This is a genomic window from Streptomyces sp. NPDC048644 (assembly GCF_043199105.1).
GTDB lineage: Bacteria > Actinomycetota > Actinomycetes > Streptomycetales > Streptomycetaceae > Streptomyces.
On record NZ_JBICVO010000016.1, the window covers coordinates 57,672 to 154,777 of the forward strand.

Consider the following 97,106-nt stretch of genomic DNA (forward strand, 5'->3'; position numbering starts at 1 on the left):
GGAAGAGGCGGAGGCCCGGTTGCGCGTCGCGCAGCGGCGCGAGGCGGCGCTGGAGGACGAGGTCCGTACGCTGGCGCCGCGGGTGCAGGGGGCCCAGCAGACCTGGTACGAGCTGTCGCGGTTCGCGGAGCGGGTGCGCGGCACGGTCTCGCTGGCCGAGGCACGGGTCGCCAGCGCTTCGGCGGCGCCGCCGGACGAGCGGCGCGGGCGCGACCCGGAGGACATGGAGCGCGAGGCGGCCCGGATCCGGGAGCAGGAGGCGGAGTTGACGGCCGCGCTGGACGCGGCGAGCCGGGCGCTGGAGGACACCGTCGAGCACCGTGCCGGTCTTGAGCGGCAGTTGGCGGACGAGGAGCGGCGGCTGCGGGACGCGGCCCGTGCCATCGCCGACCGGCGCGAGGGGCTGGCCAGGCTCAGCGGGCAGGTCAGCGCGGCGCGCGGGCGGGCCGCTTCGGCGCAGGCGGAGATCGGCCGGCTCGTCGAGGCCAGGGACGACGCCGGGCGGCGTGCGGCGGCGGCCCAGGAGGAGTACGAGCAGCTGCAGGCCGAGGTGGACGGGACCGGCGCGGGGGAGGCGGAGCCTGCCGAGCGGTACGCGGCGGCCCGGCGGGAGCTGGCCGGTGCGGAGGAGGCGCTGAGCGCCGCGCGCGAGGCGCTGACCTCGGCCGAGCGGCAGCGGGCCGCGACATCGGCCCGGCATGACGCGCTGGCGCTCGGCCTGCGCCGCAAGGACGGCAGCGGCGCCCTGCTCGCCGCCGCCGGAGCGCTGACCGGTCTGCTCGGGCCCGCGGCCGAACTGCTCACCATCGCGCCCGGCTTCGAGATCCCGGTCGCCGCCGCGCTGGGGGTTGCCGCCGATGCCGTCGCGGTCACCGGGCCCGCCGCCGCTGCGGGTGCCATTCGTCTGCTGCGGGAGCAGGACGCGGGCCGGGCGGCGATGCTGCTCGGCGCCCTCGGGGACGAGGCGCGGCAGGCCGTGCCCGCGGGTGCGACGTCCGGGCAGGAGACCGCGTCGGCCCGTACGGACGGGGGCGCGGGGCCGCAGGAATCCCCGCGGGTGCCGGGGCCTGCCCGGCCGTCCGGCGCGGGGCAGGACGCGGCGCACCGGGTGCCGGGGCCCCGTGGCGCGCCGGTGCGGGCCGCCGAACTCGTCGGCGGGCCCGCGGAGTTGGCGGACGCGGCGCACCGGCTGCTGCGGGACGTGGTGGTCGTCGGGACGCTGGAGGACGCCGAGCAACTGGTCGCCGCGCGGCCGGAGCTGACGGCGGTCACCGGCGAGGGCGACGTGCTCGGCGCGCACTTCGCGCACGGCGGGTCGGCCGGTGCGCCGAGCCTGCTGGAGGTGCAGGCGGCCGTCGACGAGGCGGCGGCCGAACTGGCGGAACTGGCCACCCGCTGCACGGCGCTGGCGCAGGAGCAGCGGGCGGCGGCCGAGCGGCGCACCGTCGCCGCCGCGCAGGTCGAAGAGGCCGACGCCGGGCGGCGGGCGGCCGACCGGGAGAAGTCGCGGATCGCCGGGGACCTGGGACGGCTCGGCGGGCAGGCCAGGGCCGCCGCGGGCGAGGCGGAGCGGTCCGCCGCGGCGGCGGCGAAGGCCGATGAGGCGCTGCTGCGGGCCACCGATGAGGCCGAGGAGCTGGCCGAACGGCTGGCCGTCGCCGAGGAGGAGCCGGCCGATGAGGAGCCGGACACCTCGGTACGGGACCGGCTGGCGGCGGACGGGGCGAACGCGCGGCAGACGGAGATGGAGGCGCGGCTCCAGGCGCGTACGCACGAGGAGCGGGTGAAGGCGCTCGCCGGGCGCGCGGACGCGCTGGACCGCGGGGCGCGGGCGGAGCGTGAGGCGCGGGCGCGGGCCGAGCAGCGGCGCGCCCGGTTGCGGCACGAGGCGGAGGTGGCCGCCGCGGTCGCCTCCGGCGCGCGGCAGCTGCTGGCGCACGTCGAGGTGTCGGTCGTCCGGGCCGAGGAGGAGCGGGCGGCGGCGGAGCGGGCGAAGGGGGAGCGCGAGCAGTCGCTGGTGGCGGAGCGCGGCCGGAGCCGGGAGCTGGCGTCCGAGCTGGACAAGCTGACGGACTCGGTGCACCGCGGTGAGGTGCTGGGCGCCGAGAAGCGCATGCGGATCGAGCAGTTGGAGACCAAGGCGCTGGAGGAGCTGGGGGTGGAGCCGGCCGGTCTTGTCGCGGAGTACGGCCCCGACCAGCCGGTGCCGCCGTCGCCCGCGGCCGACGGCGAGCAGCTGCCCGATGACCCGGAGCATCCGCGGAACCTGCCGGTGGCGTACGTACGGGCCGAGCAGGAGAAGCGGCTGAAGGCGGCCGAGCGGGCGTACCAGCAGCTCGGGAAGGTGAACCCGCTGGCGCTTGAGGAGTTCGCGGCGCTGGAGGAGCGGCACCGGTTCCTCAGTGAACAGCTTGAAGACTTGAAGAAGACCAGGGCCGACCTGATGCAGGTGGTCAGGGAGGTCGACGAGCGGGTCGAGCAGGTCTTCACCGAGGCGTACGAGGACACCGCGCGGGAGTTCCAGGGGGTCTTCGCGCGGCTCTTCCCGGGCGGCGAGGGCCGGTTGGTGCTGACCGACCCCGGCAACATGCTGACCACCGGTGTGGACGTGGAGGCGCGCCCGCCGGGGAAGAAGGTCAAGCGGCTCTCGCTGCTGTCCGGCGGCGAGCGGTCGCTGACGGCCGTGGCGCTGCTGGTGTCGATCTTCAAGGCGCGGCCCAGCCCGTTCTACGTGATGGACGAGGTGGAGGCGGCGCTCGACGACACCAACCTCCAGCGGCTGATCGGGATCATGGAGGAGCTTCAGGAAAGCTCCCAGCTGATCGTGATCACGCACCAGAAGCGGACGATGGAGGTCGCCGACGCCCTGTACGGCGTTTCGATGCAGGGCGACGGGGTGTCCAAGGTCATCAGCCAACGGCTGCGATGAGGCCGCGGGGCCTTTGCTGAGGTCAGCCAGCCTCTCTTCAGAACTTGAATGAAGTGGGCTCTGTGGTGCCGTGAAACAAATCCATCACGCCCTATTGACTTAGAAACTTGAAGGCATAGTCTCGGCAACGTTGTTTTTACCTTCAAGTGGTGGGTGTCCCCAACGTATGCGCCACTGGGAGGGCCAGCCCCCTACGCCCGGCAGCGCAGCCGGGCCACTGGAGTACACGTTGACCAGCACCGCGCAGCCGGCGGTCCCGGAAGGCCGCAAGGCCCAGCCGGAACACCTCGGCCATGTCATCTTCATCACCGCGGCTGCCGCGATGGGCGGCTTCCTCTTCGGCTATGACAGCTCCGTGATCAACGGTGCCGTCGAGGCGATCCGCGGGCGCTACGACGTCGGGTCGGCCATCCTCGCCCAGGTGATCGCCATCGCGCTGATCGGCTGTGCCATCGGCGCGGCCACGGCGGGCCGGATCGCGGACCGCATCGGCCGCATCCGCGTGATGCAGATCGCCGCGGTGCTGTTCATCATCAGCGCGATCGGCTCCGCCCTGCCGTTCGCCCTCTGGGACCTGGCCATGTGGCGGGTGTTCGGCGGGATCGCGATCGGCATGGCCTCGGTCATCGGCCCCGCCTACATCGCCGAGGTGTCGCCGCCCGCCTACCGCGGCCGGCTCGGCTCCTTCCAGCAGGCTGCGATCGTCATCGGCATCGCCGTCTCCCAGCTCGTCAACTGGGGCATCCTCAACCTCGCCGACGGCAACCAGCGCGGCAAGCTCGCCGGCTTCGAAGCGTGGCAGTGGATGCTCGGCGTGATGGTCGTCCCGGCGCTCGTCTACGGCCTGCTCTCCTTCGTCATTCCCGAGTCGCCGCGCTTCCTGATCTCCGTCGGCAAGGTCGACAAGGCCAAGAAGGTGCTGGCCGACGTCGAGGGCAAGACGGTCGATCTCGACGCGCGGGTCGTCGAGATCGAGGAGGCGATGCACCGCGAGCACAAGTCGAAGTTCACGGACCTGCTCGGCGGCAAGAAGGGCTTCCTGCCGATCGTCTGGGTCGGCATCGGCCTGTCGGTGTTCCAGCAACTGGTCGGCATCAACGTCGCGTTCTACTACTCGTCGACGCTGTGGCAGTCCGTCGGCATCGATCCGAGCAGCTCGTTCTTCTACAGCTTCACGACGTCGATCATCAACATCATCGGCACCGTGATCGCGATGATCTTCGTCGACCGGATCGGCCGCCGCCCGCTGGCGCTCATCGGCTCGGCCGGTATGGCCGTCGCGCTCGCCCTGGAAGCCTGGGCCTTCTCGGCCAAGACCGCGGCCGGCACGCTGCCCACCACCGAGGGCACCGTCGCCCTGATCGCCGCCCACGGGTTCGTGCTCTTCTTCGCCCTCTCCTGGGGCGTCGTGGTCTGGGTCTTCCTCGGCGAGATGTTCCCCAACCGCATCCGTGCCGCCGCGCTGGGCGTCGCCGCGTCCGCGCAGTGGATCGCCAACTGGGCCATCACCGCGAGCTTCCCGAGCCTGTCGGACTGGAACCTCTCCGGCACCTACGTGATCTACATGTTCTTCGCCCTGCTCTCGATCCCCTTCGTGCTGAAGTTCGTGAAGGAGACCAAGGGCAAGGCGTTGGAGGAGATGGGCTAACCACCCCGCCAGTCCTTCTCCTCGCACGTGGACGCTGCCCCGGCTCATTCCGAGAGCCGGGGCAGCGCCGCGTAATGGCGGCGTCAACTCCCGTACCGATCGCCACGCCCGGACGCCGGAGCCGTGGATATCCCCCGCGATACCCGACAGGATCAGCGCTACGGGGGCGGATATCGAGAAGACGATGGGTATGAACAGGGATATGGACAGGGACATGGATACGGATACGCGTGGGGCCGCGGAGACCGGCACGACGGCAACGGTCGTGGACGGCGGCGTGCCGCTGCCGGCGCAGGGCGGTGCGGTCGGCGGCACGGCCGGATACCTGCACCGTACGGTGGCCGACGCCCCCGTGCAGGAGGTGTTCCCCGGGATCCGCTGCCGGCCGCTGTGGACCGGCGAGAACGGCGCCAGCGCCATGGTCGTGGAGCTGGATCCGGGGAGTTGCTGGGAAGGCGTCGATCTGCACGAGCCGGGACCTGAGGAAGTCTTCGTGGTCGACGGGGTGTTCCACGACGGGGACCGCGCGCACCCCGCGGGCACGTTCATCCACGCGCCGGCCGGATCCTGGCACATTCCGCAGTCCGCCCAGGGCTGCACCCTGTTCGTTTTCTACCCGCAGGGCTGAACTCCGGGCGGCGGCCGGTCCCCGGGCCGGCCGCCGCCTCAGCCCCCGCCGCCGGCCCCCGCCCCGATCCGCGGCAGCACCTGCTCGGCGAACAGGTGCAACGACCGCCAGCCCTCGTCCACCGGCATCCCGCCGCACAGCGGATGCAGGACCAACGAGCCCTGCGGGCCCGCCTCTTCGGCCATCCGCACGCACGCGTCGGGGGTGACCACGCGGTAGATGCCTTCCGCACGCAGCTCCGCCACATCCCGCGCGCCGGAGCGTACGGCCGAGCGGATGTCGTCGGACTGCCAGGACGCGTAGGTGCGGGCCTCGTGCAGCAGGTGGGCCCCGTACGTCGCCCAGGTGCGGTCCGGGTCGTCCGAAACGTGCAACAGGCGGGTGCGGGCGGCCGGTTGGAGCACCCAGCCCTCGGTGCCGTACGCGGCGCACCGCTCCTGGTAGTACGCCTCCAGCTCGGGCAGGTGCGCGCTGGGGAAGAGGGGGAGGCCCAGACGGGCGGCGCGGCGGGCCGCGGCCCGGGAGCTGCCGCCGATCAGCAGCAGCGGATGCGGCCGGGTGTACGGGCGCGGGGTGACCTGCACGGTGCGGTCCCGGTAGCGGAACGGCTCGCCGGTCCAGGCGGCGAGCAGCGTCGCGAGCACCTCGTCCTGGAGCGCGCCGCGGCCCTTCCAGTCCTTGCCGTGCGCCGCGTACTCCTGCGGCCGGTAGCCGATTCCGGCGACGGTGACCAGCCGGCCGCCGCTGAGCAGGTCGAGCACGGCGATGTCCTCGGCCAGCCGCAGCGGGTCGTGCAGCGGCGTGATCAGCGCGGAGACGGTGACGTTGATCCGGCGGGTGGCGCCGAAGACCGCGCCGGCGAAGGCGAGCGGTGAGGGCATCCAGCCGTTGGTGGTGGCGTGGTGTTCCTCGGTCTGCACGGTGGTCAGGCCGCGGTCGTCGGCGAACGCGGCCATCTCCAGCGCGGCGCGGTAGCGGGCGCCGAGGGTGTCGGCGGTGGGGGAGGGGTCGACGAGATTGAAGCGCAGGACCGTGACGGGCATGACAGCGTCCCCTTCGCCGGGCGGGTGGCGCAGGGGACGCTAACTGACGCGACGTCAGATTTCTAGGGGGCGGGAGTCAACCACGGCCGCCGGGGCGGGGGTTGGCCGTCGCCCCGGGCGAACGGTGTGGTTCCCCGGGGCGGCGGCTGCCGTGCGGTCGTGTCAGCCGACCTCGGCCGGGTGCCGAGGCTCGGGGGCGCCGGAGGTGCGCGGGCCGTCGGCCCGGACGGTCTCCTTCGGCCGGGGCAGCAGGGCGAAGAGTGCCGCCGCGATCAGGATCGTGGCCGCCCAGCCCAGGCCGTTCGCGCCGATCCAGGTGGTGGCCAGCGGGCCGGTGAACCACTGGACCTTGGTGAAGCAGATGCCCGCGGCGAGTGCCACCGCCCAGGCCGTCATGGCCTGCCAGCAGAAGCCGCCTGCGTACCAGTAACGGCTGCCGCGGCCGGTGTTCATCAAGCTCGCCGCGTCGTAGCGGACCGCCAGGGCGCGGCGGCGGGCCATGTCCACGCCGTAGACGCCGATCCAGGCCGAGAAGGAGACCGCGAGGAGCGTCAGGAAGGTGATGAACTGCCCGATGAAGTCCTTGGCCACCAGCATCATGAACAGGCCGCCGACGAGGCTGATGACGGCGTTGATGCTCACCGCCAGGGCCCGCGGCAGCTTGACGCCCATGGTCTGTGCCGTGAAGCCCGCGGAGTACATCGACAGGCTGTTGATCAGCACCATCCCGACCAGTGCGGTGATCAGGTAGGGGACCGCGAGCCAGGTCGGCAGGATCGTGCCGAGGAACGACATCGGGTCGGTGTTCTGACCGGCCAGCTTCGGGTTGGACACCGCCATCACGCCGCCCATCAGCACCATCGGGAGCAGCACCAGGGCCGCGCCGGAGACGGTGGTGCCGACGATCTTGCGGCCGGACGCGGAGTGCGGCAGGTAGCGCGCGAAGTCGGGGCCCGTGGGCACCCAGCTGATGCCGCCCGCCGCGATGGTGCCGATGCCGGCGATCACCATCGCGGTGGTGCCCGCCTTCTTCGTGAAGATCGCGTGCCAGTCCATCGTGGCGATCAGGTAGACCAGCACCATCACCGTGAACAGGCCGAACAGATACGTCGAGTACCGGTTGCAGAGGTTCAGCGCCTTGCGGCCCATCCCGCTGACCAGGAACGTGCAGGCCACGAAGGCGAGCAGGGTGATGACGATCAGGGCGTTGTTGCTCCGGACGCCGAACAGCAGATTCAGCACCGTCAGCACCGCGTACGCGCCGGTGACCGCGTTGATGGTCTCCCAGCCGAAGCGGGCCACCCACAGGATCGCCCCGGGGAAGTAGTTGCCGCGGACGCCGAAGGTGGCCCGGGAGAGCATCGCGCCGGGCGCACCGCCCCACTTCCCGGACACCGAGAGCACGCCGACCATGCCGAACGCGATCGACACGGCGATGGCGGCCACCAGGACGACCTGCCAGAAGTTCAGCCCGTTGGTGACCACCAGGGAGGCCCCCATGGTGAGCAGCAGCACGCTGATGTTGGCCGCGACCCACGTGGGGAAGAGCTCGCGGACGCGGCCGTGGCGTTCGCTGTCGGGTACGGGCTCGATGCCTCGTGTCTCGACGGCGCCGTCGGTTTCGGGAGTGGACGTGGTGCCCATGGTGCAGGTGTCTCCGTGCGCGGGATCTGGGAGGCACCCCCGGAAGAGAGGCGCCAAGGCAGCGGCTGTGGTGCCCGGCCAGCTTCGGTTGGCAGGACTCTACGCGCGTTGCGCAGCCGTCCACCATCGTACTTTGGTCCAACTTCGCGCCGTACGTCCACTTGGATCCACCGACGAGCAGACACCTCGACCACTTCCGACGAAAACCCGAACCAGGCCGCCCGTACCGCTCTGACCAGCACTTTTCGGACAGGGGTGGGGGTCTCGTCGGCCCTGCGCGCACCCCGGACCCGGCCGCCGTACCGAATCGGGACGCGGCGCCCACGGGTTCGGCGCGTGCGGCCACGGGCGGCGGTGCGTGGCTGATACTGGGGGGGTTATGGAAATCGTCATCCTTGCTGTAGTCATCGCCGTGGTCGCGCTCGGCGCGATCAGCGGGCTCGTCGTCAGCAGCCGCAAGAAGAAGCAGCTGCCGCCGTCCCCGCCGGCCGCCTCCCCTACGCCATCCGTCACCGCGCCGCCTGCAGAGCCGCAGGTCGGTGAGGAAGCCGAGACCCCACGCGACGAACCCCGTCGCACCATCGAAGAAGTCGGCCTGCCGACCGCCGAGGCCCCCGTGGCCGAGGCGCCGGTCGCCGAGCCCGAGGCGCCCGCCGCCCCGGAGATCGAGATCCCCGAGCCGACCGCGGGCCGCCTGGTGCGGCTGCGCGCCCGGCTCTCGCGTTCGCAGAACACCCTGGGCAAGGGCCTGCTGACGCTGCTCTCCCGGGAACACCTCGACGAGGACACCTGGGAGGAGATCGAGGACACCCTCCTCACCGCGGACGTCGGCGTCGCCCCCACCCAGGAACTGGTCGACCGGCTGCGCGAGCGGGTCAAGGTCCTCGGCACCCGCACCCCCGAGGGGCTGCGCGAGCTGCTGCGCGAGGAGCTGCTCACCCTCATCGGCACCGAGGCCGACCGCTCCGTGCACACCGGCAACGGCATCGGCAACGGCGGCGGCGAGATCCCCGGTGTCGTCATGGTCGTCGGCGTCAACGGCACCGGTAAGACCACCACCACAGGCAAGCTCGCCCGGGTCCTGGTCGCCGACGGCAAGTCCGTGGTCCTGGGCGCGGCCGACACCTTCCGCGCCGCCGCCGCCGACCAGCTCCAGACCTGGGGCGAGCGGGTCGGTGCCCGTACGGTCCGCGGCCCCGAGGGCGGTGACCCGGCGTCCATCGCTTTCGACGCGGTGAAGGAGGGCATCGCCGAGAGCGCCGACGTCGTCCTCATCGACACCGCGGGCCGGCTGCACACCAAGACCGGTCTGATGGACGAGCTGGGCAAGGTCAAGCGGGTCGTGGAGAAGCACGGCCCGGTCGGCGAGGTGCTGCTCGTCCTGGACGCCACCACCGGACAGAACGGCCTGGTGCAGGCGCGGGTCTTCGCCGAGGTCGTGGACATCACCGGCGTGGTGCTGACCAAGCTCGACGGCACCGCCAAGGGCGGCATCATCGTCGCGGTCCAGCGGGAGCTGGGAGTGCCGGTCAAGCTCATCGGTCTGGGAGAGGGCGCCGATGACCTGGCGCCGTTCGAGCCTGAGGCGTTCGTCGACGCGCTGATCGGCGACTGAATCCCCGGACCAGGAGCGTACGACCGCTCCCCGGAGCCCGGAACGCACCGGCCTCCGTCACCCGCCAGGAGCGGGCGGCGGAGGCCGGTGCCGTTGTGTGGGGCGGCGGTTCGGCGGGGCCGGGGCGGGCGGCGAACGCAGTGGCGCGGAACACGGTTTCGGTCATATGTGAGGGGAAATTCGGGGTCGCCGGCCACCGTGGATGCGGCGGAACGGCCTCCGCGCCCGGCGCGCGATCACCCCATCCGGCGCAGTGGTCCACACCTGGCGTGCGCCCCCGCCACCGGCGTGCGCTCCGGCTCCCGGCCTTCGGCGCCCGTCGTCCAGCCCGGCCGCCGGACGCCCCGTCGTACGTGGTGTCTCAGCGCCCCGGACGGCGCCCCGACCGCTGGCAGGCATACGCGAGCGTGCCCAGCAGCAACCGGGCCTGCGGCGGGCGGCCCGCGGTGTCCAGAGTGGGCGGGCGCAGCCAGCGCACCGGGCCGAGTGCGCCGAGGTCGGACGGGGGAGCGGTGAGGTGGTCGCCGTCCCCCAGCGGGCGCAGGTCGAGCGCCGCGTCGTCCCAGCCCGTCCGGTAGAGCAGATCGGGCAGCCCGGCGGCGGCACCGGGGGCGACGAAGAACCACGCGCGCCCCGTGGGGGCCAGCGCCACCGGGCCGAGCGGCAGCCCCATCCGTTCCAGGCGCGCCAGGGCGCACCGGCCCGCGTCCGCTGGGACGTCGAGCACGTCGAACGACCGCCCCACCGGCAGGAGCACCGCCGCCCCCGGGGTCCGCGACCAGGCGTCGACCGCGCTCTCCAGGGTGGCCCCGGCGGGTACCTCACGGCCGAAGGACAGCGGATGCGCGCCGGGGGCTCGGCAGTCGGCGTCGCCGCACGAGCAGTCCGTACGGCCGCTGCCGGTGCGTGCCGCGCGGGCGCCGGGGACGACGTCCCAGCCCCACAGGCCGGTGTACTCCGCCACCGCCGTGCTCTCGGGTGAGCGGGCGCGGCGCCGCGAGCCGGGCCGCATCTCCCGGATGCCGCCGATGGTGAAGTCCATGTCCTCTCCTACGGGTGGTGCGTGTGTGCCGGTGGTGGCGGGCCGACGGGCGGAGTCAAGTGCCGTGCGGTGACGCTCCGTTGGCGGGCCGCAGGGTCCGCGGGGCCCCGGAGAGGGGCGCCGCTCCAGGGGTGGTGCGCCGGGGCGCGGGCACCGCTGCGGACCCCGATCCGTCCGATCGTGCTCGACCGGTGTCAAGTCAATCGTGCGGAGCAGGCCGGGAGTTCATTCGAAGGGGTGGCGAATGGTGGCGTTTCCGCGAGCGCCCTCGCGAGGAGCGTGATCGTCGGATTACGTTCAGTACACGAACCCGGAAGTGGCATCGTTCGCACGGGTATGCCGGTGGCAAGGACCGCGCCGCATCCGGCCGGGCGAGGTGGCCGGATTCAGTGGTCGGGTGGAGGTGCCCGGGGAAGATGCGGCAACAGGCGGCCTCCTGTGGAGAGTTCGCGGCGGGCGACAACGTTTGGGGGCGTTCCAGTGGGCGGCAATGGCAGCGGCACTGCCGAAAAGCGTCCCAACGCGCAGTTGGGATCATGGTTTGTGCGCAGCGGCTGGTCCAAGGGCGAACTGGCGCGGCAGGTCAACCGCAGAGCCCGGCAGATGGGCGCGCACCACATCAGTACCGACACCTCACGCGTCCGCCGCTGGCTGGACGGTGAACAGCCGCGCGAGCCCATCCCGCGGATCCTGTCCGAGCTGTTCTCCGAACGCTTCGGCTGCGTCGTCGGCATCGAGGAACTCGGCCTGCGCTCCGCACGCCAGTCCCCGTCCGTATCCGGCGTCGACCTGCCCTGGGCCGGGCCGCAGACCGTCACCCTGATCAGCGAGTTCTCCCGCAGCGACCTGATGCTGGCGCGCCGCGGATTCCTCGGCACCTCCCTCGCGCTGGCCGCCGGGCCCACCCTCATCGAGCCGATGCAGCGCTGGCTGGTTCCGGTCCCCGCCGCGCCGGGCGCGCACGGAGCCGAAACGGGCCAGGAGCGCGGCAGGCGCCCGGCGCGGCTGTCGGAACCGGAACTCGACCTGCTGGAGCAGACCACCGCGATGTTCCGGCAGTGGGACGCGCAGTGCGGCGGCGGGCTGCGGCGCAAGGCCGTCGTCGGCCAGCTGCACGAGGTCACCGACCTCCTCCAGGAACCGCAGCCCGAGCACATCGCCAAGCGGCTGTTCAACGTCGCCGCCGAACTGGCCGAACTGGCCGGCTGGATGAGCTACGACATCGGGCTCCAGCCCACCGCCCAGAAGTACTTCGTGCTCGCCCTGCACGCCGCCAAGGAAGCCGGCGACCGGCCGCTCGGCTCGTACATCCTCTCCAGCATGAGCCGGCAGATGATCCACCTCGGCCGCCCTGACGACGCGCTGGAGCTGATCCACCTCGCCCAGTACGGCAGCCGCGAGACGGCCACCGCGCGCACCCAGGCCATGCTGTACGCGATGGAGGCGCGCGCGTACGCGGGGATGGGCCAGCCCAGCAAGGTCAAGCGGGCCGTGCGGATGGCCGAGGACACCTTCTCCGACACCGTGCCGGGCGAGCCCGAGCCGGACTGGATCCGCTTCTTCTCCGAGGCGGAACTGAACGCCGAGAACGCCCACTCCTACCGCGACCTCGCCTATGTGGCGGGCCGCAGCCCCACCTACGCCTCGCTCGCCGAGCCGATCATGGAGCGCGCGGTCGAACTCTTCGGCAAGGACCCCGAGCACCAGCGGTCGTATGCACTCAACCTCATCGGGATGGCCTCCGTGCACCTGCTCCAGCGGGAGCCCGAGCGGTGCGCCGAGCTCGCGCAGCAGGCGATCCCCTTCGCCCAGCAGGTCCGCTCGGAACGGGTCAACACCCGGCTGCGGAAGACCGTGGACAGCGCCGTACGGGATTACGACGGCGTCGCCGAAGTGATCCGGCTCAGCGACGAACTGGCCAGGCAGCTCCCCGAATCGGAGGCCGTCTGACGGCACCCGCCCCCCCCCAGCCCCCGGCCGCGGCCACCACCCCGTACAGCCCGACTCGGCTTCCCCACGCCAGGTCACACGGGTGGCGACCGCGGTCGGGCCACGTCCTGCGGCGTCCGCTGGGCGCCGCTCGATGTCACGGCGGGGGCGGCGAGCCGAACGGGCAGCCGCCCGGCGGGCCCGGGAATTCACCCGGGCGTAACACCGGCGCGGCCTTCGTCACGGTGGCGAAACACCGGCGGGCGGTGGCCGAAACCGCGCTGCGACAGCCTCGTGACGAACGACGGCCCGCCCTGGCACGGCACCCCGCACGGGCCGCATCGACGACGAGGAGACGCCGATGCCCCCAGGCATCCTGACGCTCGCAGACGGCCTCGCGGCCGACAAGGTCACGCTGAGCCCGGCCAACACCGGATTCCTGCTGATCTGTTCCGCACTCGTGATGGTCATGACGCCCGGCCTCGCCTTCTTCTACGGCGGCATGGTCCGGGTCAAGAGCGTGCTCAACATGCTGATGATGAGCTTCATCAGCCTGGGCATCGTCACGGTCCTCTGGGTCCTGTACGGATTCGGCCTCGCCTTCGGCTCCGACCGCGGCGGCGTCATCGGCTGGGACGGCGACTTCGCGGGGCTCAGCGGCATCGGCCTGACCGAGCTGTGGGGCTCCACCACCGTCCCGGTCTACGTCTTCGCCGTCTTCCAGCTGATGTTCGCGGTGATCACCCCCGCGCTGATCAGCGGGGCACTCGCCGACCGCGTCAAGTTCACCGCCTGGACGCTGTTCACCGCCCTGTGGGTCACCGTCGTCTACTTCCCCGTCGCCCACTGGGTGTGGGGCGAGGGCGGCTGGCTCTTCAAGCTGGGCGTCATCGACTTCGCCGGCGGCACCGCCGTGCACATCAATGCGGGCGCCGCGGCGCTCGGCGTCCTCCTGGTCGTCGGCAAGCGCATCGGCTTCAAGAAGGACCCGATGCGACCGCACAGCCTGCCCCTGGTGATGCTCGGCGCCGGCCTGCTCTGGTTCGGCTGGTTCGGCTTCAACGCCGGTTCCTGGCTCGGCAACGACGACGGCGTCGGCGCCGTCGCCTTCGTCAACACCCAGGTCGCCACCGCCGCCGCGATGCTCGGCTGGCTCGCCTACGAAAAGCTGCGGCACGGCGCCTTCACCACCCTGGGCGCCGCATCCGGCGCGGTCGCCGGACTCGTCGCGATCACTCCGGCCTGCGGCGCGGTCAGCCCGCTCGGCGCCCTCGCCGTCGGCGCCATCGCCGGCGTGCTGTGCGCGATGGCGGTCGGCCTGAAGTACCGCTTCGGCTACGACGACTCCCTCGACGTCATCGGCGTCCACCTCGTCGGCGGCATCGCGGGATCGCTGCTGGTGGGCCTGTTCGCGACCGGCGGCGTACAGAGCAAGGCCAAGGGCCTCTTCTACGGCGGCGGCCTCGAACAGCTCGGCAAGCAGGCCGTCGGCGTGCTCGGCGTCCTGCTCTACTCCCTGGTCGTCAGCTACCTCCTTGCCAAGGCCGTCGACCGGGTGATGGGCTTCCGGATCGCCGAGGACGAGGAGATCACCGGCGTCGACCAGGCCGCGCACGCCGAGACGGCGTACGACTTCACCGGCGCGGGCGGCGGCGTGCTGGCCCGCAAGGCCGTCCCGGCCCCGGCACACACGCAGAGCACGGACCGGGGCACGGGCCCGGACACGGCGAAGAAGGTGGACGCATGAAGCTCATCACGGCAGTCATCAAGCCGCACCGCCTCGACGAGGTGAAGGAGGCACTCCAGTCGTTCGGCGTGCACGGCCTGACCGTCACCGAGGCCAGCGGCTACGGGAGGCAGCACGGCCACACCGAGGTCTACCGCGGCGCCGAGTACACCGTCGACCTGGTGCCGAAGATCCGCATCGAGGTCCTCGTGACGGACGCCGACGCCGAACAACTGGTGGACGTCGTCGTCGAGGCCGCCCGCACCGGCAAGATCGGCGACGGGAAGGTGTGGAGCGTCCCCGTCGACGACGCGGTACGGGTACGCACCGGCGAGCGCGGCCCCGACGCCCTGTGACAACGGCGGACAAGGACACACCGGGGGCCGGAAACACGCGGGGGACCACGACCGAGGAGCACCCGAGTTGACCGAGAGCGCCGAGGACACCGCACGGCCGGCCGCCGCACCCGCACCACACCCCGCCCCCCGGGACGGCGGCTACCCGGGCGCCCGGCTGCGACTCCTCCAGGACCCCGCATCGCGCGGCCCCGACCGCCGCGCCGCACTCGCCCGGCTCACCGACGACTGGCTGGCCGCCCTGCTGACCGCGGCGTCGGCCGCATCCGGCGTGCCGGGCGCCGCCCTCGTCGCGGTCGGCGGCTACGGCCGCGGCGAACTCTCCCCGCGCAGCGACCTCGACCTCCTCCTGCTCCACGACGGCCGGGCAGGACCCGCCGCCGTGGCCGCACTCGCCGACCACCTCTGGTACCCCGTCTGGGACCTCGGCATCGACCTCGACCACTCCGTCCGCACCCCCGCCCAGGCCCGCAAGGCGGCACGCGACGACCTGAAGGTGCAGCTCGGCCTGCTCGACGCCCGGCACATCGCAGGAGACCCCGGACTCACCGCCGCACTGCGCACCACCGCCTACGCCGACTGGCGCGAGAGCGCACCCAAGCGGCTGCCCGAACTCCACGACCTGTGGCGCGAACGCGCCGACCGGCAGGGCGAACTCCAATACCTCATCGAACCCGACCTCAAGGACGCCCGCGGCGGACTGCGCGACGCCGTCGCACTCCGCGCCGTCGCCGCCTCCTGGCTCGCCGACGCCCCCCGCGACGGCCTCGAAGCCGCCCGCACCCGCCTCCTCGACACCCGCGACGCGCTCCACCTGGTGACCGGCCGGGCCACCGACCGGCTCGCCCTCCAGGAACAGGACCAGGTCGCCGCCGCCCTCGGTGTGCTCGACGCCGACACTCTGCTGCGGCAGACCTACGAAGCCGCCCGCACGATCTCCTACGCCACCGACGTCACCTGGCGCGAGGCCGGCCGGGTACTGCGCGCCCGGTCCGTCCGTCCGCTGCTGCGCGGCCTGCTCAGCGGCAGCCGCACCGCGGGCAGGGGGGAGCGCTCCCCGCTCGCCGACGGCGTCGTCGAACTCGACGGCGAAGCCGTACTGGCCCGCACCGCACGGCCCGAACGCGACCCGGCCCTGATCCTGCGCGCCGCAGCCGCCGCGGCCCAGACCGGGCTGCCGCTCTCGCTGCACGCCGTCCGCCGCTGCGCCGCCGCCGGGGCGGCCCTGCCCGTACCGTGGCCGGCCGAGGCACGCGAACAGCTGGTGACCCTGCTCGGCGCGGGCGCCCCCACCGTGCCCGTCTGGGAATCCCTGGAGGCCGAGGGCATCGTCACGCGGCTGCTGCCCGACTGGGAACGGGTCCGCTGCCGCCCGCAGCGCAACGCCGTCCACACCTGGACCGTCGACCGCCATCTCGTCGAAACCGCCGTCCGGGCCGCCGCGCTCACCCGCCGCGTGCACCGCCCCGACCTGCTGCTCGTCGCCGCCCTGCTGCACGACATCGGCAAGGGCCGGCCAGGCGACCACAGCGTCGCGGGCGAGACCATCGCCCGCGACACGGCCACCCGGCTCGGCTTCGACAGCCACGACACCGCCGTCATCGCCACCCTCGTACGCCACCACCTGCTGCTCATCGAGACCGCCACCCGGCGCGACCTCGACGACCCCGAAACCCTCACCGCCGTCGCCGCCGCCGTCGGCAGCACCGGCACCCTGGAACTGCTGCACGCCCTCACCGAGGCCGACGCGCTCGCCACCGGGCCCGCCGCCTGGAGCGCCTGGCGCGGCGGCCTCGTCGCCGACCTCGTCCGCCGCGTCGCGGCGCAGCTCGCGGGCGAACCCGCAGCGGGGAGCGGCACGGACGCGCCGACGGCCGAACAGGAACGGCTGGCCGTCGAAGCCGCCCGCACCGGCGAACCCGTCCTCGCCCTGCACCCCCGCGCCGACCCACCCGCCGCGACACCGCGGGACGCGACCGCCGCACCCGAGCCCGTCGGCGTCGAACTGCTCATCGCCGTCCCCGACAGGCCAGGTGTGCTGGCCGCCGCCACCGGCGTCCTGGCCCTGCACCGCCTCACCGTCCGCGCCGCCGACCTGCGCGCCCTCGACCCCGTCGGCGAAGGCCACGTCCTCCTCCTCAGCTGGCGGGTGGCCGCCGCATACGGCTCCCTGCCCCAGGCCGCCCGGCTCCGCGCCGACCTCGTACGGGCCCTCGACGGCTCCCTCGACATCCCCGCCCGCCTCGCCGAACGCGAACGCGCCTACGCACGCCGCTCCCGCGCCCTCCTCGCCCCGCCGCCCCGGGTCACCGCCGTCCCCGGCAGCTCCCGCACCGCCACCGTCATCGAGGTCCGCGCGCACGACACCCACGGCCTGCTGCACCGCATCGGATGCGCTCTGGACGCGGCCGGGGTACGGGTGCGCAGCGCGCACGTGAGCACCCTGGGCGCGGACGCGGTCGACACCGTCTACGTCACACACGAGGACGGCTCGCCGCTGACGGAGACGGAGGCGGCGGCGCTGGCGGAGTCGGTGGAGACGGCCCTGCGCTGACGGGGCCGTCCGGTGGCGGGACGACCGGCGGCGGGACGACCGGCGGCGGGACGACCGGCGGCGGCCGGGCGCACGGCGGGCCCGTGCCCGCCCCGTCCGGGCGAATCCGACCGGCCAGGGTGGCACGCTTGCCGGGCCGGATACCCTAGGAGGCGATTGTCTCCGCCCCCGACCCCGAGGATCGACGACCGCCGTGTTCGATACGCTTTCCGACCGCTTGGCGAGTACCTTCAAAAACCTTCGGGGCAAGGGCCGCCTCTCCGAGGCGGACATCGACGCCACGGCGCGCGAGATCCGTATCGCCCTCCTTGAGGCCGACGTCGCGCTCCCCGTCGTCCGCGCCTTCATCAAGCAGGTCAAGGAGCGCGCCACCGGTTCCGAGGTCTCCCAGGCGCTGAACCCCGCCCAGCAGGTCATCAAGATCGTCAATGAGGAGCTCGTCGGCATCCTCGGCGGCGAGACCCGCAGGCTGCGCTTCGCCAAGACCGCGCCGACCGTCATCATGCTGGCCGGCCTCCAGGGCGCGGGTAAGACCACCCTCGCCGGCAAGCTCGGCCACTGGCTCAAGGGCCAGGGCCACAGCCCGCTGCTGGTCGCCTGCGACCTCCAGCGCCCCAACGCCGTCAACCAGCTCTCCGTCGTCGCCGAGCGCGCCGGCATCGCGATCTACGCGCCCGAGCCAGGCAACGGCGTCGGTGACCCGGTCCAGGTCGCCAAGGACTCGATCGAGTTCGCCAAGACCAAGGTCCACGACATCGTCATCGTCGACACCGCGGGCCGCCTCGGTATCGACCAGGAACTGATGCAGCAGGCCGCGGACATCCGTGACGCGGTCAGCCCGGACGAGATCCTCTTCGTCGTCGACGCGATGATCGGCCAGGACGCGGTCAACACCGCCGAGGCGTTCCGCGACGGCGTCGGCTTCGACGGCGTCGTCCTCTCCAAGCTCGACGGCGACGCCCGCGGTGGTGCCGCGCTCTCGATCGCGCACGTCACCGGCAAGCAGATCATGTTCGCCTCCAACGGCGAGAAGCTGGACGACTTCGACGCGTTCCACCCGGACCGCATGGCGTCCCGCATCCTCGGCATGGGTGACATGCTCTCGCTCATCGAGAAGGCCGAGCAGACCTTCAGCCAGGCCGAGGCCGAGAAGATGGCGGCCAAGCTCCAGAAGGGGCCGAAGGAGTTCACGCTCGACGACTTCCTGGCCCAGATGGAACAGGTCCGCAAGATGGGCTCCATCTCGAAGCTGCTCGGCATGCTGCCCGGCATGGGCCAGATGAAGGACCAGATCAACAACCTCGACGAGCGCGAGGTCGACCGCACGGCCGCCATCATCAAGTCGATGACCCCGGCCGAGCGCCAGGAACCGACGATCATCAACGGCTCCCGCCGCGCCCGCATCGCCAAGGGATCCGGCGTCGACGTCAGCGCCGTCAAGAACCTCGTCGAGCGGTTCTTCGACGCCCGCAAGATGATGTCGAAGATGGCCCAGGGCGGCGGCATGCCGGGCATGCCGGGGATGCCGGGCATGGGTGGCGGCGGCGCCAAGAAGAAGAAGCAGGTCAAGCAGGCCAAGGGCAAGCGCAAGAGCGGTAACCCGATGAAGCGCAAGGCCGACGAGGCGGCGGCTGCGGCCCGTCGCGAGGCCGCCCAGGCCGGCAACCCGCTGGGCCTGCCGCAGGACGGCCAGGATCCGCAGAACTTCGAACTCCCGGAGGAGTTCAAGAAGTTCATGGGCTGAGCCGCACCCCGACCCCTGCCGTCACACCGCCACCGCCGGCCGACGACAGGAACGCAGCCGCACGGAACGCCACACGCGAGCCCCCTGCCGGACCCCCGGCCGGGGGCTCGCCCGTTGACGGCACCCGCCCGCCACCACCCGGTCCCACCCGCCGTTCACGCGGGCCCTACGGTGTGTACGGGACGGGTGGCGAGCACGCCGCGCGACCGGCGTGCGCCCCGGATACGGCGCGTGGTGTACGCGGGGTTACGTACCAGCTTGATGCGCCGTGCACGTCTTGCGTACAGATCGCGGCACCCGCCCCCGGCGCGCCCCTTCACCAGAAACTGACTGGTACGTGCAAATTATTTGGGATGGCCCGGTATCGGAACACTGGGCGACCCCGGCTCGTTGTCACGACGTGAGCACGACACCGCCTGTTCTCGCCGCCGAGCTGGCACTCGCCTGGGCCGATATTCAACGGCACCACCCCGAGCTGCCGGACCTGGCCGCGCCCGAGTCCCTGATCGGAGAGTCCTCGTCCGCCTGTGGCGCCGAACTCTCCTTCGAACGGCTGCTCCACGAGGCAGTCCACGGCATCGCCGCAGCCCGCGGCATCCGCGACACCTCCCGTGCAGGCCGCTACCACAACCGCCGGTTCCTGACGATCGCCGAGGAGCTGGGCCTGGACCACGTCGACGAACCGCATCCCAGCAGCGGTTTCTCCCTGGTCACGCTCAACCCCGAAGCCAGGCGCCGCTACCGGCCCACCATCGAGCGGCTCGGCAGAGCCCTCAAGGCGCACACCATGGCGACCGCCACGGACAGCGCCCGCAGTTTCCGCGGCCCGGCCGCGCGCCACGGCTCCTCCGGAGGCGGCGTACGCGTCAAGGCCGTCTGCGACTGCGGACGCAACGTCCGGGTCGTTCCGTCCGTGCTGGCCCAGGCGCCCATCGTCTGCGGCGGCTGCGGCAAGCCCTTCCGCATCCCCGAGGTGGCCGCGGTCGGCTGACCCGACGGCGTGTGGCACAATGGACAGCTGTACTCGACAGTCGCACAGGACCCCTCTCTCCTCCGGCTGACGCGTCCATCGGGCATACCGAGTACCGCAACCCCACGTGGCATCCCGTTGTGCCCCACCACGTCAAGACCAGGAGACACCACTCCCGTGGCAGTCAAGATCAAGCTGAAGCGTCTGGGCAAGATCCGCGCGCCTCACTACCGCATCATCATCGCCGACTCCCGCACCCGCCGTGACGGCCGGGCCATCGAGGAGATCGGCCTGTACCACCCGGTGCAGAACCCCTCGCGCATCGAGGTCGACTCCGAGCGTGTCCAGTACTGGCTGGGTGTCGGCGCGCAGCCGACCGAGCCCGTCATGGCCATCCTCAAGGTCACCGGCGACTGGCAGAAGTTCAAGGGCCTGCCGGCCCCGGCGCCGATGAAGGTCGCCGAGCCGAAGGCCGACAAGCGCGCCCTCTTCGAGGCCGCTGCCAAGGACTCCGGCAACGAGCCCAAGGGTGAGGCCATCACCCCGAAGGCGAAGAAGGCTGACAAGAAGGCGGACGAGGCTGCGGCCGAGTCCACCTCCGAGTCGACCGAGGCCTGAGCATGCTCGAGGAGGCCCTCGAGCACCTCGTCAAGGGCATCGTCGACAACCCCGATGACGTGCAGGTAGCCTCGCGCACCCTGCGCCGCGGGCGCGTGCTGGAGGTCCGGGTCCACCCCGACGACCTCGGCAAGGTGATCGGCCGCAACGGCCGTACCGCCCGCGCGCTGCGGACCGTCGTGGGCGCCATCGGCGGGAAGGGCATCCGCGTCGACCTCGTCGACGTGGACCAGGTCCGCTGAAGAAGTTGAGCACCGGCTCGGGCCGGGGAAGGCTTTCGAGCCGTCCCCGGCCTTTGTCGTCCGCCGGGTGCCGCCCGCGCCCGCCGTGACGACGGGCGGCCGTGCCGTACGCGCTGTGCGCCCCGTCGGCCGCCGCCGTCCGACAACATCACCCCATCTCCGTCACCATTACATCGAGGAACCCTCACGTTCCTCGGCCGCATCCGCGAGAGCGGCGGCGGCTCAGTCGCAAAGAGGGAGCAGCGTGCAGCTGGTAGTCGCGCGGATCGGCCGCGCCCACGGCATCAAGGGCGAGGTCACCGTCGAGGTACGCACCGACGAGCCGGAGCTGCGGCTCGGTCCTGGAGCCGTCCTGGCCACCGAGCCGGCCTCCGCCGGGCCGCTGACCATCGAGACCGGCCGGGTGCACAGCGGCCGGCTGCTGCTGCGCTTCGATGGCGTACGCGACCGCACGGCCGCCGAGGCGCTGCGCAACATCCTGCTCATCGCGGAGGTCGACCCCGACGAGGTCCCGGACGACCCCGAGGAGTTCTACGACCACCAGCTGATGGACCTCGACGTCGTCACCCGCGACGGCACCGCCGTCGGCCGGATCACCGAGGTCTCCCACCTGCCCTACCAGGACCTGCTGATCGTCAAGCGGCCCGACGGCAGCGAGGTCATGGTGCCCTTCGTCGCCGAGATCGTGCCGGAGATCGACCTGGAGGAGCAGCGCGCGGTCATCGACCCGCCGCCCGGCCTCCTGGACGACAGCCAGGCCGAGATCGCGTCGACCCGCGAGGACAGCTGATGAGGCTCGACGTCGTCACGATCTTCCCCGAGTACCTCGAACCGCTGAACGTCTCGCTCGTCGGCAAGGCCCGCGCCCGCGGGCAGCTCGACGTCCGCATCCACGACCTGCGGGACTGGGCGCACGACAAGCACAACACCGTCGACGACACCCCCTACGGCGGTGGGCCCGGCATGGTCATGAAGCCGGAGCCCTGGGGCGAGGCGCTGGACGAGGTCCTCGCGTCCGGTGACGGTGAGCCGGTGATCGTCGTCCCCACCCCGAGCGGCGAACCGTTCACCCAGCAGCTCGCCGTCGAACTCTCCGCCAAGCCCTGGCTGGTGTTCACCCCGGCCCGCTACGAAGGCATCGACCGCCGCGTCATCGAGGAGTACGGCGACCGCGTCGACGTCCGCGAGGTGTCCATCGGCGACTACGTCCTGGCCGGCGGTGAGGCCCCCGTCCTCGTCATGGTCGAGGCCGTGGCCCGGCTGCTCCCCGGAGTGCTCGGGAACGCCGCGTCCCACCAGGACGACTCGTTCGCCCCCGGTGCGATGGCCGACCTCCTGGAGGGGCCCGTCTACACCAAGCCCCCGGAGTGGCGCGGGCGCGGCATCCCCGAGGTGCTGATCAGCGGTCACCACGGCAAGATCGCGCGCTGGCGCCGCGACGAGGCGTTCCGCCGCACCGACCGCAACCGTCCCGACCTGATCGAGCGTGCCGATCCCGCCGCCTTCGACAAGAAGGACCGCGCCATCCTCGCCGCACTGGGCTGGGCGCCGGGCGAGGACGGCCGATTTGGGCGGACGGGCGAGGCCGTGGAAGAATAGGCCGCTGCTGTGTGCGTCCGGCGCGCGCCCCTGCCACAGGGGGAACGACGCCCGCCCGACGGAACGGCATCCGAACATCATCTTCGATATCCCGTTGATGACCTGTGGCATCAACGAAGAAAGCAGTAGGTCATGCACCTTCTCGACTCCGTCGACTCCGCGTCGCTGCGCAGCGACATCCCGGCCTTCCGCCCGGGTGACACCGTCAACGTCCACGTCCGCGTCATCGAGGGCAACCGCTCCCGTGTGCAGCAGTTCAAGGGCGTTGTCATCCGCCGTCAGGGCGCCGGCGTGCGCGAGACCTTCACGGTCCGCAAGGTCAGCTTCTCCGTCGGCGTCGAGCGCACCTTCCCCGTGCACACCCCGATCGTCGAGAAGATCGAGCTCGTGACCCGCGGTGACGTCCGTCGCGCCAAGCTGTACTACCTCCGTGAGCTGCGCGGCAAGGCCGCGAAGATCAAGGAGAAGCGCGACAACTGAGTCGTGCCGCCGGGGCCGCGTCCTTCCGCGCCCCGGCAACGCCTCACCAGGCTCACGTACGGTGCCCGGACCCGGCCGGATAGGCTCAGGGCCCGATGGACACCGACGCACAGCTCTCGGAGCGCGACCGCTCTCCCGCCCCCGACCAGGGGCCGGAGCACCGGTCGCGCTCCGCGCGTTTTCTCGCCGCCCTGGCCGGGCTCCGCTTCCGGCCCCTCACCCTCTTCGTGATCTGCCTGGCGTTCCTGCTCCTGCTGAGCGCCTTCGTCGTCCAGCCTTTTTTGATCCCCAGCTCCTCCATGGAGAACACCCTGAAGATCGGGGACAGGGTGCTGGTCAACAAGCTGGCGTACCGCTTCGGCGGTGAGCCGCGCCGGGGCGATGTGATCGTTTTCGACGGCACGGGGTCTTTCGTTCACAGGGAGTCGGAGGAGAATCCCGTCGCGGGGCTGCTGCGCGGAGCCGGCGCGGCGCTGGGACTGGCCCGGCCTGCCGATACCGACTACGTCAAGCGCGTGATCGGCATCGGAGGGGACCGGGTGACCTGCTGCGACAAACGGGGGCGGATCGAAGTGAACGGCAAGCCCGTCATCGAGGGCTATGTGTATCCGGGGAACGCGCCGTCCTCGGTGCCCTTCGACATCGTGGTGCCACAGGGAAAGCTGTGGGTCATGGGGGATCACCGGGCACGGTCCAGGGACTCCCGCGATCACCTGGGCGAAGCGGGCGGCGGCACCGTCCCCGTCGACAAGGTGATCGGCAGGGCGGACTTGATCAGCTGGCCGTTCAGCCGCTGGACCGGCATCGACCGCCCGCCCGCCTTCGATGCCGTACCGGCCCCGGCAGGCCCGCATGGGTAGCCGGGGGCGTCCGCGGCACGGGCTCCAGGAGGCCGCCGACGGCGAGCCGGACGTGGACGGCCGCGAGGGCGGGGGAGACGGGCACAGGGCGGGCGGGCGGCCCACCGGCGGACGTGCCGAGCGGCGGCGCCAGGCACGGCGCATCAAACGCCGCAGACAGCGCTCGTACCTCAAGGAAATCCCCATCCTCATCGGGGTGGCCCTGGCCATCGCGCTGGTCCTGAAGACCTTCCTCGTCCAGGCGTTCGTGATCCCGTCGGGCTCCATGGAGCAGACGATCCGGATCGGCGACCGGGTGCTGGTCGACAAGCTCACCCCGTGGTTCGGATCCAAGCCGGAGCGCGGAGACGTCGTCGTCTTCAAGGATCCCGGTGGCTGGCTCAAGAAGGACGGGCTGAAGAAGGCCGCCCCGGATCCGGCGGGGGTCAAGCAGTTCAAGGAATTCATGACCTTCATCGGCCTGTTGCCTTCGGCCGATGAACAAGATCTGATCAAGCGTGTGGTCGGTGTTGGTGGCGATACCGTCAAGTGCTGTGACAAACAAGGCAAACTTACGGTCAACGGAACTCCGCTCACCGAGCCGTACGTGAACCCCGGAAACCCGCCCTCCCAGCTGAAGTTCACGGTGAACGTCCCCACCGGGCGGGTCTTCGTCATGGGCGACCACCGTTCCAACTCGGCGGATTCCCGCTACCACCTGGACGAGCCCGACCACGGAACGGTCTCCGAGGACAACGTCGTCGGACGGGCCGTGGTGATCGCCTGGCCGTTCAAGCACTGGCGCGAACTCGAAGAGCCCGACACCTTCGCGAACGTGCACGACGCGCCGGGTGCGGGGGCATCGGCCGCGGCGGACCCGCATAGGGTGTTGCCCGAGTCTTTGACCGAACTCCCGACCCCTGCGGAACTCCCGCTCGTTATGGGAGTGGTGGGCCTGCACCGGTTGACGGGTGGGCGAGAGCGTGGAGTAAGGAGTGGATGTGGGGGACTTGGCGGTCGGCGCGCGGTCCGGAACCGAAGGGCCCGAAGAGCCGGCGGGAAGCGGTGAGTCCGCGCAGACGGCAGCGAGTTCCGTGCATCCGTCGCATCCCGAGGGACAGTCACAGCAGGCAGCGCAAGGACCGGCAGCGGACCGACGCCCGGCGGATGAGGAGAGCAACGGCGTGAGTGGCGGGAAGGGTACGAAGAGCGCCAAGAAGCCGCGTGCCTTCTGGAAAGAGCTGCCGATCCTGGTCGGCATCGCGCTGATCCTCGCCCTGTTGATCAAAACGTTCCTGGTGCAGGCGTTCTCCATCCCGTCCGACTCCATGCAGGACACCCTGCAGCGGGGCGACCGGGTGCTGGTCGACAAGCTCACCCCGTGGTTCGGATCCAAGCCGGAGCGCGGCGAGGTCGTCGTCTTCCACGACCCGGGCGGCTGGCTCAACGAAACGCCCACCCCCGAGCCCAACCCCGTCCAGAAGGTCCTCAGCTTCATCGGCCTGATGCCGTCGGCGGAGGAGAAGGACCTGATCAAGCGGGTCATCGCGGTCGGCGGTGACACCGTCGAATGCCACGGCACGGGGCCGGTCAAGGTCAACGGCAAGGCGCTCAAGGAGGATTCGTTCATCTTCCCGGGCAACACCCCTTGCGGCGACCGGGCGTTCGGCCCGATCCACGTCCCCAAGGACCGGATCTGGGTCATGGGCGACCACCGTGACGACTCCCTCGACTCGCGCTACCACCAGAACCTCAAGGGCAACGGCACGGTTTCGGTCGACGAGGTCGTCGGCCGGGCCTTCACCGTCGCCTGGCCGATCAACCGCTGGTCGACGCTGCCCGTGCCGGACACCTTCGACCAGGCAGGACTGAACAAGGCGATGGCCGCGACACCGGCCGCGTTGGGCCTCGTCGGCGCCGTCCCGCTCGTTCTGTGGCGTCGCAAGAGGCTGACCAAGGAACGTACCCCCAGGTAGGGTGCCGTCCCAGATCTTCGACGCGGGCCGCGCCCGCGGGGTGGGAGCTGGGATGGTCAGCGGTACGGAAGACAGGACCGACGGCCACGGCCGGACCAAGGGCAGCGTGCTGTCCGGTCTGGCCGTGGCCGTCGGCTGTGTGCTGTTCCTGGGCGGCTTCCTCTGGGCGGCCGTGCTCTACCGCCCCTATACGGTGCCGACCGATTCGATGGCCCCGACGATCGCACCGGGCGCCCGCGTCCTGGCCGAGAAGGTCGACGGCGCACAGATCCGCCGCGGCGACGTCGTCGTCTTCAAGGACGCGGTGTGGGGTGACCTGCCGATGGTCAAGCGGGTGGTCGGTGTGAGCGGCGACAAGGTCTCCTGCTGCACCAAGGGTCGGCTGACGGTCAACGGCACGCCGATCGAGGAACCGTACCTGCAGAACGCGCACCTGGCCTCGCCCACCGGCTTCACCGCCAAGGTCCCCGACGGACAGCTCTTCCTCCTCGGCGACCACCGCAACGACTCCCTCGACTCCCGCTCCCACGTCACCGACGGCGACCACGGATCCGTCCCGCGCGGCGCCGTCCAGGCCCGCGTGGACGGCCTCGCCTGGCCGCTGGACAGCATCGGCATGCTGGACCGGCCCACGGCCTTCGACGGCCTTTCCGGGGGTGCGTCGGAGCCCGGCCCGCTGCGGCCCCTGACGTACGCGGTCGTCGCCGGTGCGGTGCTCATCCTGGGCGGCGCCGCGTACGGACCCCTCGCGCGCCGGGCGGGACGCAAGGGACGCACGAGCGGCGGTGCGGGGCGTGACGGGGGTGCAGGTGACGGCGCGGAACGTCCGGTGAGCGAGGGCCGCGCCCATGGCTGACCAGGAACAGCGGCCGGCCGACGGTGAGGCCGCCGCCGAGGTGCGCCAGGTGTCCCGGGTCATCCTGCTCGACCCCGACGACCGGATCCTCCTGCTGCACGGCTTCGAACCCGAGCACCCCACCGAGACCTGGTGGTTCACACCGGGCGGCGGCCTGGAAGGCACCGAGACCCACGAGGAGGCCGCCCGCCGCGAACTGGCCGAGGAAACCGGCATCACCGACGCGGACCTCGGCCCCGTCCTGTGGAAACGCCGCTGCTCGTTCCCGTTCGACGGCCGCCGCTGGGAGCAGGACGAGTGGTACTACCTGGGACGCACCGACCGGACCGTGACCGACACCCGCGGCCACACCGACCTGGAACGACGCAGCCTCTCGGGGCTGCGGTGGTGGACCATGGAGGAACTGTCGGCGTCGCATGAGACGGTGTACCCGACCAGACTCGCCGGGCTGCTGCGCACGCTGCTCGACGAAGGGCCCCCCAGTGCGCCGCTGGCCCTGGAGACGGAGCGAGCCTGACGCACAATGGGGGGACGCACGGCTGAAGGGGATCTGCCATGAGCGCCGAGGACCTCGAGAAGTACGAGACCGAGATGGAGCTGAAGCTCTACCGGGAGTACCGCGACGTCGTCGGGCTGTTCAAGTACGTGATCGAGACCGAGCGGCGTTTCTACCTCACCAACGACTACGAGATGCAGGTCCACTCCGTCCAGGGTGAGGTCTTCTTCGAGGTGTCGATGGCGGACGCCTGGGTCTGGGACATGTACAGGCCCGCCCGCTTCGTCAAGCAGGTCCGCGTCCTGACCTTCAAGGACGTGAACATCGAAGAGCTCAACAAGAGCGATCTGGATCTTCCGGGGAGCTGACACCGGGGGAGCGGGGCGACTATGCCGGCCGCTGACACCCGTGATCGCTGCCCGTTCGGGTGAGCGAGTTATCCACAGCCGGGCAGTTATCCACCAAGATCCAATGGATCCGGGCGGAAGCGTCACAGTCGGTGCCGGAGGTGGTACCGCATGAACGCCATGCAGTCCGGCAAGCCGACCGCAGACCCGAAGACCGCACGACCCGCTCCCTCCCCCGGCGGGGCCAGGCGCAGGCGCACCGCGCCCGCCGGGAGAAGGCCGGGCCCACCGGCCACCGCCCCACCGGCAGCCCGCCGACGCGCGCCCCGCACGACGGGAACCACCCGGAGCCGAAGCTCGCACACCACGGGCACGCCCGACACCGTCACCCCCACCACCACCGACCCCCGGCGCGCACTCGGACGCTACGGAGAAGACCTGGCCGCCCGCCGCCTCACCGAAAGCGGCATGCGCATCCTGAGCCGCAACTGGCGCTGCCGCGAGGGAGAGATCGACCTTGTCGCGACGGACGGCGACGCCCTGGTCATCTGCGAGGTGAAAACCCGCCGCGCCGCCGCCTACGAACACCCCATGGCCGCGGTACGCGCCGCCAAGACCCAGCGGCTGCGACTCCTGGCGGAACGCTGGCTCGAACGGCACGGCGGCCCCCCACCAGGAGGCGTCCGCATCGACGTGATCGGCGTCCTCCTGCCGGCCCGCGGCGCACCGGTCGTCCAACATGTCCGCGGGGTGGCGTGATGGCCTTCGCCCGCACCTGCTCGGTCGCCCTGGTCGGAGTCGAAGGCGTGGTCGTCGAGGTCCAGGCGGATCTGGAACCAGGCGTCGCGGCCTTCACCCTCGTCGGCCTGCCGGACAAGAGCCTCGTCGAATCCAAGGACCGAGTGCGTGCCGCCGTGGTCAACTCCGGGGCCGAATGGCCCCAGAAGAAGCTCACCGTCGGCCTCAGCCCCGCCTCTGTCCCCAAGGGCGGCAGTGGCTTCGACCTGGCCGTCGCCTGCGCCGTCCTCGGCGCCGCAGAACGCCTCGACCCCCGCGAACTCACCGACCTGATGATGATCGGCGAACTGGGACTCGACGGCCGCGTCCGGCCCGTACGCGGCGTACTGCCCGCCGTCCTGGCAGCCGCCGACGCCGGATACCGCCAAGTCGTCGTACCGGAACGAACCGCCGCCGAAGCCTCGCTCGTCCCCGGCGTCTCCGTACTCGGCGTCCGCAGCCTGCGCCAGCTCATCGCCGTCCTCGCCGACGAACCCGTACCCGACGAGGACGCGATGCCGCAGGAAGGCCGCCCCGACCCCCTGTTGGCCGGCCTCGTCGTCCCCGGTACCGGCGTCGGAGCCGGGCTGCCGTCCGGTGACCACACCCCCGACCTCGCGGACGTCGCCGGGCAGCACACCGCACGCCGTGCCCTGGAAGTGGCCGCCGCAGGACGCCACCACATTTTCCTGAAAGGCCCGCCCGGAGCAGGCAAAACCATGCTCGCCGAACGCCTTCCGGGACTGCTGCCGCCCCTGTCGCCCAAGGAGTCACTGGAAGTCACGGCAGTCCACTCGGTCGCCGGCACCCTCCCACCGGGCCAGCCACTCGTCGACCGCCCGCCCTACTGCGCACCCCACCACTCCGCGACCATGGCCTCCCTCGTCGGCGGCGGCACCGGACTGCCCCGCCCCGGGGCCGTCTCCCTCGCCCATCGCGGCGTGCTGTTCCTGGACGAAGCCGCCGAATGCAGCGCCCGCGTCCTGGACGCACTGCGCCAGCCCCTGGAGGCCGGCCATGTCGTCGTCGCCCGCGCCTCCGGCATGATGCGGATGCCCGCGCACTTCCTGCTCGCCCTCGCCGCGAACCCCTGCCCCTGCGGGCGGCACGGCACCACCGGCGGTGGCTGCGAATGCCGCCCGTCCTCCATCAGGCGCTACCGCGCCCGCCTCTCAGGACCCCTCATGGACCGCGTCGACCTGCGGATCACCGTGGAGCCCGTCGCCCGCTCCGAACTGGTCGCACTGGGCCGCGGCGCCGAACCCAGCGCCGCAGTGGCCGAGCGCGTCCGCGCCGCCCGCGAACGCGCCGCCGACCGGTTCACCGGCACCCCGTGGCACACCAACAGCGACGTCCCCGGCCACGAACTGCGGACCCGATGGCAGGTGACCCCCGGCGCCCTGGCCCAAGCGGAACGCGACCTGGAATGCGGCCTGCTCACCGCCCGCGGCCTCGACCGCGTCCTACGCGTCGCCTGGACGGCCGCCGACCTCGCCGGCCACGACCGCCCCACCGCGGAGGACGTCAACTGGGCCCTGGAACTCCGCACCGGCGTACGGCGGGGCGTACCGGTGGCGACCAAGGCGACGACATGAACCGCGTGCGCCGCCACGGCCTCGCTCCTGCCCCGTCGCCGCGCGACCAGGAACGACTGCCCCGCGGCGGCAGACGACGCACCGCCAGGAGAAGCGAGCGACGAAGGGGGACGCGATGACCACCGCGGACGGGCGAGGGCACACAAACCGACCACCCGAGGCACAACTTCCTGCCCACCGTGATCCATATAGGGCCCACCCTGCACCACCCACCACGAACGCCCCCCCGGCGCAGCACGCCGCGGACGCCGCCCACGACCCCCAACGCCTCGCCCGCGCCGCCCTCACCCGCATCATCGAACCGGGGGACGAGACAGCAGGAGGCTGGCTGCGGGAACTCGGACCCGCAGCCCTGTGGCGCGCACTGTCCGGTGACGGACCACCACCGCGACGCGCGAGCACGACCAAACTCGCCGGTCTACGACTCCGAGCCGCGCGGGCCGACCCCGCAGCTGACCTCGCCACCATCCACGCACTCGGCGGCCGGTTCGTCTGCCCGGACGACGAGGAATGGCCCGGCCAGCTCAACGACCTGGGCGACGCACGCCCCACCGGCCTCTGGGTACGCGGCACGGCCAACCTCCGCCTGTGGGCACTGCGTTCCGTCGCCCTCGTCGGCGCCCGCGCCTGCACCGAATACGGTGCCCACCTCGCCGCCACCCTCGGTGCGGGCCTGGCCGACCGCGGCTGGACCGTCGTCTCCGGGGCCGCGTACGGCGTCGACGGGGCGGCCCACCGAGGCGCGATGGCAGGGGACGGCGCAACCATCGCCGTTCTCGCCTCCGGTGTCGACCGCGCCTACCCCAGCGGACACGCCGAGTTGATCGGACGCATCGCCCAACAGGGCCTGACCGTAGCCGAGTTACCGCCCGGTGATCACCCCACCCGCAGCCGCTTCATCCAACGCAACCGCGTCATCGCCGCCCTCACCCGGGGCACCGTCGTCGTGGAAGCCGAACACCGCAGCGGCTCCCTGGTCACCGCCCGGCGGGCGCAGGCGATGGGGCGCTTCACGATGGGCGTGCCGGGCCCCGTCACCAGCGCGCTGTCCGCCGGTGTGCACCAACTCCTGCGCGGCGAGGCCACAGTGGTCACCAACGCCGACGAGATCGTCGAACTCGTCGGCAGCATCGGCGACCTGGCCCCCGACATCCGCGGACCGGTCCGCGCCCACGATCTCCTGGAGCCCGTCGCCGCCCGGGTGCTGGAGGCCCTCCCGGCCCACGGCGGCGCGGACACCGCCCAGATCGCCCGCGAATCGGGCACACCTCGGGACGTCACACACGGCAGGCTCCTGGAACTGCAATCCCTCGGGTTCGTTCAAAGGTGCGGCGACCGCTGGGAGTTGGCGCGACGAACGGAGACCTCCGAAGGTTCCCGGCGAGGCGGTACTTGACCTGGGGCGAACGGGTGAAAGGGTGAGGGGAATGACCGCAGAATCCAGGTTTGCCTTGCTTCGGTATGCGGAGTCGACCCGTTGGGAGAGGCCGATGTGGCGTGAGGGGCACGCGGGATACCGTCCGTCGCGTCGTCGCGGCCGGCCGCACGAACCCCCGGCGTGCTGCGCCCGGCGCCCCGCCCGGCCGTCGATCCGCCGCGCCGGGTAACCCTGAGGTGCGGGCAGCGGAACGTATCTGCCCACCCTCCCTTGCACACCGCGACAGCGCAGTCACGCTACGCTCACAATCGGTTCAATTGTCATACATCCCCCCACCAGTGTCTCGGCAGAACGGCTCAAGGCGACGAATGCCCCAGCACACCTCCGGGTCTGACCGCGCGGCAGTACCACCCGCCGCGCGCGGCAGCGTGCGCCCCGCCGCGCCCAGTTCGGTCGACGAGCTGTGGCGCTCCTACAAGGCGACGGGTGACGGGCGACTGCGCGAACAGCTGATCCTGCACTACTCCCCACTGGTCAAATACGTCGCCGGCCGGGTCAGCGTCGGCCTGCCGTCCAACGTCGAACAGGCCGACTTCGTCTCCTCCGGAGTATTCGGACTGATCGACGCCATCGAAAAATTCGAGCCGGAACGCTCCATCAAGTTCGAGACCTACGCGATCACCCGCATCCGCGGCGCCATGATCGACGAACTGCGCGCACTGGACTGGATCCCCCGCTCCGTACGGCAAAAGGCCCGCGCCGTCGAACGTGCCTACGCGACCCTGGAAGCGCAGCTCCGCCGCACCCCATCGGAGGGCGAGGTCGCCCACGAAATGGGCATCGCCCTGGAAGAACTCCACGGCGTCTTCAGCCAGCTCTCCCTCGCCAACGTCGTCGCGCTCGAAGAACTCCTGCACGCCGGCGGCGAAGGCGGCGAGCGACTGAGCCTGATGGACACCCTGGAGGACACGGCCGCCGACAATCCCGTCGAGATCGCGGAGGACCGCGAACTGCGCCGACTGCTCGCCCGCGCCATCAACACCCTCCCCGACCGGGAGAAAACGGTCGTCACCCTCTACTACTACGAGGGCCTCACGCTCGCCGAGATCGGCAATGTCATCGGCGTCACCGAGAGCCGGGTGAGCCAGATCCACACCAAATCCGTGCTGCAACTCAGGGCCAAACTCGCCGACGTCGGCCGCTGAACACCCCGGCCGACGTCCGGCACTCCGTCGACCGGTGCCAGGCGGAGTGCCGCTCCGGGCACGTCATCCGTAGAGTGGTCAGGTGCCCAGGATTCGAGCGGCCTCAGTGGCCGAGCACCGGACGATGCAGCGCGGCGCCCTCTTGGACGCCGCCCGCACCCTGCTGTCCGAAGGCGGAACGGAAGCGCTGACCTTCCCCGCCCTCGCCGAGCGCACGGGACTCGCGCGCTCCTCCGTATACGAGTATTTCCGCTCCCGGGCGGCCGTCGTCGAAGAGCTGTGCGCCGTCGACTTCCCCGTCTGGGCCGCAGAGGTCGAAGCGGCCATGGAGCGCGCCGACACCGACGAGGCGAAGATCGAGGCGTACGTACGCCGGCAGCTCGCGCTCGTCGGCGACCGTCGGCACCGTGCGGTGGTCGCCATCTCCGCCGGTGAACTGGACGCCGGCGCACGCGAAAAGATCCGCGCCGCGCACGGCGGCCTCATCGCCATGATCGTGGAGGCGCTCGCCGGACTCGGCCACGAACAGCCGCGCCTCGCCGCCATGCTCCTCCAGGGAGTCGTGGACGCCGCCGTCCGCCGCATCGAACTCGGCGCCGCCGAAAACCCGGACGACATCACCGAGGCAGCAGTCTCCATGGCCCTCCGGGGCGTCCGGGGCTGACCTGCGGGGGAGGGGCGGGGGCCTGGGCGGCGGTGCGGCTCAAGCTTTTCGTCTTCCCTGGCCCCCGCCCCCTCCCCTCCCTCCCCCCCCGCCTCCACCCCGCCCCTCCACCGTTGCTGGTTGTGGTGTGTGGTGTGCCGCACACCGAACACCGCACACCACAAGCCGTGTGCTGGCGTCGACCCGCCGCCTATGGCACACCCCGCTGGTGACCCGCCCCCTCTCGTACCTCTCTCGTCCGCCTAGCCGGTTTCGTCATCCGGCAGCTCAGACTCCCCGGTGCGGTCTACGCGCGTCTCGTCCTGTTCGTCGTCGTGGGTATCTCGTCCCTGAGGGGCGAGGGGCGCTCACCCGTCACTCGCGGTGCGGCGGTCGGCGCTCGGCCTGCGGGAGCTGTGTGCGGGAGGCTCGGCATGTATCGGTGCGGGGTCCTTCGGTGTCGTGGGGCGGCGGGTGAGTTGGGGCGGCCGTGGTGTTTGGGAGTGCGTCGGCTGTGTGGCAGGCGGCTGATTGCCCACAGGGTGGCGAGGGCGAGGGTCACGGCTAAGGACAGTCCCGTCGTGGTGGGTGCGGTGGAGGCCGTGCGGCTTGTGTGGGGTGATGAGGAGGGGGCGACGGCGGCGCTGTGTGACGGCGGTGGAATCGGGACGCCGAAGACCGGGAGGAGGCGTGACGGGCCGCCGTGCAGCATCGAAGGGGGGAGCAGCGACAGGGGATCGAGATATGTCTTTCCCCTGAGCAGGCCCCAGTGCAGGCAGGGCTCGCGGCAGTGGAACGGGCCGGGCTGGAGGACGGCGACCGGATGGCCCGCGGTCACCTCGTCGCCTTTCCGTGCCGTGGCGCGTACCGGTTCGTACGTGGTGCGTAGTGGTGGTCGTCCCGAGTCGGACAGTTCGATCGTCAGCACGCCCCGGCCGGCTACCTGTCCGGCGAAGGTCACCCGGCCCGCGGCGGCGGCCCGCACCGTGGCGCCGGCCGGTGCTGCCAGATCGACGCCCCGATGTCCCGCGGACCAGGGGGACGGTGGTGGCTCCCAGCCGCGTAACACCGTTGGGTGCAGGCCGTGTTGACCATCCACCGGCCAGGAACGATCGCCCGGAGTCGGTGGACGGGAGTGGAGCGGCGGCCGGGGGCGAGCGCGCTGGGTTCCAGTTCCTTCCGCTCCTGTCGCTGCTTCGGCCTCTGCTTCTGTTTCTGTGACTGACGCTGCGGGTGGTGGGGGAGGTCCGGCCATCGCGTCGGCGGCCGGGAGGATGCAGAGGAGGGCGCTCAACGCGACGGTCCAGGGGGCCGCGGCGGTGGTGCGAGGGAAGAAGCAGCTCCTGGCGCGCGGGGGCGTTGCGCGCCGACGGGGTGGGGTGCCGAGCGGGTGGGGCCATTGACCGTGCCCGCTCCCCGTACATCGATTCCCCGTGCGTCGATTCCCCGTACGTCCATCGCGCTCACGGCGGCACCGTCCCTGCCCGGCCTCCTCGCACGCCGGAGCGCACCCCGGTACGGGCCGCCGTCCCCACGGCGTATCCCGAGCCAGCCGGTCCCGGACCGACCGCCACCCATGCCACCCACGCCGGGAACGCCCACACCGGGGCCACCCACACTCCCCAACAGCCCGCACCCTCATCAGCCATCGCCCCCGATCGATCTCCCGCTTCCGGAATGTCGTACGGGTCGACGGTGACGTAATCGGTGATTGCGGGGGGATCTTGGTCCGTGGCTGTGGGTAACCGGTCGGCTGGGGATATCTGCGTCACCCGATCCGGTGAGTGGAGGCCGGGGAGAGGGGGCTTCGCCATGGTCGGTGGGTGGTTGTGCGGGGGCGGGCGTCGTCGGGTGGTGGCCTGCGGGGGCGGCTCATGGAGCGTGTCGCCCGGGGCATCGACCGTCCCGTACACTTCTGGTGGCGATCCGGGTCACCGGGTCGACTTCGCACGCCCCGCCATCAGTGCACCAGTCCCCTTCGGGGCAGCACGGTGGCCGCGCTCCTCGGTCCTCGGACGGTTCCGTCCTCGGCAGGCGCGTCGGGGCGTCAGGCACCGCGGCCGACCGGCCGCAGTGGAACCGAGAACAACAAGGAGTACGGCCATGGCCGTCGTCACGATGCGGGAGCTGCTGGAGAGCGGCGTCCACTTCGGGCACCAGACCCGCCGCTGGAACCCGAAGATGAAGCGTTTCATCTTCACGGAGCGCAACGGCATCTACATCATCGACCTGCTCCAGTCGCTGTCGTACATCGACCGCGCCTACGAGTTCGTCAAGGAGACCGTCGCCCACGGTGGCTCGGTCATGTTCGTCGGCACGAAGAAGCAGGCCCAGGAGGCCATTGCCGAGCAGGCGACCCGCGTGGGCATGCCCTACGTGAACCAGCGCTGGCTCGGCGGCATGCTGACCAACTTCTCGACCGTCTACAAGCGCCTGCAGCGCCTGAAGGAGCTCGAGCAGATCGACTTCGAGGATGTGGCCGCGTCCGGCCTGACCAAGAAGGAGCTGCTCGTCCTCTCCCGCGAGAAGGCCAAGCTGGAGAAGACCCTCGGCGGTATCCGCGAGATGCAGAAGGTGCCCAGCGCCGTCTGGATCGTGGACACCAAGAAGGAGCACATCGCGGTTGGTGAGGCCCGGAAGCTCAACATTCCGGTCGTCGCGATCCTCGACACCAACTGCGACCCCGACGAGGTCGACTACAAGATCCCGGGCAACGACGACGCGATCCGCTCCGTCACCCTGCTCACCCGCGTGATCGCCGACGCCGTCGCCGAGGGCCTCATCGCCCGTTCCGGCGTCGCCACCGGCGACCAGAAGCCCGGCGAGAAGGCTGCCGCCGAGCCGCTGGCCGAGTGGGAGCGCGACCTGCTCGAGGGCGAGAAGAAGGCCGACGAGGCCCCCGCGGCCGAGGACAAGCCCGCCGAGGACAAGCCGGCCGAGGCCCCGGCCGCCGAGGCTCCGGCCGCCGAGGCCGAGAAGCCGGCCGAGGACGCCGAGCAGGCCTGACCTCAGAACCGGTTGACGACGGCGGGGGCCGGTGCCACAAGCGCCGCCCCCGCCGTCCACCCGTAGATCTTTCGACTTTCGAGAAGAGATTCACAGATCATGGCGAACTACACCGCCGCTGACGTCAAGAAGCTCCGCGAGCTCACCGGCGCCGGCATGATGGACTGCAAGAAGGCGCTGGACGAGGGCGACGGCAGCGTCGACAAGGCCGTCGAGATCCTGCGCGTCAAGGGCCAGAAGGGCGTCGCCAAGCGCGAGGGCCGCTCCGCCGAGAACGGCGCAGTCGTCTCCCTCATCGCCGACGACAAGACCTCCGGCGTGCTGCTCGAGCTGAAGTGCGAGACCGACTTCGTCGCCAAGGGCGAGAAGTTCCTGGCCGTCGCCAACGCGCTCGCCGCGCACGTCGCCAAGACCTCTCCGGCCGACATCGAGGCGCTGCTCGCCTCCGAGATCGAGGCCGGCAAGACCGTCCAGGCGTACGTCGACGAGGCCAACGCCACCCTGGGCGAGAAGATCGTCCTGGACCGCTTCGCGCAGTTCTCCGGTGGCTACGTGGCCGCTTACATGCACCGCACCATGCCCGACCTCCCGCCGCAGGTCGGTGTCCTGGTCGAGCTGGACAAGGAGAACGCCGAGGTCGCGAAGGACGTCGCGCAGCACGTCGCCGCGTTCGCGCCGAAGTTCCTCTCCCGTGAGGACATTCCGGCCGACGTCGTCGAGAACGAGCGTCGCGTCGCCGAGGCCACCGCGAAGGAGGAGGGCAAGCCCGAGGCCGCCCTTCCGAAGATCGTCGAGGGTCGCGTCAACGGCTTCTTCAAGGAGAACGCGCTGCTGGACCAGGCGTTCGCCAAGGACAACAAGAAGACCGTCCAGAAGGTCGTGGACGAGGCCGGTGTCTCGCTGAAGCGCTTCGCGCGCATCCGCGTCGGCGCCTGAGCCTGCCGCGAAGGCAGCGAATGACCTACGACCCCGCTAGGGTCGTACGCAGTCGGCCGCTCAGTGGCCGGCCGCAGATGTGACGAGGAGGCCATTGCCGTACGGGGATCTGAACCGGACCCACGGCAATGGCCTTCTTCGTATGTGTACGAGGAGAGCTCAATGAATCACGGTGCCGACGGCTCGGACAAGGCCGACAATCCCGACAGTGGTGGGAAGGGACGCTTCCTGCTGAAGCTGTCAGGCGAAGCGTTCGCCGGCGGCGGCGGCCTGGGTGTCGACCCCGATGTCGTGCACGCCGTGGCACGTGAGATCGCCGCCGTGGTACGCGACGGCTACGAGATCGCCATCGTGATCGGCGGCGGCAACTTCTTCCGCGGCGCCGAACTCCAGCAGCGCGGCATGGACCGGGCCCGTTCCGACTACATGGGCATGCTCGGCACGGTCATGAACTGCCTCGCCCTCCAGGACTTCCTGGAGAAGGAAGGCATCGAGACCCGCGTGCAGACCGCCATCACCATGGGCCAGGTCGCGGAGCCGTACATTCCGCTGCGCGCGGTGCGCCACCTGGAGAAGGGCCGGGTCGTCATCTTCGGCGCCGGTATGGGCATGCCGTACTTCTCCACGGACACCACCGCAGCCCAGCGCGCCCTGGAGATCGACGCCGAGGCCATGCTGATGGGCAAGAACGGCGTGGACGGTGTCTACGACGCCGACCCCAAGAAGAACCCCGACGCGGTGAAGTTCGACGCGCTCGAATACGGCGAGGTCATCACCCGCGACCTGAAGGTCGCCGATGCCACCGCCATCACGCTGTGCCGCGACAACAAGCTTCCGATCCTCGTCTTCGAGCTGCTCGCCGAGGGCAACATCGCGCGTGCGGTGAAGGGTGAGAAGATCGGCACGCTCGTCAGCGATCAGGGCACCCGGGCCTGACGGCCCCAACTGCCGCGATGGCGTACGGGCATCGGCCGGTACCCGCGGCAACTCCCGTGCCGGGCAGGGCCCCGGCACGGGGATGGACAACCGCCTGCCGGTCGGACACCGTGCAGGAGTAGACGCGCGGCAGGGGCGAGGCTCTGCTTCTTACCGAAGAGACCAGGAGCAAGTGGTGATCGAAGAGATCCTCCTCGAGGCCGAGGAGAAGATGGAGAAGGCCGTCGTGGTCGCCAAGGAGGACTTCGCCGCGATCCGCACCGGGCGTGCGCACCCGGCGATGTTCAACAAGATCGTGGCGGACTACTACGGTGCCTTGACGCCGATCAACCAGCTGGCGTCGTTCTCGGTTCCGGAACCGCGGATGGCCGTGGTGACCCCGTTCGACAAGAGCGCGATGCGCAACATCGAGCAGGCGATCCGCGACTCCGACCTCGGTGTCAACCCGAGCAACGACGGCAACATCATCCGAGTGACGTTCCCGGAGCTGACCGAGGAGCGCCGCAAGGACTACATCAAGGTCGCCAAGACCAAGGGCGAGGACGCGAAGATCTCCATTCGCAGCGTCCGCCGCAAGGCGAAGGAAAACCTCGACAAGCTCGTCAAGGACAAGGAGTCGGGCGAGGACGAGGTCAGGCGCGCGGAGAAGGAGCTCGACGACACCACCGCGAAGTACGTCGCGCAGGTGGACGAGCTCCTCAAGCACAAGGAATCCGAGCTCCTCGAGGTCTGATGAACGAGTCATCCTGGGGGGCCCCGCCCGGCGCAGGTCACTGGGGACCGCCCGACCATGGACCGGCCTCCGCGCCGAGCGGGGCGGCGCCACCCGCTGTGACGGGATACGCGCACGACGGGGGAGCGGTGGGGCAGACCCGGCCGCTGCCCGTCGTGCCCGACGCCGGCGGATACCAGGACGACAGCCGGGACCACCGGGACATCCGGGACGACGACCGGGGGGCCACTCGGCTGAGCGGCCCCCTGTTCCGCGACGAAAAGCCGCAGGAGCCCATGGCCACTCCTTTCCCCGGTTCCCCCGGGCCCACGGGCTCGCAGGACCCAGAGAAGCCGAAGAAGAAGAGCGCGGGACGCAATCTGCCCGCCGCGATAGGGGTCGGCGTCGGCCTCGGCGCGGTCATCGTCGCCTCCCTCTTCGTCTACAAGCACGTCTTCATCGGCGTGATAGCGGTCGCCGTCGTCGTGGGCCTGTGGGAGCTGACCTCGCGGCTCACCGAGCGCAAGGACATCAGGGCGCCGCTGGTACCGCTCGCCGTCGGCGGCACCGCCATGGTGATCGCCGGCTACGTGCGCGGAGCCGAGGGCGCCTGGGTGGCGATGGCACTCACCACCCTCGCCGTCCTGGTCTGGCGCATGACGGGGAAACCCGAGAACTACCTGCGGGACGTCACCGCAGGGGTCTTCGCGGCGTTCTACGTGCCGTTCCTCGCGACGTTCGTCGCCCTGATGCTCGCCGCCGACGACGGGCCGCAGCGGGTACTGACCTTCCTGCTGCTGACGGTCGTCAGCGACACCGGGGCGTACGCCGTCGGCTGGCGCTTCGGCACGCACAAGCTCGCGCCCCGCATCAGCCCCGGCAAGACCCGTGAGGGCCTGGTCGGTGCCGTGCTGTTCGCGATGGCCGCCGGCGCGCTGTGCATGGAGTTCCTGATCACGGACGGTGCCTGGTGGCAGGGGCTGCTGCTCGGCCTGGCCGTCGCCACCAGCGCCACCCTCGGCGACCTCGGCGAATCCATGATCAAGCGGGACCTCGGCATCAAGGACATGGGCACCCTGCTGCCCGGCCACGGCGGCATCATGGACCGGCTCGACTCCCTGCTGCCGACCGCCCCGGTCGTCTGGCTGCTCTTCGTGATCTTCGTCGGCAGCGGCTGAAGCGCCCAGGTAGTCTGGAAAGGCCCGCTGTCCGACAGCGGGCCTTTTTCCGTCCTCGCGACCGCGGGGACAGTTCCCGTGAGTCCCCCGGGTTCCGGCACCGTCCCGCCGTTGGCTCCGCACCGTGGAGATCGTCCGGCACCGTCGCATTGAGGAGTTCCGCCCATGGCACCGCCCGAGCCCGGTGTGCTGACATTCGTCGCCCCCCGCGGGGCCAAGAAGCCCCCGCGGCACCTCGCAGACCTCAGCCCCGCCGAGCGCCGCGAAGCCGTGGCCGCGATCGGCGAGAGGCCGTTCCGCGCCAAGCAGCTGTCGCAGCACTACTTCGCGCGCTACGCGCACGAGCCGGCGCAGTGGACCGACATCCCCGCCGCGGCCCGGGAGAAGCTCGCCGCGGAGCTGCTGCCCGAGCTGATGAACGTGGTGCGGCACATCTCGTGCGACGACGACACCACCCGCAAGACCCTGTGGAAGCTGCACGACGGCACGCTCGTCGAATCGGTGCTGATGCGCTACCCGGACCGGGTCACGATGTGCATCTCCTCACAGGCCGGCTGCGGGATGAACTGCCCGTTCTGCGCCACCGGCCAGGCCGGCCTGGACCGCAACCTCTCGACCGCCGAGATCGTGCACCAGATCGTCGACGGAATGCGCGCCCTGCGCGACGGCGAGGTGCCAGGCGGCCCGGCGCGGCTGTCGAACATCGTGTTCATGGGCATGGGCGAGCCGCTCGCCAACTACAAGCGGGTGGTCGGCGCCATCCGGCGGCTCACCGACCCCGAGCCGGACGGCCTCGGCCTGTCGCAGCGCGGCATCACCGTCTCCACCGTCGGACTGGTGCCCGCCATGCTGCGGTTCGCCGACGAGGGCTTCAAGTGCCGGCTCGCGGTCTCGCTGCACGCCCCGGACGACGAACTGCGCGACACCCTCGTCCCGGTCAACACCCGCTGGAAGGTGCGCGAGGTCCTGGACGCGGCCTGGGAGTACGCCGAGAAGTCCGGCCGCCGGATCTCCATCGAGTACGCCCTGATCCGTGACATCAACGACCAGGCCTGGCGCGGTGACCTGCTGGGACGGCTGCTCAAGGGCAAGCGCGTGCACGTCAACCTCATTCCGCTGAACCCGACACCCGGCTCGAAGTGGACCGCGTCGCGCCCCGAGGACGAGCGGGCGTTCGTCCGGGCCATCGAGGCGCACGGCGTGCCGGTGACCGTCCGCGACACCCGCGGCCAGGAGATCGACGGCGCCTGCGGACAGCTCGCGGCCTCGGAACGCTGACCGCCCGCTGGTAGCGTGTGATCGAACAAATGCACATTCCGACAGGGGAGCGCCACAGCGCTGAGAGTGCGGAGACGTCGTAGGGATACGGCGCCCGCAGACCCTTGAACCTCGCCCGGGTCATTCCGGGTAGGAAGTTCGGTCGTCACTCATGCTGTTGCGCCCCGCCCTGCGCCGCCCGGCTCCACCGGGCGGCGCGGCGCGGGGCCGCGTCTCTTCCTGGCCAGCCAGGAGGAAATCAGTGAGCACCAACCGCACCACCACCGCCCGCAGAGCCGTGGCGGCGGTCGCCGCCGCCGCAGCCGGCATGACCGCGCTCGCCGCCTGCGGCAGCGCGGACGGCGGCAGCGCGGCGGACGCCAAGACCGTCACACTCGTCAGCCACGACTCCTTCAACGCCTCGAAGTCGGTGCTCGCCGCGTTCGAGAAGCAGAGCGGCTACAAGGTCCGGGTGCTCAAGGGCGGCGACGCGGGCAAGGCCGTCAACCAGGCGATCCTCTCCAAGGACAACCCGCAGGGCGACGTCTTCTTCGGCATCGACAACACCCTGCTGTCCCGCGGCCTGAAGGCCGGCCTCTTCACGCCGTACCGGGCCAAGGGCCTCGACGCCGTCCCCGCCGCCCTGCAACTGGACAAGGCAGACCACCGCGTCACACCCCTCGAATACGGCGACACCTGCGTCAACTACGACCGCGCCTACTTCGACCGGCACCGGCTCGCGCCGCCGAAGACCTTCGACGACCTGCTCAAGCCGCAGTACAAGGGCCTGCTCGTCACGGAGAACTCCGCAACCTCGTCGCCGGGGCTCGCCTTCCAGCTGGGCACCATCGCCACCCACGGTGAGAAGGGCTGGCAGGACTACTGGAAGAAGCTCAAGGCCAACGGCGTCGAGGTGGTCGACGGCTGGGAGCAGGCGTACAACGAGCGCTTCTCCGGATCCGCGGCCGGCCGGGGCAAGGGCGACAAGCCGCTGGTCGTCTCGTACGCCTCCAGCCCGCCCGTCGAGGTGCTCGGCAAGAAGCCCGCGCCGAAGCAGGCACCGACCGGCGTCGCCACCGGGACCTGCTTCCGGCAGATCGAGTTCGGCGGCCTCCTCAAGGGCGCCAAGAACGAGAAGGGCGGCAAGGAACTGCTGGACTTCCTGCTCAGCCGGAAGTTCCAGGAGGACATGCCGCTCCAGATGTTCGTCAACCCGGCGCGCAAGGACGCCACGGTGCCCGACCTGTTCACCAAGTACGGCGCGACGATCGACAAGCCGGCGACCCTCGCCCCGGAGACGATCACCGAGAACCGCGAACAGTGGGTCAAGCAGTGGTCCTCGCTCGTTCTGAAGTAGACGGGGCCAGGCGCGGCCGTAGCCGGCGCGCCACGGCGGTGCGGGCGGCGCTGATGGCGCTGCCGGTCGCCTTCTTCGCGCTGTTCTTCGCCTACCCGGTCACCGCGATCGTCGGACGCGGGCTGAAGGACGGCGGGCGGTGGCAGCTCGGCCGGATCGCCGACGTGCTCGGCGACGGGGACGTCCTGCACGTCCTGTGGTTCACCGTCTGGCAGGCCGCCGCGTCGACCGGCCTCACCCTGCTGATCGCGCTGCCCGGCGCGTACGTCTTCGCACGGTTCGACTTCCCCGGCAAGCAGTTGCTGCGGGCGGTGGTCGCGGTGCCGTTCGTGCTGCCGACCGTCGTCGTCGGCTCCGCCTTCCTGGCCCTGGCCGGCCGCGGCGGGCTGCTCGACGACCTGTGGGGCGTGCGTCTCGACACCTCGGTGTGGGCGATTCTGCTCGCCCACGTCTTCTTCAACTACGCCGTGGTCGTACGGACCGTCGGCGGGCTGTGGGGACAGCTCGACCCGCGGCAGGAGGAGGCGGCGCGGGTGCTGGGCGCCGGGCGTCTCGCGGCCTGGCGCCGGGTGACGCTGCCCGCGCTCGGCCCCGCCGTCGCCGCCGCCGCGCTGATGGTCTTCCTGTTCACCTTCACCTCCTTCGGAGTGGTGCAGATCCTCGGCGGGCCCACCTTCTCCACCCTGGAGGTGGAGATCTACCGGCAGACCGCCGACTTCCTCGACCTGCCGACCGCCGCCGTCCTCACCCTGATCCAGTTCGCGGCGGTCCTCGCCCTGCTGGCCCTGCACGCCTGGACGGTGCGCCGCCGCGAGAGCACCCTCCGGCTCGTCGACGCCGCGCGGACCGCGCGGCGGCCCCGCGGCCCCGGACAGTGGGCGCTGCTGTGGGGCACCCTCGTGATCATCGCCGTCCTCGTCGTCGTGCCGCTCCTCGTGCTCGTCGAGCGGTCCTTCGCCGGGCCCGACGGCTACGGCACGGTCTTCTACGAAACGCTGGGCTCCGCCGCGTCCGCCGACAGCACCTTCGCCGTCGCCCCCCTGGAAGCGCTGTGGAACTCGCTCGCCTACGGGGTGGCCGCCACCGCGATCGCCCTGGTGGTGGGCGGCCTGGCAGCCGCCGCCCTGACCCGGCGCGGCGGGCGGCTCGTCCGCGGCTTCGACGCGCTGCTGATGCTGCCGCTCGGCGTGTCCGCGGTCACCGTCGGCTTCGGATTCCTGATCACCCTGGACCGGCCGCCGCTCGACCTGCGCTCCTCGTGGTGGCTGGTGCCGCTCGCCCAGGCGCTGGTCGGGGTGCCGTTCGTGGTGCGGATCATGCTGCCCGTCCTGCGTGCCGTCGACGGGCGGCTGCGGGAGGCGGCGGCCGTGCTGGGCGCCTCGCCGTGGCGCGTGTGGCGCGAGGTGGACCTGCCGATGGTGCGCCGCGCCCTGCTCATCGCCGCCGGATTCGCGTTCGCCGTATCGCTCGGCGAGTTCGGCGCGACGGTCTTCATCGCACGGCCCGACCAGCCGACGCTCCCGGTGGCCGTCGCCCGGCTGCTCGGCCGCGCCGGGGAGCTGAACTACGGCCAGGCGATGGCCCTTTCGACCATCTTGATGGTGGTGTGCGCCGGGGCCCTGCTGGTCCTGGAGCGCCTCCGCACCGACCAGTCCGGGGAGTTCTAGATGACGGCTACGGCTCGGGCCGCAGACACCGAAGGACAGCAGCTGCTGCGGCTGAACGGCGTGACCGTACGCTTCGGGCCGGCCGGCGCGCCCGCCGCGCTCGACGCGGTCGATCTGGACGTCGCCGCCCACGAGGTCGTGTGCGTGCTCGGGCCCAGCGGCAGCGGCAAGTCGACGCTGCTGCGGGTGGTGGCCGGGCTGCAACCGGCCGATGCCGGGCAGGTGCTGCTGGAGGGACGCGACCAGGCGCGGGTGCCCACCCACCGGCGGGGCGTCGGCCTGATGTTCCAGGACCACCAGCTCTTCCCGCAGCAGGACGTCGCGGGCAACGTCGCCTTCGGCCTGCGGATGCGCCGGGCTGACCGCGCCGCACAGCAGCGCACCGTCGCCGAACTGCTCGGCCTCGTCGGTCTTCCGGGCGCCGGGCGCCGCGCCGTCGCCTCCCTCTCCGGCGGCGAGCAGCAGCGGGTCGCGCTGGCCCGTGCCCTCGCACCGAGCCCCCGGCTGCTGATGCTCGACGAACCGCTCGGACAGCTCGACCGGGGACTGCGTGAACGTCTCGTCGTCGAACTGCGGCGGCTCTTCGGCGAGTTGGGGACGACGGTGCTCGCCGTCACGCACGACCAGGGCGAGGCGTTTGCGCTGGCCGACCGGGTCGTGGTGATGCAGGACGGACGGATCGCGCAGACCGGCACCCCGCTGGAGGTCTGGCAGCGGCCCGCCACCGAATTCGTCGCCCGCTTCCTCGGCTTCGACAATGTCGTCGCGGCGACGGTGCAGGGCGGCGCCGCCGTGACGCCCTGGGGCAAGGTGCCGGTCCCCGAAGCGTCACCCGACGGGCGGTGCCGGCTGCTCGTCCGGCCGGCCGGCGTGCGGCTGACGCCCGTGTCCGACGGCCTGCCGTGCACGGTCGCCGCCCGGACCTTCCGCGGCACCCACGTCGCCCTGCTGCTCCAGCCGGCCGAAGGCCCTCAACTGGAGGCGGCCTGCGCACTGCGGGACGCGCCGGAAACGGGCGAGCGGGTCGGCGTCCGCTTCGCCGCCGAAGACGTCGTGGTGCTGGCCGGCGGGGACGGATAGCGTCCTGAGGCGGCCCGGCCGGAATCGCCGGAACGGTTTCCGGGACGGCTACCGGCGGTGTTCAGCGTCCCGGCCGTGTCCCGCGCCCGGTGCGTCTGTGCCGGTCGGGACGTGTTCCGTGTCCCGCGCGCGTCCCACGGCCGGATCCCCGGGCCGTGCCTGACCCGCTCCGCCGGTGTCGCCGCTGCCTGCCGCACCCGCCGGATCGCCCTCGTCCGAGCCGAACCAGGCGACGGCGACGGCACCGGCGACCGCCGCCACGAAGCCGAGCACCGCGACCCAGGCGAAGCCGGGCCTGGACGCGTCACCGAGCCACAGCACCCCCAGGATGCCGGGCACCACCGTCTCGCCCACCACCAGCGCCGCGGTGGCACCGTTCACCGAACCGATCTGCAGCGCCACGGTGTGCAGGTACATGCCGCCGATCCCCGCCACCAGGATCGCGTAGAGCGCCGGGTCGGCGAGGAGGACGGACAGGCTGAACGGCGCCACGCCGTCCAGCATCCTGACGCCCACACCCAGCGCGCCGAAGCCGAGACCGGAGAGCAGCCCGGCGAGGATCGCGGCCCGCGCACCGAGCAGCCGGACGACCAGGGTGCCGACGGCGATCAGGAGGACGGACGCGATCAGCAGCCACCAATGGCCGGCGGCCGGAGTACGGCCGCTCCCTTCGTGCCCCGCGGCGGTGGCCAGCAGCACCAGAGCCCCGCAGACCACGGCGATCGACGTCCACTCGGGCCTGCTGAGGCGTATCCCGAGCAGCTTGATGCTCAGCAGCGCGGTGATCACGAGATTGGCGCTGATCACCGTCTGCGAAAGGAACAGCGGCAGCAGCCTGGCAGCCAGCGCGCCCAGCCCGAAGCCCACGAAATCCAGCCCGGAACCGACCATGAACTCCCAGGTCACCGCGGCCTTCGCGGTCGACGCCAGGCTGGGGCCGCCGTGCTGGGTGACACCGGTGGCGGCGCCTGCCGCCTCCCGGCGGGCGGATTTCCGCGATCCCACCGCCTGGAGAACGGAACCCGTGCCGTAGCAGACCGATGCCGCCACGGCCGTCAGAAGGCCGATGATCACCAAGAGCTCCGTTCACGCACCGCCGCCGCGCCGCGTCTTCCCGGCCGGCGGGGGTGCCTCTCACCACTGCGTTACCCGGCCAGGCAGACGTGCATTTCGGGCCGCGGGTTGCCTGGCCGGGCCGAGGGCCTGCGGCCGGCCGGGGATTCCCGCTCGTGGTGGAAAGGGCGGGAGCCGCGGGAGCTACGTAGGGCGTCCGCTCAGCGCACCAGGGGAAGAGCCGCCAGCTCCGCGACGGACCAGGTCACCGGGGCCAGCACGACCACCAGGGTCAGGGCGCGCAGCGTCGCCGCGCGGCGCAGCAGGGAAGCGGGGGCACCGAGCCGGCGCAGCGCGGCCGTCGTGTCGGCGCGCGCCGCGCGGGATTCCACGGCCGCGGTCAGGAAGCTCGCCGTGACGCAGACCAGCACGACGGCGGCGCCGACCGCGGTCAGCGGCCCGAACGGCTGGAGCGGCGCGGCGTGGAACACCTTCACCGCCGCGTAGGCACCGGACACCACCGCGCACAGCACGCCGACGGGACGGCCCATGCGGTGCGCCTCCTCCTGGAGCACCCGCCCGGCCAGCAGCCGGAGCGCGCCGGGACGGCTCGCACACAGCAGCCGCCCGCACAGATGCACAAGACCGGGACCGGCGAGTACCAGGCCGATGGCCGACAGCGCCCAGCCGGCCAGGACACCCGGCGGGCTGCCGATCAGCCGGCCCGGCAGCGGCAGCAGGCCGTCGGCCGCCGCCACCCCCTGGGCGGCGTAGCTCTCGACGGCCAGGCCGGCCGCCGCCAGGGTGATGCCCCAGGGCAGCCCGGACGGCGTGGCCGGTGCGGTACGCGGCGGAGCGTCATCGGCGTCGGATGGTGCGGGCGCGGGCCGCTGCTCGCGCGGGCGCAGCGCGACGGCGGTCGCCGCAGCGGCGGTCAGCGGCACCGTCGACAGCAGGAGCAGGGCGCCGGCGAGCGGAACCGGGTGGCCGGCGCCGAGCAGATCCGTGCCGAGCCCGCGGGAGGGCGACGTGCCGAGATCGCCGCGAAGACGGAAGAACGCCAGGAGGGCGAGGGCCGCGCCGAGCACGCAGGACAGCGCCGTGGAGACGGCGGCGAGCAGGGTGAGCCGGACGGGCCCCAGACCGGCCGCGGCCATGCCGCTCGGGAAGCGGGCCGCGGGGTCCGTACGCGCCACCGACACCGCGAACTGGGCGGTGGCGGCGAGCGGCGCGACGCACCACAGGAGACGGACCAGGGAGTCGCCGACGGCCTTGGGGTGCCCGGCGGCGTGGCCGAGCGTGGCCAGCAGGAGGAAGCCGGTGCCCGCTGCCGCCGCGGCCACGAAGAGCCGGCGCACCAGGACGAGGGGATGCGTGCCGCGGGCTAGACGGAGAGCGAGCACGCTGCCCTGCTTTCCGCGTCGGGAGCGTCGGTGGCCGCGGAAGCCGCCCCGGCTCTGCGGCCGTCGACGAGGGCGAGGGTGCGGTCGGCGAGCGTCGCCACGTCCGGGTCGTGGGTGGCCAGCACGACGGTGATCTGGTGGGAGCGGGCGGCGGCGGTGAGGGTGCGCAGCACCTGCGTGCCGTCGGTGCGGTGCAGCGGCGCGGTCGGCTCGTCCGCGAACAGCACGTGCGGGGCGGACGCGAGGGCGCGGGCGACGGCGACGCGCTGACGCTGCGACTGGTCGAGCCGGTCGGGGCGGCGGCGGGCGCAGCCGCCCACGTCGAGGCGGTCCAGCCACTCGGCCGCGGTGTGCCGGGCGGTGCGGTGGCCCTCGCCGCGCAGCAGGAGCGGGAGCGCGGCATTTTCCCAGGCGGTCAGCTCGGCGACGAGCTGCGGCTGGGTGTCGATCCACCCGAAGCGGTCCAGGCGCAGCCGCTCCCGGCCCCGGGCGGAGAGGGTGTGGACGGGGGAGCTGTTGAACCACACCTCGCCCTCGGACGGGGCGAGTTGGGCGGAGAGGCAGCGCAGGAGTGTGGTCTTGCCGCTGCCGCGCGGGCCGGTGACGGCGAGGATCTCGCCCTCCCTGACGCCCAGGGAGATACCGGCCAGGGCCGGGCTGCCGCCATAGCTGTGGTGCAGGCCGCGGGCCCAGAGAACGTCGTTGTCAGGCGGGGCCACCATCTGCGCACCTCTTGCTCGTCGCGTCCGCTCGTTCCCCCGGCCGGGTGAACGACCATGGAGGGTATCGGTCACTGGAACGGTAAGGACTGCGGACCCCTGGCAATCGTCGCTCGGCATGCACAACGGCCCAGATTCACTCTTATGGCTTTAAAAGAGTGAATCCGGGCCGTGAGATCTTCAGTTGTGCTGAGGGTGCGTCAGCGGGGCGGGGTGCCCCGGCCGGCCGGTGAGGGTGCCGGACGCGGCGGTCAGAGCTTGGCCCACGCCTCGGTCAGGACGCTGCGCAGGATCTGCTCGATCTCGTCGAAGAGCTTCTGGTCGGCGATCAGCGGCGGGGCGAGCTGGATCACCGGGTCGCCACGGTCGTCGGCGCGGCAGTAGAGGCCGTTGTCGTACAGCGCCTTGGAGAGGAAGCCGTACAGGACGCGCTCGGTCTCCTCGTCGTTGAAGGACTCCTTGGTGACCTTGTCCTTGACCAGCTCGATGCCGTAGAAGAAGCCGTTGCCGCGGACGTCGCCGACGATCGGCAGGTCGTGCAGCTTCTGGAGGGTGCCGAGGAAGTTGCCCTCGTTCGCCAGGACGTGCTTGTTGAGGCCCTCGCGCTCGAAGATGTCGAGGTTGGCTATGCCGACGGCGGCGGAGACCGGGTGGCCGCCGAAGGTGTAGCCGTGCAGGAAGGTGTTGTCGCCCTGGTAGAACGGCTCGGCGAGGCGGTCGGAGATGATGCAGGCGCCGATCGGGGAGTAGCCCGACGTCATGCCCTTGGCGCAGGTGATCATGTCCGGGACGTAGCCGAACTTGTCGCAGCCGAACATCGTGCCGAGCCGGCCGAAGGCGCAGATGACCTCGTCGGAGACGAGCAGCACGTCGTACTGGTCGCAGATCTCGCGGACCCGCTGGAAGTAGCCGGCCGGCGGCGGGAAGCAGCCGCCGGCGTTCTGTACCGGCTCCAGGAAGACCGCGGCGACCGTCTCGGGGCCCTCGAAGAGGATCTGCTGCTCGATCTGGTCGGCGGCCCAGCGGCCGAACGCCTCGGGGTCGTCGCCGTGGATCGGGGCGCGGTAGATGTTGGTGTTCGGCACCTTGTGCGCGCCGGGCACCAGCGGCTCGAACGGGGCCTTCAGGCCCGGGAGTCCGGTGATGGACAGGGCGCCCTGCGGGGTGCCGTGGTAGGCCACCGCGCGGGAGATCACCTTGTGCTTCATCGGCTTGCCGACGAGCTTGAAGTACTGCTTGGCCAGCTTCCAGGCGGTCTCGACCGCCTCGCCGCCGCCGGTGGTGAAGAAGACCTTGTTGAGGTCACCGGGCGCGTAGTCGGCCAGCCGCTCGGCCAGTTCGACGGCCTTGGGGTGGGCGTAGGACCACACAGGGAAGAAGGCCAGCTCCTGGGCCTGCTTGTAGGCGGTCTCGGCCAGCTCGACCCGGCCGTGGCCCGCGTTGACCACGAAGAGGCCGGCCAGGCCGTCGATGTAGCGCTTGCCCTTGTCGTCGTAGATGTAGGTGCCCTCGCCGCGCACGATCGTCGGCACGGGGGCGTTCTCGTACGACGACATGCGGGTGAAGTGCATCCACAGGTGGTCGTACGCCGTCTTGGAGAGGTCGGCGCTCATGCGCGAGCCTCGCTTCGCTCGGCGGGCTGGCATTCGCGCAGCGCGCACCCTTCATTGATTCGCTCGCTGTGCTCGCTCATGGCTATCTCGTTCCCCATGTGTAGGTCTGCTTCCGGAGCTTGAGGTACACGAAGCTCTCGGTCGTCCGGACGCCGGGCAGCGTGCGGATTCGCTTGTTGATCATTTCCAGCAGGTGATCGTCGTCCTCGCAGACGATTTCGATCAGCAGGTCGAAGGAGCCTGCCGTCATGACGACGTACTCGACCTCTTCCATGGCTGTCAGGGCATCGGCCACGGGGTCGAGGTCGCCCTCGACGTTGATGCCGACCATTGCCTGCCGCCGGAAACCGACCGTGAGGGGGTCGGTGACCGCGACGATCTGCATCACGCCTTGGTCGAGCAGTTTCTGTACGCGTTGGCGTACCGCCGCTTCGGACAGGCCGACGGCCTTGCCGATCGCGGCGTACGGACGGCGCCCGTCCTCCTGGAGCTGCTCGATGATCGCCAGGGAGACGGAGTCGATCGACGGGGTGCCGGTTCTGTCACGAGTGGCCACATCCCTCACTGTGCACGAGCCTCGCCTGTCCCGCAACCCCAAATCGATGAAATCAGTTGTCGTGAGATCGAAAATGCACTGATTCCGTTGTTCGAGAGTGGCGGGTGTGTCGAAAACGTTGACTTCATGGCTAGGGTGGGTGTCTCAACCACCGGACATCTGATTGAAGGGGGCGCCCAGTGACCACCGCACTGCGTCGTCTGCGCAACTACATCGACGGGGAGTTCCGGGACGCCGCCGACGGGCGGACCACGGAGGTGGTCAATCCGGTTACCGGGGAGCCGTACGCCACCGCCCCGCTGTCGGCCGCCGCCGATGTGGACGCGGCCATGGCCGCCGCCCAGGCCGCCTTCCCCGCCTGGCGCGACCTGATCCCGGCCGAGCGCCAGAAGGTCCTGCTCAAGATCGCCGACCGCTTCGAGGAGCGCGCCGACGAGCTGATCGCCGCCGAGTCCGAGAACTGCGGCAAGCCCCTCGCGCTCGTACGCTCCGAGGAAATCCCGCCGATGGTGGACCAGATCCGCTTCTTCGCGGGCGCCGCCCGGATGCTGGAGGGCCGCGCGTCCGGCGAGTACATGGACGGCTTCACCTCCATCATCCGCCGCGAGCCGATCGGCGTCTGCGCCCAGGTCGCGCCGTGGAACTACCCGATGATGATGGCCGTGTGGAAGTTCGCCCCCGCGCTCGCCGCCGGCAACACCGTCGTCATCAAGCCCTCCGACACCACCCCGGCGTCGACGGTCCTGATCGGCGAGATCATCGGCGGGGTGCTGGACGAACTCGGCCACTCCCGCGGCGTGTTCAACGTCGTCTGCGGCGATCGTGAGACCGGCCGGCTGATGGTCGAGCACAAGGTCCCCGCGATGGCGTCGATCACCGGCTCGGTGCGGGCCGGCATGCAGGTCGCCGAGTCCGCGTCCAAGGACCTCAAGCGGGTCCACCTGGAACTGGGCGGCAAGGCGCCGGTCGTGGTCTTCGACGACACCGACATCGCCAAGGCGGTCGAGGACATCTCCGTCGCCGGGTACTTCAACGCGGGCCAGGACTGTACGGCCGCCACCCGCGTGCTCGTCCAGGAGTCCATCCACGACGAGTTCGTCGCCGCGCTCGCCAAGGCCGCATCGGAGACAAAGACCGGCGCGGTCGACGACGAGGACGTGCTGTACGGGCCGCTGAACAACGCCAACCAGCTCAAGCAGGTCAAGGGCTTCATCGAGCGGCTGCCCGCGCACGCCAAGATCGAGGCGGGCGGCGAACAGGTCGGCGAGAAGGGCTACTTCTTCGCCCCGACCGTCGTCTCAGGACTCCAGCAGGACGACGAGATCATCCAGCACGAGGTCTTCGGCCCGGTCATCACCGTCCAGTCGTTCCGCGACGAGGAGCAGGCGCTGGAGTGGGCCAACGGCGTCGAGTACGCCCTGGCTTCCTCGGTGTGGACCAAGGACCACGCCCGCGCCATGCGGATGTCCAAGAGCCTCGACTTCGGCTGCGTGTGGATCAACACCCACATCCCGCTGGTCGCCGAGATGCCGCACGGCGGATTCAAGAAGTCCGGTTACGGCAAGGACCTTTCGGCCTACGGCTTCGACGACTACACCCGCATCAAGCACGTGATGACCTCGCTGGACGGCTGAGCCGCCGGTCCACCGTCGCGCGGCGCCGGCCGCTCGACACACCGTCGCGGGCGGAGGCCCGGCAATGGACGCTCTGTCTCTTGCCGCCTCCGCCCGCGACCCGTGAGAGTGCACGCCATGGCTGATCTTTCGCGGCGTTCGCTGCTTCGGGGCATGGGCACAGTCGGCGTGACGGGGGCGCTGGCCGCCGCCGCGGCCGGATGCGGGGTACCGCCCGCGTACGTCAAGGCGGCGGACCGGACGAGTCCCGACCGCTCGGCGCGCGACCACAAGCTGGTGTTCGCCAACTGGCCGCTCTACATCGACGTCGACGACCACGACAAGCAGCGCAGGCCCACCCTGGACGCGTTCCAGCGCCGCAGCGGGATCTCCGTGACGTACACCGAGGAGATCAACGACAACGACGAGTTCTTCGGGAAGATCAGCCCCGCCCTGATGAACCACCAGCCCACCGGGCGCGACCTGATCGTCATCAGCGACTGGATGTGCGCCCGCTACGTCCGGCTCGGCTGGGTGCAGGAGATGGACCGGGCGGCCCAGCCGCACGTCGCGAAGAACCTCGACCCGCAGCTCGCCTCCCCGCCGTTCGACCCCGGTCGCAAGCACTCGGTGCCCTGGCAGTCCGGCATCACCGGCATCGCCTACAACCGCAGGAAGCTCGGCCGGGAGATCCGGCACACGTCCGACCTGTGGAAGGACGACCTGCGCGGCCGGGTCACCCTGCTGTCCGGGCTCGACGAGTCCTTCGCGATGCTGCTTCAGGGCGACGGCGTCGACATCACCCGCTGGACGACCGACGACTTCCACCGGATGGCCGACCGGATACGGCGGCTCGTCGACCGCGGCCACATCCGCCGCTTCACCGGCAACGACTACATCAAGGACCTCGACTCCGGCGATGTGCTCGCCGCCCAGGCGTACTCCGGCGACGTGATCCAACTCCAGGCCGACAACCCCGACATCGCGTTCGTGGTGCCCGAGGAAGGCGCCGAGCTGTGGGCGGAGAGCCTGATGATCCCCAACCTCGCTGACCACAAGAGCAACGCCGAGAAGCTCATCGACCACTACTACCGGCCGGAGGTCGCCGCCGACCTCGCCGCCTGGGTCAACTACGTCTGCCCCGTGCCCGCCGCCCGCGACGTGCTGGCCTCGTCCAAGGACAAGGAACGCGCCGCCCTCGCCGAAGACCCGCTGGTCTTCCCCGACGCGGCGATGCGCAAGCGGCTGGCCATCGCCCGCGACATCACCTCCAAGGAGCGCCCCGCGCTCGCCAAGGAGTGGAACGGCATCGTCGGGCTGTGACGGGGCGGGCGCCCGTGCCCCGGCCGGTGCTCGGCGCACCGGCGGCCGGCGTCAACTGCCCCTCCCCGTCCGCCTGTTCGGGCCCGGCGGCGGTCAGGCCCGCCAGGTGGCCGCGTAGCTGTCGATCTCGCGGGTCAGCCGGGCCTTGGACGGTGCGTCCAGGAACGAGGCGTTGACGGCGTTCCTGGCGAGCGCCGTCACCCCCGCGGCGTCCAGACCCAGCAGCCGGGCGGCGATGCCGTATTCGGTGTTCAGGTCGGTGCCGAACATCGGCGGGTCGTCGCTGTTGATCGTCACCAGCACCCCGGCGTCGACCATCTGCTTGACCGGGTGCTCCTCCAGGGTGCGCACCGCGCGGGTCGCGATGTTGGAGGTGGGGCAGACCTCCAGCGGGATCCGCCGCTCGGCGAGATGGGCCAGCAGCGCCGGGTCCTGCGGGGCGCTGGTGCCGTGGCCGATGCGGTCGGCGCGCAGCTCGGTCAGGGCGTCCCAGATGGTTCCCGGGCCGGTCGTCTCGCCGGCGTGCGGCACCGAGCGCAGCCCGGCCGCGATGGCGCGGTCGAAGTACGGCTTGAACTGCGGGCGCGGTACGCCGATTTCGGGGCCGCCGAGACCGAACGAGACCAGTCCCTCCGGCTGTAGCTCACAGGCGATGCGCGCGGTCTCCTCCGCGGCCTCCAGGCCGGCCTCGCCGGGGATGTCGAAGCACCAGCGCAGCACCACGCCCAGCTCGGACTCCGCGGACTTGCGCGCGTCCTCGACGGCCTCGACGTACGCCGCGTCCGGGATGCCGCGCTTGGTGGAGCTGAAGGGGGTCAGGGTCAGCTCGGCGTACCTGATGTTCTGCCGCGCCATGTCCCTGGCGACCTCGAACGTCAGCAGCCGCACGTCATCGGCGTTCCGCACGAGGTCCACGACGGAGAGGTAGACCTCGATGAAGTGCGCGAAATCGCGGAAGGTGAAGAAGTCCGCGAGCGCCTCGGGGTCGGTGGGGACCGGGGAGTCCGGGTGCCGGGCGGCCAGTTCCGCGACGATCCGGGGCGAGGCCGATCCGACGTGGTGGACATGCAGCTCCGCCTTGGGCAGGCCCGCGATGAAGGCATCGAGATCGGACAACGGTTCCTCCTGGTCAATGGGGGTGGGGAGCGCGCAGACGTCCGGTCATCGTATGCGGCGGCCCGGCACGGACGAGGGGCCGGTCCGGCGAGGACGGCACCGCAGGGGAACGTGGCCGGTGGCGGCGCCGTCGGGCCGGGAGCGGGCGGCGGCCCCGCAGCTGTAGGGGCGCGGCCGTAGGGACGCGGCGGGCCGCCCGGCCGCGCCGCCGTCAGCCCGCCGCCGCGAGCCGCCCGCGGGCTTCCATGAGGGCGAAGCCCAGCAGGTTCAGCCCACGCCAGCGCGCAGGGTCCGCCGCGCGCGGGTCGTCGGCCGCCAGACCTATGCCCCAGATCCGGTCCATGGGGCTGGCCTCCACCAGGACCCGGGAGTTCGTCCCCAGCAGGTAGGCGCGCAGCGCGGGGTCGTCGCCGAACTTGTGCACGCTGCCCTCGACGACGAGACCGAAGCGGTGCTCCTGCCAGACGGTCTCGTCGAAACCGCGCACCGTACGCCCCGCGGCCTTCGCCTGCTGGGGGTGGTCCGCGGCCAGGGCGCTCCGCTCCGCCTCCTCGTCCCCGAACAGCCGGGCCTTGGCCGCCATCATCCAGTGCTCGGCCGTGGCGTAGCGGACGCCGTCGACGGTGAAGGCTGACGGCCACCACTGGCTGAAACAACTCGGGCCCAACGCGCCGTCCCTGCGCGGGGAATGGCCCCAGAAGTGGACGTACTTGACGCGCTCGCCCGCGGCTTCGGCGGCGAGCAGTTCCGGCACCGAGCGCGGCCCGCCGGCGGCGCTGTGGTGCGAGGTCCCCGTGGTGTCGTGCATCATGCCGGGATTCTGTCAGCCGGCACTGACATTCTGTCGGGAGGCCGGACTACGGAAATCGCAGAATCCGTCGCGTAACCAAAAGGCAACAACGGAATCCCTTGTTGACCCCCTATCGCTCTGCCAAGATCGGCCATCAATTCCAGCAATAGCTACGCCAGGCCGCGCCGTGGAACGGACCTCGGCCAGGCGGAGGAGACCACCGTGGAACAGCGTTTCGATGTGACCGAGCGATGTGCCGAGGGCGCGCAATTCCTTGCAGGGCGGCTGCGCGGTGGTACGTCGGGCCGCACCCAGACCGTGGTGGATCCGGCGACCGGCGAAGAGGTGTACCGCTACGAACTCGCCGGTCCCGCCGACGTGGACGCGGCCGTCGAAGCCGCCGAGCGGGCCTTTCCCGAGTGGGGCGGCGCGACCCCGGGAGAACGCTCCGAGACGCTGCACCGCTTCGCCGCCGCCCTCGCCGAAGACGCCGGCGAACTGGCCTTCGCCGAATCGCTCAACTGCGGAAAGCCGCTCAAACTCAGCGCCGGGTTCGACGTACCGGGTTCGGTCGACAACGCCGCCTTCTTCGCCGGTGCCGCCCGCCACCTGGAAGGCAAAGCGGCGGGCGAGTACAGCCCCGACCACACCTCGGCCGTCCGCCGTGAACCGGTCGGCGTCGTCGGCTCCATCGCGCCCTGGAACTACCCGCTCCAGATGGCCGCGTGGAAGGTGCTGCCCGCCATCGCCGCCGGCAACACCATCGTCCTGAAGCCCGCCGAGATCACCCCGTTCACCTCGCTGATGTTCGCGCAGGCCGCGACCCGCGCCGGACTGCCCGACGGCGTGCTCAACATCGTCTCGGGCGCCGGCCGGGACGCCGGTGAACACCTCGTCGGCCACCCCGGGGTCGCGATGACGTCCTTCACCGGGTCGACCGGCGTCGGCAAGCGCGTCGCGGAGATCGCCACCGGCACCGTCAAGCGCCTGCACCTCGAACTGGGCGGCAAGGCCCCCTTCGTGGTCTTCGACGACGCCGACCTGGAAGCCGCCGTGCACGGCGCGGTGGCCGGGGCGCTCATCAACTCCGGCCAGGACTGCACCGCCGCCACCCGCGCCTACGTCCAACGCCCCCTGTACGACGCGTTCGTCGCCGGTGTCGCCGACCTGATGGCGACCGTAAGGATCGGCGACCCCTTCGATCCGTCGACGGACCTCGGTCCGCTGATCTCGCACGCCCAGCGCGACCGCGTCGCCGGTTTCGTCGACCGGGCCCGCGGCTACGCGACCGTCGTCACCGGCGGCGAGGCCCCGCAGGGCGAACTGGCCAAGGGCGCCTACTACCGGCCCACGCTCATCGCCTGCGCCGCCCAGGACAGCGAGATCGTGCAGGCCGAGATCTTCGGCCCGGTCCTGGTCGTGCTGCCCTTCGACAGCGACGACGAGGGCATCGCGCTCGCCAACGACACCCCCTACGGACTCGCCGCCTCCGCCTGGAGCCGTGACGTCTACCGCACCGGCCGCGCCACCCGCGAGATCAAGGCCGGCTGCGTCTGGGTCAACGACCACATCCCGATCATCAGCGAAATGCCGCACGGCGGCGCCAAGGCATCCGGCTACGGCAAGGACATGTCCGCCTACTCCTTCGATGAGTACACGCAGGTCAAGCACGTGATGTACGACATCACCGGGACCGCGAGGAAGGACTGGCACCGCACGGTCTTCGGGGACCGCGGCTAGGGCGCCGCGCACCTCCCGACAGCGCCGGACCGGCCCTGCCGGACACGGGCAAACGGCCCGAGGACGTCACCGCCGACGACTTCCTGAGCGCCACCGGACGCTCAGGCACCCACGCGCCGCTCTTAAGGGCCTGTCGTTTGGGTCGGGCTCGCGGGGCCCGGCACGCTCCCTGATCCGACCCGACCCAACGACAGGCCCCGGCCTTCGAGACACGGGACGCAGACATGACCACAACCGCGAACTCCCGGAGCAGCGGCGGCGACGTCCGCCTCCGGGGTATCAGCAAGACCTACGGCTCCTTCACCGCCGTCCACCCGCTCGACCTCACCGTCCCCGCGGGCTCGTTCTTCGCCCTGCTGGGCGCGTCGGGCTGCGGCAAGACCACCACCCTGCGCATGATCGCGGGCCTTGAGGACCCGACCACCGGGACCGTGGCCCTGTCCGGCCAGGACGTCACCGCCCTGCCGCCCTACAAACGCCAGGTCAACACCGTCTTCCAGAACTACGCGCTCTTCCCGCACCTGGACATCTACGAGAACGTCGCCTTCGGGCTGCGCCGCCGCGGCATCAAGTCCGTCAAGAAGCCGGTCGATGACATGCTCGACCTCGTCCAGCTCGGCCCCATGGCGCGCCGCAGGCCGCAGCAGCTCTCCGGCGGCCAGCAGCAGCGCGTCGCGGTCGCCCGCGCCCTGATCAACAAGCCCGAAGTGCTGCTGCTCGACGAACCGTTGGGCGCCCTCGACCTCAAACTGCGCCGCCAGATGCAGCTGGAACTCAAGCGCATCCAGACCGAGGTCGGCATCACCTTCGTGCACGTCACCCACGACCAGGAGGAGGCCATGACGATGGCCGACACCGTGGCCGTGATGAACGGCGGCCGGGTCGAACAACTCGGCGCACCCGCCGACCTCTACGAGAACCCCGCCACCACCTTCGTCGCCAACTTCCTCGGCACCTCCAACCTCATCGAGGCCGAGGTCGTCGCGGCGGACGGCGAGGAGCTGCGGCTCACGGCGGGCGGGGCCGAACTGCGGCTGCCCGCACGCCGGTGCGGCGCCCCGGCCCGCCCCGGCGGGAAGGTGCTGGCCGGCGTACGGCCGGAGAAGGTGGCCCTGGCGCACGCCGACGACGCCGGAGCGCTCCCCGAAGGCCGCAACCGGCTGCCCGCGCGCATCAAGGACGCCGGCTTCATCGGCGTCTCCACGCAGTACGTCGTCACCGCGCCGGGCGTGGGCGAACTCGCCGTCTACGCGCAGAACATCGAGCGCGACGGACGGCTGATACCCGGCGCCGACGTCGTGCTGCACTGGAGCCCGGCGCACACCTTCGGCCTGGACGCGGCCCAGGACATCGGGGCCGGCGCCGACCTCGACGAGGAGGCCGCATGACCGCGCAGCGCACCGCAGGACGGCGCCTGCACCGCGGGTGTACGGGGGTGCAGGTGTGACCGCCACCGAAGCGCCGCCCGGCGCGCCCGCCCCCGAGGCCGAGCCGCCCGCCGTCCGCACCCCGCCCGCCCGCAGGCGGCTGGTGCCCTACTGGCTGCTGCTGCCCGGCATCCTGTGGCTGCTCGTCTTCTTCGCCGCCCCGCTCGTCTACCAGGCGTCCACGTCGATCCAGACCGGCTCGCTCGAAGAGGGCTTCAAGGTCACCTGGCACCTCGCCACCTACTGGGACGCGCTCGGCTCGTACGGGCCGCAGTTCGTCCGCTCCGTCTCCTACGCCGCCGTGGCCACCGTGCTCTGCCTGCTGCTCGGCTACCCGCTCGCCTACCTCATCGCCTTCAAGGCGGGCCGCTGGCGGCACCTCGTGATGATCCTCGTCATCGCCCCGTTCTTCACCAGCTTCCTGATCCGCACGCTCGCCTGGAAGACGATCCTCGCCGACGGCGGCCCGGTCGTCGGCGCCCTCGACGCGCTGCACTTCCTGGACGTCACCAATTGGCTGGGCCTCACCGAAGGGCACCGGGTGCTCGCCACCCCGCTCGCCGTGGTGTGCGGACTGACGTACAACTTCCTGCCGTTCATGGTCCTGCCGCTCTACACCTCGCTGGAGCGGATCGACCCGCGGCTGCACGAGGCCGCAGGTGACCTCTACGCGCGGCCCTCCACCACCTTCCGCCGGGTGACCTTCCCGCTGTCCATGCCAGGCGTGGTGGCCGGCACCCTGCTCACCTTCATCCCGGCGGCCGGCGACTACATCAACGCCGAACTGCTCGGCTCCACTGACCAGAAGATGATCGGCAACGTCATCCAGTCGCAGTTCCTGCGGGTCCTGGACTACCCGACGGCCGCCGCGCTCTCCTTCATCCTGATGGCGGCGATCCTCACCATGGTCACCGTCTACATCCGCACGTCAGGGACGGAGGACCTGGTCTGATGGCCGTCCGCGACACCACCGCACCGCAGGCCGCCGGTGCCCCGCACCGCGGCCTGCGCCGGCTGCGCCGCCACCTCGTCACGCTCGCAGGACTCGCCACGCTCGGCTACCTGATCCTGCCCAACGTCGTCGTGCTGGTCTTCTCCTTCAACAAGCCCAACGGCCGCTTCAACTACAGCTGGCAGCGCTTCTCCCTGGATGCCTGGAGCGACCCGTGCGGCGTCGCCGACCTGTGCGGCTCGCTGGGCCTCAGCCTCCAGATCGCGGTCTGGGCCACCCTCGGGGCCACCGTCCTGGGCACCATGATCGCGTTCGCCCTGGCCCGCTACCGCTTCCGCGCCCGGTCGTCCGTCAGCACCCTGATCTTCCTGCCGATGGCGATGCCCGAGGTCGTCATGGCCGCCTCACTGGCCACCCTCTTCCTCAACATGGGCATCCAGTTCGGCTTCTGGACGATCCTCATCGCGCACATCATGTTCTGCCTGAGCTTCGTCGTCACCGCCGTCAAGGCCCGCGTGATGAGCATGGACCCGCGCCTCGAACAGGCCGCCCAGGACCTCTACGCCTCGCCCGCGCAGACCTTCCTGCGGGTCACCCTGCCGATCGCCGCGCCCGGCATCGCATCCGGCGCGCTGCTGTCCTTCGCGCTGTCCTTCGACGACTTCATCATCACCAACTTCAACGCCGGCTCCACCGTGACCTTTCCCATGTTCGTCTGGGGATCGGCACAGCGGGGTACTCCCGTTCAGATCAATGTCATCGGAACGGCGATGTTCCTGATCGCCGTGTTGTGCGTGGTCGCCGGCCAACTGGCCGGTGCCCGCCGTAAGAGGAGCTGAGATACATGGCACGAGCTGCCATGACCCCCGTCCGCGCGCTCGCCGACGCGACCCCCGCCCCCTTCTGGCTCGACGACCCCGACCGCCCCGCCGCGCTGCCCGCCCTGGTCGGCGACGAACAGTGCGACCTGCTCGTCGTCGGCGGCGGCTACTCCGGCCTGTGGACCGCGCTGCTCGCCAAGGAACGCGACCCGCAGCGCGACGTCGTCCTCATCGAGGGCGCCGAGATCGGCTGGGCCGCGTCCGGGCGCAACGGCGGCTTCTGCGCCGCCTCCCTCACCCACGGCCTCGGCAACGGCCTGGCCCGCTGGCCGGGCGAACTCGCGCGCCTCGAAGAACTCGGCAGCCGCAACCTCGACGCCATCGAGGAGGCCGTCACCCGCTACGGCATCGACTGCGCCTTCGAGCGCACCGGCGAGATCGACATCGCCACCGAGCCGCACCAGGTCGCGGAGTTGAAGGAGGCGGCCGACGACGCCGCCAGGCTCGGCCTCGACCGGCACACCTTCCTCGACCGGGACGCCCTGCGCGCCGAGGTCGACTCGCCGACCTTCCGCGCCGGACTGTGGGACCGCGACGGCGTCGCCATGCTCAACCCGGCCCGCCTCGCCTGGGGCCTGAAGCGGGCCTGCCTCGGCCTCGGCGTCCGCATCTACGAGCGCACCCGCGGCACCGCACTCGCGCCCCACGGCCCCGGCATGGCCGTCCGCACCCCCTACGGACGGATCTTCGCCCGCCATGTCGCCCTCGGCACCAACGCGTTCCCCTCACTCGTCAAGCGCGTCCGCCCGTACATCGTCCCGGTCTACGACCACGCCCTGATGACCGAGCCGCTCACCGCCGACCAGCTCGCCGCCATCGGCTGGCACAACCGCCAGGGCCTGTCCGACACCAACAACCACTTCCACTACTTCCGCATCACCGCCGACCACCGCATCCTGTGGGGCGGCTACGACATCGTCTACCGCTACGGCGGCGGGGTGCGCGCCGAGTACGACCATCACCCGGCCACGTACGAGAAGCTCGCCCGGCACTTCTTCCGCTGCTTCCCGCAGCTGGAGGGCCTGCGCTTCAGCCACACCTGGGGCGGCGCCATCGACACCTGCGCCCGCTTCTCCGCCTTCTTCGGCACCGCGCACGGCGGCCGGGTCTCCTACGCCGCCGGCTACACCGGTCTCGGCGTGGGCGCCACCCGCTTCGGCGCCGAGGTCATGCTCGACCTGCTGGCCGGCGAGCGCACCGAACGCACCGAGCTGGAGATGGTCCGCAGCAAACCGCTGCCGTTCCCGCCGGAGCCGCTGCGCTGGGCCGGGATCGGCATCACCCAGTGGTCGATGACCCGGGCCGACAGGCAGGCGGGCCACCGCAATCTGTGGCTGCGGGCGATGGACAAGGCGGGCCTCGGCTTCGACAGCTGACCGCCCGCCGCGCCCCGGGTCACCGCCCGGCCGCCGGGTGCCGAAAAAGACCCGCCGACCTGTGTAAGGATGCCGCCCCCGCGCGCTCTCCCCGTCAGAGCCGGCCCGAACGGGCCGGGAGAACGAGGAGAGACATGGACGCCGCGGGGGCGAAGAACGCAGTGGACTGGCTGGCAGCGGTGGCACCCGACCCCGACGCCTGCCGCGAGGAGTGGGAGCGCAACCCGCTGGGGGTCGTACTCCTCCCCGCCGGCAGACGCTGGGACGTCCTGATCGTCGAGGGCGAACTCGGCTATCCCACCCTCGACGTCCTCACCCGCGTGATCGACAGGCCGGGCCCCGTCCTGTCCGACTTCGGCGACTCCCGGATGGGCTTCTTCGTCCCCCCGGGGACCGCGAGCCGCTGGCTGGGCACCGGCGTGCGCGCCGCGGGCGCCGGAACCTGGATCGTGACCCCCTACCCGGGCCGCGCCACCGGCGGCGTCCGCTGGATCGTCCCGCCGGACGGCACCGGCACCCTCACCGACCCGGCGCTCCTCGAACTCGCCCTGCACGAAGCGGTGGCGCTCAGGGCCGCCCCGTAGGGGACTCGTCCGGGCACAGGTCTCAGGGGCGCGCCGCCGGCCGCCGGTCGCACACCGCGCACCACAGGGCGAGCAGCACGCCGGACAGGCACCAGCTCGCGAGCACGTCGAGCGGCCAGTGGTAGCCCTGGCGCACCAGGCCCACGCCGACGCAGACGTTCAGCAGCGCGGCGGCCCAGGCGGGTCCGGCCACGGCCGGGCCCGCCGCGGTGCCCGGTCGCCGCCGCGCGCGGATCAGCAGCAGCGCCGTCAGGCCGTAGGCGACCGCGGCCGTGGCGGCGTGCCCCGACGGGTAGAAGCCGTCGTGCACCCCGGTCATCCGCGCCGGGCCAGGCCGGTCGAGCCACAGCTTGAGGGGGACGACGAGGGCGGGCAGCACGGCCAGGGTGACCATCGCGGCGAGCGGCGGCAGCCACCCGCGGGGTGCTGCCGCGCCGTCCGGCCTCCGGCCGCGCCAGTACGCCCACCCCGCCGCCGCCAGCAGCAGCGGCAGTGCGACGACGGTGTTGCCGAGATCGGCGAAGAACTCCGCGAGCGGTCCGGGCAGCGCACTCGCGGCGAGCGCGCGTCCGGCCCGTTCGTCGAGGGTGCGCAGCGGGCCGTGGGCCGCCACCTGCCAGGTGAGCAGCGCGAACACCACCGCACAGGCGAGTGCCACCGCGGCGGGGGTCAGGCGGGACCTGCCGTGGCCCGGCAGAGAAAAAGGCCGCCTCGGAACAGGGGGGGTGATTCCGAGGCGGCCACGCGGACCGGGGTGCCGCTCGCCCCGGGGGGTGTGGAGCGGGCGGCCATCCGATCGGTGAGGATTCCCGGAGTCCCCGTTTCCGGGGGATCCGGTGTCGTGCGCGAGGGCACGGCCTGGTCGAAGCCGGGGAAGCGCCGACCTGGCGTCGCCCGCAGTCCCCTGCGAGCGGGGTGTTTCTCTCATCTGCAGAAACCGTACGGCACCCGGCCCGCGGCCGACAGACGGATCACCCTGCCGCCATCGGGCCCGCACATCTTCTTCACGCCGCGGCACCCGGCACCTACCGTGCGTGCACCGCGCGCACCGGCCCGGAGCGCGGCGAGTGCCGCACCCCGGGCCGGTATGTCACGGGCCCGTCGCAGGTCAGAGCGTGGCGAGCGCCGACTCCACGATGTCCATGCCCTCGCCCAGCAGGCCCTCGCCGATCACCAGCGGCGGCAGGAACCGCACCACGTTGCCGTACGTACCGGTCGTCAGGACCAGCAGGCCCTGCTGGTGGCACGCCTTGGCGAGCGCGGCGGTGGCCTCCGGGTTCGGCTCCTTCGAACCGGACTGCACCAGCTCGATCGCGATCATCGCGCCGCGCCCGCGGACCTCGCCGATGATGTCGTACTTCTCCGCCATCGCCTCCAGGCGCGGCTTCATGACCTCACCGATCCGGCGGGCCTTGCCGTTCAGGTCCTGCTCGCGCATGGTCTCGATCGAACCGAGCGCCGCGGCGCAGGCCACCGGGTTGCCGCCGTAGGTGCCGCCCAGACCGCCCGCGTGCGCGGCGTCCATCATCTCGGCGCGGCCGGTGACCGCGGCCAGCGGCAGGCCGCCCGCGATGCCCTTCGCCGTCGTGATCAGGTCGGGCACGATGCCCTCGTCCTCGCAGGCGAACCACTGGCCGGTACGGCAGAAGCCGGACTGGATCTCGTCCGCGACGAAGACGATGCCGTTCTCCTTCGCGAACTGCGCGATGGCGGGCAGGAATCCCTTGGCCGGCTCGATGAAGCCGCCCTCGCCGAGCACCGGCTCGATGATGATCGCCGCGACGTTCTCCGCGCCGATCTGCTTGGTGATCTGCGAGATGGCCTGGTCGGCGGCCTCCTGCGCGCAGTTCTCCGGGCCGGTCAGCCAGCGGTAGGGGTAGGCGAGCGGCACCCGGTAGACCTCGGGCGCGAACGGGCCGAAGCCCTGCTTGTACGGCATGTTCTTGGAGGTCAGCGCCATCGTGAGGTTCGTACGGCCGTGGTAGCCGTGGTCGAACACGACGACCGCCTGGCGCTTGGTGTAGGAGCGGGCGATCTTCACCGCGTTCTCCACCGCCTCCGCACCGGAGTTGAACAGTGCGGACTTCTTCGCGTGGTCGCCTGGCGTCAGTTCGGCGAGCTGCTCACAGACCTCGATGTACGGCTCGTACGGCGCGACCATGGCACAGGTGTGGGTGAACGCTTCCAACTGCGCGGTGGCGCGGCGGACCACGGCCTCGGCGCTGTTGCCGACCGAGGTCACCGCGATGCCGGAGCCGAAGTCGATGAGGGAGTTGCCGTCCACGTCCTCCAGGACACCGCCGCCGGCGCGCTTGACGAAGACGGGCAGCACCGCACCGACGCCACCCGCCACGGTGGCCTGCTTACGCGCCCACAGCTCCTGCGACTTGGGGCCGGGGATCGCGGTGACGACGCGACGCTCCTGGGGGAGGGCGGGGCCTCCGGACAGTTCGGTCATAGCAGTCTCCTGGGGGTGAAAGGCGACGTACGGAAGGTCTGTTCTCGCAGGCTAGGGGCGGGTGGCCGGGTCTGGCATGTTCCGTTCGGGAGAAGTGTGCGTGTTGCGTTGTCCGCGCCGGACATAGCGAGGGCGCGCGGCCAGTAGATTGAGCGGCGGCGTGCCGCACCCCGGCGGGTACACGCCGTCAACGACGCAGGTCACATAGGGGGACAAGGGGCACCGGATGGACACCGAGGGCACGCACGACGCACCGCACACCGCTTCGCCGTCACCGCACGGAGCGCACCGAGCCGAACCGACCGTGCCGCGCCCCGCGGCACCCGCCGCGCCTCCCACGATCCCCCCGCCGCCCACGGCACCGCCGGCCGCAGGACCCGTGGCCGGGCGGCACGAGAGTGCCGAACCGCCGGTGCTGCGCTGGCTGCGCACCCCGCGCCCGGCCGCGGCCCCCGGCATCTGGACGTACGGCCACCGCCCGAAGGCCGCCGTCGACCCCGAACGCGCCCCGCTGCGGCAGCTGATCAGCGGCGCGGTGATCTCGTTCCTGTGCGGCTGGCTGCTCTGGTCGCTCTTGTGGAACAACTACCTCGGCAGCTACTGGCTGTGGCCGCTGCTGCTGTTCACGCCGGACTCCTGGCGGACGGCCGGCGGCAACACCGTCGCGTTCGCCTGGGCCACCTACCTGTACTACGGGCTGTTCGCGGCCCTCATGGTGTTCGTCTTCGGCCGCCTGGGCCGCTGGCGGGAGCTGGCCCGCAGGCTGGGCGGCCCGCTCGTCGCCCGCCTGCGCGAGCGCGTCCCCGCCACCGTGCCCGAACCGGCCGCCGACCGCGCCCAGTGGCCCGAACTGCGGGCCGCGGGCGCCCCGGACGCCGCCGACAAGCTGGCGGCCGAGGCCCGCGCGGGCCGGATGAACGACGTCGACGTCGCCCGGATCGAGCGCGCCTGGCTCTCGGTGCGGTCCGGCACCCATTCGCTCGCCTCCTTCACCGACACCGTCCTGCGGCACGGCGCCGCCGCCTGCGCGCACCCCTCGGGGCGCCGCGACCTGCCCGGCAGGACCGCGCACCACGACCTCATCGCCCACCAGGTACGGATCGGCGTCGCGCCCGACCACCCGCGCAACCCGCCGCAGCACCGCGGCGCAGGACTCGCCCTGGAACCCCGCCTGTTGGGCACCTCGCTGCTGGCCGTCGGCCCCTCCGGCAGCGGCAAGACCAGCCGGGTGCTCAAGCCCGTCGTCGAGTCGATGTGCCTCCAGGCGCTCGCCGGACAGTGCGCCGTCGTCGCCGTCGGCCCGGCAGGCGCCGATCTCGGCCCGGACGACGCCTTCGACGTGGTGGTACGCATCGGCCGCACCGGACAGGACAGCGACCTCGACCTGTACGGCGGCACCACCGACCCGGACGAGGCGGCCGGCATACTGGCCGAGGCCCTGGTCGGCGACCTGCCCGACCACCAGCGGCGCGGCGCCACCGCGCTCGGCCAGCTCCTCGGCCCGTTCCGCGCCGCCCACGACCGCTTCCCCTCGGTCCCGGAACTGCGTGAACTCCTGGACGGCGCACCGGAACCGACGGCCGCCCTGCGCGCCGCCCTGGAGCGCGCGGGCGCGGCGTCGCTGCTGCGCGAACTGGACGCCCGCACCCGGCAGTCGGAGCGGGCGGGCGACGTCGGCATGCTGCTCGCCGACCGGATCGCGCTGCTCGACCGGCCCGCCTTCGCCGGGTTCTTCGACCCCACGGGGCGCACCCGCCAGGTCTCGCTGCGCGCCGTCGACCACCCGCTGCGGGTCCGGATCGAACTCCCCGAGCGCGGCCACGCCGAGGCGTCGGGGATCCTCGCCCGGCTGATCCTCGCCCAGTTCACCGAATGCGCGGTGGCCCGCACCGACCGCTCGCTCTTCGCCTGCCTGGTGCTCGACGAGGCCGCCCCCGCCCTCACCACCGAGGCGCTGCGCGGCCTCCAGCGGCTGCGTTCGGCCAACGCCGGTGTGGTGCTGACCCTGCGCGCGCTGGACGACGTACCGGAAGGGCTGCGCAGCGCGCTGCTCGGCGCGGTCGGCTGCCGGATGGCCTTCGCCGGCGTGACGACCTGGGACGGCGCCAGGTTCGCCGAGGTGTGGGGCAAGGAGTGGGTGGAGACCCGTGATGTGACCGACCGTCAGATCATCGCGGACAGCGCCGCGGGCAAGGCGTTCCACATGTTCAGGCAGCTGGTCACGGGCAAGGCCGCCACCGCCAAGGCCATCACCGTCCGCACCGTCGAACGCGAACGCTGGTCCGCGTCCGACCTCGCCAACGCGGTCCCGCCAGGCCATGCCGTGCTGTCGGTGACGTCGGTGCGGGGCGAGCACGCGCCGCCGGTGCTGGTGGACCTCAGGGACTGACCGGCGGGCGCGGGGCGGCCCGCGCCCTGGGGTTGCCTCAGGGCGCCACCGGCACCGCGCCGGCGTCACCGGGTGAGGCCGCGTACTGCGCCACCCCGTGGCCGAACGACCAGTCGGCCGACGCGTTCTCGGTCACGGTGACGAGCACGTTCCGCGGCTCCGTTCCCGCGTGGGTGTGGGTGAGTTCGGCGATCCGCCGGTACAGCGCCCGCTTCTGCGCGTCCGGCCGGCCGGCGCGCATCGTGATCGCGATGTACACCACGCCGTCGTCCCGGTGTATGCCGAGGTAGTCGTCGTAGCGCAGGGTGCTGCGGGTGCCGTCGTGGCCGGTCAGGACCTGGAAGAGGTCGTCGGGCGGGAAGCCCATGGTCTCGGTCAGGGCCTGCTGCACGGCGCGGCCGAGCGCGTCGAGGCGGTCCCGGTCGCAGCCGAGTGCGTCGATACGGACGAAGGGCATGTCGGTGCTCCTCCTTGCGGGGTGGTGGCATCAGGGCGCGGCACCGTGACGCGTGCCGCGATCGTACATACCAGTAGGTACAGCCTGTCGGTGGGCCTCCGCCGTGGGTTCCCCGGCGCGGGCCCGGCCCGTCGGCGCCGGTTCCGGGACTGCCGCTCAACCCGCCACTGAGGCAGAATCGACAGCAGTCGTTCATACGGGACGGCGCAACCCCCCGACGGCGACCGCCGCACCCCTGCACCGACGCCGCAATCGAAGGTCCCATGCCGCACACCCTCGCCTCCCTGGTCAACCACACCGCGCTCAAGCTGACCGTGCTCGCAGGCGAGGACCGCCTCGACGTACCCGTGCGCTGGGCGCACGCCAGCGAGCTGATCGACCCGGTGCCCTACATGGAGGGCGGCGAACTGCTGCTGATCACCGCGCTGAAGCTGGACGCCGACGACGAGGCGACCGCGCGCAGCTACGTACGGCGGGTCGCGCGGGCCGGGGTGATCGGGCTCGGCTTCGCGGTCGGCGTCAACTACGAGGACGTGCCCCCGGCGCTCGTGACGGCGGCGCGCGCGGCGGGACTGCCGCTGCTCGGCGTGCCCCGCAGGACCCCGTTCATCGCGATCAGCAAGGCCGTGTCGGCCGCCGTCGCCGCCGACCAGTACCGCGCGGTGACCGCCGGATTCGAGGCGCAGCGGGAGCTGACCCGGGCCGCGCTGAGCGCCGAAGGCCCCGCCGAACTGCTGGCCAGGCTCGCCGCCCACCTCGACGGCTGGGCCGCCCTCTACGACGCGTCGGGCGCCGTCCTGGCCGCCGCCCCCGACTGGGCCGCCCGCCGCGCCGCCCGGCTCGCCGGCGACGTCGCCCGGCTGCGCGAGCGACCCGCCCCCGCCAGCGCCGTGGTCAGCGCCGCCGACGGCGACGACCGCGTCGAACTCCAGTCGCTGGGCACCGGACGGCGGGCCCGCGGCGTCCTCGCCGTCGGCACCGGCGCACCCCTGGGCACCGCGGAGCGCTACGCCGTGCACTCCGCCGTCGCCCTGCTCACCCTCACCACCGAGCGGTCCCGCGCCCTCCAGGACGCGGAGGCGCGGCTCGGCTCCGCGGTGCTCAAGATGCTGCTGGCCGGCGAGCCCGACCACGCGCGGGCGGTCGCCGGGCGCCTCTACGGAGGGCTTCTGGACGCGCCGTTCCGGGTCGTGGTCGCCGAGTCCTTCGCCACCGACGACGCCCCCGCGCTGCCGGGACGGGCGCCGTCCGCCGTCCTGGAAGGGCTCGCCGACGCCATGGACTCGGCCGCCGCCCGTACCGGCGAGGCCGTACTCGCCGTCCCCGAGGGCGAGCGGCTGACGGCCCTGGTCGCCGACGGCGGCGCGGCGGCGGCTGCCTGCGCCCGCTACGCCGCGGCCACCGACGACCGGCTCGCGCAGCGGCCGAAGATCCGCGGCGACCGAACGGCGCGTTGCGGAGCGGCCCAGGGCGGCGAGGGCCTCGCCATCGGCCTGTCCGCGCCGACCGGGCCCGCGGCCACCGCCACCGCGCACCGCCAGGCCGAACAGGCGCAGTCCGTCGCCCGCCGCCGCGGCCGGGCGCTGATCGAGCACGAGGACGTGGCCGCCGGGTCCGTCCTGCCGCTGCTCGCCGACGACGCGGTGCGCGCCTTCGCGGACGGGCTGCTGCGCGCCCTGCGTGAGCACGACGCGACCGGCCGCGGCGACCTGGTGGCCTCGCTCCGCGCCTGGCTGTCCCGGCACGGCCAGTGGGACGCGGCAGCCGCCGACCTCGGCGTGCACCGGCACACGCTGCGCTACCGGATGCGGCGGGTGGAGGAGATCCTGGGCCGCTCGCTGGATGACGCGGACGTCCGGATGGAACTGTGGCTGGCCCTCAAGGCGACCGCGGGCCCGTCCGGCGACTGAGAGCCGGCGACTGAGAATCGGCGACTGGGAGCCGGTGTCCGAAGAGCCGGAGTCCGAGCGGCAGGTCCGGGGCGCCCCGTCGGCGCCGCCCGCGCTCCAGGGCCCCGCGCCCCGTCCACCACGGAGAGACACGCGAGGCGATTACGCCGCTTCGGACAAACGCCACGGCGGCCCGGCGCCCCTACGGTGGGCAGAGTCGACAACGCGGAGCCGCTCCACGAGCCGCGCGCGCCACCCCACCACCTCGGAAGGGCCGGGATCCACTGTGCCGAACACTGCAGCCCCCACCGCCTTTTGGGTCGCCGGCCGGCAGGCCACAGGCGACACCACCTTCGACGTCACCTCCCCCTGGGACGGGCGTCTCGTCGGCACGGTGAGCGTTCCCACCGAGGCCCAGGTGGAGGAGGCCATCGCCGCCTCCGTCGCCGTCCAGGACGAGTTCGCCGCCACTCCCGCGCACGTCCGCGCCGCCGCGCTCGCGCACGTCGAGCGCCGGCTGGTGGAGCGCACCGAGGAGATCGCCCGGCTGATCTCCGCCGAGAACGGCAAGCCCATGAAGTGGGCCCGCGGCGAGGTCGGCCGTGCGGTCTCGGTCTTCCGCTTCGCGGCCGAGGAGGCCCGCCGCTTCAACGGCGGCGAGGCGCAGCGCCTGGACACCGACGCGGGCGGCGCCGGACGCCTCGCCCTGACCCGCCGCTTCCCGCGCGGCACGGTCCTGGGCATCGCCCCGTTCAACTTCCCGCTGAACCTCTGCGCCCACAAGATCGCCCCGGCCCTCGCCGCCGGCGTCCCGATCTTCCTCAAGCCGGCCCCCGCCACCCCGCTCTCCGGCCTCATCATCGGCGAACTCCTCGCCGAGACCGAACTGCCCGCCGGCTCCTGGTCGATCCTCCCGGTGCCCAACGAGCGGATGGCGGCGCTGGTCCAGGACGAGCGGCTGCCGGTCATCTCCTTCACCGGATCCGAGAAGGTCGGCTACGACATCCTGGACTCGGTGCCGCGCAAGCACTGCACCCTGGAGCTGGGCGGCAACGGCGCGGCCGTCGTCCTGCGGGACTTCGCCTCCGAAGCCGACCTGGACTGGGCGGCGCAGCGCATCGCCACCTTTTCCAACTACCAGGGCGGCCAGTCCTGCATCTCGGTGCAGCGGGTCATCGCCGACGCGCACGTCTACGACCGCCTGGTACCCAAGATCGTGGCGGCCGTCGAGGCGCAGGTCACCGGCGACCCGTCCGACGAGGCGACCGAGGTCGGCCCGCTGGTCAGCGAGGCCGCCGCGCAGCGCGTGGAGAGCTGGGTCGACGAGGCCGTGCAGGCCGGCGCCAAGCTCCTGACCGGCGGCAAGCGCGACGGCGCCTCGTACACGCCGACGGTGCTCGCCGAACTGCCCGCCGACACCACGCTCGCCTGCGAAGAGATCTTCGGCCCGGTGCTCTCGATCACCAAGGCCGACGGCGAGGAGGCCGCCTTCGCCGCCGTGAACGACTCCAAGTACGGCCTCCAGGCAGGGGTGTTCACCCGCGACGTGCAGGCCGCGTTCCGCGCGCACCGCGCGCTGGAGGTGGGCGGCGTGATCATCGGCGACGTGCCCTCCTACCGCGCCGACCAGATGCCGTACGGCGGCGCCAAGCTCTCCGGCGTCGGCCGCGAGGGTGTCCGCTACGCGATGGACGACTACACCTACGAGCGGGTCCTGGTCCTGACCGGCCTGGACCTGTGAGCACCCGGGGCCGCTGAGACCGGCCCACCGCGTACGTAAGCGCGTACCCCCGACCGGCCTGGACCGGTGGACAGCACAACGGCCGCCCCCGAGGCCGTCACCTCCAGGCCCGCCGGTCCGTCCCGGGACCGGCCCCCGGCCGCGGCGCGCTCCGGCACCGTTCCGGAGCGCGCCGCGTCCCCCTGACGGCGCCCGCCGTCTCACCGGCCCAACGCACCCGCATCGCCGCACACCCCGGCCCCACCGGGTCCGCGGCCCTCCGGGAACGGCCGCGGCGCCCCGCCACCACTGGTGCAACCAGCGCAATTGGGGTAACCCTCACAAGTAGCACTTCCCGGCGGCCGACCGGCCCGCCGGGTCGGCCGACACCCCCGCGGCGAGGTGAGCTTGTGATGACCGCTCCGACCACCCGCAACGTCTCCGAGCGCGAGGCACGCCAGGTCGCCGAGGCGGCCCGCGAACAGGACTGGCGCAAGCCCAGCTTCGCCAAGGAACTGTTCCTGGGACGCTTCCGGCTCGACCTGATCCACCCGCACCCCAGCCCGGCAGCCGAGGACGTACGCCGCGGCGAGACCTTCCTGGCCGCCCTGCGCACGTTCTGCGAGACGCGGATCGACGGAGCGCGGATCGAGCGCGAGGGACAGATCCCCGACGAGACCGTGAACGGCCTCAAGGAAATCGGCGCGCTCGGCATGAAGATCGATACCAAATACGGCGGCCTCGGCCTCACCCAGGTCTACTACAACAAGGCCCTCGCCCTGGTCGGCTCCGCCAGCCCCGCCGTCGGCGCGCTGCTCTCCGCACACCAGTCGATCGGCGTCCCGCAGCCCCTGAAGATCTTCGGCACCCAGGAACAGAAGGACGCCTTCCTGCCGCGCTGCGCCCGCACCGACATCTCCGCCTTCCTGCTCACCGAGCCGGATGTGGGCTCGGACCCGGCCCGCCTGGCGACCACCGCCGTCCCCGACGGCGACGGATACGTCCTGGACGGCGTGAAGCTGTGGACCACCAACGGCGTCATCGCCGACCTCCTGGTGGTGATGGCGCGGGTGCCGGCGACCCCGGGACACAAGGGCGGCATCACCGCCTTCGTCGTCGAGGCCACCTCGCCCGGCATCACCGTCGAGCAGCGCAACGCCTTCATGGGACTGCGCGGCCTGGAGAACGGCGTCACCCGCTTCCACGGGGTCAGGGTGCCGGCCGCGCAGCGCATCGGCCCCGAAGGCGCCGGCCTCAAGATCGCGCTGACCACGCTCAACACCGGGCGGCTCTCGCTGCCCGCGATGTGCGTGGGCTCGGGCAAATGGTGCCTGAAGATCGCCAGGGAGTGGTCGGCGGCCCGCGAGCAGTGGGGCAGGCCGATCGCCGAACACGAGGCCGTCGGCACCAAGATCTCCTTCATCGCCGCCACCACCTTCGCCATCGAAGCGGTGGTCGACCTCTCCTCCCAGATGGCCGACGAGAACCGCAACGACATCCGCATCGAGGCGGCGCTCGCCAAGCTCTACGGCTCCGAGATGGGCTGGCTGATGGCCGACGAACTGGTGCAGATCCGCGGCGGACGCGGCTTCGAGACCGCCGCCTCGCTGGCCGCCCGCGGCGAACGCGGCGTCCCCGCCGAGCAGTTGCTGCGCGACATGCGCATCAACCGCATCTTCGAGGGCTCCACGGAGATCATGCACCTGCTGATCGCCCGCGAGGCCGTCGACACACACCTCTCCGTCGCCGGCGACCTCATCGACCCCGAGAAGAGCCTCGGCGACAAGGGCAGGGCCGCCGCGAACGCCGGCCGCTTCTACGCCGGCTGGCTGCCCAAACTCGTCGCAGGACCCGGCCAACTCCCGCGCAGCTACCAGGAGTTCGGCGCGCTCGCCGAACACCTGCGGTACGTCGAGCGGTCCTGCCGCAAGCTGGCCCGCGCCACCTTCTACGCCATGTCGCGCTGGCAGGGCCGGATGGAGACCAAGCAGGGCTTCCTGGGCCGGGTCGTCGACATCGGCGCGGAACTCTTCGCGATGAGCGCCGCCTGCGTACGCGCCGAGCACCTGCGCCTGTCGGGCGACCACGGCCGTGAGGCCCACCAACTGGCCGACACCTTCTGCCACCAGGCCAGGATCCGCGTCGACGAACTGTTCGGGCGGCTCTGGAACAACTCCGACGCACCGGACCGCAAGGTCGTCTCCGGCGTCCTCGCCGGACGGTACGCGTGGCTGGAGGATGGCATCGTCGACCCCAGCGGCGAAGGACCGTGGATCGCGGACGCCACACCGGGCCCGAGCGCCAAGGACAACGTCCACCGCACCGTCCGCCGCCCCGGGACCACGTAGCCCGCACCGCGCCCGTACGGGGAATCCCGCCCCGTACGGGTGCCCGGGACACCCGTCGTACGGGATGCCCGCAGCCCGTCCCGGAGCGCCCGGAGCCGCCGCGCGCCGGTCCGTGCGCCGCTTGCGTGCACCCGGTCGCCGACGCGGTGCCCACGCCGCCCCGGCGACCGGCCACAATGGACCGCATGACGGACTCCCTCGCCCATCCGCACCTGCGTTTCACACCGGCTCCCGCCGACCCCGGAGCGCAGCACGGCCCCCGCGACATCGTGATCCTCGGCTCGACCGGCTCCATCGGCACCCAGGCGATCGACATCGTGCGGCGCAACCCCGACCGCTTCCGGGTGACCGCGCTCTCCGCGGCCGGCGGCCGGGTCGAACTGCTCGCCGAGCAGGCGCACGAGCTGCGGGTACGCGCCGTCGCCGTGGCCCGCCAGGAGACGGTGCCCGCGCTGCGCGAGGCGCTCACGACGCGCTACGGCGCAGGGGAGCCGCTGCCCGAGATCCTCGCCGGCCCCGACGCGGCCACCGACCTCGCCGCCTCTCCCTGCCACACCGTCCTCAACGGCATCACCGGCTCCATCGGCCTCGCCCCCACGCTCGCCGCCCTCCGGGCAGGACGGGTGCTCGCGCTCGCCAACAAGGAATCGCTGATCGCCGGCGGCCCGCTGGTCAAGGCCGCCGCCGCACCCGGCCAGATCATCCCCGTCGACTCCGAGCACTCCGCGCTGTTCCAGGCGCTGACCGGCGGCGCACGCGAGGAGGTCCGCAAGCTCGTCGTCACCGCGTCCGGCGGCCCGTTCCGCGGACGCACCAGGCGCGAACTCGCCGACGTCACCCCCGAGCAGGCCCTGGCCCACCCCACCTGGTCCATGGGGCCCGTCGTCACCATCAACTCGTCGACCCTCGTCAACAAGGGCCTCGAAGTCATCGAGGCCCATCTGCTGTTCGACGTGCCGTTCGACCGCATCGAGGTCGTCGTCCATCCGCAGTCCTACATCCACTCGATGGTGGAGTTCACCGACGGCTCCACCCTCGCCCAGGCCAGCCCGCCCGACATGCGGATGCCGATCGCGCTGGGCATGGGCTGGCCGCACCGCGTCCCGGACGCCGCACCGGGAGTGGACTGGACGAAGGTCACGAGCTGGGAGTTCTTCCCGCTCGACGAGAAGGCGTTCCCCTCCGTCCCGCTGGCCTGCCACGTCGGCGGCCTCGGCGGCACCGCACCGGCCGTCTTCAACGCCGCGAACGAGGAATGCGTCGAGGCATTCCTCCACGGCGGGCTGCCGTTCACAGGGATTGTGGATACGGTCGCCGAAGTGGTCGCCGAACACGCGACGCCCGAGCGGGGAACTTCTCTCACGGTCGCGGACGTCCTGGAGGCGGAGACCTGGGCGCGCGCCCGCGCCCGCGAACTGGCCGCCCGAGCGGCCCGTACCCCTTCGGAGGCTCGCGCATGACGACCTGGATGACCATCCTCGGCATAGTCGTCTTCGTCGTCGGCCTGCTGTTCTCCATCGCCTGGCACGAACTCGGCCACCTCTCCACGGCCAAGATGTTCGGCATCCGCGTGCCGCAGTACATGGTGGGCTTCGGGCCGACGATCTTCTCCCGCAAGAAGGGCGACACCGAGTACGGCATCAAGGCCGTCCCGCTCGGCGGCTACATCCGCATGATCGGCATGTTCCCGCCCGGCGACGACGGAAAGCTTCAGGCCCGTTCCACCTCCCCGTGGCGCGGCATGATCGAGGACGCCAGGTCCGCCGCCTTCGAAGAACTCCAGGAGGGCGACGAGAAGCGGCTGTTCTACACGCGCAAGCCGTGGAAGCGCGTCATCGTGATGTTCGCCGGGCCGTTCATGAACCTGATCCTCGCGGTCGTGATCTTCATGAGCGTGCTGATGGGCTTCGGCATCAACACCGCGACCACCCAGGTCGGCACGGTGCAGGACTGCGTCGTCGCGGCATCCGCGAAGACCGACAAGTGCCCGGCCAAGGCCAAGGACTCCCCGGCCAAGGCCGCCGGCCTGCAGGCCGGCGACCGCATCGTCGCCTTCAACGGCCACGCCATCCCCGACTGGGACGCCCTCCAGCAGCAGATCCGCGTCACCACCGGACCCGCCACCCTCGTCGTCGAGCGGGACGGCGCCCGCCGCACCCTGCACGCCGACCTCATCGAGAACAAGGTCGCCAAGACCGACGGCCGCGGCGGCTACGTCGCCGGCGAGTACGTCACCGCCGGATTCCTCGGCTTCACCCCGGCCAGCGGCATCGTCCCGCAGTCCTTCGGACAGTCCGTCGACCGCATGGGCAATATGGTCGAGCAGGGCGTCGAATCCCTCGTCAACCTGCCCGCCAAGGTCCCGGACCTGTGGAACGCGGCCTTCAACGGCGGCGAGCGCAAGCAGGACTCCCCGATGGGCGTCGTCGGCGCCGCACGCGTCGGCGGCGAGGTCTTCTCCCTCGACATCCCCCCGGAGCAGCGCGTCGCCACGATGCTCTTCCTGGTCGCGGGCTTCAACCTCTCGCTGTTCCTGTTCAACATGCTCCCGCTGCTCCCCCTGGACGGCGGGCACATCGCCGGCGCCCTGTGGGAGTCGATCCGCCGGGCCTTCGCCAAGGTCGTCCGCAGGCCGGACCCCGGACCGTTCGACGTCGCCAAGCTGATGCCGGTCGCCTACGTCGTCGCAGGCGTGTTCATCTGCTTCACCCTGCTCGTGCTCGTCGCCGACGTCGTCAACCCCGTCACCCTCACCGGGTAGCGCCAAAGCAGCAGGTCGGGAAGGTGACGGCCGGATGTCCCGCAAGCGGAGCCGGGGCATCCGGCCGCCGACATGCCCTGTGGCAGGAGGGCACGATGTGCCTCGGGGAACCCCGGTGCCGTAATCTCGGAGGCCGGAGCCCGCCGAATTCGGGACCTAGATCCACACCTTGGGGTTGCTCGCCAGATGACTGCCATTTCACTGGGAATGCCGGACGTACCGACCAAGCTTGCCGACCGCAGGGTCAGCCGCAAGATTCAGGTCGGCACGGTCGCCGTGGGCGGAGACGCACCGGTCTCGGTGCAGTCGATGACCACCACGCGGACCTCCGACATCGGCGCGACGCTGCAGCAGATCGCGGAACTGACCGCCTCCGGCTGCCAGATCGTCCGCGTCGCCTGCCCGACCCAGGACGACGCCGACGCGCTGCCCGTGATCGCCAGGAAGTCCCAGATCCCGGTGATCGCGGACATCCACTTCCAGCCCAAGTACGTCTTCGCCGCGATCGACGCGGGCTGCGCCGCGGTACGCGTCAACCCCGGCAACATCAAGCAGTTCGACGACAAGGTCAAGGAGATCGCCAAGGCGGCATCCGCGGCCGGTACGCCCATCCGGATCGGCGTCAACGCCGGCTCGCTGGACGCGCGGCTGCTCGCCAAGTACGGCAAGGCCACCCCCGAGGCGCTGGTCGAGTCCGCGCTGTGGGAAGCCTCCCTCTTCGAGGAGCACGGCTTCCGCGACATCAAGATCTCGGTCAAGCACAACGACCCGGTCGTGATGGTCAACGCCTACCGCCAGCTCGCCGCGCAGAGCGACTACCCGCTGCACCTCGGCGTCACCGAAGCGGGCCCCGCCTTCCAGGGCACCATCAAGTCCGCGGTCGCCTTCGGCGCGCTGCTCTCCGAAGGCATCGGCGACACCATCCGCGTCTCGCTCTCCGCGCCGCCCGCCGAAGAGGTCAAGGTCGGCCTCCAGATCCTGGAGTCCCTCAACCTCAAGCCCCGCCGCCTGGAGATCGTCTCCTGCCCGTCCTGCGGCCGTGCCCAGGTGGACGTCTACAAGCTCGCAGACGAGGTCACCGCGGGCCTGGAGGGCATGGAGGTGCCGCTGCGCGTCGCCGTCATGGGCTGCGTCGTCAACGGTCCGGGCGAGGCCCGCGAGGCCGACCTCGGCGTCGCGTCAGGCAACGGCAAGGGCCAGATCTTCGTCAAGGGCGAGGTCATCAAGACCGTCCCCGAGTCGAAGATCGTGGAGACCCTCATCGAAGAGGCGCTGAAGATCGCCGAGCAGATGGAGAAGGACGGCGTGATGTCCGGCGAGCCCGTCGTCACCGCCGCCGGCTGAACCGCCGCACCCGTACGGTCACGGCGCCCACCGCGCCCGAGCCCCGCCGCCCCCGCACCGGGGGTGGCGGGGCTCATGTGCAGCTCCATAGGAACCTCCCCGCGACGGGAGGTAAGGTGCCAAGACCTGCTCTTGCCTGGCCTCCCAGGCCCGCACCGGTGAGGCTTTCCGACACGTGCTGACGACCACCACCATCAAGGTTCTGGAGCCCGGGGAGCTCGACGACGCCCTCGCGGTCCTGGACCGCGACCCGGTCGCCAACGCCTTCGTCGCCGCCCGCGTCCAGGTCGCCGGACTCGACCCCTGGCGGCTCGGCGGCGAGATGTGGGGCTGGTACGTCGGCGGACGGCTGGAATCCCTCTGCTACGCCGGCGCCAACCTCGTCCCCGTCTGCGCCACCCCCGAAGCCGTCCGCGGCTTCGCCGAACGCGCCCGCCGCCAGGGCCGCCGCTGCTCCTCCATCGTCGGCCCCGCGGGCCCCACCGCCGAGCTGTGGTCGCTCCTGGAACCCTCCTGGGGCCCGGCCCGCGAGGTCCGCGCACAGCAGCCCCTCATGGTCACCGCTTCGCCGTCCGCCGACATCGCCCCCGACCCGTACGTACGGCGGATCCGCAAGAACGAGATGGACGTGATCATGCCCGCGTGCGTGGCCATGTTCACCGAAGAGGTCGGCATCTCCCCGATGGCAGGCGACGGCGGCCTCCTCTACCAGGCCCGGATCGCCGAACTGGTCGGCGCCGGCCGCTCCTTCGCCCGCATCGAGGACGGCAAGGTCGTCTTCAAGGCCGAGATCGGCGCCGCCACCACCCGCGCCTGCCAGATCCAGGGCGTCTGGGTCGACCCCGCACACCGCGGCGAGGGCCTCTCCGAGACCGGCATGGCCGCCGTGCTGCGCTACGCGCTCAACGACGTCGCGCCCGTCGTCAGCCTCTACGTCAACGACTTCAACACCGCGGCCCGCGCCGCCTACCGCAGGGTCGGCTTCCAGGAGGTCGGCGCCTTCATGAGCGTGCTGTTCTGACCCTGCGCCTTGTACGCTCCCGACCATGGATGACGTAGCGGTCGGCCCCCTCGATCTCGCCGCCCGCGTGGACGACGCGCTCGCGGTCCAGGCCCGTGCCTTCGGCCTGACCGACGACGAGGTCGCCATCCGCCGCCAGATCGTGCTGCGCCACTTCAACTGCCCCGGCGCCCGCGCACTCGGCGCGACCACCCCCGCGGGACGCCTCGTCGGCTTCGTCTACGGCATGCCCAACGACCGCGCCCACTGGTGGTCCACCGTCGTCGAGCCCTACCTGCGCAGCGAACACCTCGACCACTGGCTGGACGACTCCTTCGTCATCACCGAACTCCACGTCCACCCCGCCTACCAGCACCGCGGCATCGGACGGCGGCTGATCACGGGCATCACCGACACCGCCGGCCAGCCCCGCAGCATCCTCTCCGCCATCGACACCGAAAGCCACGCCAGGAGCCTGTACCGCTCCCTCGGCTACCGGGACATCGCCCGCCGCGTCCTCTTCCCCAGCGCCCCCACCCCGTACGCCGTCATGGGCGCGCCCCTGCCGCTGCTCCGCCCCTGACGGCCCGCGCGGCCCCCGCGTACCCGTCCCGTCGGACCCCGCGACGCCCAACCCATTTCCTTGCGCCACACCCAGGCGGCTAACCTCCAGGGAGTCACCTTTCTTACGCAGGAGAAATTCCCATGGCCAACGCCGCTCACGTCCAGCGCATGTCCCGATTGATGATCAAGACGCTGCGTGACGACCCGGCCGACGCCGAGACCGCCAGCCACAAGCTGCTGGTGCGCGCCGGGTACGTCCGCCGCACATCCGCCGGCATCTGGACCTGGCTGCCGCTGGGCAAGAAGGTCCTGGAGAACGTCTCCCGCATCGTCCGGGAAGAGATGGACGCCATCGGCGGCCAGGAAGTCCTGCTGCCCGCGCTGCTCCCCAAGGAGCCGTACGAGACCAGCGGACGCTGGGAGGAGTACGGCGACCTGCTCTTCCGCCTCAAGGACCGCAAGGGCTCCGACTACCTCCTCGGCCCCACCCACGAAGAGATCTTCACCCTCACGGTCAAGGACCAGTGCACGTCCTACAAGGACCTGCCGGTGATCCTCTACCAGATCCAGACCAAGTACCGCGACGAGGCCCGCCCCCGCTCCGGCGTGCTCCGTGGCCGCGAGTTCCAGATGAAGGACTCGTACAGCTTCGACACCACCGACGAGGGCCTGGCCGAGTCCTACGCCCTGCACCGCGAGGCGTACACCAAGATCTTCGCGCGGCTCGGCCTGGACTACCGCATCGTCTCCGCTGTCTCCGGCGCCATGGGCGGCTCCGCGTCCGAGGAGTTCCTGGCCCCCGCCGCGGCCGGCGAGGACACCTTCGTGGACTGCCCCTCCTGCGACTACGCCGCCAACACCGAGGCCGTCACGGTCAAGGTCACCCCGGTCGAAGGCGCCGACCACGGCCCCGTCGAGGAACTGGACACCCCCGACACCCCGACCATCGAGTCGCTCGCCGCGCACCTGGGCGTCCCGGCATCGGCCACCCTCAAGAACCTCCTCGTCAAGGTCGACGGCGAGATCGTCGCCGTCGGCGTCCCCGGCGACCGCGAGGTCGACCTCGGCAAGCTCGGCGAGCACCTCGCGCCCGCCACCGTCGAACTGGTCACCGCCGAGGACTTCACCGACCGCCCCGACCTGGTCCGCGGCTACGTCGGCCCGCAGGGCATGGCCGGCAAGGCGTTCCGCTTCATCGCCGACCCGCGCATCGCCCCCGGCACCGCCTGGGTCACCGGCGCCAACAAGCAGGGCATGCACGCGAAGAACGTCGTCGCCGGCCGTGACTTCGAGGTCGACGAGTACCTCGACGTGGTCGTCGTCGAGCCCGGCGACCCGTGCCCCCAGTGCGGCGCCGGCCTGCGCATCGACCGCGCCATCGAGATCGGCCACATCTTCCAGCTCGGCCGCAAGTACGCGGACGCCTTCGAGCTCGACGTGCTCGGCCAGAACGGCAAGCCCGCCCGCGTCACCATGGGCTCGTACGGCATCGGCGTCTCCCGCGCGGTGGCCGCGCTCGCCGAGCAGACGCACGACGAGTCCGGCCTGTGCTGGCCCCGTGAGGTCGCACCGGCCGACGTGCACGTGGTCGCCGCCGGCAAGGCCAAGCAGACCGAACTCGCCCTGGAGATCGGCGAGAAGCTCGGCGCGGCCGGCCTGCGGGTGCTCGTCGACGACCGGGCCGGTGTCTCGCCCGGCGTGAAGTTCACCGACGCGGAGCTGGTCGGCATCCCGACCATCGTGGTCGCCGGGCGCCGTGCGGGCGAGGGCGTTGTCGAGGTCAAGGACCGGCGTACGGGCGAGCGCGAGGAGCTGACGGTCGACGAGGCGGTCGCCAGGCTCGGCGCGTAACGGTCTCTCGCGGGGCCGGGCGGGGTGATGCCCCGGCCGGCCCCGTTTCGCGTGATCCGGCGGGCAGGCGCGCTCGCCGTGGGCTCAGGCCGCGTCCGCTCGCGGCGGCGTCACAGCCACGTCGCGAACTCCAGCAGCAGCTCCCCGCGCTGCCGGTCGCCGGCCGCCGCCTCCCGCACCCCCGCGGCCACCGCGCGGTACAGCGTCCAGTCGCGGAGCCGGTCGCGGTCCACCTCCAGCGAGTCGGCCAGCTTCGCCACCCGGCGGCGGGTCGCCGCGGCGGCACCCGACCCGGCCGCCAGATCCTCGAAACGGTCCAGAACCAGCGCCGCCAGGTCGTACGCCCGCTCGCCCACCACCGGCGCGGGGCCGATGGCCAGCCAGGGAGCCCGCTCCCCGGCCAGCACCTTGCCCTGCCGGAAGGCGCCGTGCAGCAGGAACTCCTCCGTGGCGCCGGACGGCAGGTCACGGCGCAGGCCGATCGCCTGCGCCACCAGCGGGGCCGCCGCGCTGACCGCCGCGCCCGCCGCGTGCAGCGCCGCGACCGCCTCGTCCGTGCGGCCGGACAGCGTCGAGAAGGGGTGCCCTTCGCCCGGCGGCACCCACAGGCGCCGTACCGTTCCTGCGGCCTCCAGGAGCGCCTTCGCCTCCGGCAGCGAGCGCAGCGACACCGCGCCCTGCAACCGCTCCAGCAGCAGCGTGCCATCGGCGTCGCCCGACCGCAGCAGGCGCACCGCGCCCCAGCCGTCCCACCGGCGCAGCGCCGCGGCCTCGTGCGCGGGCGTGCGGCCCGGAACGGGGAACTTGAGCGCCGCCGGTGTCCCGTCCGGCAGGCGGACGAGCGCGACCAGACTGCCGCGGCCCCCGGGGGTGTCCACCCTCTCCAGCGTCAACTCCCAGGCGTCCAGCCGCTGCTGAACCACCGTCGGCAGCGCGGCCAGCCAGTCCCGTACGGGGGCGGCCGGGTCGCTGCCCAGGGAGTTCACCAACCGCTGCGGCGGTTCGACGGGTGCGGTTGCCATGCCTTCGCTGTCCCTTTCCTGGGAGGTGGCCGGGGTCCGGTGGTCGGGCCGGGGGCGGCCCGGTGGTCAGAGTGCGTTCGCCGATGCGCTCGCGGACGGCGAAGAGGGGCCGGCCGCGGCCCGTTCCGCGAGCCCAGGGAAGGCTACGCCGCTGCCGCGCCAGCGCACCGCGCGCACTGCCGCCTCGCGGAGTGCGGCGGCTGCCTCCGTGCGGCCGGCCTCGCCGCCGTCGCGTACGAGGTCCGCGTAGACGGCGGCGACGCGGTCCTCCAGCTCGGCGGCGAGGCGGGTTGCGGCGGCGGCGTCCGGTACGGGGAAGGGCAGCTCGTACGCGGCGGCTGCGGGGCGGGGCTTGCCGCCCAGGTCGCGGACGGTGCGGCGGAGGGCGTCGCGGCGGGCGCGGTGGGCGTCGTAGGCGGCGCGGGCCTCCGCGCGGTGGGCCTCGGTGATACGGCCGCCGACCACGCCGTAGCCGTAGACGGCGGCGTGTTCGGCGTCCAGGGCGGCCTGGGTGGCGGTGAGTTCGGGGTGGGGTGGGGGCATGGGGCGGCCTTTCGGGTGTTCGGGGACCGCTGGGGTGGGGCTGGTGTCCGGTTTTGCGCTTGGCGTTGGTGGGGGTGGGGTGGGGGGGGGGGGGGGGGGGGGGGGGGGGGGGGGGGGGGGGGGGGGGGGGGGGGGCGGAGGGGCCGCACCGGGTCGTCTCCTCGACGCATGTGCCCTTGGGTACGTGTGAAGAGGCTGCCGGTGTTGGCACCTGTCGCTGCGGGGAGCGACCCGGTGCGGCCCCTCCGACCCACCCGGTCTCGTACGCGGCTGAGCGCCGGTGGGCCTGGCCCCTGTGCCTCGCCCTTCGGGCATCGGTGGCTCGGGGCGTGGGGGTTACGTGAGTGGTGCGGTCATCGGGTCAGCAGGTAGGTGTGGGCGGTGCCTGCTGCGGCTACCGAGGCCAGGAGGCGGGCCAGGTCGGGTGGCGCGGTGCGGAGGGTTTTGGTGCGGGTGTCGGCCAGGTGGCGCTCTGCGTCGGCCAGGGTGGTGCGGGCGGCCTTCTCGTCCTCGGGGACCGGGGGGTGGTTCTTGCCCGAGGGGGCGGATGGGGTGGTGGGGGTGCTCTTGGCGCCGAACGCCTCGGCGTGGCGGGCCACTTCGTCGCGGAGGGGGCGCAGGCGGTCCTGGAGGGCGGGGTGGGCGGCCAGGGTCGCGTCGTAGCGGGCCAGCAAGGCGGTGCTGTCGCGGGCCGCGGTGGTGCGCAGGCGGTCGGCGGATGCGGTGCGGTCGGGGGGCGGCGTCCCGGGGGCGTCGGAGCAGCCGGTCAAGAGGGGGGCGGCTCCTAGGGCTGCGCCGGCCAGCAGGGTCGTTCTGCGCGTGAGCGGCAGGTTCGGCACGTTCCACTTCCCGGGGTCTTCCGTAGTGATCACCGCAGGCGAGCGTATCCGTGACCGGTCACCGAATCGTCAGTACCCCGCCGGAACAGATAGGCTTTGACCCGACACGCGACCTACCCACAACAGCACACGCGGCCGAGGAGTCACCCGGATGAGCACCACCCAGAGCGAAAGGCTGCGCGGGCTGCTTGAACCGCTCGTGGCCGCGCGAGAGCTGGATCTGGAAGAGATCGATGTGACCCCCGCGGGCAAGCGGCGGGTGCTGCGAGTCGTGGTGGATTCCGACGAAGGCGTTCAGCTGGACGAGTGTGCCGAGCTGAGCCGCGAGATCTCGCAGAGTCTGGACGATTCCGACGTGATGGGCGGCGCCCCGTACACCCTTGAGGTGACCTCGCCCGGCGCCGACCGGCCGTTGACCGAGCTGCGGCACTACCGCCGCGCCGTCGGCCGCCTCATCAAGGCGCAGCTGCACGAGGGCGGGGAGCTGGTGGCCCGGATCCAGGCGGTGGACGAGGACGGACTCGACCTCGAAGTGCCGGGGGTCAAGGGACGCAAGCCGACCCAGCGGCGGGTCGCGTTCGACGCGATCGCCAAGGCGCGGGTCGAGCTGGAGTTCAACCGCAAGAGCGGGATGTCCGATAAGGGCAGTGTGCAGGACGCAGAGAAGTTCGACGAGAACCAGGAGGAGGCGTAGCCGTGGACATCGACATGAGTGCCCTGCGGGGTTTGGTGCGGGAGAAGGAGATCTCGTTCGACCTGTTGGTCGAGGCGATCGAGTCGGCCCTCCTGATTGCTTACCACCGCACCGACGGCAGCCGTCGGCAGGCGCGGGTGCAGCTGGACCGCAGCACCGGCCACGTGACGGTGTGGGCGAAGGAAGACGCGTCGGACCTGGAGCCGGGCGAGGAGCCCCGCGAGTTCGACGACACCCCGTCCGGCTTCGGCCGGATCGCGGCCACCACCGCCAAGCAGGTCATCCTGCAGCGGCTGCGGGACGCCGAGGAGGAGATCACCTTCGGCGAGTTCGCCGGACGTGAGGGCGACGTCATCACCGGCGTCGTCCAGCAGGGCAAGGACCCCAAGAACGTCCTGGTGGACATCGGCCCGATGGAGGCCATGCTGCCGGTGCAGGAGCAGGTCCCGGGCGAGGACTACACGCACGGCACCCGGCTGCGTTCGTACGTCGTCCGGGTGGCGAAGGGTGTCCGCGGTCCGTCCGTGACCCTTTCGCGTACGCACCCGAACCTGGTGAAGAAGCTGTTCGCCATGGAGGTGCCGGAAATCGCGGACGGGTCGGTGGAGATTTCGGCCATCGCGCGCGAGGCCGGGCACCGCACCAAGATCGCGGTGCGGTCGACGCGGTCCGGGCTGAACGCCAAGGGCGCCTGCATCGGCCCGATGGGCGGCCGGGTGCGCGCGGTCATGGCCGAGCTGCACGGCGAGAAGATCGACATCGTGGACTGGTCCGACGACCCGGCCGAGCTGGTGGCGCACGCGCTGTCGCCGGCCCGGGTCAGCAAGGTCGAGGTCGTCGACCTCGCGGCCCGGTCGGCGCGGGTCATCGTGCCCGACTACCAGCTCTCCCTCGCCATCGGCAAGGAAGGGCAGAACGCCCGGCTCGCGGCCCGGCTGACCGGCTGGCGGATCGACATCCGGCCGGACACCGAGCAGCAGGCGCCGCAGGACTGATCGCGCGGTGGCCGCCGCGGCCCGGAAAAATGAGTGGTGCCGCGGTGGTCCACCGGGAATTCTGAGCAGCCGTCCGGTCTTTACCCCATCAGGGTGAGGGCGGCGCGGGGAGGTAGACTTAAGCAGTGTCTGGCCGGACGCATGCCCGCGCATGCCCTGAGCGAACCTGTGTGGGATGCCGGGAGCGAGCGGCCAAGGGCGATTTGCTGCGCATCGTGGCGATCGAGGGTGAGTGCGCCCCCGATCCTCGCGGTACGCTGCCCGGCCGGGGTGCACACATGCACCCGACACGGGTCTGTCTCGACCTGGCGGTCCGCCGCCGGGCGTTCAACCGGGCCTTCCGGGGTCCGGGACCGTTCGACACGACGGCGTTGCGCCAGTACGTCGAACGCATCGAGCAGCCGCCCTTGCAATAACGCACAGCACGAATGCACAGCGCACGGAAAACCGTGCGGTCAGGTACCTCGCGAGTCGGAAGTAGGTCGAGATTGCGATGAGCACTCGATGAGTACGCGATGAGTACGCCCATGAAGTAGCGACGGTCCGGTGGACAACCCGGACCTAGAAGGAGCGAAGTGGCTAAGGTCCGGGTATACGAACTCGCCAAGGAGTTCGGCGTGGAGAGCAAGGCTGTCATGGCCAAGCTCCAAGAACTTGGTGAATTCGTCCGATCGGCATCCTCGACGATCGAGGCGCCGGTTGTTCGCAAGTTGACCGACGCTTTCCAGGCAGGCGGCGGCAGTGGCCGCGCCTCTGGCAAGCCCGCGGCGCCGCGCAAGGCTGCGCCCGCAAAGCCGTCCGCGCCCTCCCCGGCGCAGGCGGCCCGTCCGGCTGCCCCGAAGCCGGGCGCCCCCAAGCCGGGCCCCGCGGCTCCGCCGGCCCCCGAGGCCCCGGCGGCCCCGGAAGCCCCGGCCCCTGAGGCACCCAAGAGCAGCACCCCCGCGGCCCCGACCCCGGGTCCGCGTCCGACTCCGGCGCGTCCGGCGCCCAAGCCCGCTCCGGCCGCCCCCGCGCAGCCCGAGTTCCAGGCTCCGCCGGCGGCGCCCGCCGAGAAGCCGGCTCCCCGTCCGGGTGCCACCCCCGGCCCGCGTCCGGCGCGTCCCGCGCCGCAGGGCGGCCAGGGTGGTCAGGGCGGCGGCCAGGGCCGCGGCAACGCTCCGCGTCCCGGTGGCGAGCGCGCCCCGCGTCCCGGCGGCGACCGTCGTCCGTCCGGCCCGCGTCCGGGTAACAACCCCTTCACCTCCGGTGGCTCCACGGGCATGGCCCGTCCGCAGGCCCCCCGTCCCGGTGGCGCCCCGCGTCCCGGTGGCCAGGGCGGCCCCGGCGGCCCGCGTCCGCAGGGCGGCGGCCAGGGCGGCCCCCGTCCCCAGGGACAGGGCCAGGGCGGCGCGCGTCCGACCCCCGGTGGCATGCCCCGTCCGCAGGGTGCAGCTCCCGGTGGCGCCCCGCGTCCCGGTGGCGGTAACCGTCCGAACCCGGGCATGATGCCGCAGCGTCCGGCTGCCGGCCCGCGTCCGGGCCCCGGTGGCGGCGGCGGTCGCGGTCCCGGTGGCGGCGGTCGTCCCGGTGGCGGCGGCGGTCGTCCCGGTGGCGGTGGCGGCGGCTTCGCCGGTCGTCCCGGTGGCGGCGGTGGCGGCGGCTTCGCCGGTCGTCCCGGTGGTGGCGGTGGCGCTCCCGGTCGTCCCGGTGGCGGCGGCTTCGGCGGTCGTCCCGGTTTCGGTGGCCGTCCCGGCGGCCCCGGTGGCCGTGGTGGCACACAGGGTGCGTTCGGCCGTCCCGGCGGTCCCGCGCGTCGTGGCCGTAAGTCGAAGCGGCAGAGGCGCCAGGAGTACGAGGCCATGCAGGCCCCGTCGGTGGGCGGCATCATGCTGCCGCGCGGCAACGGCGCGACGGTTCGCCTGTCGCGTGGTGCCTCGCTGACGGACTTCGCCGAGAAGATCAACGCCAACCCGGCGTCGCTCGTCCAGGTCATGCTGAACCTCGGCGAGATGGTCACCGCGACCCAGTCGGTCTCCGACGAGACGCTGCAGCTGCTCGCCGACGAGATGAACTACGTCGTCGAGATCGTCAGCCCGGAGGAGGAGGACCGCGAGCTTCTCGAGTCCTTCGACATCGACTTCGGCGAGAACGAGGGCGGCGAGGAAATGCTCGTCGCGCGTCCGCCGGTGGTGACCGTCATGGGTCACGTCGACCACGGTAAGACGCGACTGCTCGACGCGATCCGCAAGACGAACGTCATCGCGGGCGAGGCCGGCGGCATCACCCAGCACATCGGTGCCTACCAGGTCGCGACCGAGGTCAACGACGAAGAGCGTCGGATCACCTTCATCGACACCCCCGGTCACGAGGCGTTCACCGCCATGCGTGCCCGTGGTGCCAAGTCGACCGACATCGCGATCCTCGTGGTGGCGGCCAACGACGGCGTCATGCCGCAGACGATCGAGGCGCTGAACCACGCCAAGGCGGCCGAGGTGCCGATCGTGGTCGCGGTCAACAAGATCGACGTCGAGGGCGCCGACCCGACCAAGGTGCGCGGCCAGCTCACCGAGTTCGGTCTGGTGGCCGAGGAGTACGGCGGCGACACCATGTTCGTCGACATCTCCGCTCGTGAGGGCCTGAACATCGAGCAGCTGCTCGAAGCCGTGGTCCTGACCGCGGACGCCTCGCTCGACCTGCGCGCCAACGCGGAGCAGGACGCGCAGGGCATCGCGATCGAGGCGCACCTCGACCGTGGCCGCGGCGCCGTGGCGACCGTCCTGGTCCAGCGCGGCACGCTGCGCGTCGGCGAGACGATGGTCGTCGGCGATGCGTACGGCCGTGTCCGGGCGATGCTCGACGACAAGGGCAACAACGTCGAGGAAGCGGGTCCTTCGACCCCCGTCCTGGTCCTGGGTCTGACCAACGTCCCGGGTGCAGGCGACAACTTCCTGGTCGTCGACGAGGACCGTACGGCCCGTCAGATCGCCGAGAAGCGTGCGGCGCGCGAGCGCAACGCGGCCTTCGCCAAGCGCACCCGCCGGGTGTCCCTCGAGGACCTCGACAAGGTGCTCAAGGCCGGCGAGGTGCAGCAGCTCAACCTCATCATCAAGGGTGACGCGTCCGGTTCGGTGGAGGCTCTCGAGTCCTCGCTGCTCCAGCTCGATGTGGGCGAGGAGGTCGACATCCGCGTGCTGCACCGTGGCGTGGGTGCGGTCACCGAGTCCGACATCAACCTGGCGTCCGGCTCCGACGCGATCGTCATCGGCTTCAACGTGCGCGCCGAAGGCCGCGCCACGCAGATGGCCGACCGCGAGGGTGTCGACGTCCGGTACTACTCGGTCATCTACCAGGCGATCGAGGAGATCGAGGCGGCCCTCAAGGGCATGCTCAAGCCGGAGTACGAGGAGGTCGAGCTCGGTACCGCGGAGATCCGCGAGATCTTCCGCTCGTCCAAGCTCGGCAACATCGCGGGTGTCCTCATCCGTTCCGGCGAGGTCAAGCGCAACACCAAGGCTCGCCTGGTCCGCGACGGCAAGGTCATCGCGGAGGACCTCAACATCCAGGGTCTGCGCCGCTTCAAGGACGACGTCACCGAGATCCGCGAAGGCTTCGAGGGCGGTATCAACCTCGGAAACTTCAACGACATCAAGATCGACGACGTCATCGCGACGTACGAGATGCGCGAGAAGCCGCGCGGCTGATCACGCGGACGAGAGCCCGTGCGTGGCCCGGTCCACCAGTCCTGGTGGGCCGGGCGGCGGGCAGGCGACCGGGGCCGGTCGGCGGAGTTATTTCCGTCGATCGGCCCCGGCCGTTCCGTGTACGGTGCGGGGAATCGAACGTCTAGGCCCCACGGGTGGCTGAACCCGTTCTGCATGTATGTAGGGACGCTGTCCTTCGACCTGCTTCTCGGCGACGTACGGTCGCTGAAGGAGAAGCGCTCCGTCGTCCGCCCGATCGTCGCCGAGCTGCACCGCAAGTACGCGGTCAGCGTCGCGGAGGTCGGCGACCAGGATCTGCACCGCAGGGCCACCATCGGCCTGGCGGTGGTCTCCGGGGACACGGGGCATCTCACCGAAGTGTTGGACCGCTGCGAGCGCCTGGTCGCCGCACGGCCCGAAGTGGAGCTGCTGTCGGTACGCCGGCGGCTGCACGGCGACGACGACTGGTCATGACGACCGGGCGGGCGCTCGCCGGTGGAAGCACAATTGTGGAAGACAAGAAGGAGACGGACCAGTGGCCGACAATGCGCGGGCGAAGAAGCTGGCGGACCTCATCCGGGAGGTGGTCGCCCAGAAGCTGCAGCGCGGAATCAAGGACCCGAGGCTCGGTACGCACGTGACCATCACGGACACCCGGGTCACCGGCGACCTGCGGGAGGCGACGGTCTTCTACACGGTCTACGGCGACGACGAGGACCGTGCCAGCGCGGCAGCAGGACTGGAGAGCGCCAAGGGCATCCTGCGCTCGGCGGTCGGTGCGGCGGCGGGCACGAAGTTCACGCCCACCCTGGCGTTCGTCGCGGACGCCCTGCCGGAGAACGCCAAGACGATCGAGAACCTCCTCGACAAGGCGCGGGCTTCCGACGCCAAGGTGCGGGAGGTGTCGTCGGGCGCCCAGTACGCCGGAGAGGCGGACCCGTACCGCAAGCCGGGAGACGACGAGGACGACGAGGGCACAGCGGCAGAATGAAGCGTGAGAGCAACAAGCCATCCGAAAGGGGCGAGCGCGCAGCGTTCTCCGGCAAGGGTGGTGGTGGGCGACGGGCGGGCCTGGTCATCGTCGACAAGCCGGCCGGCTTCACTTCGCACGACGTCGTGGCGAAGATGCGCGGCATGGCCCGCACCCGCAGGGTCGGGCACGCCGGCACCCTCGACCCGATGGCGACCGGTGTGCTCGTCCTGGGCATCGAGCGGGCCACCAAGCTCCTCGGCCACCTCGCGCTGACGGAGAAGGAATACGTCGGCACGATCCGGCTGGGCCAGACGACGGTGACCGACGACGCGGAGGGCGAGATCACCGCGTCGAAGGCGGCGCAGGGCCTCGCGCGCGGCGACATCGACGCCGGTGTGGCGGAGCTGTCCGGCGCGATCATGCAGGTGCCGTCGAAGGTCAGCGCCATCAAGATCGACGGCAAGCGGTCGTACTCGCGGGTGCGGGACGGCGAGGACGTGGAGATCCCGGCCCGGCCGGTCACCGTGTCCTCGTTCCTGGTGCACTCGGTGCACGAGAGCGAGGCCGATGACGGCACCCCGGTGACCGACCTGCTGGTCTCTGTCACGTGTTCGTCCGGTACGTACATCCGCGCCCTGGCCCGTGACCTGGGCGCCGGTCTTGGTGTCGGCGGGCATCTGACGGCGCTGCGGCGCACCCGGGTCGGCCCGTACAAGCTGGACCGGGCGCGTACGCTCGATCAGTTGCAGGCCGCGGTGGACGACACCGAGGGCGCGGGGCTTCCTGTGATGCCGATCGGTGAGGCGGCCACGGCGGCCTTCACCCGCTGGGACGTGACCGAACCGCAGGCCAGGCTGCTGCTCAACGGCGCGCGGATCGCGATGCCGCTGTTCGAGACGGACGGCCCGGTCGCGGCGTTCGGTCCTGACGGCACCTTCCTGACGCTGGTCGAGAACCAGGGCGGGAAGGCGAAGAGCCTGGCGGTGTTCGCCTAGGAGCCGCAGGCAGGCTGTGCGAGGGCCGGGCCCGGGAGCGCGATGGCGTTTCCCGGGTCCGGCCCTTTGCCGTGCGGCGGGTGTGCGGTGGCGCTGCGTGATGCCTCGTGTCCCCTTGTTCCGCTGGATCCGTGGATTCACCCGGGTGGTCGGGCGCTCGGAGTGAACGGCGGGCGCTGTGGGGGCGTGTTCGTCCTGTTCGGCGTCGAGGCGATCACCGGCCGTTTACCGTCGGACGTCGGGGACCGGCGCGCGGGTCGGGGAGGCGGTCAGGCGGGGAGGTACGGCGATGGCGTTGCTGGACGCCGATGCGGACAGGGCGCTGGTGCGCATCCGGGATCTCGCGGGAAGGTCGCGCGGCACGGGCTTCCTCGCCGACCAGCACGGCACGATCCTCACCAGCCACGAAGCGGTCGACGGGCTGGCCCGCATCGTGGTGCAGCCGCTGCGGGAAGGCGGGCTCGGCGGCCGGGGATTCGACGGCGGCTGCACGGTGGACGCCGCCGATGTCACCCCGCTTCCCGGCAGCGACCTGGCCCTGGTGCGCAGCAGGGGCTTCGGGCTGCCGCCGCTGACGCCGTTGCCGGTGTCCTCCCGGCCGGCCGCCGTGGGAACCCGGGTGCGGCTGTGGGCCGGCGGCTGGTTCGACGGGCAGGTGACCGCGGTCGGCTGCCAGGTGACGTACACCGCGACGGACCGTTTCCATCTCCTCGACGCCGTGGGGGAGTTGGAGCTGTGCGTCGGCGGGCGGGAAGCGCTGCGGCTCGGTGGTGCGGCGGCGGGCGGCCCGGTGCTCGACGCGCGGACGGGCGCGCTGCTGGGCGTACTGGGCACCGCGTTGCAGGCCGGGCGGCCGGCGGACGGATTCGCCGTGCTGCTACGGGCGGCGGCGGCCACCGAACCGGGCGGGCCGCTGGCCGCACTGCTGGCACGGAACGCGGCGACGGTCCCGGCCTACGGCAGCGAACTGAACCTGGCGGGCGCGCTCCAGCTGACCGCCACATCCGTGGGGTCTGCCGGGCGGCCCCGGCTGTGGCGGGAACCGGTGGAACGGCCCGATGTGGTGCGCGAGTTCGAGGCGTTCGGGGCGTTGCGGGCGGCGGGGACGTCCGAGGCGGACGGTGCGGACAGTGCGGCCGAGGTGCCTGATGTGGAGCGGGCGGACGGGGCCGGGCCGCTGGTGTTGGCCTTGGTGGGGGAGCCGGGATCAGGGCGTACGACGGAACTGGCCGCGCTCGCCGCGCGGCGGGCGCAGGGGGCGGCTCCCGCGCCGACCGTCTGGCTGCGCGGCGCCGATCTGCACGCCGGTGACGACGGGGTGCGGACGGCGGTACGGCGTGCGCTGCACGCGGCGGGCCGGATCATCGGGGCCTCGGGGCGCACGGCCGGCGACCCCGGCGAGGCCACCCCGGACGGCGTGGCACGGCTGGCGGGCGCCGCGGGCCGTCCCCTGCTGCTGCTCCTGGACGGGCCGGAGGAGATGCCGCCCGCGCTGGGCTCGTGGTCAGCCGACTGGGCGGCGGCGACCGCCGGTTGGCTGCGTGCCTCAGGAACGCGGCTGGTCATCGCCTGCCGCCCCGAGTACTGGGAAGCCGCGGGCGCCCTTTTCCCGCCCGCGCTGCTGCACCGCACCGGCCGCGCCTACGCGCTGCCGCCCGGGGCTCCGGGCGGCCCGCTGCCCGCCTGCGTGCGGCTCGGTGATCTCCCGGCGTGCGAGGCGGCGCACGCCCGCAGGCGCTACGGCCTGGCGGAGGGCGCACAGGCCGCCGCGGACGCCGGGCACCCGCTGACGCTGCGGCTGCTCGCCGAGGTGCGGGCGGCGCTGCCGAAGGGGGACGGCGTCTGCGAGTGCGACGCGGGCGGCGCGGACGGCATGGGCATGGTGGTGCCGGAGGCCGGAGGGCCGGAGCCCGAGGCCGGGGGAGTGCCGGACCGGCACGCCGTTTTCGGCGCCTATCTCGACCTGCTGTGCCTGCGCATCGCCGTCCGGATCGCGGCCGGCCGCCGCCCGGTGCCGCGCGGTGGGGCCGTACGCAGGCTGGCCGCCCAGGTGGCGGGCCAGGTGCACGAGGCGGCACGCCGGTGTCTGGGCCCAGGGCAGGGGGAGTTGGACGGTGCGTCCTTCGATGAGGTCTTCCCCTGGGGGCCCGGGTGGGCGTCGGCGGTGCTCACCGAGGGCCTGCTGGTGCCGGCGGGCGCCGGGTACCGCTTCGCCCACGAGGAGTTCGCGGAGTGGCTTCAGGGCGCCCATCTCGACGTGGACGCCGCCCTGTACGTCCTGGTGCACCGTGCGCGTGGGGCGTCGGGCGAGGCGGAGCGGTCCGCGCGGCTGCCGTCGTGGGGCGGCCGGGAGCGGGGCGGCTCGGGTGACGGCGCCTCGCCCGATGCGGAGGCCGGGCGGGCGGCGCGGGCGTTCCAGGTGCCCGGCTGCCGCATCGGCCCCGTCGTGCAGGCCCTGCTGCTGCTCGCGCGCCGTGAGGGAACGCCCCAACTGACGCGCAGGCTGGCGCATTTGGTGTCCGTCGCGGTGGCCGACGGCGGCCCCGCCGGCCGGCACGCGGACGCCCGGTGGTGGGCCTCGCACCTGCTCAGCGAGGTGCTGCTGCGGGTGCCTGACGTGGCACCGTACGCCGGTGTGCTCCGGCTGCTCGCCGACCGGCTCACCGACCGGTCCGTACGTCTCGGCGGTTTCGGGCGGACCGGGCTCGACGCACTCGGGCCGTGGTTCTGGCACCGCCTCGACCTGGCCGACGCGGACCGGATGGATCTGCTGCGGCGCCTGCTGCCGGCCGACGGACCGCCGCGGCCGGGCGCGGCGGCGGGTGCGGCGCTGGCGGCCGGGGCGGTACGCCGGCCGGCCGACGGGGGCGCGGGTACGGGTACGGGGCGGGTGCGTCGGCAGCGGTCCGCTCCGGAGGCGGAGACGGACACGGCGAGGGACACGGCGAGGGAGGCGGAGAGGCCGGTTGGTCCCACCGTCAGCGATGTCGGTGTTGCAGTTGCCGCTGTCGGCGCTGCTGTTCGGGACACCGCCGGCGACGGTGCCGCGCCGCGCGGTGAGCCGGGTGATGGGGCGGCGCACGCCGGGGCATCCGGTGGCGGGCGGCCGATGGCCGATGAGTGGTCCGCGTCGCGTTCCTGGCGGCGGGCCCGCCCGTTCGCGCGACCGCCGCGGGTGCGGGTGCACCTCGCCGATGCGCCGGGCACGCCGGACGGCTTCGGCTGGGCGGACGCCGTGCCGACGCCGGACGCGTACGGCCCGCGGGACGAGGATGCGGGGCGCGGCGCCGGGAGCCAGGCGGCTGCCGCCGAGCCCGTTGCCGGGCCTGTGCGGGGAGCGGCCTCGGAGGCCGCTGCGGGGGCGGGGGGCGCTTCCGTCGCGAAGGCGGTCCCCGAGCCGCTGGGTGCCCGATCAATGCACCCGCAACTCCCCGCACACAAAGCCGAGTTCGGCGCGGATGGCTCGGGTGCCACGGGTGCCACGGGTGCCACGGGTGCTTCGGGTGCCACGGGATCCCGAAGCGTCGCGGATGCCCTGGATGCGCCTGGCGCCGACCCGGACTCCAACTCGCGTCCCACTGGCGGGAGTTACGGCGGCGCAGGGCATCCAGCAGGCCCGGCGGAAACCTGCTCCGGTGACGAGGCCGCGGGTGCTGGGCCGTCCGATGGCGCCTCGCGCGCCGGTGCCGGTGCCGGATCGGGGGGCGTGGGCGGTCCGTACGTCGCGCGGGTGCGTGCCCATGTCGCGCGCCCCTTGCGGTTTCTCGATGTGGCGGCGGCGTTGCTGCGGGCGGAGCCGGAGCGGATGCAGCCGCTGTTGTGCGAGTGGTTCGACGATGTGAGCCCCTTGCAGCAGTCGCCGCACGTGGTGCCTGGCGGCGGCCCGCCGGGTGAGATCACCGTCTCCGCGGCGGCGCAGGCGCTGCTGTACGCCCACCGGCGGCGCGCACTCGACGCGCTCGCCGACACGCTGGCCGACAGCACGCACCCCCGGGCGGACGAGCTGCTCGCCACTCTGGCCGAGGACGAGCCGTCCGCGATGTGCCGGGCCGTGGCGCGCTGGTCCCAGGACGAGTGCTCCGAGCGCCGGCGCGCCGCCGCGGCGTACGCGCCCCGCCTCGCCCCGGGTGCCACCGCCGACACCGACCGCATCCGGCTGCGCCAGGCCGCGCTCGCCCTGCTGACCAGGCCCGACGACAGCGCGCACCACGGCGCCGCGCTCGCCCTCCTGATGGCGGACGGCACCACCCGGGCGCAGTTCCTGGACCGGGCGCTGCTGCGGTTCGCCGACGGTGATCCGCAGCTGCCTGCCGCGGTGTTCACGGACGCGCTGGCCACCCACCCGGGGCCGGTGCTGGCGGCCTTCCGCACCCGGCTGCTGACCGGTGAACCGGCCGGTCGGGCGGCGGGCCCAGGGGGCTCTCCCGGCGCGGTGCTCGACACCCTCGCGGAGTGCGGCCTTCCGGTGTCCGCCGGGGCCCCGGAACCGGCCGCTGCCGTACCGTCCGCGCGTCCGCCCGGGTCGCCCGTACCGCCCGGCCTGGCGCAGTGCGTCGCCGCTCTCGTACGGGAATACGCGGAGCGGCATCCGGAGCGTGCCGCGGGCGCGGTGGCGGCGTTCGTCGGGCGGCGGCTCGACGGTGGGCCTGCGGCCCGTGCCGCGCTGCGCCCGCTCGTGGTGGAACTGCTGACCCGGCACGCCGTCCCGGTGCGGTGCGCGCTGGCGTCCGTGCTGGTCGCGGAGGGCAGCGGGGACGCGGTGGCGCTGCGCCGTGAGCTGCTGGAGGTGCTGCTGGCGCACGAGGCCGGGTCCGTCGGCCGCGCCTCGCAGGGGATGCCGGACACCCGGGTGCTGGAGGCGCTGCTGCGGGCGGTGGCCGACGGGGCCGAGGGGCGCCCCGACGACCGTACGCGGGAGTGGGTGCGCCGGATCGGGCTGCTGCTGTCCGGCACGCCCGAGGGGGCGGCCTGCTTCGACCGGTGGCTGGCCGGGGCCGGGCGGCTGGTGCCGGGGTTCGCGCGGCGGATGCGGGAGTGGGTGGCGGCCGAGCCGGGGGAGTGGGAGGCGCTGGTGGGGCCGGGCGCCCGCGCCGCGCTCGCCGGCTGCCGCAGCTGATCAGGGCGACGCTGGGGGTCAGGACGGGCCGCCAGGCAAGGCGAGGCCACCCTTCGCGCGAGGTGGCATCCCCGGCATGGCAGTCTTAGACCTGCGTCATGCCGAATTGGCGCATTGGACGGACACGAGTTCGGGCGAGGAGCGGGCAGAGTGCAGCGCTGGCGTGGCTTGGAGGACATCCCCGAGGGCTGGGGGCGCAGCGTCGTCACCATCGGCTCGTACGACGGAGTGCACCGCGGCCACCAATTGATCATCGGTGAGACCGTCGCACGCGCCCGTGAGCTGGGCATTCCCGCGGTGGTCGTCACCTTCGACCCGCACCCGAGCGAGGTCGTGCGCCCCGGCACCCACCCGCCGCTGCTCGCCCCGCATCACCGGCGTGCCGAGCTGATGGCCGAGCTGGGGGTGGACGCGGTGCTGATCCTGCCGTTCACCAAGGAATTCTCGAAGCTGGCACCGGCCGACTTCGTGGTCAAGGTGCTGTGCGACAAGCTGCACGCGCAGGTCGTCGTCGAGGGCCCCAACTTCCGCTTCGGGCACAAGGCGACGGGCACCGTGGCCACCCTCGCGGAGCTGGGCAGGACCTACGACTACGCCGTCGAGGTCATCGACCTCGTCGCGCGCGGTACGGCGGGCGGCGGCGTGCCGTTCTCCTCCACGCTCACCCGGAAGCTGGTCGCCGACGGCGACGTGACGGGCGCCGCCGAGGTGCTGGGCCGCCCGCACCGCGTCGAGGGCATCGTCGTCCGCGGTGCCCAGCGCGGTCGTGAACTGGGCTTCCCCACCGCGAACGTGGAGACCCTGCCGCACACCGCGATCCCGGCCGACGGGGTGTACGCGGGGCTTTTGCACGTCGAGGGCGAGGCGATGCCGGCGGCGGTGTCGGTGGGCACCAACCCGCAGTTCGACGGGAAGACCCGCACGGTCGAGGCGTACGCGATCGACCGCGTCGGGCTTGATCTGTACGGGCTGCACGTCGCCGTCGACTTCCTCGCCTACATCCGCGGGCAGGAGAAGTTCGACACGCTCGACGCCCTGCTGGAGCGGATGGCGATCGATGTGAAGCAGGCGCGCGGGCTGATCGCCGCGGCTTCCTGAGGCGGCGGCGCCCCGGTCGGCGCCGGCGGCCCCGTTCATCCGAACGAGGGAGCTGGTGGCGGGGCCGGAACGGACGGCCGGCGGCGCGGCGCAAGGACGGTGCGGAAGTGGGGGGGGGGGGGGGGGGGGGGGGGCCCCCCCGGGGGGGGGGCCCCCCGGGCACAGGGGGGGGGGGGGCGGGGGGCCAACCCGCGGGGGCCCCCGCGGGGGCGGCGG

Annotated in this window: 79 protein-coding genes and 1 riboswitch (1 of these 80 only partly in view); of the genes, 62 read left to right on the forward strand and 17 right to left on the reverse strand. The window is 72.1% G+C overall.

The window, feature by feature from the left end; translation table 11 throughout:
- The 3 genes from ACGFNI_RS28915 to ACGFNI_RS28925 form a co-directional block, all read left to right on the forward strand.
- Nucleotides 1–2,929: the 3' portion of a chromosome segregation SMC family protein gene (locus ACGFNI_RS28915; protein WP_393687613.1), read on the forward strand. The gene continues 764 nt to the left of window position 1, outside the view; only the last 2,929 of its 3,693 coding nucleotides appear in the window; the start codon falls outside the window, past its left edge; the stop codon is at nt 2,927–2,929.
- A 229-nt stretch (nt 2,930–3,158) separates the two neighbouring features.
- On the forward strand, nt 3,159–4,577 hold the full coding sequence (locus ACGFNI_RS28920; RefSeq protein WP_393687614.1) for a sugar porter family MFS transporter: 1,419 nt from the start codon (nt 3,159–3,161) through the stop codon (nt 4,575–4,577).
- 283 nt (nt 4,578–4,860) lie between these two features.
- The gene (locus tag ACGFNI_RS28925; protein WP_393687729.1) at nt 4,861–5,205 is read left to right on the forward strand and encodes a cupin domain-containing protein; all 345 of its coding nucleotides are present in this window, start codon (nt 4,861–4,863) and stop codon (nt 5,203–5,205) included.
- Between the two features lie 38 nt (nt 5,206–5,243).
- Here the strand turns inward: ACGFNI_RS28925 and ACGFNI_RS28930 are convergent, their stop codons facing one another.
- Both ACGFNI_RS28930 and ACGFNI_RS28935 read right to left on the reverse strand, forming a co-directional pair.
- A complete protein-coding gene (locus tag ACGFNI_RS28930) occupies nt 5,244–6,248 on the reverse strand; it encodes an LLM class flavin-dependent oxidoreductase (RefSeq protein WP_393687615.1) in 1,005 nt (334 codons plus the stop codon).
- Nucleotides 6,249–6,410: 162 nt separating this feature from the next.
- The gene (locus tag ACGFNI_RS28935) at nt 6,411–7,892 is read right to left on the reverse strand and encodes a purine-cytosine permease family protein (RefSeq protein WP_393687616.1); all 1,482 of its coding nucleotides are present in this window, start codon (nt 7,890–7,892) and stop codon (nt 6,411–6,413) included.
- A gap of 379 nt (nt 7,893–8,271) precedes the next feature.
- Here ACGFNI_RS28935 and ftsY point away from each other — a divergent pair, with 379 nt between their 5' ends.
- Nucleotides 8,272–9,507 (forward strand): signal recognition particle-docking protein FtsY, encoded by a 1,236-nt coding sequence (gene ftsY / locus ACGFNI_RS28940; RefSeq protein ID WP_393687617.1) that lies wholly within the window; start codon nt 8,272–8,274, stop codon nt 9,505–9,507.
- 361 nt (nt 9,508–9,868) lie between these two features.
- On the opposite strand, the gene ACGFNI_RS28945 is transcribed toward ftsY, so the two are convergent.
- Entirely contained in the window at nt 9,869–10,549 is a 681-nt protein-coding gene (locus tag ACGFNI_RS28945; protein WP_393687618.1) for a bifunctional DNA primase/polymerase, read from the reverse strand.
- A gap of 480 nt (nt 10,550–11,029) precedes the next feature.
- Between ACGFNI_RS28945 and ACGFNI_RS28950 the strand changes: the two genes are divergently transcribed.
- The 22 genes from ACGFNI_RS28950 (at nt 11,030) to ACGFNI_RS29055 (ending at nt 32,900) form a co-directional block, all read left to right on the forward strand.
- Nucleotides 11,030–12,499: a hypothetical protein gene (locus ACGFNI_RS28950; protein ID WP_393687619.1), complete on the forward strand. Its 1,470-nt coding sequence runs from the start codon at nt 11,030–11,032 to the stop codon at nt 12,497–12,499.
- Nucleotides 12,500–12,839: 340 nt separating this feature from the next.
- The gene (locus tag ACGFNI_RS28955; RefSeq protein WP_393687620.1) at nt 12,840–14,225 is read left to right on the forward strand and encodes an ammonium transporter; all 1,386 of its coding nucleotides are present in this window, start codon (nt 12,840–12,842) and stop codon (nt 14,223–14,225) included.
- Nucleotides 14,222–14,560: a P-II family nitrogen regulator gene (locus ACGFNI_RS28960; protein WP_393687621.1), complete on the forward strand. Its 339-nt coding sequence runs from the start codon at nt 14,222–14,224 to the stop codon at nt 14,558–14,560. The genes ACGFNI_RS28955 and ACGFNI_RS28960 overlap by 4 nt, the downstream gene beginning before the upstream one ends.
- Nucleotides 14,561–14,627: 67 nt before the next feature.
- The gene (locus ACGFNI_RS28965; RefSeq protein ID WP_393687622.1) at nt 14,628–17,114 is read left to right on the forward strand and encodes a [protein-PII] uridylyltransferase; all 2,487 of its coding nucleotides are present in this window, start codon (nt 14,628–14,630) and stop codon (nt 17,112–17,114) included.
- Nucleotides 17,115–17,307: 193 nt separating this feature from the next.
- On the forward strand, nt 17,308–18,858 hold the full coding sequence (ffh, locus tag ACGFNI_RS28970; RefSeq protein WP_393687623.1) for a signal recognition particle protein: 1,551 nt from the start codon (nt 17,308–17,310) through the stop codon (nt 18,856–18,858).
- Nucleotides 18,859–19,258: 400 nt separating this feature from the next.
- Nucleotides 19,259–19,849 (forward strand): hypothetical protein, encoded by a 591-nt coding sequence (locus tag ACGFNI_RS28975; protein WP_393687624.1) that lies wholly within the window; start codon nt 19,259–19,261, stop codon nt 19,847–19,849.
- 156 nt (nt 19,850–20,005) lie between these two features.
- Nucleotides 20,006–20,446: a 30S ribosomal protein S16 gene (rpsP, locus tag ACGFNI_RS28980; protein ID WP_392373123.1), complete on the forward strand. Its 441-nt coding sequence runs from the start codon at nt 20,006–20,008 to the stop codon at nt 20,444–20,446.
- A gap of 2 nt (nt 20,447–20,448) precedes the next feature.
- Nucleotides 20,449–20,688 carry an RNA-binding protein gene (locus tag ACGFNI_RS28985; protein WP_393687625.1) on the forward strand — a complete coding sequence of 80 codons (240 nt, stop codon included), beginning with the start codon at nt 20,449–20,451 and terminating at the stop codon, nt 20,686–20,688.
- Nucleotides 20,689–20,932: 244 nt separating this feature from the next.
- Nucleotides 20,933–21,478: a ribosome maturation factor RimM gene (gene rimM / locus ACGFNI_RS28990; protein WP_393687626.1), complete on the forward strand. Its 546-nt coding sequence runs from the start codon at nt 20,933–20,935 to the stop codon at nt 21,476–21,478.
- A complete protein-coding gene (gene trmD, locus ACGFNI_RS28995; protein WP_393687627.1) occupies nt 21,478–22,287 on the forward strand; it encodes a tRNA (guanosine(37)-N1)-methyltransferase TrmD in 810 nt (269 codons plus the stop codon). Before rimM ends, trmD begins: the two co-directional genes overlap by 1 nt.
- Before the next feature lie 132 nt (nt 22,288–22,419).
- Entirely contained in the window at nt 22,420–22,767 is a 348-nt protein-coding gene (rplS, locus tag ACGFNI_RS29000) for a 50S ribosomal protein L19 (RefSeq protein WP_227049335.1), read from the forward strand.
- Nucleotides 22,768–22,862: 95 nt separating this feature from the next.
- A complete protein-coding gene (gene lepB / locus ACGFNI_RS29005; protein WP_393687628.1) occupies nt 22,863–23,627 on the forward strand; it encodes a signal peptidase I in 765 nt (254 codons plus the stop codon).
- On the forward strand, nt 23,620–24,675 hold the full coding sequence (gene lepB, locus ACGFNI_RS29010; RefSeq protein ID WP_393687629.1) for a signal peptidase I: 1,056 nt from the start codon (nt 23,620–23,622) through the stop codon (nt 24,673–24,675). The genes lepB (ACGFNI_RS29005) and lepB (ACGFNI_RS29010) overlap by 8 nt, the downstream gene beginning before the upstream one ends.
- Complete coding sequence (lepB, locus tag ACGFNI_RS29015) at nt 24,617–25,582, forward strand: signal peptidase I (protein ID WP_393687731.1); 966 nt, start codon at nt 24,617–24,619, stop codon at nt 25,580–25,582. Before lepB (ACGFNI_RS29010) ends, lepB (ACGFNI_RS29015) begins: the two co-directional genes overlap by 59 nt.
- Before the next feature lie 52 nt (nt 25,583–25,634).
- Nucleotides 25,635–26,438, forward strand: a complete 804-nt coding sequence (gene lepB, locus ACGFNI_RS29020; protein WP_393687733.1) for a signal peptidase I — start codon at nt 25,635–25,637, stop codon at nt 26,436–26,438.
- Nucleotides 26,431–26,955, forward strand: coding sequence for an NUDIX hydrolase (locus tag ACGFNI_RS29025; protein ID WP_393687630.1), 525 nt, complete (start codon nt 26,431–26,433; stop codon nt 26,953–26,955). Before lepB (ACGFNI_RS29020) ends, ACGFNI_RS29025 begins: the two co-directional genes overlap by 8 nt.
- Before the next feature lie 38 nt (nt 26,956–26,993).
- Nucleotides 26,994–27,302, forward strand: coding sequence for a DUF2469 domain-containing protein (locus ACGFNI_RS29030; RefSeq protein WP_003980220.1), 309 nt, complete (start codon nt 26,994–26,996; stop codon nt 27,300–27,302).
- A gap of 417 nt (nt 27,303–27,719) precedes the next feature.
- Complete coding sequence (locus tag ACGFNI_RS29035; RefSeq protein WP_393687734.1) at nt 27,720–28,040, forward strand: YraN family protein; 321 nt, start codon at nt 27,720–27,722, stop codon at nt 28,038–28,040.
- Complete coding sequence (locus ACGFNI_RS29040) at nt 28,040–29,653, forward strand: YifB family Mg chelatase-like AAA ATPase (protein ID WP_393687631.1); 1,614 nt, start codon at nt 28,040–28,042, stop codon at nt 29,651–29,653. Before ACGFNI_RS29035 ends, ACGFNI_RS29040 begins: the two co-directional genes overlap by 1 nt.
- A 115-nt stretch (nt 29,654–29,768) precedes the next feature.
- A complete protein-coding gene (dprA, locus tag ACGFNI_RS29045) occupies nt 29,769–31,049 on the forward strand; it encodes a DNA-processing protein DprA (RefSeq protein ID WP_393687632.1) in 1,281 nt (426 codons plus the stop codon).
- Between the two features lie 350 nt (nt 31,050–31,399).
- Nucleotides 31,400–32,236 carry an RNA polymerase sigma factor WhiG gene (gene whiG, locus ACGFNI_RS29050; protein ID WP_393687633.1) on the forward strand — a complete coding sequence of 279 codons (837 nt, stop codon included), beginning with the start codon at nt 31,400–31,402 and terminating at the stop codon, nt 32,234–32,236.
- Nucleotides 32,237–32,360: 124 nt separating this feature from the next.
- The gene (locus ACGFNI_RS29055) at nt 32,361–32,900 is read left to right on the forward strand and encodes a TetR/AcrR family transcriptional regulator (RefSeq protein WP_227049348.1); all 540 of its coding nucleotides are present in this window, start codon (nt 32,361–32,363) and stop codon (nt 32,898–32,900) included.
- Between the two features lie 286 nt (nt 32,901–33,186).
- Here the strand turns inward: ACGFNI_RS29055 and ACGFNI_RS29060 are convergent, their stop codons facing one another.
- Complete coding sequence (locus ACGFNI_RS29060; protein WP_393687634.1) at nt 33,187–34,521, reverse strand: peptidoglycan DD-metalloendopeptidase family protein; 1,335 nt, start codon at nt 34,519–34,521, stop codon at nt 33,187–33,189.
- 461 nt (nt 34,522–34,982) lie between these two features.
- On the opposite strand from ACGFNI_RS29060, the gene rpsB reads away from it, so the two are divergent.
- The 9 genes from rpsB to ACGFNI_RS29105 all read left to right on the forward strand — a co-directional run bounded on the left by rpsB (nt 34,983) and on the right by ACGFNI_RS29105 (nt 45,008).
- The gene (rpsB, locus tag ACGFNI_RS29065; RefSeq protein WP_393687635.1) at nt 34,983–35,885 is read left to right on the forward strand and encodes a 30S ribosomal protein S2; all 903 of its coding nucleotides are present in this window, start codon (nt 34,983–34,985) and stop codon (nt 35,883–35,885) included.
- 99 nt (nt 35,886–35,984) lie between these two features.
- Nucleotides 35,985–36,821 (forward strand): translation elongation factor Ts, encoded by an 837-nt coding sequence (tsf, locus tag ACGFNI_RS29070; RefSeq protein WP_393687636.1) that lies wholly within the window; start codon nt 35,985–35,987, stop codon nt 36,819–36,821.
- A gap of 162 nt (nt 36,822–36,983) precedes the next feature.
- Entirely contained in the window at nt 36,984–37,757 is a 774-nt protein-coding gene (gene pyrH / locus ACGFNI_RS29075; RefSeq protein ID WP_227047879.1) for a UMP kinase, read from the forward strand.
- A gap of 175 nt (nt 37,758–37,932) precedes the next feature.
- On the forward strand, nt 37,933–38,490 hold the full coding sequence (gene frr, locus ACGFNI_RS29080) for a ribosome recycling factor (protein ID WP_393687637.1): 558 nt from the start codon (nt 37,933–37,935) through the stop codon (nt 38,488–38,490).
- The gene (locus ACGFNI_RS29085; RefSeq protein ID WP_393687638.1) at nt 38,490–39,647 is read left to right on the forward strand and encodes a phosphatidate cytidylyltransferase; all 1,158 of its coding nucleotides are present in this window, start codon (nt 38,490–38,492) and stop codon (nt 39,645–39,647) included. Before frr ends, ACGFNI_RS29085 begins: the two co-directional genes overlap by 1 nt.
- Before the next feature lie 165 nt (nt 39,648–39,812).
- Entirely contained in the window at nt 39,813–40,925 is a 1,113-nt protein-coding gene (gene rlmN / locus ACGFNI_RS29090; protein ID WP_393687639.1) for a 23S rRNA (adenine(2503)-C(2))-methyltransferase RlmN, read from the forward strand.
- 33 nt (nt 40,926–40,958) lie between these two features.
- A riboswitch (TPP riboswitch) is annotated at nt 40,959–41,079 on the forward strand.
- A gap of 153 nt (nt 41,080–41,232) precedes the next feature.
- The gene (locus ACGFNI_RS29095; RefSeq protein ID WP_393687736.1) at nt 41,233–42,261 is read left to right on the forward strand and encodes a thiamine ABC transporter substrate binding subunit; all 1,029 of its coding nucleotides are present in this window, start codon (nt 41,233–41,235) and stop codon (nt 42,259–42,261) included.
- Nucleotides 42,237–43,928: an ABC transporter permease gene (locus ACGFNI_RS29100; protein ID WP_393687640.1), complete on the forward strand. Its 1,692-nt coding sequence runs from the start codon at nt 42,237–42,239 to the stop codon at nt 43,926–43,928. The genes ACGFNI_RS29095 and ACGFNI_RS29100 overlap by 25 nt, the downstream gene beginning before the upstream one ends.
- Nucleotides 43,929–45,008 (forward strand): ABC transporter ATP-binding protein, encoded by a 1,080-nt coding sequence (locus ACGFNI_RS29105; protein WP_393687641.1) that lies wholly within the window; start codon nt 43,929–43,931, stop codon nt 45,006–45,008.
- 48 nt (nt 45,009–45,056) lie between these two features.
- On the opposite strand, the gene ACGFNI_RS29110 is transcribed toward ACGFNI_RS29105, so the two are convergent.
- From ACGFNI_RS29110 to ACGFNI_RS29130, 5 genes are all read right to left on the reverse strand, one after another.
- The gene (locus tag ACGFNI_RS29110) at nt 45,057–46,082 is read right to left on the reverse strand and encodes a hypothetical protein (protein ID WP_393687642.1); all 1,026 of its coding nucleotides are present in this window, start codon (nt 46,080–46,082) and stop codon (nt 45,057–45,059) included.
- Nucleotides 46,083–46,282: 200 nt separating this feature from the next.
- On the reverse strand, nt 46,283–47,464 hold the full coding sequence (locus tag ACGFNI_RS29115) for a hypothetical protein (protein ID WP_393687643.1): 1,182 nt from the start codon (nt 47,462–47,464) through the stop codon (nt 46,283–46,285).
- A complete protein-coding gene (locus ACGFNI_RS29120) occupies nt 47,446–48,186 on the reverse strand; it encodes an ABC transporter ATP-binding protein (RefSeq protein ID WP_393687644.1) in 741 nt (246 codons plus the stop codon). Before ACGFNI_RS29120 ends, ACGFNI_RS29115 begins: the two co-directional genes overlap by 19 nt.
- A 248-nt stretch (nt 48,187–48,434) precedes the next feature.
- Nucleotides 48,435–49,796 carry an aspartate aminotransferase family protein gene (locus ACGFNI_RS29125; RefSeq protein WP_393687645.1) on the reverse strand — a complete coding sequence of 454 codons (1,362 nt, stop codon included), beginning with the start codon at nt 49,794–49,796 and terminating at the stop codon, nt 48,435–48,437.
- Between the two features lie 82 nt (nt 49,797–49,878).
- The gene (locus ACGFNI_RS29130) at nt 49,879–50,352 is read right to left on the reverse strand and encodes an Lrp/AsnC family transcriptional regulator (protein ID WP_227047869.1); all 474 of its coding nucleotides are present in this window, start codon (nt 50,350–50,352) and stop codon (nt 49,879–49,881) included.
- Nucleotides 50,353–50,531: 179 nt separating this feature from the next.
- Between ACGFNI_RS29130 and ACGFNI_RS29135 the strand changes: the two genes are divergently transcribed.
- Complete coding sequence (locus tag ACGFNI_RS29135) at nt 50,532–51,986, forward strand: gamma-aminobutyraldehyde dehydrogenase (protein ID WP_393687646.1); 1,455 nt, start codon at nt 50,532–50,534, stop codon at nt 51,984–51,986.
- A 117-nt stretch (nt 51,987–52,103) separates the two neighbouring features.
- Nucleotides 52,104–53,288, forward strand: a complete 1,185-nt coding sequence (locus tag ACGFNI_RS29140) for a spermidine/putrescine ABC transporter substrate-binding protein (protein ID WP_393687647.1) — start codon at nt 52,104–52,106, stop codon at nt 53,286–53,288.
- 93 nt (nt 53,289–53,381) lie between these two features.
- Here ACGFNI_RS29140 and ACGFNI_RS29145 read toward each other — a convergent pair whose 3' ends face one another.
- Together ACGFNI_RS29145 and ACGFNI_RS29150 are read right to left on the reverse strand one after the other, a co-directional pair.
- On the reverse strand, nt 53,382–54,404 hold the full coding sequence (locus tag ACGFNI_RS29145; protein WP_393687648.1) for an adenosine deaminase: 1,023 nt from the start codon (nt 54,402–54,404) through the stop codon (nt 53,382–53,384).
- Between the two features lie 211 nt (nt 54,405–54,615).
- Nucleotides 54,616–55,215, reverse strand: coding sequence for an NADAR family protein (locus ACGFNI_RS29150; protein ID WP_393687649.1), 600 nt, complete (start codon nt 55,213–55,215; stop codon nt 54,616–54,618).
- A 201-nt stretch (nt 55,216–55,416) separates the two neighbouring features.
- Here ACGFNI_RS29150 and ACGFNI_RS29155 point away from each other — a divergent pair, with 201 nt between their 5' ends.
- The 6 genes from ACGFNI_RS29155 to ACGFNI_RS29180 all read left to right on the forward strand — a co-directional run bounded on the left by ACGFNI_RS29155 (nt 55,417) and on the right by ACGFNI_RS29180 (nt 62,154).
- Nucleotides 55,417–56,934: a gamma-aminobutyraldehyde dehydrogenase gene (locus tag ACGFNI_RS29155; RefSeq protein WP_393687650.1), complete on the forward strand. Its 1,518-nt coding sequence runs from the start codon at nt 55,417–55,419 to the stop codon at nt 56,932–56,934.
- Nucleotides 56,935–57,158: 224 nt separating this feature from the next.
- Nucleotides 57,159–58,322, forward strand: a complete 1,164-nt coding sequence (locus tag ACGFNI_RS29160; RefSeq protein WP_393687651.1) for an ABC transporter ATP-binding protein — start codon at nt 57,159–57,161, stop codon at nt 58,320–58,322.
- Nucleotides 58,323–58,377: 55 nt separating this feature from the next.
- The gene (locus ACGFNI_RS29165) at nt 58,378–59,313 is read left to right on the forward strand and encodes an ABC transporter permease (RefSeq protein WP_393687652.1); all 936 of its coding nucleotides are present in this window, start codon (nt 58,378–58,380) and stop codon (nt 59,311–59,313) included.
- Nucleotides 59,313–60,152, forward strand: coding sequence for an ABC transporter permease (locus tag ACGFNI_RS29170; RefSeq protein ID WP_393687653.1), 840 nt, complete (start codon nt 59,313–59,315; stop codon nt 60,150–60,152). Before ACGFNI_RS29165 ends, ACGFNI_RS29170 begins: the two co-directional genes overlap by 1 nt.
- Nucleotides 60,153–60,157: 5 nt before the next feature.
- Nucleotides 60,158–61,570: an NAD(P)/FAD-dependent oxidoreductase gene (locus ACGFNI_RS29175; RefSeq protein ID WP_393687654.1), complete on the forward strand. Its 1,413-nt coding sequence runs from the start codon at nt 60,158–60,160 to the stop codon at nt 61,568–61,570.
- A gap of 134 nt (nt 61,571–61,704) precedes the next feature.
- Nucleotides 61,705–62,154, forward strand: coding sequence for a hypothetical protein (locus ACGFNI_RS29180; protein ID WP_393687655.1), 450 nt, complete (start codon nt 61,705–61,707; stop codon nt 62,152–62,154).
- Between the two features lie 22 nt (nt 62,155–62,176).
- On the opposite strand, the gene ACGFNI_RS29185 is transcribed toward ACGFNI_RS29180, so the two are convergent.
- Nucleotides 62,177–62,812 (reverse strand): phosphatase PAP2 family protein, encoded by a 636-nt coding sequence (locus ACGFNI_RS29185; protein ID WP_393687656.1) that lies wholly within the window; start codon nt 62,810–62,812, stop codon nt 62,177–62,179.
- 450 nt (nt 62,813–63,262) lie between these two features.
- Nucleotides 63,263–64,612, reverse strand: coding sequence for a 4-aminobutyrate--2-oxoglutarate transaminase (gabT, locus tag ACGFNI_RS29190; protein ID WP_393687657.1), 1,350 nt, complete (start codon nt 64,610–64,612; stop codon nt 63,263–63,265).
- Nucleotides 64,613–64,838: 226 nt separating this feature from the next.
- Between gabT and ACGFNI_RS29195 the strand changes: the two genes are divergently transcribed.
- Nucleotides 64,839–67,001, forward strand: coding sequence for an ATP-binding protein (locus tag ACGFNI_RS29195; RefSeq protein WP_393687658.1), 2,163 nt, complete (start codon nt 64,839–64,841; stop codon nt 66,999–67,001).
- Between the two features lie 37 nt (nt 67,002–67,038).
- Here ACGFNI_RS29195 and ACGFNI_RS29200 read toward each other — a convergent pair whose 3' ends face one another.
- Nucleotides 67,039–67,458: a tautomerase family protein gene (locus ACGFNI_RS29200; RefSeq protein WP_393687659.1), complete on the reverse strand. Its 420-nt coding sequence runs from the start codon at nt 67,456–67,458 to the stop codon at nt 67,039–67,041.
- Nucleotides 67,459–67,721: 263 nt separating this feature from the next.
- On the opposite strand from ACGFNI_RS29200, the gene ACGFNI_RS29205 reads away from it, so the two are divergent.
- The 9 genes from ACGFNI_RS29205 (at nt 67,722) to ACGFNI_RS29245 (ending at nt 80,935) form a co-directional block, all read left to right on the forward strand.
- Nucleotides 67,722–69,368: a PucR family transcriptional regulator gene (locus tag ACGFNI_RS29205; protein ID WP_393687660.1), complete on the forward strand. Its 1,647-nt coding sequence runs from the start codon at nt 67,722–67,724 to the stop codon at nt 69,366–69,368.
- A 265-nt stretch (nt 69,369–69,633) separates the two neighbouring features.
- A complete protein-coding gene (locus tag ACGFNI_RS29210; protein WP_393687661.1) occupies nt 69,634–71,088 on the forward strand; it encodes an aldehyde dehydrogenase family protein in 1,455 nt (484 codons plus the stop codon).
- 392 nt (nt 71,089–71,480) lie between these two features.
- On the forward strand, nt 71,481–73,415 hold the full coding sequence (locus tag ACGFNI_RS29215; RefSeq protein WP_393687662.1) for an acyl-CoA dehydrogenase family protein: 1,935 nt from the start codon (nt 71,481–71,483) through the stop codon (nt 73,413–73,415).
- Between the two features lie 185 nt (nt 73,416–73,600).
- Nucleotides 73,601–74,875: a 1-deoxy-D-xylulose-5-phosphate reductoisomerase gene (dxr, locus tag ACGFNI_RS29220; RefSeq protein WP_393687663.1), complete on the forward strand. Its 1,275-nt coding sequence runs from the start codon at nt 73,601–73,603 to the stop codon at nt 74,873–74,875.
- On the forward strand, nt 74,872–76,176 hold the full coding sequence (locus tag ACGFNI_RS29225; protein ID WP_393687664.1) for a M50 family metallopeptidase: 1,305 nt from the start codon (nt 74,872–74,874) through the stop codon (nt 76,174–76,176). The genes dxr and ACGFNI_RS29225 overlap by 4 nt, the downstream gene beginning before the upstream one ends.
- 186 nt (nt 76,177–76,362) lie before the next feature.
- Nucleotides 76,363–77,520 (forward strand): flavodoxin-dependent (E)-4-hydroxy-3-methylbut-2-enyl-diphosphate synthase, encoded by a 1,158-nt coding sequence (gene ispG, locus ACGFNI_RS29230; protein WP_227047849.1) that lies wholly within the window; start codon nt 76,363–76,365, stop codon nt 77,518–77,520.
- A gap of 175 nt (nt 77,521–77,695) precedes the next feature.
- A complete protein-coding gene (locus ACGFNI_RS29235; protein WP_393687665.1) occupies nt 77,696–78,541 on the forward strand; it encodes a GNAT family N-acetyltransferase in 846 nt (281 codons plus the stop codon).
- A gap of 25 nt (nt 78,542–78,566) precedes the next feature.
- Complete coding sequence (locus tag ACGFNI_RS29240; protein WP_393687666.1) at nt 78,567–79,103, forward strand: GNAT family N-acetyltransferase; 537 nt, start codon at nt 78,567–78,569, stop codon at nt 79,101–79,103.
- 122 nt (nt 79,104–79,225) lie between these two features.
- Nucleotides 79,226–80,935, forward strand: coding sequence for a proline--tRNA ligase (locus ACGFNI_RS29245; protein ID WP_393687667.1), 1,710 nt, complete (start codon nt 79,226–79,228; stop codon nt 80,933–80,935).
- Nucleotides 80,936–81,045: 110 nt separating this feature from the next.
- Here ACGFNI_RS29245 and ACGFNI_RS29250 read toward each other — a convergent pair whose 3' ends face one another.
- The 3 genes from ACGFNI_RS29250 to ACGFNI_RS29260 form a co-directional block, all read right to left on the reverse strand.
- Nucleotides 81,046–81,957, reverse strand: coding sequence for an aminoglycoside phosphotransferase family protein (locus ACGFNI_RS29250; RefSeq protein ID WP_393687668.1), 912 nt, complete (start codon nt 81,955–81,957; stop codon nt 81,046–81,048).
- A 66-nt stretch (nt 81,958–82,023) separates the two neighbouring features.
- Complete coding sequence (locus ACGFNI_RS29255) at nt 82,024–82,500, reverse strand: ferritin-like domain-containing protein (protein ID WP_393687669.1); 477 nt, start codon at nt 82,498–82,500, stop codon at nt 82,024–82,026.
- A 353-nt stretch (nt 82,501–82,853) separates the two neighbouring features.
- The gene (locus ACGFNI_RS29260; protein ID WP_393687670.1) at nt 82,854–83,372 is read right to left on the reverse strand and encodes a hypothetical protein; all 519 of its coding nucleotides are present in this window, start codon (nt 83,370–83,372) and stop codon (nt 82,854–82,856) included.
- A 118-nt stretch (nt 83,373–83,490) separates the two neighbouring features.
- On the opposite strand from ACGFNI_RS29260, the gene rimP reads away from it, so the two are divergent.
- The 9 genes from rimP to ACGFNI_RS29305 all read left to right on the forward strand — a co-directional run bounded on the left by rimP (nt 83,491) and on the right by ACGFNI_RS29305 (nt 96,890).
- Nucleotides 83,491–84,033: a ribosome maturation factor RimP gene (rimP, locus tag ACGFNI_RS29265; RefSeq protein ID WP_393687671.1), complete on the forward strand. Its 543-nt coding sequence runs from the start codon at nt 83,491–83,493 to the stop codon at nt 84,031–84,033.
- A 2-nt stretch (nt 84,034–84,035) separates the two neighbouring features.
- On the forward strand, nt 84,036–85,028 hold the full coding sequence (gene nusA / locus ACGFNI_RS29270; RefSeq protein ID WP_393687672.1) for a transcription termination factor NusA: 993 nt from the start codon (nt 84,036–84,038) through the stop codon (nt 85,026–85,028).
- Nucleotides 85,029–85,153: 125 nt separating this feature from the next.
- On the forward strand, nt 85,154–85,444 hold the full coding sequence (locus tag ACGFNI_RS29275) for a YlxR family protein (protein WP_393687673.1): 291 nt from the start codon (nt 85,154–85,156) through the stop codon (nt 85,442–85,444).
- Nucleotides 85,445–85,603: 159 nt separating this feature from the next.
- Complete coding sequence (gene infB / locus ACGFNI_RS29280) at nt 85,604–88,708, forward strand: translation initiation factor IF-2 (RefSeq protein WP_393687674.1); 3,105 nt, start codon at nt 85,604–85,606, stop codon at nt 88,706–88,708.
- 174 nt (nt 88,709–88,882) lie between these two features.
- Nucleotides 88,883–89,182, forward strand: a complete 300-nt coding sequence (locus ACGFNI_RS29285; RefSeq protein WP_393687675.1) for a DUF503 domain-containing protein — start codon at nt 88,883–88,885, stop codon at nt 89,180–89,182.
- A 61-nt stretch (nt 89,183–89,243) separates the two neighbouring features.
- Nucleotides 89,244–89,699, forward strand: coding sequence for a 30S ribosome-binding factor RbfA (gene rbfA, locus ACGFNI_RS29290; protein ID WP_393687676.1), 456 nt, complete (start codon nt 89,244–89,246; stop codon nt 89,697–89,699).
- Nucleotides 89,696–90,676 carry a tRNA pseudouridine(55) synthase TruB gene (truB, locus tag ACGFNI_RS29295; protein WP_393687677.1) on the forward strand — a complete coding sequence of 327 codons (981 nt, stop codon included), beginning with the start codon at nt 89,696–89,698 and terminating at the stop codon, nt 90,674–90,676. Before rbfA ends, truB begins: the two co-directional genes overlap by 4 nt.
- Before the next feature lie 289 nt (nt 90,677–90,965).
- Nucleotides 90,966–95,792, forward strand: coding sequence for a trypsin-like peptidase domain-containing protein (locus ACGFNI_RS29300; protein ID WP_393687678.1), 4,827 nt, complete (start codon nt 90,966–90,968; stop codon nt 95,790–95,792).
- A 150-nt stretch (nt 95,793–95,942) separates the two neighbouring features.
- Nucleotides 95,943–96,890: a bifunctional riboflavin kinase/FAD synthetase gene (locus ACGFNI_RS29305; RefSeq protein WP_393687679.1), complete on the forward strand. Its 948-nt coding sequence runs from the start codon at nt 95,943–95,945 to the stop codon at nt 96,888–96,890.
- Nucleotides 96,891–97,106 lie beyond the last annotated feature (216 nt).

What these genes read in the sequence shown, in the direction of transcription:
- ACGFNI_RS28930 (WP_393687615.1), bottom strand. Translation starts at nt 6,248, where the DNA reads ATGCCCGTCACGGTCCTGCGCTTCAATCTCGTCGACCCCTCCCCCACC.
- ACGFNI_RS28935 (WP_393687616.1), bottom strand. Translation starts at nt 7,892, where the DNA reads ATGGGCACCACGTCCACTCCCGAAACCGACGGCGCCGTCGAGACACGA.
- ftsY (WP_393687617.1), top strand. Translation starts at nt 8,272, where the DNA reads ATGGAAATCGTCATCCTTGCTGTAGTCATCGCCGTGGTCGCGCTCGGC.
- ACGFNI_RS28945 (WP_393687618.1), bottom strand. Translation starts at nt 10,549, where the DNA reads ATGGACTTCACCATCGGCGGCATCCGGGAGATGCGGCCCGGCTCGCGG.
- ACGFNI_RS28955 (WP_393687620.1), top strand. Translation starts at nt 12,840, where the DNA reads ATGCCCCCAGGCATCCTGACGCTCGCAGACGGCCTCGCGGCCGACAAG.
- ACGFNI_RS28960 (WP_393687621.1), top strand. Translation starts at nt 14,222, where the DNA reads ATGAAGCTCATCACGGCAGTCATCAAGCCGCACCGCCTCGACGAGGTG.
- ACGFNI_RS28985 (WP_393687625.1), top strand. Translation starts at nt 20,449, where the DNA reads ATGCTCGAGGAGGCCCTCGAGCACCTCGTCAAGGGCATCGTCGACAAC.
- trmD (WP_393687627.1), top strand. Translation starts at nt 21,478, where the DNA reads ATGAGGCTCGACGTCGTCACGATCTTCCCCGAGTACCTCGAACCGCTG.
- rplS (WP_227049335.1), top strand. Translation starts at nt 22,420, where the DNA reads ATGCACCTTCTCGACTCCGTCGACTCCGCGTCGCTGCGCAGCGACATC.
- lepB (WP_393687628.1), top strand. Translation starts at nt 22,863, where the DNA reads ATGGACACCGACGCACAGCTCTCGGAGCGCGACCGCTCTCCCGCCCCC.
- lepB (WP_393687629.1), top strand. Translation starts at nt 23,620, where the DNA reads ATGGGTAGCCGGGGGCGTCCGCGGCACGGGCTCCAGGAGGCCGCCGAC.
- lepB (WP_393687733.1), top strand. Translation starts at nt 25,635, where the DNA reads ATGGTCAGCGGTACGGAAGACAGGACCGACGGCCACGGCCGGACCAAG.
- ACGFNI_RS29025 (WP_393687630.1), top strand. Translation starts at nt 26,431, where the DNA reads ATGGCTGACCAGGAACAGCGGCCGGCCGACGGTGAGGCCGCCGCCGAG.
- ACGFNI_RS29030 (WP_003980220.1), top strand. Translation starts at nt 26,994, where the DNA reads ATGAGCGCCGAGGACCTCGAGAAGTACGAGACCGAGATGGAGCTGAAG.
- ACGFNI_RS29040 (WP_393687631.1), top strand. Translation starts at nt 28,040, where the DNA reads ATGGCCTTCGCCCGCACCTGCTCGGTCGCCCTGGTCGGAGTCGAAGGC.
- dprA (WP_393687632.1), top strand. Translation starts at nt 29,769, where the DNA reads ATGACCACCGCGGACGGGCGAGGGCACACAAACCGACCACCCGAGGCA.
- whiG (WP_393687633.1), top strand. Translation starts at nt 31,400, where the DNA reads ATGCCCCAGCACACCTCCGGGTCTGACCGCGCGGCAGTACCACCCGCC.
- ACGFNI_RS29055 (WP_227049348.1), top strand. Translation starts at nt 32,361, where the DNA reads ATGCAGCGCGGCGCCCTCTTGGACGCCGCCCGCACCCTGCTGTCCGAA.
- ACGFNI_RS29060 (WP_393687634.1), bottom strand. Translation starts at nt 34,521, where the DNA reads ATGAGGGTGCGGGCTGTTGGGGAGTGTGGGTGGCCCCGGTGTGGGCGT.
- rpsB (WP_393687635.1), top strand. Translation starts at nt 34,983, where the DNA reads ATGGCCGTCGTCACGATGCGGGAGCTGCTGGAGAGCGGCGTCCACTTC.
- tsf (WP_393687636.1), top strand. Translation starts at nt 35,985, where the DNA reads ATGGCGAACTACACCGCCGCTGACGTCAAGAAGCTCCGCGAGCTCACC.
- pyrH (WP_227047879.1), top strand. Translation starts at nt 36,984, where the DNA reads ATGAATCACGGTGCCGACGGCTCGGACAAGGCCGACAATCCCGACAGT.
- ACGFNI_RS29085 (WP_393687638.1), top strand. Translation starts at nt 38,490, where the DNA reads ATGAACGAGTCATCCTGGGGGGCCCCGCCCGGCGCAGGTCACTGGGGA.
- rlmN (WP_393687639.1), top strand. Translation starts at nt 39,813, where the DNA reads ATGGCACCGCCCGAGCCCGGTGTGCTGACATTCGTCGCCCCCCGCGGG.
- ACGFNI_RS29095 (WP_393687736.1), top strand. Translation starts at nt 41,233, where the DNA reads ATGACCGCGCTCGCCGCCTGCGGCAGCGCGGACGGCGGCAGCGCGGCG.
- ACGFNI_RS29105 (WP_393687641.1), top strand. Translation starts at nt 43,929, where the DNA reads ATGACGGCTACGGCTCGGGCCGCAGACACCGAAGGACAGCAGCTGCTG.
- ACGFNI_RS29120 (WP_393687644.1), bottom strand. Translation starts at nt 48,186, where the DNA reads ATGGTGGCCCCGCCTGACAACGACGTTCTCTGGGCCCGCGGCCTGCAC.
- ACGFNI_RS29125 (WP_393687645.1), bottom strand. Translation starts at nt 49,796, where the DNA reads ATGAGCGCCGACCTCTCCAAGACGGCGTACGACCACCTGTGGATGCAC.
- ACGFNI_RS29140 (WP_393687647.1), top strand. Translation starts at nt 52,104, where the DNA reads ATGGCTGATCTTTCGCGGCGTTCGCTGCTTCGGGGCATGGGCACAGTC.
- ACGFNI_RS29150 (WP_393687649.1), bottom strand. Translation starts at nt 55,215, where the DNA reads ATGATGCACGACACCACGGGGACCTCGCACCACAGCGCCGCCGGCGGG.
- ACGFNI_RS29160 (WP_393687651.1), top strand. Translation starts at nt 57,159, where the DNA reads ATGACCACAACCGCGAACTCCCGGAGCAGCGGCGGCGACGTCCGCCTC.
- ACGFNI_RS29170 (WP_393687653.1), top strand. Translation starts at nt 59,313, where the DNA reads ATGGCCGTCCGCGACACCACCGCACCGCAGGCCGCCGGTGCCCCGCAC.
- ACGFNI_RS29175 (WP_393687654.1), top strand. Translation starts at nt 60,158, where the DNA reads ATGGCACGAGCTGCCATGACCCCCGTCCGCGCGCTCGCCGACGCGACC.
- ACGFNI_RS29180 (WP_393687655.1), top strand. Translation starts at nt 61,705, where the DNA reads ATGGACGCCGCGGGGGCGAAGAACGCAGTGGACTGGCTGGCAGCGGTG.
- gabT (WP_393687657.1), bottom strand. Translation starts at nt 64,612, where the DNA reads ATGACCGAACTGTCCGGAGGCCCCGCCCTCCCCCAGGAGCGTCGCGTC.
- ACGFNI_RS29195 (WP_393687658.1), top strand. Translation starts at nt 64,839, where the DNA reads ATGGACACCGAGGGCACGCACGACGCACCGCACACCGCTTCGCCGTCA.
- ACGFNI_RS29200 (WP_393687659.1), bottom strand. Translation starts at nt 67,458, where the DNA reads ATGCCCTTCGTCCGTATCGACGCACTCGGCTGCGACCGGGACCGCCTC.
- ACGFNI_RS29205 (WP_393687660.1), top strand. Translation starts at nt 67,722, where the DNA reads ATGCCGCACACCCTCGCCTCCCTGGTCAACCACACCGCGCTCAAGCTG.
- ACGFNI_RS29215 (WP_393687662.1), top strand. Translation starts at nt 71,481, where the DNA reads ATGACCGCTCCGACCACCCGCAACGTCTCCGAGCGCGAGGCACGCCAG.
- dxr (WP_393687663.1), top strand. Translation starts at nt 73,601, where the DNA reads ATGACGGACTCCCTCGCCCATCCGCACCTGCGTTTCACACCGGCTCCC.
- ACGFNI_RS29225 (WP_393687664.1), top strand. Translation starts at nt 74,872, where the DNA reads ATGACGACCTGGATGACCATCCTCGGCATAGTCGTCTTCGTCGTCGGC.
- ispG (WP_227047849.1), top strand. Translation starts at nt 76,363, where the DNA reads ATGACTGCCATTTCACTGGGAATGCCGGACGTACCGACCAAGCTTGCC.
- ACGFNI_RS29240 (WP_393687666.1), top strand. Translation starts at nt 78,567, where the DNA reads ATGGATGACGTAGCGGTCGGCCCCCTCGATCTCGCCGCCCGCGTGGAC.
- ACGFNI_RS29245 (WP_393687667.1), top strand. Translation starts at nt 79,226, where the DNA reads ATGGCCAACGCCGCTCACGTCCAGCGCATGTCCCGATTGATGATCAAG.
- ACGFNI_RS29250 (WP_393687668.1), bottom strand. Translation starts at nt 81,957, where the DNA reads ATGGCAACCGCACCCGTCGAACCGCCGCAGCGGTTGGTGAACTCCCTG.
- ACGFNI_RS29255 (WP_393687669.1), bottom strand. Translation starts at nt 82,500, where the DNA reads ATGCCCCCACCCCACCCCGAACTCACCGCCACCCAGGCCGCCCTGGAC.
- rimP (WP_393687671.1), top strand. Translation starts at nt 83,491, where the DNA reads ATGAGCACCACCCAGAGCGAAAGGCTGCGCGGGCTGCTTGAACCGCTC.
- ACGFNI_RS29285 (WP_393687675.1), top strand. Translation starts at nt 88,883, where the DNA reads ATGTATGTAGGGACGCTGTCCTTCGACCTGCTTCTCGGCGACGTACGG.
- truB (WP_393687677.1), top strand. Translation starts at nt 89,696, where the DNA reads ATGAAGCGTGAGAGCAACAAGCCATCCGAAAGGGGCGAGCGCGCAGCG.
- ACGFNI_RS29300 (WP_393687678.1), top strand. Translation starts at nt 90,966, where the DNA reads ATGGCGTTGCTGGACGCCGATGCGGACAGGGCGCTGGTGCGCATCCGG.